Source organism: Rhodococcus wratislaviensis (genome assembly GCF_900455735.1).
In the GTDB taxonomy this organism is placed as follows: Bacteria; Actinomycetota; Actinomycetes; order Mycobacteriales; family Mycobacteriaceae; genus Rhodococcus_F; species Rhodococcus_F wratislaviensis.
Map to the genome: position 1 here is coordinate 1 of NZ_UAUI01000008.1, position 115,343 is coordinate 115,343.

The window sequence follows — 115,343 nt, forward strand, 5'->3', positions numbered from 1 at the left end:
AGTGACCGCTCTCGATGCGCGTGACGCCACGCACTATCCGATCACCCTGCTGTCGATCCTCGAACCTCGACTGCGGCTGAGCCTGCGTTACCAGCACAAAATTTTCGATCGCGATACCGTCACGACACTCGCGGCGCGCGTGATCGGTATTCTCGAGACCATCGCGCGCGACGCGGACACACCGGTCGGCGACGTCGCCCTTTTCGTTCCGAAGGAACGGGAGTTGGTGGTCGACACCTGGAATGCAACGGAACACGAGGTGCCGCGCCTCACCCTCGCCGAACTATTCGACGCGCAGGTGGCTCACACGCCCGACGCCCCCGCCGTCGTGTTCGAGGGGGCGGTGTCGACGTACGCAGAGTTCGATGCCCGCGCGAATCAACTGGCGCGGTTCCTGATCAGCCGGGGTGTGGGCCCCGAATCGCTCGTGGGTGTAGCGGTGCGACGCTCGATGGATATGCTGGTGGGAATCTACGCGGTGATCAAGGCCGGCGGCGCGTACGTTCCGATGGACCCGGACCAGCCGGCCGAGCGGATCGCGTACGTCGTGGCAACCGCCGGTCCGGTCGTCGTTCTCACCACCACCTCGGATCGCGCCGCGCTGCCCGCCGAGGTTCCGGCCCTCGACCTCGACACCCTCGATGTATCGGCGCTCTCCGATGACCCCATCCGGGACCGGGACCGGCTGGGGCCGTTGCACGCACGAAGCCTTGCGTATGTCATCTTCACCTCCGGCTCCACGGGCAGACCCAAGGGGGTGGCGGTGCCGCACGAGGGTATCGTCAACCGGCTGCTGTGGATGCAGCATCGGTACCCGCTGAGCGACGACGACGTGGTCCTCCAGAAGACCCCCGCGACGTTCGACGTGTCGGTATGGGAGTTGTTCTGGCCGTTGCAGACCGGCGCGCGGCTGGTGATCGCCGAGCCGGACGGGCACCGTGACCCCGCCTATCTCGAGCGGGTGATCCGTGAAGAATCCGTGACCACGGTGCACTTCGTGCCGTCGATGCTCGCGGTGTTCCTGGCGGAGGCGCATGTCGAGGGGTGCCGTTCGTTGCGCCGGGTGTTCACCAGTGGTGAGGCGCTGCCGCCTACGACGGCGGCGGAACTGCACCGGGTGAGCGGGACGGAGCTGCACAACCTGTACGGTCCCACCGAGGCAGCGGTGGACGTGACCTCCTACGAGACCGGGACGGACGAGTCCACCGTGCCGATCGGAGCGCCGGTCTGGAACACCCATACGTATGTACTCGACGGACGCTTACGTCCCGTCCCCGTCGGGGTAGCGGGGGAGTTGTATATCGGCGGCGTCCAGCTCGCCCGCGGATACCAGGCCCGGTCCGATCTGACGGCGGACAGGTTCGTCGCGAACCCCATCGCGGCCGGCGGAACTGTGCGAGGGGGTAGTCGGCTGTACCGCACCGGTGACCTTGTTCGGTGGCTGCCGACCGGGCAGCTCGAATACCTGGGCCGCACGGACTTTCAGGTCAAGCTTCGCGGCCAGCGCATCGAACTCGGTGAGATCGAGGCGGCGCTGCTCCGGCACGCAGATGTTGCACAGGCGGTGGCACTGGCCCGCAACGACGGGTCCACCGGCGACTACCTCGCCGGATACGTGGTGCCTGCGCCCGGGAGGTCCCCGGATGAGCGGGCGCTACTCGACGCAGCCGCAACGGTGCTGCCCCGGTACATGGTGCCGTCGGCGCTGGTCGTGCTCGCGGAACTGCCGTTGACAGCGATCGGCAAACTCGACCGCAAGGCACTGCCGGTCCCCGAGTTCGCGAGTTCGGCGCAATTCGTCCCGCCCGGCACCCCGACCGAGTACGTTCTCGCAGAGATTCTCGCGGACGTGCTCTGCGCTCCGCGGATCGGTATGTCGGACAATTTCTTCGATCTCGGGGGCAACTCCCTCATCGCGACCCGTGTGGTAGCCCGGATCAACGCGGAGCTCGGCACCGAGTTGAATGTGCGGTCGCTGTTCGAGGCGCCCACCGTGGGGGTTCTGGCCAGGGTAGTCGACCGGACGCACGCCGGTACGGCACCGCGTCCCGCGCTCGCGTCCGGCCCGAGGCCGGACAGGCTTCCCCTGTCCCTGGCTCAGACCCGAGTGTGGTTCTTCAATCGGTTCGACCCCACGTCGAGTGCCTACAACGTGGCTGCGGCACTGCGGCTGTCCGGCTCCCTCGACGTCGACGCACTCCGCCGGGCGGCCGCGGACATCCTCGAACGGCACGAATCGCTGCGCACGATCTATCCCGAATCCTCGGACGGCCCGTATCAGCTGGTGCTGCCGGTCGGTCACGCCGCGACCGGCGATCTGATCGACGTTGTGCCCGACGTCGTCCCGGCCGCTGCTCTGGACACACGGATCCGAGCGGCAGTGGCACACGGATTCGACGTGACCACGCAAATCCCGATCGCTCTGACACTGGTGCGGTGCGAGGCTCCTGACGAACACGTGCTGGTGATGGTGGTGCACCACATCAGCATCGACGGGTGGTCGATCCAGGTACTCGCCCGCGATCTGGTGCACGCGTACTCCACGCGCACAGCCGGCGACGCGCCGTCGTGGACCCCGCTGCCAGTGCAGTATGCGGATTACACCCTGTGGCAACGAGACGTTCTCGGCTCCGAGGGCGATCCCACGTCGCTGATGTCGCAGGAGCTCGAGTACTGGGCGGATGCGCTCGCGGGTCTGCCGGACGTGCTGGCTCTGCCGCTCGACCGGCCACGTCCGGCGGTGCGGTCGGGGGTGGGTGCGAGTGTCGATTTCGCGGTGCCGGCGGCGACGATGGTGCGTCTCGCGGCGCTGGCCCGTCAGCAGGGTGCGACACCGTTCATGGTGGTGCATGCGGCGTTGGCGGTGCTGTTGGCGAAGTTGAGTGGGTCTACCGACATCGCGATCGGATCGCCGATCGCGGGCCGTGGTGATGCGGCGCTGGACGATCTGGTGGGCATGTTCGTCAATACGTTGGTGCTGCGAGCCGATTGTGAGCCGAGTCGGTCGTTCGCGGAGCTGGTGGGGCGGGTACGCGATTCGGACCTCGAGGCGTTCGGCAGGGCTGAGATGCCGTTCGAGCGGTTGGTGGAGAAGCTGAATCCACCACGATCGCAGTCCTTCTCGCCGTTGTTCCAGGTGATGTTGGCGTTCCAGAATTTCGTGCCGTCCAGGGTGGCGCTTCCGGGTTTGACGGTGTCACCGGTGGCGGTCGAGTGGGAGGCTGCGCAGTTCGACCTCTCGATGACTGTGAATGACGCGGCCGGGGGTGGGTATGCGGGGAGGCTGTCGTATGCAGCGGACATCTTCGATGCTGCGACAGTGCGCGGGATCGCCGAGGGGTTTGTGCGGGTGCTCGAGGCGGTCGTCGAGAATCCGTCCGTCCCGGTGGGCGACGTCGACTTACTGGGTCCGGCCGAGCGGCAACGCGTGCTCGCGGCTGCGGCCCCTGAGCCATTGCGGGTAGGGCCACGGACGTTGCCGGAAATTCTGGCGGCCGGCGTCGCGTCGAACCCCTCGGGTGTTGCATTGACCTGCGGTGGCGTGGAGATGTCGTATTCGGACCTCGACTCCCGATCGAACCGGCTGGCCCGAGTGTTGATATCGCGGGGTGTCGGTCCTGAGACATTTGTCGCGTTGTCCTTCGCTCGGTCCATCGAAGCAGTTGTTTCGGTGTGGGCGGTCGCGAAGGCGGGTGGCGGGTTCGTGCCGGTCGATCCGAAACTGCCGGCCGAGCGGATCGAGTACATGCTGGTCGATTCCGGGGCCGTCATCGGGCTTACCGGTGCCGAAACCACATCGCTTCCGGGGAAGGTTGCCTGGCTGGTACCCACGGCGGGCGAGGTGCAGGATCTGTGCCACGAGTTGTCGGCGGCAGAGATCACCGACGCCGAGCGCGGTGCGCCGGTGGCGTTGTCCACTGCGGCCTACATGATCTACACGTCGGGTTCGACCGGGGTCCCGAAGGGCGTCGTTGTAACCCATGCCGGGCTGGCATCGTTCTGTTCGGACACCCGCCTCGAACTGAATTTGACCGGCAACTCGCGGATGCTGAGGTTCTCGTCGTCGAGCTTCGATGCATCGGTGTTCGAGATGATCGCGGGGTTCAGTGCCGGAGCCACCTTGGTGGTCGCTCCACCCGAGATCATCGGTGGCGGCGAGCTCGCGGAGTTGCTGCGCGTAGAGCGGGTCACCCACATCATCACAGCGCCGGCGGCCCTAGGGATCGTCGACCCGGACGGGCTCGAGGAACTCCAGGCCGTGGTCGTCGGCGGAGACGTCTGCCCGCCGGAGTTGGTCGCCAAGTTCGCACCCGCCTGTCGGTTCTTCAACAGTTACGGTCCCACAGAGACCACCATCATCATCACCATGACCGATGCGCTCGTTCCGGAGGAACGAATCACGATCGGCACCCCGATCGAGGGCGCCGGAGCGGTCGTCCTCGATGCGAGGCTGCATCCGTCTCCGGTCGGCGTGATCGGCGAGCTGTATCTGTCGGGCCGTGGGCTCGCCCGCGGCTATCACGCCCGCGGTGCACTCACGGCAGCTCGATTCGTGGCCAATCCCTTCGGGGGTTCCGGCGACCTGATGTACCGCACGGGCGATCTGGTGCGGTGGACGAAAGACGGACGACTGGACTTCGTCGGGCGAATCGACTCACAGGTGCAATTGCGGGGTCTGCGGATCGAACTCGGTGAGGTCGAGGCAGCGCTGAGCAGATGCGAGGGAGTCGCGCAGACCGTCGTGGTCTTGCGCAACGATCCCCATACCGGTGAACAACTGCTGGGATACGTAGTTCCCGATACCAACGTCGCCCTCGACCCGCAGGCTCTGCGCACCAGGGTGGGCGAGACGTTGCCGAACTACATGGTGCCGTCGCAGGTGATGGTGCTCGACGCGTTGCCGTTGAATCCCAGTGGGAAGCTCGACCGGCGGGCGTTGCCGGCACCGTCGTTCGTCGTTCGGGAGTTTCGGGCGCCGACCACGCCGGTCGAGGAGGTCGTGGCGGGTATTTTCGCGGAGGTGCTGGGGGTCGAGCGGGTCGGTCTGGACGACGATTTCTTTGCGTTGGGTGGTAATTCGCTGGTTGCGACGCAGGTGGTGTCCCGGTTGGGTGCGGCGTTGGACACCCGTGTGCCGGTTCGGGTGATCTTCGAGGCGTCGACGGTGGCGGCGCTGGCGGTGCGGGCCGAGCAGCATGCTGGTGAGGGTGGGCGGCCGGCGTTGACGCGTCGGGTGCGGCCGGCGCGGATTCCGTTGTCGTTGGCGCAGCAGCGGATGTGGTTCTTCAACCAGTTCGACCCGGAGTCGGCGGCCTTCAACATTCCTCTGGCAATCAGGCTGTCCGGTGATCTGGACATCGAATCGCTGCAGACCGCATTGGTCGACGTGATCGACCGGCACGAAGCGTTGCGCACAACGTTCCCGGACTCGGGCTACGGGCCGTCTCAGGTAATCGTCCCCACATCGGCGCTCGCGCTGAGTGTGACGCCGGAGCGGGTCGCTCCGGACGAGGCGCATGCCCTCGTGCTCGACTTCGTCGGGCGCGGGTTCGACGTGGCCCGGGAAGTCCCGTTGCGCGTGAAGCTGTTCCAGCTCGACGATGACGAGTTCGTGCTGGCGATGGTAGTGCACCACATTTCCAGCGACGGCGGCTCGGTAGCGCCGATGTCGCGCGATATCGTGGTGGCGTATGCCGCGCGGCGTGAGGGGCACGAACCGGGCTGGTCGCCACTCGAGGTGCAGTATGCGGACTACACCCTGTGGCAGCGGGAGATTCTCGGCGCGCAGGACGATCCGACGTCGCCGATCTCGGAACAACTGCGGTACTGGACCGACGTTCTGGCAGATCTGCCGGAGATGGTGGAGTTGCCGACGGATCAACCGCGTCCGGCAGTGCAATCGCCGCGCGGCGCCAAGGTCGGCTTCACCCTGAGTTCAGATCTGGCCGAGCGTATCGATCACCTTGCACGAGAATTCAACTCGACCTTCTTCATAGTGGTCCATGCGTCGTTGGCGGTGCTGATGGCCCGCCTGAGCGGAACCGATGACATCCCCATCGGCACACAGATAGCCGGACGCGGCGATCCGGCACTCGACGACCTCATCGGGATGTTCGGAAACACTCTGGTGCTGCGCAGCCGCGTCGACCCCGCAATGTCGTTCGCCGATGTTCTGGCCGAGGTCCGGGAAGTCGACCTCGCCGCATTCGGCAACCCCGACGTTCCGCTCGAACGTCTGGTGGAAGTCCTCAATCCCATGCGCTCCACGGCCCATTCAGCACTGTTCCAGGTACTGCTGGTGGTTCACAATTTCGTCCGGTCCAGGGTAACTCTGCCCGGCCTGGAGATCGCCCCTCTGGAAACGGACTACGTCGGTGCGAAACTCGATCTCGAGATCCACTTCACCGACACCTCGGATTCCGCGGGGCATCGGACCGGAGTCGAGGGATCAATCGTCTATGCGCTCGACCTGTTCCGGGAATCGACGGTCGCCCGATTCGCGACCCAACTCGTCACCATCCTCGAGGCGGTCACACGCGATGTGACCATACCGGTGGGCGAGATCGAGTTGCGCAGCGTCGACGAGCGCGCGGCGATGGATCGATGGAATGCCACAGCCGTGGATGTCAGGGGCGGGACCCTGGTGCAGCTCTTCGACGATCAGGTACGCCGGACGCCGGATGCGGTGGCGGTGGTGTTCGAGGAACAGTCGTTGACCTACGCCGAGTTCGATGCTCGCGCGAATCGGCTGGCCCGATACTTGATTTCACGAGAGGTGGGACCGGAGTCGCTGGTGGGACTGGGCATGAGTCGCTCCCTCGAGATGATGGTGAGCGTTTACGCCGTGCTCAAAGCCGGTGCCGGGTACCTGCCGCTGGATCCGGAGCATCCCGCAGACCGCAACGCGTACATGATTGCGACCGCGAAACCCGACGTGGTGCTGACCACGTCCTGGGACCGCGGTGACCTGCCGGCGTCGGTGGACGCCGACGAAGTCGACATCCTGGACCTGTCGGACTTCGGCTCGGAGACGGTGACCGACGCGTCCAGGCTGGCGCCACTGCGGCCCGAGAACCTCGCCTACGCGATCTTCACGTCCGGCTCCACAGGGCGACCGAAAGGCGTCGCGATCAGCCACCGCTCGGTGGTCAACCAGATTGCATGGATGCGTAGCCGCTACGCGCTCGGCGATCGCGACACGGTGCTGCACAAGACGCCCATCACGTTCGACGCGTCGGTGTGGGAGTTGTTCTATCCACTGCAGGCCGGTGCCCGATTGGTGATTGCCGCGGCTGGCGGACATCGTGATCCCGAATACCTGATGCGGATGTCGGACCGGTGGCACGTCACGATCCTGGAATTCGTGCCGTCGATGCTCGCACTGTTCCTCGCGGAATCGTCGCTCGCGCTGCCGCGGTCGCTGCGGTACGTCTCGGTCGGCGGTGAAGCGTTGCCCTCGGAATCGGCCGCTCGGTTCGCCGCGCGCACCGAGGCGGCGCTGGACAATACGTACGGTCCGACGGAAGCCACGGTGACCTCGACCGTGCACCGCTGTCTGCGGGGTGTGTCGGGTCCGATACCGATCGGGAGACCGATAAGGAACACCCGCACGTTCGTGCTGGACCGCCGGTTACACCGCGTGCCCGTCGGCGTGCCGGGGGAGTTGTATCTCGCCGGAATCCAGCTCGCCCGCGGCTATCACGCCCGCGGGGCGCTCACGGCAGAACGATTCGTCGCCCATCCCTTCGCCGACTCCGGTGAGCGGCTGTACCGCACGGGTGACCTGGTGCGGTGGAATTCGAACGGTGACCTCGAATACCTGGGTCGCACCGATTTCCAGGTGAAGCTACGTGGCCTGCGGATCGAACTCGGGGAGATCGAGGCCGCGCTGACGGCAGACGAATCGGTGAACCAGGCCGTCGTGGTCGTGCGCGACGGTGACTTCGGTCAACAGTTGGTCGGGTACGTGCTGCCGACCAGCGGGCGAACCGTCGACGTCGAGACGACACGCGAGGCGGTGCGCACATCGCTGCCGCGATACATGGTGCCCGACGTGCTGGTGGTCGTTGACGCGTTGCCGTTGAATCCCAGTGGGAAGCTCGACCGGCGGGCGTTGCCCGCGCCGTCGTTCGTCGTTCGGGAGTTTCGGGCGCCGACCACGCCGGTCGAGGAGGTCGTGGCGGGTATTTTCGCGGAGGTGCTGGGGCTCGAGCGGGTCGGTCTGGACGACGATTTCTTTGCGTTGGGTGGTAATTCGCTGGTTGCGACGCAGGTGGTGTCCCGGTTGGGTGCGGCGTTGGACACCCGTGTGCCGGTTCGGGTGATCTTCGAGGCGTCGACGGTGGCGGCGCTGGCGGTGCGGGCCGAGCAGCATGCTGGTGAGGGTGGGCGGCCGGCGTTGACGCGTCGGGTGCGGCCGGCGCGGATTCCGTTGTCGTTGGCGCAGCAGCGGATGTGGTTCCTCAACCAATTCGACCCGGAGTCGGCGGCATACAACATTCCGCTTGTGGTCCGCCTGTCCGGTGAACTGGATGTGGCAGCGATACAGGCTTCGGTGCTCGACGTGTTCGCTCGACACGAGGCCTTGCGGACGGTGTTCCCGGACTCGGACCAGGGGCCGACGCAGAGCATCGTGCATGCGCCGCGAGTGTCGATGGACCTGACGCCGATTCCGGTCGCGGACGAGGAAGAGCTGCGGATGCGGGTGGCCGCATTGCTCACGGCGGGCTTCGAGGTCACGGAATCGGTTCCGGTGCGCGGGGCGCTGTACCGGGTGTCGAAGTCCGAGCACGTCTTGGCGGTGGTGGTGCACCATATCTGCGCGGACGGTTTCTCGACCGGACCGATGGCCCGAGACATGCTGGTGGCATACGCCGCCCGGCACGCCGGGCATGAGCCGTCCTGGACGCCGTTGCCGGTGCAGTATGCGGATTACGCGTTGTGGCAGCGGGAGGTGCTGGGTTCGGAGGACGATCCGGGATCGTTGATGTCGCAGCAGATCGCGTACTGGGCGGATGCGTTGTCGGGGCTGCCGGATGCGCTGGCGTTACCTACCGACCGGCCACGCCCGGCGGTGCGGTCGGGCCTCGGTTCCAGCGTGGATTTCACCGTCCCGGCGGCGACGGTGGCGAGTCTGGTGTCGCTGGCGCGAGAGGCGGGTGCGACACCGTTCATGGTGGTGCATGCGGCGTTCGCGGTGCTCTTGGCGAGGCTGAGTGGGGCGACCGATATCGCGATCGGGTCGCCGATCGCGGGCCGTGGTGATGCGGCGTTGGACGATCTGGTGGGCATGTTCGTCAATACGTTGGTGTTGCGGACTCGGTACGAGCCGGACGAATCGTTCGCGGAGTTACTGAGGCGGATGCGCGATGTCGATCTCGCGGCGTTCTCCCGGGCGGATGTTCCGTTCGAGCGATTGGTGGAAAGGCTGAATCCGATCCGGTCTCAGTCGTTCTCTCCGCTGTTTCAGGTGATGTTGGCGTTTCAGAATTTCGGTCGGCCTGCGGTGGAGCTTCCGGGATTGACGGTCTCGCCGGTGGAGGTCGATCGGCAAGCGGTGCAGTTCGACCTGTCGATGACTGTGGGTGAGTCGGCAGATGGCGGGGGTGGATTCGTGGGAAGGCTGTCCTACGCGACGGACGTTTTCGACGCCGCGACGGTGCGCGAGATCGCGGGGCGGTTCGTGCGAATTCTCGAAGCGGTGGTGGATGACCCCATGATGGTGGTGGGCGACATCTCGATCGTCGACGAGAACGAGCGGCATCAGATGCTGCGCGAATGGAACATCACAGGACACGACGTCCCGGATGGACTGCTGCTCGACGGATTCGATGCGCAGGTAGCCCGAACACCGGACGCGGTGGCAATCGTGTACGACAACGAGTCGCTGTCGTATGCCGAGTTCGCTGCCCGGGTGAACCGATTGGCTCGTAGATTGATCGACGAGGGTGTGGGACCGGAGTCGTTGGTGGCATTGGGGATGCGCCGGTCGCTGGAGTTGGTGACGGGAATCTACGCGGTGCTCCGAACGGGTGCTGCATTCGTGCCGTTGGACCCCGATCAACCCCCGGCACGCAACGACTACATCCTGGAAACCACAGGACCCGTGTGCGTCCTGTCCACCTCCCGGGACGGATTCGACACGTCCCGGAATCGGGTGCTGAACGTCGACGCCCTGGATTTGTCGGTGTATTCGTCCGAGCCGGTTGGGGAGTCCGAAGTCGTGACGTCCGCGCGGCCCGACAATCTGGCGTACGTAATCTTTACATCGGGATCGACCGGACGACCCAAAGGGGTTTCGGTCAGCCACCGCGCGATTGTCAACCAAATGTCCTGGTTGGCAGCCGAATACGAGTTCGGCGACTCCGACGTCGTGGTGCAGAAGACGCCGGTGACGTTCGACGTGTCGATGTGGGAATTACTGGTTCCGCTGGCCGTCGGTGCCCGGATGATCGTCGCGCGTCCAGACGGGCATCGGGATCCGGACTATCTGCTGTCACTGATGCAAGAGTCCGGTGTCACCGTGGCCGCGTTCGTACCGTCGATGCTGGCGGCGCTCCTCGCCGATCCGGAGGCGTGTCTACCGGATTCGTTGCGGTGTGTTTTTGCCGGTGGCGAAGAACTGCCGGTGGAATTGTCCGAGCGATGCGCGTCGCGGTCGAAGGCTCGTCTCGACAACAAGTACGGTCCCACCGAATATGCGGTCACTGCGACGTCCCACCGATGCGACGGACTCGAGCGGGAATCGGTACCGATTGGTGCACCTGTATGGAACACCACCGCACTGGTCTTGGATCGACGTCTCCACCCTGTGCCCGCCGGGGTCGAAGGAGAGCTGTATCTGGCAGGAGTGCAGCTGTCTCGCGGCTATCATCGCCGCCAGGGGCTGACGGCGGAGCGATTCGTGGCCGATCCGTTCGGGGCAGCAGGGACGCGTCTCTATCGCACCGGGGACGTGGTCAAGTGGAACCCACGCGGACAGCTGGTGTATCTGGGTCGGCAGGACTCTCAAGTGAAGGTGCGGGGGCTGCGTATCGAGCTGGGCGAGATCGAGACCGCGCTGGTGGCACAGCAGTCGATCGCGCAGGCCGTTGTGATCGTGCACGACGGCGACTTCGGTCAGCAGCTGGTCGGGTACGTGGTCCCCGCGAGGGGTCGGTTGGTCGACGTGGAATCGGTTCGGGCCACGGCCGGCAGCTCGCTGCCCCAGTACATGGTGCCGGACGTGCTGATGGTGCTCGACGAATTGCCTCTGACCGCGAGCGGCAAGGTCGATCGGAACGCATTGCCCGCCCCTGAGTTCACGAAGCGGGAGTTCAGGGGCCCGACGACGCGCGTCGAGCGAATCGTCACCTCGGCCTTCACCGACATTCTCGGTGTCGAACAAGTGGGGCTGGACGACGACTTCTTCGCGTTGGGCGGCAATTCCCTGGTCGCGCCCAGGATCGTCGCCCGATTGAAGCAAGACCTGAGTGCGGCAGTTCCGTTGCAGTGGCTGTTCACCGATCCCGCCGTCGAAGCATTGGCCGCTCGGATCGAGAAGGGGGCCACGGGCACGGCAGGGGAAGGGTTCGGGCCGCTGCTTCCGATCCGTGCGGACGGTAAAGCGACGCCGCTGTTTTGTATTCATCCGATCGTCGGACTGTCCTGGTGTTACTCGGGTCTACGTCAGTACTTCGACCCTGATCTGCCGATCTACGGCATCCAGAGCCCGTCGATTCTCGAAGACAGCTATCTTCCGGAGTCTCTCGACGAACTTGCGGACCGCTACGTCCGTGAGATCCGCCATATCCGACCAGCCGGGCCGTACCGACTGCTCGGCTGGTCACTCGGCGGCGTCATCGCGCATGCGATGGCGGTCCGGATTCAGGCAGCCGGCGAGAGTGTGGAATTGCTGGCGATGATGGACAGCTTCTCCGGCGCGACGGCGGTCGAGAAAGGGTCGCCCACGGATGTCTCGGTGAGTGAGTTGCTGGGTGGGTTCGGTATCGAAGCGCTGGCCGAAATGTCCGGACACTCCGTAGAGCACACCGAGAAGGTCGTGAGGCGGCTCGAGTCGGCGGCGGACCGAAACTCGAGGTTGATGTCGGAGTACCGGCCTGCATGCTTCGACGGAGACATTGTGTTCTTCACCGCGGCGGCCGACGATGCCACCGGCGCGAGGGCGGCCCGCGGATGGGAGAACGCGGTCACCGGGGTGGTGCACAACCACGCCGTGGCAGTCACGCATTGGCAGATGACGTCACCCGACGCTCTCGCCGTCGTCGGCCCGATCTTGAACGAGGCACTGAGGGAGCAAACCGAATAGCGAACAGATCAGACGAATGACCGCTCAACGCGCGAGCAGAGCCTCGCAGGACCGCGCCGCGCACGCGCACGCCTGGACCGTCGCCGTGTCGATGGTCGGGCGTCCCGCCTGGGACCGCCAGAACCGCAGGGCCGTCAGCGCGACGCGCGAGATCTGCTCCGGGGTGGCGTCGTCGGGCATGCCGAGGCGGGTGTGCGGAGACATGCCCTCGCCGCCGAGCACTCGCTCGAGCAGGACGACGTCCGCGTCCCGCAACTGCAGACCGCTGGTGCGCAGTCCCGACAGCACCCGCAGTTCCCGGAACACGTGCGTGTCCGCGAGCAGCCGGTCGGCCGCCCTGCTCAGGCTGCGGCTCGCCGACGACGGTGTGCGGGCCAGCACGGCCTTCAGCGACCTGAGCGCCGAGTGCGCCTTCAATTCGGTGCTGCGCTGACCGAACTGCAGATGCAGTGTGCGGCGGAGGTCCTCGAGGCCACTGTGCGTCGTCAGCTCGCGGGCCAGCGCCGGAGCGTCGGTCGCGCCCGCGCGAATCAGCCTGACCGCGAACCGGATACCGAAGAGGCCGAAACAGTCGAGGAGGTCGCGTCGCTGCCGGGCCGCCAGCAGGAGATCGGCGTTGTCGGCGGTGAACCTGGTGACCGAGCGCAGCGCGGGTTCGAGTGCGTCGTCCGGAACGGCTGCGAGCACGGAGAGGTCGTCGAACTCGGTCTGACGCAGCGTCCGGCCGCGGAGCGCGAGAAGTCCCGACACGGGGAGCAGGCTCCGTTGCACCCGGCGACCCGCGTCGTCCGCGGCGGCCCGGGCGGCGTCGAGGGTGCGTTCGCGGCCGCCCTTCACCTCGTCGGCGCGCGACAGCACACCGACGATGCCGAGCGGACCGGTCGCCGTGCCGACCCGGGTCTGCAACTGGTCGAGCAACCGCACGTCCGCGCCGTCGGTGCCCCGGGTCAGGTAGACGACGGCGTCGACGTCGCACGGCCGGTCCTCGGGAAGAAGCAGCGCCCGGGTGCGCGCCGACACGTCCCGCGAGTTCGACGACGTTCCGGGAGTGTCCACGAGCGTGAACTCGCCGAGCAGCGCCGACGGCCACCCCACCTGCAGTCGCTCCACCCGATCCGCGGTCACCGTCCCCAGATCCAGCGAGAGTCTGCCCTCGTCCCGGTGCACGGGCAGTCGCGTCCGGCGTCCGGAGTCGTGGGTGAGATCGATCCGCGGCGTGGCGGACTGCTCGAACCAGGTGACCACCCGGGTGCACTCGGTGGCGTCGGTGGGCGCGATCTCCTCACCGACGAGGGCGTTGAGCAGCGTCGACTTCCCGGCCTTCAGCGTCCCGGTGAGGGCGACGCGGAGCGGCTCCTCGAGACGGGCGCCGCAGTGCCGGAGTTCCTCGACGGAGGCGGGGTCGCCGCGCAGTTCGTGCCGGGCGGCATCGATCAACTGACGGGTCTGCGCTCCCAGGCGAGTGACGCTCATGCCGCCACCCGTCCCGTGAATCCGGCGGCCTGCATTCGGATCTGCCGCAGCGTGTCGAGTTCCGTGCGGATCTGCGCCGACCGCGTCGCACGGTGATCGTCATGCATCTTCGACGCGTCCGTCGCCGCGCGCAGCGAATCGTCGACGGATCGGAGCATCTCGTTGGCCAGGTCGGTGAAATGGTCGCGCAGGACGCGCTGCACCTCGCGCAGCCGCTGCTTCGACTCCTTGCCTACCTGGAAGATGACGTCGTCCATCAATCTCGACACCGCCACCTTCGCCTCCGCCTGTCTGCGGGCGGTGCGCGCCTTGCGGTCCTCGCGATACGTGTTGGCGCCGAGCAGAACTCCGGCACCGATCGAGAAGGGATTCACCAGTGCCAGGCCTGCGAGGCTCGTGACGAGGCCGACCATCAGCACGCCACCGTACGACCCGCGCATGCTGGAGAGGACGCGTTGTGTGAAACCCTGCGCGCTCTCCAGGGATTCGAGGGTGTTGACGGGTTCGAGCACATGGTCCACGTCGTCGATGCGCAGCACGGGAACCGGGACCTTGCCGTCCTCGGCGAAGCGTTGTGCGACCGAAAGGGCGAGGGCCTGCGAACGGGTGTGGGCCATCACGAAGTTCTCGCGCACACACGTCGCGATCTCGCCGTCGAGCCAGGAACCGAACTCCTCCCATCGCGGTGCCGGGTCGGACTTGCCGATGTCCTCCTCGGCCGCGCGGATGACGGTGCGCAGACGATGACGTAGGTCGTGCTCGATGTCCGTCATCAACTCGACAGCCCCGTCGGCCAGCGTGTACTGCCAGTTCGCGGATCGCTGCCGGAGCTGATCCGCCGCCGCGCGTGCCCGGGTCATCTGTTCGAGCAGCGCGGCGCCGCGCTGCGGATCGCGCAGCGCATCCAATTCGGCGCCCAGCGACAGCGAGAGATGGTCGGTGACGGTGCGAACATCGGCGATCACCGAGTTGCGGAGCACGACATCCGCTTGTGCGACGACCTGATTGCGCAGGTAGTCCACCAGTTGCGGGATGCCGGATTCGACGTCGAGCGCGTCGTCACCGGTCTCGCGGGCGTCCGCGTGCATCAGTGCGGACACCGGCAGCAGCGGCAGCGGTAGGTCCGCATTCTGCAGGTGGGTGCGGTTGGCCTTCTGGATGTGCGCCCAGCGCGGATAGAAGTCGATCTTGTTGACGACGCAGATCACCATCGGGCACAGCTGGTGCACCTGCGTGAGCAGGGCGATCTCGGGTTCGGTGTATTCCTGGCTCGCATCGGAGACGAACAGCACCGCGTCCGCCGTGGGGACGAGTGCCAGGGTGTCCGCGGCGCGGGCGGGAGCGTGACCGGAGAATCCCGGTGCGTCGACGAGCACCAGTCCCTCGGCGAGCAGGTCGTGGGGGAGCGTGACCGTCGAATCCGGGTCCGATGCGACAGGCCCGTACTCGACGACCACCGGCTCGTGCCGGGACTGCGCGGTCGCCGACACATCCGCGTCGACGAGCGCACCTGCCACCGAACTGACACCCTTGTCGGTCAGGCCGAGAACCACGACCCGCGTGCGCGGATCGGCGAGACGAGACTCGGTGTGCGACAGCCGGGTCAGGAGATCACCGCGACCCGCAGTCCGGGTGAGTGCCGCGAGTTGCGTCAGCAGCGCCGCCATCGACGCAGTGGTCTCGGCAGGAAGATTCGAGCGCGAAGGGGTGGCGACGGCGGGGGATTCGAGGGTGGCGTTCATGATCTCCGCAAGAGTGGGTGACGGACGTTCTGGAGAGGGGAGTGGCGGGCCCGCGTGCAGGGGAGTCGGCGGGCCCGCCACGTCGAGGTCAGAACACGTGCTGGTCGACGGTCGTCGTCGCAGTCAGGCTCTGATCGTGGGTGTCGAGAGTGGTACCGGAATCGGCCGTCAACCCCGACGACAGGCTCGTCGCGCTCGTCGCATCGAGTGACGTGCCGGTGTCGAGCGCGGCGCTCGAGTCATACGTGGTGCCGGAGTCGTATGTTGTGCCGGAGTCGTACGTGGTGGCCGTGTCGAAGGTCGTTGCGGTGTCGGTCGTACTCGTGAGGTGGGTCGTGGTGTCGGTTGTCGTGGTGGCGTTGCCGAGATCCGTGTTCGAGGTCGTGTGATCCGCCGACGAGAGATCACCGGTCGCCGCGGTGCTGGTGACAGCCGTGGACGGGGTGGTCTCCTGGGACTGGCCGTGGTCCGCGGCCGGCGCCGTTGCCGCCGTGGTGGTTGTCGCTGTGGTGGTCGCCTCCGGTGTCTGGGTCTGGGTCGCGGTGGCCGTCGCATGGTCGTCGGTCGTGACGGGCGATGCTGTCGTCGTCTCGGATCGGCCGAGATCCGCGGTGGGCGCCGTCGCGTTCTGCGTGGCGGAGTCGGATGTCGTCGCCGCTACTCGTGTGCCCTCGTCGGCAGAGGTCGAAGTGGGCTCCGAACTCCGCGTATTCTGCTGATCCGCAACCTGATTCTGATTCTGTGTATACGTCACCGCCGTATCGGAGTGGGTCGACACCGGGGTCGTCGTGATCGGCTGGGCCGTGGGTGCGGCACTCGCTGCACCAGGTTGCACGGCGGCGGGCGACGTCGGTGAGGACAGCGATGCCGTCGGTGCCAGAGTCGACGGCTGCGTCGCAACCGGGTTGGCCTGAGTGAACGCAGGCTGTGAGGTCTCGTGGCCGGCTCCCGCTCCCGCGACATTGTGGGTATCGGTGCGTCCGTCGTGGTCGGTGGCGTTGTTCTGGTGGGTCTGGTTGCCGGTGTCGTGTCCGGCGTTCTCGAACCCGCGGCTGCTGTTGTCGCGCGGTGAATCGTGGCGGGATTCGTCGGCCGACTGCGAATTACGCTGCGGTGCACCGTGCTGAGCGGCTTCTCCGCCGGTGGGATTCGTCGGGTGGAGGTCGCGCAGGAGCCCGTCGAGTCCGTTGCGAAGAAGGTCCGCCGCGTGGGGTGCGCCGCCCAGGTCGGGTTGCGGTGGGTGGATTTCGCTTCTCGTCATGAGTGCTCCTTCATCTCGGTTTGCCCCTTCGAGGCGACTGCCGACGACGGTATGGGCCGTTCCTGGGAAGACCATGGGAGGACGCTGCACCTTCCCTAGGGGCGCGCGAAGCCGCACACAGGAACATCGCAGGAAGCACACAGTGGTCGGCACAGGAAGGCGGTTTAGCGTTTCGATCGGCAGGAAAGACGCCTGCCGTCACCACGGAACGGAGATCACGACATGCGGACATCGATGGGGATCAGTATGGGTTCCGACTCGTTCGTGTCCGCGCAGATGCACGGTGAATCGCAGATGCACCGGGAGCGCGACGGGTTCGCGGTGGTGCGGCACTCGGCCGAGCTCGTGCTGTCGTCGAGCAGCGCGCCCGCCCTCGGCCCGCACCGCAGCGGTCCGCTTCCTCAGGGCAGCATCGTGTTTCGCGACTTCATCGACCGGGTCGGTGATCCGGTTCCGGTGATCGGCGACGACGGAACCCGGACCCCGGCCGCGCAATTGGTGACCACCGCGCTGGACTGCCTCATTCGTGGCCGCACCCCGTCGCCCGACCACGTGGTGGTTGGGGCTCCGGCGGGCTGGTCGGAATACGCCGTCGAGGAACTCGAGGACGAGATCCGCCGCTGGGGTCTGCTGCAGCATCGCACCGTCACCGTGATCCCCGAAACCATTGCGGCACTCACATGGATCTCCGGAGTCGAGACGCTCGACGACTACGCAACACTGCTGCTGTGCGACGTCGGAGCCCATTCCCTCGACCTGACCCTGGCCACGAGGCGCGGCGCCGATTTCGGTGTGGTCCGATCGACGCGGAGCGCCGACTTCAGCGGCGACCACGCCGACCGGCTGCTGATGGAACACGTGGTCGCGCTCGTACTGAACACGAACCCGGACTTCGACGTCGACGATCCCGCCCACCACGGTGCGCTGACCGAACTCGCCGCCCGCTGCCGGATTGCGAAGGAGCGGTTGTCGCAGGACACCTCTGCCGTGGTGACCGTCGAGCTTCCCGGAATCCGACGCCAGATACGCGTCATGCGGTCCGAATTCGAGGAAGTCATCCGCGGATCACTCACCCGCGCCGCGGACACGGTGGCCCGTGAACTCGAACGCCTCACCGAGATAGGCACCCCCGTCGACGCTGTCGTCCTCCTCGGCGGCGGAGCAGCGGTCCCGCTCGTGTCGGAAATGTTCTCGACGGCCGTGGACGTCCCACTCGTCGTCTCACCCGAGCCGGCGACGGCGTCCGCCCGCGGCGCGGCGGTGATCGCCGAGCGGGCATCGCTACAACAGTCGGGTTCCCGGGTGATGTCGGCACCGGGACCCCGGGTGACACCACCGGCGGCGCCGCGACCGGTCGTGGCAGCAGCGTCGTCGCGCGTGCTGCCCCCGCCCGCATCGGCTGAGGTGCCGACCCGGCGCGTCGCGCCGCCCGCAACGATCGTTGTGGCGCCGACGAGTGTGCCGGCGAGGGAGACGCCGAAGTCGGGGATCCGGGGATGGATGGTGGCGGCGAGCGTCGTCGTGCTCGTCCTCCTCGGCGCGGGCGCGGCGGCGACCCAACTGATCGGCCAGGACGACGCTCCCTCGGCGACGTCCACCACAACTTCGTCCGTCGAACAGGCTTCGTCGGCCGACGAGACCGCGCAGGACGACACCGTCCAGGAATACACCGTGCAGAGCCCGGCGCCCGCCCAGCCGATGGGCGGCGGAATGCCGGGACGCGGCGGTGCCGGACCGCGGTAGGTCAGATCTCGGTGAGTGCGCGAGCCGACAGTGAGGCGTAGATGAGCATGAATACGAACAGCATCCAGCCCGCACCCTGCCAGATCGGCCATCGGCCGCCTGCCCGCCACACCCGGTAGGTCTGCACGAAGGCTCCGACACCGCCCACGAGCAGCAATGTGGGTGGACCGAAGACGAGGACGTACTTCTCCCCGCCGGCACACTCCATCATCGACTCGGCGCAGTCACCGGACCCGATCGACATCCACGCGACCGAAAGGAGCGCGACGAGGACTGCACCGGCCATCACCGCCACCGTGTACGTGGCGGCGCGGCGAAAGGTGAGATCGGCGCCCGAAGTCATCATGTCGGAGGTTACGCCGTGCGCAACGCGGGCCGTCACGGAAACAGCAGCGCCCCCACCGATCACGGTGGGGGCGCTGCTGCTGTTCACTGCTGTCGGCTAGCTCTTCCGGCCCGGTGCCTTCGCGCCTGCCTTGAAACCGAGTCCGCCGGGCTTCGCCGGCGGCGGAGCCTTGACCGTCTCCGGGGCTTTGCCGTTGGATCCGTCGCCGTTCGACTCCTCGACCTTGGGAGCCGCGGTCGCGGGTGCCTCGGCCTTCGGCGCTTCAGCAGAGGGAGCCTCTGCCTTCGGTGCTTCGGCCTTCGGAGCTTCGGCCTTCGGAGCGGCGGCCTTGGGGGCCGCGGTCTTTCGTGCTCCAGGAGCCTTCGCGCCGCTCTTGAAACCGAGTCCACCGGCCTTCGCCGCCGGGGGAGCCTTCGGCGCCTCGGCCGCGGGTGCCTCCGAAGGGGAAGAGGTGTCGGCGACCTGCGGTTCGGCAGCCTGGGGTTCGGCGACTGCCGGCTCGGCGGGAGCGTCCGCGGGAGCAGCCTTCGCGCCGGGAGCCTTCGCCTTGCCCTTCATCTGCAAACCCTTGCCCGGTGCCTTGGCGCCGGACGCGAGTCCGAGTCCCTTCGGCTTCGCCGCGGGTGCTTCCTGAGCAGGGGTTTCCGCTGCGGGAGCCTCCGCCGCCGGTGCATCGGCAGCCGGAGCGGCGGCCTTCGCGCCGGGAGCCTTGGCGGCACCCTTCATCTGCAGACCCTTGCCGCCCGGTGCCTTCGCACCGCCGGCGAGTCCGAGGCCCTTGGGCTTGGGTGCCTCCGCTGCGGGCGCCTCCGTACCGGCAGCCTCGGCCGGGGCGGGAGCAGCCTTCTTGGCGCCGGGAGCCTTGGCCCCGCCTGCCATGCCGAGTCCCTTGCCGAGTCCCTTGCCGGGTGCCTTGGCGCCGGGAGCCTTCGCCCCGGGTGCCTTGGCCAGGCCCTTCATCGCCAGACCCTTGCCCGCCGGAGCTTCCGTGGCGGCCGGCGTTGCAGCGGCCTCCTCGACCTCTTCGACGCGCTCCTTCTCCACCACCTCGGCCTTGGCCTCGGCTGCTGCCGGCGATGCGGCCGGCTCGGCCGGCTTCTCGCGGGGGATGACCTTGATGTTCTCGCTCAGCTTCTCGGGCTCGAGACGCGTGATGGACGAGAGCATCAGCTGGGCGACGTCCACGACCTCGACGCCCTCGCCCTGGCCGGACTCCTGGCGAGCGGTGACACCGTCGGTGAGCATGACGCGGCAGAACGGGCAGCCGGTCGCGATCTTCTTCGGATCCGTGCTGAGCGCCTCGTCGACCCGGTCGATGTTGATGCGCTTGCCGATGTTCTCTTCCATCCACATGCGGGCACCACCGGCACCACAGCACATGGACCGCTCGCCGTGACGGGGCATTTCCTTCAGCTTCGCGCCGGAGGCTTCCATCAGCTCGCGGGGTGCGTCGTAGACCTTGTTGTGGCGGCCGAGGAAGCAGGGGTCGTGGTAGGTGACGTCCTCACCGACGGACGCGACCGGAATCAGCTTCTTCTGGCGGACCAGGCGGTTGAGCAGCTGAGTATGGTGAACCACCTCGTACTCGCCGCCGACCTCCGGGTACTCGTTGCCGAGGGCGTTGAAGCAGTGGGCGCAGGTGACGACGATCTTGCGCTTGCGCTGCTCGACGCCGTCGAAGACGGAGTTCAGCAACTCGATGTTCTGCATGGCGAGCTGCTGGAACAGGAATTCGTTACCCGCGCGGCGAGCGGAGTCACCGGTGCACGTCTCGTCGGCGCCGAGCACCATGAACTTCACGCCGGCGGTGGCGAGCAGTTCGGCAACGGCCTTGGTGGTCTTCTTGGCGCGGTCCTCGTAGGCGCCGGCGCAGCCGACCCAGAAGAGGTACTCGTAGTCCTCGAAGCTGTCCGCATCCTGGCCGAACACCGGGATCTCGAAGTCCATCTCGTTGATCCAGTTGAGACGGTCCTTGGAGTTCTGGCCCCAGGGGTTGCCCTTGTTCTCGAGGTTCTTGAACAGGCCGGCCAGTTCGGACGGGAACTCCGACTCGATCAGCACCTGGTAACGGCGCATGTCGATGATGTGGTCGACGTGTTCGATGTCGACGGGGCACTGCTCGACGCACGCGCCGCAGTTGGTGCAGCTCCACAGCGTCTCGGCGTCGATGACCGGGGCCAGCTCGCCTTCGACGGTGTCGCCGACCAGCTTGCGCTCGGCCTCCTGGCGCGCAGCCTCCGGGATTGCGGCCAGCTTGGCCTCGTCCACGGCGCCCTCGCCGTTCACCAGGCCGACCTCGTCGCCGCCCATGTCCTTGCGGCCACCGGCCAGCAGGTATGGGGCCTTCGCGTAACCGTGGTCGCGCAGCGAGGTGATCAGCAGCTTCGGGGACAGCGGCTTGCCGGTGTTCCACGCGGGGCACTGCGACTGGCAGCGCCCGCACTCGGTGCAGGTGGTGAAGTCCAGCCAGCCCTTCCACGAGAAGTCCTCGATGTTGCCGGCGCCGAACGTGTCGGTGTCCGGGTCGGCGTCCTCCATGTTGATGGGCTTGCCGCCCGACATCATGGGCTTGGCCGCACCGAGGGCGACGTCGCCGTCGTCCTCACGCTTGAAGTAGATGTTCGCGAACGCCGCGAAACGGTGCCAGGCGACACCCCAGGTGATGTTGCGTCCGACGACGTAGAGCCAGATCATGCCCGACATCAGCTTGACGAAGGCGAAGAACGCGACCATGTTCGGGCTCGCGGGCAGCAGCTTCGCGAGGTTCATCGTGAAGAAGTCGGTCCACGGGTTGGCGTGGCCGTAGGTGGCGATCTTGCCGGCCTTCACGAAGATCATGCCCAGGCCCTCGATGAGGACGACGGCCTCGACGAAGTACGCGGCCTTGAAGTCGGAGCCACTGAAACGGGACAGCCGGGCGGGCACGCGGGGGTGGTTGAGCTGGCGGATCACGATCAGCGTGGTGATACCGATGACCGTGCCGAGGCCCAGGATCTCGTCGATGAAGTGGTAGACGGCGGTGTTACCGACCAGCGGCCAGTGGAACGCCGGGTCGAACGTCTGCCCGTACGCCTCGAACCACACGATGGCTCCGAGCATGAACCCGACCATGACCAGCCAGTGAGCCCAGCCGACGGTGCGGAACTTGCTCATGCGGGTGTGCGCGATGAACTCGACGCACATCTGCTTGAAGCGCGGGAAGAACGGGCGCCATCGGTCCGGGGCCGACTGGCCGATCCGGACGACGTTGACCATCTTCAATGCGCCAGTGATGAAGGAGAACCAACATACGAGGCTCAGCAGCACGCCGATGGTGCCCAACGTGATCGTCAGGGCATTCATGTCGCGGCCTTTCGTTTCAGGGCGGCAGGGCGGCCACCTCGGGACTGCTCGTGATCCTAACGCTTGCTAAGTTACCCGCTAGTAACTTATTTAGTCTACCTGCGGGTAACTTACCGGTGTTCAGTGGGATCTCTGCAGCTCGGGCGCCGATAGGGCATGTGGTGCATGCCACAATCGGACTTTCTGTTCGTCACGTTAAAGGGTCGGAATTGCGGCGTTCACCCAAGGTCGCCCTAACTTCCGCCGGCAGGCGTCGGAGGCCGTCCGAGCGGCTTCGTGAGAGGGCTCCGTGTGGTCGTTTTCGTCACGAATTCGACGCGGTTGCATTGCGTCCGGATAACGATGGGCAAATATTCTGCGTGCTCACGTCGGCTCTTCCGATAATCCGGGCGAGTGACGTAATTCATCGCGTGTAATTCGCGCGAATTACGCCGATTCGATTCGCTACTGATCGGTAACTTTCGAGGGTGGTGAATTTTTCGTCAATGAACAATTCGGCCGTGATTCCGCTGTTACTCTGAGCGTGTTTTCCGGCCCTGGCCAGCGGCCGCACGGGGGGGGCCGAGCAGTGCACTTCGATCACACCAGTACTTCGTCGGGTAGCTCCTGAAATGAGGCATCAATGATCGTGAGAAAAGCTGCAGTGACGGCGGGCATGGCGGTGGCCGCCATGGGTCTTACTGCCGGAGTGTCACATGCGGGGCCGGTGGCGGCGCCTGCTCCTGCGGCGCCTGTTCCGGCAACGGCGGCGCCCGCGGTTCCTTCGCTGCCGTTCCACGACGTCGCGTCCCGCGAGGAGAACGACAGGGCGTTCGCCCAGTTCGGTGCGCAGGTCGGCATCGCCGTCACGGTCGGAAGCCTGGTCGGAACCATTGCTGGGGCCGGAATCGGCTGTATCGCAACACTTCCCGCTGGGTGCGTCGCCGGACTGGTCACCGGAGCCGGTATCGGCGGGGTCGTCGGAACCATCGTGGCCGGCGGTCCCACCCTCGGCGTCAGCGCGTATCAGTTGTGGGAGACGTACAACGCCGCCCCGGGGACGTCGATCTACGCGGACAGAGGCGAGTAAGAACCCTCGCCTCGACGCCCGGCCCCGTCGTGTCTCGCACGGCGGGGCCGAGTCGTGCGAGACGGCCTTCCGCAAAGAAACCGACCGGTTCCCCGCTTTGTGTGGTAATAACTGCATCAATGACTGGTGCAATTCTTTGAATTCGGTCTCGGTGTCGCCCGGGAACAAAGTTTCATAGCCCCTCGCCGACTATTTTTCGAGCGATTTTCTCGAGTCGAGTCTCAATTGGGATCTATCACATCAGCAAGTTACTGTTTAGCAACGGATGGGGTTGGACTTATAAGGGGAACCGAATGAAGTTGCGTCGAGTCGTCACGACATCGGCTTTGGTGGCGAGTACCTTCGCCGCGGGATCTGGGCTTGCGATTGCTGATCCGGCTGAGCCACAGGGGCAGATCGGCTACGAGACTCGCGTCGAGGATCGTGCCGTCGTCACGAAGATCGATGCAGGTGCCTTCGTGGTGTCGTCGGATGGACAATCCGTTGCGCTCGAAGACGGCGCTGGGCATGCCGTCGTCTCGCTGCCCCTCGCGTACCGCTTCGATGGTCTGCAGTTCCCCTTCGACGAGAAGGTCAGCGAGGACGGTAAGACCCTCACCCTGACCCCGGTTGTCGATCGCGCGAAGGCGACGCCGATCGCGGACGCTGATCTCCCGCTGGGCGACGTTGCTTCGGTCGAAGAAAATACGCGTGCGCAGACCAATTTCGGTCAGCAACTTGCGCTGGCCTCCGCGGTCGGCGGACTGGCCGGCACTGTCGTCGGAGGCGCGATCGGCTTGGTCGGCCTGATCGCGGGGCCTGTGGCGCTGGCGACCGTCCCGGTGTTCGCGGCAGTCGGCGCGATTGCCGGAACGGTCATTGTCGGAGGGCCGACCCTCGTCATCGCAGGTATTCAGCTGGCCCAGACTCTCACGGCGCCCGATGGAACCACGGTCTGGGCGAAGAACGGCAAGAACGCGAAGTAGTAAGTCGTTGGTGAGGCTCAGGCCCTCCGGAGAGGTGTGAAAGTTCATGGCAGAACTGTTTGGCATCCTGGCCGACATCTTCGGCTACGTGTTCACGATCGTGACTGTCGGACCGAAGCTGTTCTGACGTCTTCACGAGGCGTGAGTAGGCCTACTGCAACACGAAGTCGGTGAAGTAGCCGCACCCGGCAGTGCCCGGACACCGCCCGCCTCCCTTCGGAGGCGGGCGGTTCGTCGTTGTGTGCGCAGTGAACCTCGTCACACCGGCGGAGCTGACCTGCCTGGTTGGCCCATGCTTAGGCTAACCTTCGTCCGTCACAGCGCTGCTCTCGAAACGGATCTCGATGAACCTCCGACGGTTTACTGCCACGTCCATGCTCGTCGTCGCGGCGATGGGCGTCGGTGCGGCCACGTCATACGCCGATCCGGCCGCCGCACCCCAGCAGGGTGCGGAACAGGGCATCCCGAACATCAACTACCAGACCGCTCGAGACGGTGACGCCGCTGTGGCCACCCTCGACGCCGGCGCCTTCTCGATCAACGCCGCGAACGACACAGTCGACGTGGTCGACGACGGCGGCCGCGTCGTCGCCGCCATTCCCATGTTCTTCCGGGTCGACGACCTGCAGCATCCGTTCGCCGTGGCGGTCGACGAGTCCGCTCGCGTCCTGCGACTCGTCCCGAACATGGATCCGTCGGCAGCGACCCCCGTCCCCGTGTCGGAGCGGCTGACCCTCGACGACGTCGCTGCACCGCAGGACAAGCAGGAACGCGACGACCGCGCACTCGACGACTTCCAGCAGCAACTCGGCATCACGAGCGCGATCACCGCGATCGTCGCCGCCATCATCGGCGGGGCGATCGGTTGCGCGATCGGCATCATCCCCGGCACCGCTGCGCTGGTGATTCCGTTCCTCGGCCTCGCCGGCCCGGTGGCGGGGTGCATCGGAGGTGCGCTGATCGTCGCGCCCGTCGTCGCGCTCGCCGGCACCATCGTCGTGGGCGGTGGCGCCCTGGTGGTTCTGGGAATTCAGTACTTCAACACTATCAACAGCCCGTTCGTCGCACCGGAACCCACGGCATGAGCGGCCGGTTCGCACGGAACCTGCGGGCCGTCACCGGAGCAGCGTTCCTCGTCGTCGCGGCCCTCGGGATCTCCGCCGGGACCGCACACACAGCTCCACTGACACAGCAGGATTCGTCCGACATCGGCTACGAGGCACACGCCGAGGGCGAGTCCGTCGTCACGTCGATCGACGCGGGCGCCTTCCGGATCACAGACACCCGGGAAGCGATCGAGGTGGTGGACGACGGCGGCAAGGTGGTGGCTGCACTGCCGCTCACGATTCGGGTCGGCGACGCCGTCTATCCGATCGACGCCGACCTCGACGGGCGGACGGTCACGCTCACCCCACAGGTTCCCGCCGACGTCGCGTCGTCGCTGAAATCGGTAGCGCAGGACGGATTCGACACTCAGGAAGAGCGTGACGACTCGGCGCTCGCAGACTTCAACAGCTACCTCGGTTACGCGACGCTGATCGGCGGCCTGATCTTCGGCGTGATCTTCGGTGCCGTGGGTCTCGCGGTCGGGTGCGGCCTGTTCGCCGTCACCGTGATCGGCACGCCGGTCGGGTGCCTCGGCGGGCTGCTGGCGGGATTCGCCGCCGGCGGGCTGGCCGGAACCATCTTCGTGGGCGGCGCCGCGCTGGTGATCCTCGGAATCCAGTACCTCGTCACCATCAACACGCCGTTCGTTCCGCCCGCGCCCGAGCCGACCGCCTGATCAGTTGGCGCGCGCTCGGTAGCCGTCGAGGAAGGCCGCGACCCCGTCGGTGACGATCACCGACACCTCGTCGTCGCCGAGGGTGGACGGCGCCGTGGAACGTGCGTTCGGAGTTCTCCGCCTCCACGAGTAGCGCGAAATGGTGTGCGGCCGTGCGTGGGTCGCCGAGATGAAGGATGGTCGGAGGGTGCCCGGTCCGGCGAACGCGTCCGCCGGTGCCTGCTGGACGTGGCTGGGCCCGGCCCTACGCAGCCTGAGTGCGACCGACGACGACGGCCCGCCTCCCCGAGAGGGAAGCGGGCCGTCGTCGTCGGTTCAGCGTTACGAGGTGCGCACGCGCAGACCCGGGTTCTCGGCCAGTACCTCGTTGATCGGCGTGGCGAACAACTCGGGGCTCTCGCCGAGGACGAACGTGACGACGTCCGCGACCTGGCAGATCGGGTACTGCCCGACGTTGGAGGCGCTCGAGATTCCGAGCGCCAGCGTGCCGGTCACGATCGTGCCGCCGCTGTCGCCCTGCAGGGCGCACATACTGGTCGAGAAGCTGTCGGCCAGGGTGCGCTCACCGACCGAGACGGTCTGTGCGACGGACGTCACGACACCGCACGTGAAACCGGTGGTCAGACCCGACTTGCACACCGGGGCGCCGACAATCGGGTCGGCCGTACCGGTGATGGCGACCGGCGCTGCGCCGGGCACCCGGACGCCGTTGTTCTCGAACCGGTGTGCGGCGTTGTCGTCGGCCCGGATGATCGAGTAGTCGTGGATGTCCAGGCTGGTCTTGGCGAAGGTGCCGATCCGCGGACCGGTGCCACCCGGGACCAGGGAGAACGCCTCCGACGCCTCCGAGGTGCCGGCAGCCTCCCGGTTGGGGTCGCAGTGTCCTGCCGTGATGTTCACCGGACCGCCCGAGCTGTCGGTGCCGTTGAAACCGAGCGAGCAGCGCAGCCCTACTCCGCCGCCCAGCGAGCCGTACGCGTCGCCGCCCAGCAGGGCGTCGGCGGGGAGCGGTTCGGCGATGGGGGTGAGGTCGGTGGACGGCAGCGGAGCGGCCGTGGCAGGCGACTGCACGACGCGTGCGCCCTTCAGGAAGTCCGGAAGCTGCAACCCGCCCACGTTGTCCGCACGGAGCACGAGATCGTTGTTCACGATGTCGATTGCCACTCCGCGAACGAGATCCGCGACGGCAGGCGGCTGGGTGTCCAGCCAGCCGTCGAGCGACTTCACCTGAGCCTGCAGGCTGCTCTCGCTCTGCGCCACATCCTTCACCTGGAAGCCGGCCTTCTCGGCCGCGGCGACGGCGGCGTCCTTGTCGGCGCCGTCGGCGAGCCCGACGATCGGGGTGCCGGCGTTGTCGAGCCACGTTCCGGCGAACGCATCCGGGAACTGGGTGCGGGCGATCTTCGCGAACTCGGCCAGCTTCTGGCCCAGCTCGGAGTGCTCCAGGTACTGGTCTGGGCTCAGCGACAGATCACGCTGGATAGCGTCGATCAGTTCCGCGGGAAGCTTAGCGGCCTGGCCGGACACTCCGGGCTCGACCGGATCGGCCTGAGCGGAGGCGGCGACCGGACCGAGGAGCAGCAGCGCGGCGGAGCCGAACACGGCGGCACGACGTGCGATGGAGCTTCGCATGGGGGCCTTTCTGATGTTTGTTTGTTCGCAGTTGCCTCGCGGGCACATACGAATACGACCCCCCGAGAGGTAAGGCCGTACACAGTCGGAGTCGACTATATGGGTTCGCCCCGTCTATTCCCACCTGTAACACTCTCGGTGGACGACGCAGCAGGACAAAGCGGACACCACGCCTGAACACCTGTGCCCGGTGTCCGAGAGAAACGGACACCGGGCACAGGGCGAATCGGTGGAGATCTAGTCGGAGATGGTGCGCACGCGCATCCCGGATCCGAGCGTGTCCACGATGTCCGCGACCGGGATGCCCAGGCTGGCGGTGCCACCCTCCGGTGCCAGTACCAGGTTCGCCTCCGTGCAGTTGGGGGCGCCACTGGCGTTGGAACCACTGGTGATACCCAGCGCGAGGGTTCCGGTGACGATGGCGCCGCCGCTGTCACCCGCAAGGGTGCAGGCGGTGCCGGCGAAACCGTTGACCACGCGGCTCGAACCGTCGGCGACGAACAGCTGAGTCTCGACGTGGTCTGCTGCGACCACGCCACACGTGAACGACGACGTCTGACCCGACTTGCAGATCGGGGCGCCGACGACGGGCCGGGCGGTGCCGGTGATCTCCAGCGTGGTGCCGTTCGCGCCGCGAACCGCGGGGCGGTCCAGACCGGCCTTGACGCCCGCCTCGTTGAGCTTGATCACCGAGTAGTCCAGCTTGTCGGCCGGGTTGCCCACCGAGGACTTCGAGAACGCGCCGATCTGCTGGCTGTCGTCGACGTTCTGGTGATTGGGGAGGAAGACCGGCGACGGCTGACCCTCGGCGGGGTTGCAGTGCCCGGCGCTGATGTTCACGGCCTGGCCGCTGTCGTCCACGGCATTGAAGCCGAGCGAGCAGACGGAGATCTCCGAGATCGGCGTCTTCGGCAGCTCACCCGCGGTAGTGATGTAGGTGTCACCGGCGAGGGGACCCCTCTCCACCGGACCGCCGCTGCCGGGGCTCAACATGACCTTGACGTTGGCGAGCAACGTCGGCAGGTTCAGCGCCTGGCCGATGGGGCTGTTGACGACGTCGATGACGACGCGGTTCTCGAGGACGTCGATCGACGCGGAGTTGACCTGGGAAGCCACGTCCTTCGGCAGTCCCGCGATCCAGCCGTTCACGTCGGAGAGGGTCTTCTCCAGGCCGTTCGCGGACACGGGCGCAATACGGGTGTCGTACCCGGCCTTGGCTGCGGCATCGGCGGCCTCGTCCGTGGTGACCGCGACGACAGGCTGGCCGTCGAGACCGATCCACGCCCCGGCGAAGTCGTCGGGATGCTGCTCCCGGAAGTCCTCGGCGTAACTACCCAGCTCCTGTGCCTTCGCGGCGCGGTCGAGGTACTCCTGCGGGCTGATCTTCAGGTCGCGGGTGATGGCCTCGACGAGTTCGGCCGGCAACTTGTCGGCGCTCAGCTGAGTGGTGTCGGGCTGCGTAACAGGGTCGGCCTGGGCGGCAGTGGAAAACGGAAAGAGAAGAAGCATTGCCGAGGCGCCTACAACAGCGGCGCGGTGCGCCAGCACGTTACGCATGAAATCCCTTCTGCACGGAATCCGTTTCACTGAGGATTCCTTCTGGGGTGGGTATCAGCGCCCCACCTTAAGCTACGGACGGGTCGGCCCGTCGGGGAGGTGTGACCGAAGCCTCACTGACCTGGACTTTTCAGAGCGGGCGGCGGGGTCGTGGTCGTGGTGGTGATCGCGGCCGCGGGTTCCTTCTTCACCGTCGTCGTGGTTGTTGTCGTTGTTGTGGTGGTGGTCGTCTCCGGCGGCGTCGTCGTGGTCGTCGCGGCGGTCGTGGTCGCGGTGGTCTTCGGGACCGTGGTGATCGAAGGGAGAGTGATCACCGGCGTCGCCGAGGGCGGCGGAGGTGGCGGCACGAACACGGATGTCGTCTCCACCGGAGCAGGCGGGGGAGCGACCGGGCTGGGGGCCTCGACCTCCGTCGTCACGGCCACCTCCTGCGTGCTCGCAGTCGGGAGGACGGCGGGTGCGGCCGGTCTGGGTAGTGCGCTGGACGTCGTCACCGACGCGGTCTGGGCGTCCTGGATCGTCGGGACCGCGGTGCTGCCGTTGCCGGTGAGCGCGAACGCGAGCGCGCCACCGGCCACCACCAGTGCGGCCGCGGCGGCACCGGCGATGATCAGCGGCCGCCGGTCCGTGCGCTTGGCGGGCGGGGTCGGTGCGCTCGCGGGAGCGGACGCCCCGGTCTCGGCGGGCGGAGACGCGTCGGCGGCAGCAGCGGCCGCGACTGCCGGTATCGCCGTCACGGCGGAGTACGCGGTGTGCAGGGGGGCCTCGACGATCGGGATCGACTCGGTGTCAGCGGTCGTGTCCTCGTCGGTCAGTGCCAGCCCGGCCGCCAGCAGTGCCGCGCCGTGGGCAGGGGATTCCGGCGAGGCGGCGAGTGCCACCGACTCGGGGATGAGCGTCGCCTCGCTCAGACCCATGTAGTCGAGGGATTCGCGCAGCTTCGTGACGATCTCCGGCGCCCAGTCCGACGGATGGGTCGCGGTGACCTTCACCGTCCCCGACAGTCCGTCCGCGGCCTCCCGGAACAGGCAGAACATCGCCGTCGCGACGAGGTCCTCGGCGCGGGTCAGCGAACCGGCGTACTCGATGCCGGCGGGTTCGCCGACGCGGGCGAGGAAGTCGCGGACGGCGCCCGTCGATTCCGTGCCGGGGTCGCCGAGTTGAACCGTGCCGTCCGGGGCCGTGAACAGGACGGACGGGTGTTCGATCGTCCTCACATCGGTTCCGGAAGCGGTCACCACCGCTGTGGAAACCGAATCGCCGACGGTGAGTCCGACTCCGGTGGTCATGAAAGATCCTTACTGGCACAGTTCGAGGGAGTGCGTCATCGCACCATGTGCACAGTGTGTCGCCTGCCGCAGTCGAATGGTTACACGGGGCTGCGCCTTCGGCGCCCGTGAGTACTTGTCAACCACCCGCGGTTAATAAGTACTCACGGGTCAGGAGTCGGCGGAATACCCGTGGCCCATCGCGCGCAGCATCGACAGCAGCTCCGACCGCGACCCGGCGCCCAGCCGCCGCCGGATCCGAGCCACGTGATGCTCGATCGTCTTGGCGGAGATGTAGAGGCGGGATCCGATCTCCCGGTACGTCAGCCCCTGAACGAGAAGTTCGGCGACCTCGGCCTCGCGGTCGGTGAGCGACCCCGGCGTGCTGGGACTCGACACGACCGCGGAATCGGCGCCGTTGCCCGCGGGCGTCGGCTGCCGCAGCGCCCTCGCGACCTGCAGCAAAGCGGTCGCGACCCTCGTGTCGGACGCGCGCAGCGCCGCTTCACCCGCGAGGCGCGCACCGTCCCACGGCAGACCGATCCGGTCGAGGGTGCGGGCCGCGTCCTCGACGGATGCGGCGTCGATGTCGCCCTGCAGCACGCGCAACCACGCGCGACCGGCGGTGGCGAGCCCGGACGCGTACGTGCTGACCTTGGCGGCCTCGCCGAGCGCGCGCGCATGGGGCATCAGGTCTGCGGGGCATTCGGCGAGGATCGACGCCTGCACGCCGTACCAGTGCAACGCCGAACCCCACATCGCCGGCTCGCCGAGCGTCCGCAGCAACGACTGCGCGTCCTCGACGAGGTGGGTGATCCGGGCGGGTTCGCCGACCCGGATCGACGTCAGCCACAGTTCGCCGAGCGGCAGCAGGCTCAGCAGGTCCACCGAGTACTCGGCGATCACACCCTGCGCCCCCGCCCAGGCCTGGAGCAGTGCCGCGTTGTCGCCGGTGCGCCGGGCCAGCCCGACCCGCAGTCCGTGGACGAACAGCAGATCGCGCTGCCGCATCGCCGCGGTGTCGAGGCCGTCGAGCCGGGACTGCGCCGCGGCGAGGTCGCCGCGGACCATGGACGTCCAGGCGGTGAGCAGCTGATGCCGGTTCGCGGTGACGCTGCCGGGCCGTTCGGCCTCCCGTGCCCGGCCGAGGACGGCGTCCGCGTGGGCGAGTTCGCCGCAGTGGAGCGCGGCGAGGGCGGTGATCGCGGCGGGGGAGTCGGGCAGCACCCGTGGCCGGGACGCGCGACCGGGAAGCGACAGCGCACGGGTCAGCGAATTCAGTGCCGCGTTGGCGGACGCGGTCACGGACTGGACGAGTCCGGTCGCGACGAGTGCGGCGCCGGCGGTGGCGGCCGTGGGGGGTGCGCCCGCACTGGTGGCGAGGACGGCTTCGGCGTCGTCGAGCCGGCCCGCGACCACCAGGAGGGAGGCGGCGAGGGACGCGTCGGCGCCCGCCCGGTCGGCGCCGAGCCACGCGTACAGTTCGGCACTGCGATCGATCATGCCGCAGAACGCGGCGCCGGCGGCCGAAATCCGGACGGCCGCAGCGAGTTCCGGATCGTCGACGGTGCCGGACCGTTCGAGGACCGAATCGGCCAGCCCGACCGCGGTGTCGAGGTCGCCGTTCAGGGCGCAGGCCTCGGCGTAGGCGACGACGGCGCTGTCGCCGAGCCTGCCGACCCGGCCGGCTTCGGCGTACAACACGACGGCTGCCGCTGGTTCGGCGAGTTCGGCCTGGGTGCAGAGGAATTGGCTGAGTTCGTCGCTCGGTGTGCCGGTCGCGGCGACCGCGCGGGCGACGGGCAGCGTGAGCGTTCCGCGCTCGACGTGATGGGCGAGCAGGCGGCGAGCCAGCGTGTTCAGCCGGTTCTCGCCGAGCGTTTCCGTCAGATGAGTGCGGTCCGCGAGAACCAGCGCGTCCCGTTCGTCAACCCAGCCGTCCGAGCGGAGTGCGTCGACAGCGGCACGGGCACGGTCGGGTTCGACGTCGAGTACTCGGGCGACCACGGTCTCGTCGAGGTCGCTGCCGAGCAGAACCAATGCGAGAACGGACAGTTGCGGGCCGTCGAGCTCCGCGAGTTCCGTGGGAGGAAGCGGTGAGGGGAGCGTGGACACCGGCGCCCTATCCGCCGTTGCCGAGGACGCCGGGCACCAGGCCGGTGACTCCGCCGACGACGCCGCCGACCGTGTCGCCCACTCCGTTGACGGTGTTACCCACCGCGCCGGCACCGCCGACGATGGTGTTGGCGATCGCGGCGCCGCCGTCGGTCTGGGGAACGCTCGGGGCCGGAGCGGGGGCCGGTGCGGGCGCGGGAGCTGGGGCTGGTGCGGGAGCGGGTACTTCGGCCGCGGGAGCAGGTGCGGTGCCAGGCGCCGCGGCCACCGGTGCGGCCGCGGCCGGTGCCACGGTGCCGGGTGGGACGGTGCCGGGAGCGGCGACCGGAGTCGCGACGCCGGCCGCGGTGCCGGGGACACCGGTCGCGGCGACGACGCCCGCCGCCTCGGTGCCGGGAGTAGCGGCGCCCGTCGCGGCGGCCTCGGCCGGAACACCGGACGTGGAGGCCGCACCCGCCGACATGCTCGACGACTGCGAGGTGCTCGAACCCGAGCTGGACGAGGACGGTGCGACGTCGAGGGCCGTGCCGAGCGACAGCCCACCCGCGGCGAGCAGGGCGATGGCGGCGGCGGAGGCGGTGATGATCCCGGCCTTCTTCTTCCGCGACATGCCGGTGGCGGCGGGCTCGGCGAGGGTCGGTGCGGGGGTGCGGGCGGCGAAGACGACGGTCTCTGCCTCCGACTCGGTGACCGGGGCGGCGGGCGCTGCCGCGGCCGGCGCCGCGGTGGGCACGACGACCGGCATCCGCGCGACGGTCGGGGCCGCGGCGCGTCCCGCATCGTTGTCGGCGGCGAGCAGGGCTGCACCCAGCGCCGCGGTATGGCCCGGACGTTCGGCCGCGACGACGGGAACGCGCAGTTCCGCCGACAGGAGTTCGGCGACCAGCGGGATGGAGGCGCTTCCGCCGGTGAGCACCACCTGGGTGACGTCGCTGGATTCGAGACCGGCGGCGTGGATGCTCTCGCGCACCAGCGTCACCGATTCCTGCAGGGATTCGCGGATGAGGTCTTCGAGTTCCGAGCGCACCAGCCGAACGTCGGTGGAGATGCCGGGCAGCTCGATGCCGATGGTGGCTTCGGTGTCGGAGGACAGGGCCTCCTTCGCCGCGGTGCACCGGGTGCGCAGCCGGGTCAGGGCGGCGACGGTGTCGGGGGCGAACGGGTCGATGTCGCCGAACTCCTCGGCGACGTTGCCGAGAACGTACTGCATGGTGGCGTGGTCGAAGTGGGCGCCACCGAAGTCCTCGGACCGCACCGGCTTGCCGAGGATTCCGGTCTCCGTGCCGTGTGCGTCCGAACGGAAGAGGGTGATGTCGAGCGAGGTGCCGCCGAGGTCGTAGATGACGGTCAACGCGTCGCCGAGGGTGCCGCGGGTCCGTTCGAGCCACGTCATCACCGCCTGCGCCTCCGACACCAGGGTGGCGTCCGTGACGCCGGCCTGCTCGAGCGCGTCGGCGAGAACACCGACGGTGTACGGCGGCCAGACGGTCGGGTGCGCGACCACGGTGGTCGGAAGGCCGTGCCTGCCCGACGCGGCCTCGTGCACGATGCAGCTCACGGCGGTGGCAACGAGGTCTTCACCGGAGTAGGTCGAACCGTCGTCGGTGAGGATCCCGACCGGGTCGCCCACGCGGTTCGCGAAGTCGGACACCGTCACCGCGTCCGGTTCGCTCGTGTCGTCGCCGAGGACGGGTGCGCGGTCGGGGGAGAGGTGGAGAACACTTGCGCGGGACAGGACGGTGAGGTCGGCGGCATCCGTCACGCTCGCCCCGTCCGTGTCGACGGCGGCCACCGTATTGACCGATCCGACACCGATGCCGAGCGCTGCAGCCATGTTCCACTCCTGTGGTCCGGGCGGGCGTCACGCCGCCTGCGTCAGGCGGACGGTGCCGCCGTCGTATGTGACGGCCGATGCCGTCGTGGTCACTCGAATTGTCGCGGGTGGCGGCCGTTTCGTTACGCCGACGCCGCTGGTCGACGGCAGTTACGGGGCCGATCCCCTAATGGCCCCCCATCCCCTAACGGGGAGGGCCCGACCCCCGATGGGAGATCCCCGATACCGGGGTCCCCGAGTAGGGGGCGCCGCCCCGTTGGGAAGGGGGCCGCCGATCCATAACGTGTATTTCACTCGCCGTCACAGCAGTTGTGGTGGCCACCCGAACTCCCCGAACCTCGACTACAGGAGAGCTGCCATGGCTACCAACGCCGTCCTCGACTTCATCCTCGGCCTTCTTCGCGACGAGCAGGCTGCGGCGGCCTACTGCGCCAACCCGACCGAGGCGCTGTGCGCCGCCGGCCTGCAGGGTGTGAGCCACGCTGACATCGTCTCCGTCGCTCCCCTGGTCGCGGAGTCGGGATTGTTCGCAGGCGGCGGGGCCGACCTGGCCGCGATCGTCAACGCCGGTGCCGACGTCGCCGGTGATGTTGCGGGCGGTATCGGCGCAGGTGTCGGTGGCGGACTGGGCGGCGGCCTCGGTCTCGGCGGCGGTCTCGGCGGTGCGGTCGGTATCGGTGCCGGCGCAGGCCTCGGTCTCGGTGCCGGCCTGGGCGGCGACTTCGACTTCGCCGCGGAACTGGCTGCCGGCCTGAGCGCCGCGCTCGGTGCCGCGCTGGAGATCGGCGGCGAGATCGGTGCGCAGCTCGGCGCCGCGCTGGGTGCGGCCCTCGACGCAGCACTCTCCCTCACGGGTGGCCTCGACCTCGACGGCGCCCTCGACCTCGGCGCCGCGATCAGCGGGGCGCTCGGAGGCGCACTCGGGCTGGGCGCCGACCTGACCGCGCAGCTCGCCACCACCCTCACCGCGGCGATCACGGCCCTGCCGGTGGTCGACGTGGCCGGTGGTCTCACCGGGATCCTCGCCCCCGCACTGTCGATCGGCGGCGACCTGGGCGCCGAGCTGGGTGCGGCTCTCGGTGCCGCCCTCGGAAGCGTCGTCGACCTCGGCGGCAGCCTGGACGGTGACATCCTCGCCGGACTCGGTGGCGGCCTCGACCTCGGTGCTGTGCTCGGAACGACCCTCGGCGGCGTGCTCGGGGTCGACGCCGGTCTCGGTGGCGCGCTGGGCGGTGCGCTCGACGCGGCGATCGGCGCGGGCGGCGGACTGGGCGCCACCCTCGAAGGCCTGCTCGGCGGTGAACTGCTCGGTGACGTCGCCGGCTCACTCGGCGGAGTCCTCGGCACCGACCTCGGCGCGGTCCTCGGTGGCGCACTCGGCGGAGTTCTCGGTGCGGGCGGCGACCTGAGCGCAGACCTCGGTGGCGCACTCGGCGCGACCCTCGGTTCGATCGCGGACCTGGGCGGCGGACTGGACCTCGACGCGATCCTCGGTGCGGGCGGCAGCCTCGGCGGTGCGCTGAGCGGACTGCTCGGCGGCGAACTCGGAGTCGGCGGCGACCTCACGGCCGGTCTGGGTACCGCGCTGGACGCCGTTCTCGGTGCCGGTGGCGGGCTCGACCTCGGCGCCGTTCTCGGTGCCGACGGCGACCTCGGTGGCGCGCTGAGCGGCATCCTCGGTGGCGTCCTCGGCGCGGGCGGCGACGTCAGCGGCGATCTCGGTGGAGCCCTGGGCGGTCTGCTCGGCGGCGCCCTCGACCTGGAGGGTGGCCTCGGCGGCGCCCTGTCCGGCGCACTCGACAGCGGACTGGGACTGGACGCCGCACTCGGTACGGTCCTCGGCGGAGCCCTCGGCCTGGACGGTGGCCTGGCCGCCGAACTGGGCAGCACCCTCGACGCCGTGCTCGGCGCAGGCGGTGTGACGGACATCGACCTGGGCGGCCTGCTGGACGGCGGACTGGACCTCGGGCTGGGCGCCGACCTGGGACTCGGCGGGGAACTGACGTCGGAGCTGACGACGGCGCTGAGCGGAGCCCTCGGGCTGGGCGGCGAGGCAGGCGCGAACCTGGGCACGGTCCTGGGCGGCGCTCTGGAGAGCGGCCTCGGGCTGGGCGGTGTCCTCGACACCGGTGCCGACCTGGGAACCACCATCAGCGGCGCGCTCGGCGGGGTGCTCGGAGTCGACGGTGACGCCACCGCCGGTCTGGGTGCGGCCCTCGACGCGGTGCTCGGCGCGGACGGCGGAGTCGACCTCGGTGGAGTGACCGACCTTGGTGGCCTGCTCGGCGGTGCGTTCGGTGTCGGTGGCGGCGCGGGCGCAGACCTCGGCGCGGCGCTCGGCGGAGTGCTCGGCGGTGCGCTGGAGACCGGCGGCGCCCTCGACCTCGACAGCGTTCTCGGCGCGGAGGGAAGCATCGGCAGCACGCTGGGCACCGCTCTCGGTGGAGTCCTCGGAGCCGACGGCGACCTCAGCGCGACCCTCGGTTCCGCACTGGAGACGGCTCTGGAGGCCGGTGGCGGACTCGATCTGGACTCCGCTCTGGACGCCGACCTCGGACTCGGCGCCGCAGCCGGCGTGGGCGGCGCCCTGGACGGTGCGCTCGACGCGGGCACCGATCTCGCGGGTGGCCTGACGGGCGGCATCGACGGCGCGCTCGGCGGACTGCTCGACGTGGGCAGTGACGTCACGGGCAACGTGGGCGGCGCCGTCGGCGGCGGCGTGGCGGGTGGCGCGGACGCCGCGGCAGGCATCGGTGCCGGTGTCGCGGCGGGTGTCGGTGCGGTTGCCGACGCCGGGGTGGACCTGGGCGGCAGCCTCGGAACCAACCTGGTCGGCGGACTGGACACGGCGGGCGGCCTGGGCGCCGGTCTGACCAGCGGCCTCACCGGTGGTCTGGGTGGAATCTTCGACACCGGTGCGGGCCTCGGCTCCGCACTGACCGGCAGCGTCGGCGGTGCCGTCGACGCGGTGGGCGAGGCAGGCGCCTCGGTCGGCGCGGTCGCCGACGCCGGTGCGAGCCTGGACGCGAACCTCGGCGGCGCCCTGGACACGGCGGCCAACCTGGGTGGCACGGTCGGCGGCGCCCTGGACACGGCCGCGAATGTCGGCGGAAGCCTCGGTGGCACGGTCGACGCCGCGGCCGGGGTCGGCGGCGACGTGGCCGGCGGAATCGAAGGCGGCCTGGACAGCGCGGTCGACGCCACTGCCGGTCTGACCGGTGGCCTGGATGCCACCACCGACGCGGTCACCGGCCTCGGCGCCGGATTGTCCGGTGGCGTGGGTGGCCTCGGATCGCTCGGCACCTCGGTCGGAGGCGCACTCGACGGTGCGGTCGGCGGAGCGGTCGACGGTGGAGCCGCAGTGGGCGGCGCCATCGACGGCGGAGCGTCCGCCGGTGGTTCGGTCGAGGGTGGAGCATCGGCCGGCGGTTCCGCCGACGCGGACGCGACCACGGACGGTTCGGCCGACCTCGGTGCGGTCGGCGGGGTCGTGGCCGACACCACCGGTTCGATCGCAGGCGGTCTGGGGTCCACCCTGGGCGGTGCCGTCGACACCGGAGCCGACACCTGGTCGTCGATCGACGCGGACAACGCGTTCGGCGCCGACTCGGGCCTGCACGCGGACACCGACGGCTCGCTGTTCGGCGACACCGACACCTCGGTGGCCACGACGCACGACGTCACGGACGTGGTCGATCACCTCGAGCCGTGATGAGACGGCGGTTCCGGCATCCCCCAGACGGGGCGGCCGGAACCGCCGTACGATGTAACGAAATCAGCCCCGGACGCGTTATGCGTGCGGGGCTGTTTCACACAGTCGGGTGTCGGTGCACTGAACGTGGTGTCCGCACAGAGGTCGGAAGAATTGCGGGTCAACGAAGCTCATGGACAGTGCAGCCGCCGAGAAGAGTCCAGCCGGGTCCCCGTCGATGACGGCGTTGCTCGAGCAGGCCCTGGACGTGGCGAAGAGGTTCGGTCGCGGCGACCTGGCGCAGCGCCTCGACTCGGCCCGGACCCGGGTGCAGGACCCGCGGATGCGGATCGTGGTGGTCGGACCGCTCAAGCAGGGCAAGAGCCAGTTCGTGAACTCCCTTCTCAACCTCACCGTGTGCTCGGTGGGCGACGACGAGACCACCGCGATCCCCACCGTCGTCCAGAACGCCGAGACGGCGTCGGCGGAACTGGTCCTCGCCGATCCGGGTGCCGACCCGATCCGGGTTCCTCTTCCGCTCGACGAGCTGAACGGGATCACTCCGGCCTCGCCCCGCGCCGAGGGCCGGGAGGTGCTGCGGGTGGAGGTCAACGTCCCGAGCCCGCTCCTCGCCGACGGGTTGGTCCTCGTCGACACGCCCGGCGTGGGCGGTGCAGGCAACCCGCACGCCGCGAGCACACTCGGGCTGATCCCGGCGTCGGACGCCGTGTTCGTTCTCTCCGACGCCAGCCAGGAATTCACCGAACCGGAGCTCGGTTTCATCCGTCAGGTGACGAGCCTGTGCCCGTCGGTGGCGTGCCTGATCAGCAAGACGGACCTGTATCCGCACTGGCGCGAGATCGTCGAGGCCGACCGCGGGCACCTCGCGCGCGCCGGTCTCGACGTTCCCCTGATCCCGATCTCCTCGGTGCTGCGTTCCCACGCGCTGCGACTGCAGGACGAGGAACTCAACACCGAATCCGGTTTCGTCGACCTGTACGCGTTCCTGCGCGAGCGGGTGGTGGCGCGCGCGGAGGCGAACACGCGCCGGGCCGTGTCGCTGGACGTGTCCTCCGCGGCCGAGCATCTCACGCTGGGGATCGGCAGTGAGCTTGCCGCCCTGCGCGATCCGGCGAAGGGTGTCGCCGCGGTCGCGGAACTGCAGAAGGCGAAGGCCGCCGCCGAGGAGCTGCACAAGAAGACGTCGCTGTGGCAGCAGACGCTGGGTGACGGTATCGCCGACCTGGCCGCGGACATCGACCACGACCTCCGGGACCGGTTGCGTCGCGTCACCCGCGAGGCGGAGGAGACCGTCGACGAGGGCGACCCCGGTAAGGACTGGGACGCGCTGGGCCAGTGGCTCGAGCAGGAATTCGCCACCGCGATCGGCGACAACTTCGTGTGGGCCCACGACCGCGCGCTGTGGCTGGCCGAGGTGGTGGCGCAGCACTTCGCCGAGACGGGTGCCGTCGAACTGCCGCACCTGGACGTCGCGAACGTCGACGGTGTCCTCGAACCGGTGGCCTCGCTCGCGGACCTCGAGGCCGGACGCATCGGCATCACCCAGAAGGTTCTCGTCGGGATGCGCGGATCGTACGGCGGCGTCCTCATGTTCGGTCTGATCACCACGATGATGGGGATGGCCCTGGTCAACCCGATCTCGATCGGCGCCGGAGTCCTCCTCGGCACCAAGGCGTACCGGGAAGACAAGGAGAGCCGGATCCTGAAGCGGCGTGCGGAGGCGAAGGCCGCGATCCGCCGGTTCGCCGACGACGCCAGCTTCCAGGTGGGCAAGGAGTCGAAGGATCGGCTCCGGTCGATCCAGCGGTTGCTGCGCGATCATTTCAGCGCGATCGCCGAACAGGCGCTGCGGTCGATCAACGACTCGCTGCGCGGCGCGCAGGAGGCGGCGAACCTCGAGTCCACCGAACGGACCCGCCGGATCGCGCAGCTCGAGAAGGATCTGCACGTCGCATCCGAACTGAAACAGCAAGCCGCGCAACTCGTCGCAGGCGACGCGGGAGCGGTCACGGCATGACGGCCGCTCCGCTTCACGAGGCCCGGGCACTCATCGCGTCCGCCCGGCAGTTGTACGCGGGCAGACCCGAGATCCGGGATCAGCTGACCGAATGCGCCCGGCGACTGGAACAACCCCTGCGGGTGGCCCTGGCCGGCTCGTTGAAAGCAGGCAAGTCCACGCTGCTCAATTCCCTGGTGGGGCAGGACATCGCGCCCACCGACGCGACCGAGTGCACCCGCGTCGTCACCTGGTACCGGAGCGGGTCGACACCCACCGTGACGGCCTGGTACCAGCCGGACCCCGGCAGCGGCGCACAGCGCTCCGCCAACGTCCCGGTGCTGCGCCGCGACGGACATCTCACGTTCGACCTCGGCCACCTCACCGCCGACCAGGTGGACCGCCTCGACGTGGAGTGGCCGTCGTCCGCCCTGGCGCACACGACGATCATCGACACCCCGGGCACGTCCTCGCTGTCGCGCGACGTCTCGGCCCGCACCCTCGAGATGCTCACCCCCGACAACGAGGCGTCCGGCGCCGACGCCGTGGTCTACCTGCTGCGCACGCTCAACGCGACCGACGTCCAGTTCCTCGGTCAGATCGGCGACCACGTGGGCGACGAATCGGGACCGCTCGGTGTGGTCGGTGTCGTGTCGCGGGCCGACGAGGTGGGGGCGGGACGCCTGGACGCCATGATGTCCGCCAAGGAGGTGGCGTCCCGGTTCGCGGGCGAACTCGAGCGCACCGGGCTGTGCCAGGCCGTCGTCCCCGTCGCGGGTCTGCTGGCGCTCGGGGCCCGCACGATGCGTCAGGCCGAGTTCACCGCGTTCCAGCATCTGGCCGAGGTCCCGGTCGACGATCTGAACCTGGCGATGCTGTCGGCCGACCGGTTCGCGCGTGAGGACAGTCCCCTGCCCGTGGACGCCCGCATGCGGGCCCAGCTGGCAGACCGCTTCGGGCTCTTCGGGATCCGGATGGCCGTCACCCTGATCCGGCTGGGCACCAAGGACTCGCCGACGCTGGCGGCCGAGTTGGTGGAACGCAGCGGCCTCGACGAATTGCGTCAGGTGATCGACATCCAGTTCGGGCAGCGGGCCGACCAGTTGAAGACCCATTCGGCGCTCGTGGCACTCAAGCGGGTGCTCACGGCGCATCCGGTGCCGGGTGCCGGCGAGATCCTGATGTCGGCCGAACGGCTGCTCTCCGACGTGCACGGTTTCCAGGAACTGCGCCTGCTCGGGCGGCTGCGGTCCACCGAGGTGGGACTGCCCGCCGACGACGTGGCCGAGTTGCAACGCCTGATCGGTGGATTCGGGATCCAGATCGCCGAACGACTGGGCACGGACGGCGACGACTCCGTGGAGTTGCAGAGGATGCGGGCACTCGCCGCGGTGCGGAAGTGGCGCGAACGAGCGCGCCACCCGTTGCTCGACCAGTTCACCGCGAGAGCGTGCACCGTCGCCGCCCGCAGCGCGGAAGGTGTTCTGGAGGAACTGAACACCGTCCGCCTGTAGCTCGGCTAGGTCGCGGACACGCCCCCGATCTCGCCCTCCCGGAACGCGTTCACGAACAGCTGGTGATCCTTGCGGCTCACCTCGGCGTACGCGATGCCGAAGTCGACGATTTCGCCGACGAACTCGTCCAGCCTGCCGTCGACGACGCTCTGGATGGCCTCCTCGGTCTGGAACGTGACCAGGGTCTGATCGCTGTCCTCGTCGGAGACGCAATGCACCTTCGCCGTCGCCCGGCCGAGGTCCTCGAGCACAGGCGCGATGTCCTCCGGTTCGGTGAGGTCCGACCAATCGAGGTCCAGTTCGTACGGGGAGAGTTCGGCGACCACGAAACCGGTGTCACCGATCTCCGTGTAGCCGAGCAGCGGATCGGTGTGAACCTGCAGAGCCCGCTGACTCACCACCGTGCGGTGACCTTCGTGCTCGAAGTAGTCGCGGACACGCGGTTCGTCGACGACACGGCTCGGCGCGGCGACATTGCCCTGCTTGAGGGAGAGCACGATGTCGTTCTCGAGTGCCTGGGTCGCGCCTTCGATGAGCACGTTGTACGCCGGGAGGCCGGCGCTGCCGATCCCGAAGCCCTTCCGCCCGACCACGTCCTTGACCCGGTAGAACACCGGTCGCGCGGACCGCTTGCTGCGGGGCACCCTCTCGATGTACGTGTCCAGCGCCTCGCAGACGGTCGTGCGTTCCTCCTCGTCGAGTTCGCGGACTCCGCGGCCCCGCCGGAAACGCCGGTCGTAGTCCTCGATCACCGTGACGGACTCGAGCAGGTCCACCCGGGTGGCGAGACGCGCACTCAGCAGCAGGTCCTGGATGGCGCCGCGCGAATTGTCCAGGCGCAGCGCATACGCCTCGTCCGCCTCCCGCTGCACGTAATGCAGGACGTGCTCGACGTAACTGCGCAGATAGGTGTCGGCCAGCTCCCGGACATCGCTCTCGGGGAGGGCCTTCTGCCAGCCCATCAGTGCGAGACTCGCGACGAACCGGCGAAGATCCCAGCTGAACGGCCCCACGTACGCCTCGTCGAAGTCGTTGACGTCGAAGACGAGGGTGCCTTCCGAGTTCATGTACGTGCCGAAATTTTCCAGGTGCAGATCGCCGTGAATCCACACTCGGCCGGTGCGCTCGTCCGCCCACGGATCGTCGAAGTCACGCAGATCGTCGTAGAAGAGGCAGGCGCTGCCCCGGTAGAAGGCGAACGGATCGGCGGCCATCTTCCGGAACTTCGTGCGAAACGCGCTCGGGTCCGCCTCCATCAGATCGGCAAAGGCCTCGACGAGGACCTCCACGATCCGACCCTGCCTCGTGGAATCGGCGACGTCCACACCAGCCTCCTTCTCGCGGTCGACGGGGGGCCGCACGCCTCGTCACGACCGCACTGCACCACGGTACGTCTACGCTCCAGCGGAGTTCCCAGATTTCGCTCGAGTGGTGGTGTCGTGGGAATTTCCGAGTCGGTGTGCCGAGCCCGACGGCTCGGCGTACAGGAACTGGGGGACCGGCAGACCGGCGGAGTGGGCCCGGCGGACGACGTCGGCGACGAGCGTGTCGACCCGGTCGGTGGGCACGAGGGCGATCGCGGAGCCGCCGAAGCCGCCGCCGGTCATCCGCGCACCCCAGGCGCCCGCCTCGACCGCGGCGTCGACGGCGGAGTCGAGTTCGACGGAGCTGACCTCGTAGTCGTCGCGCAGGGAGGCGTGCGAGCGGTTCAGGGCGTCGCCGATGTCGGCGATCCGTCCGCGGTCGAGCAGATCGGCGACCTCACGGACCCGGTCGATCTCGCCGAGTACGTGCCGGGCCCGCTGCGCAGCCGGGGAACTCAGTGCCGCGACCGCCGCGTCGGCGTCGGCGACGTCGCGCAGGCCGGCGATGCCGAGGTCGGCGCAGGCCTTCTCGATGACGGCGCGCCGGTTGCCGTACCGGCCGTCGACCAGCCGGTGCGGCGCGTTGGTGTCGATGACGACAAGTCGGGCGCCTGCGGAGCCGAAGTCGAGCGGGACGTGCCGGGTGGCGCCGTCCCGGCAGTCGAGGAGCAGGGCGTGGCCGGGGCGGGCGAGCATCGCGACCGACTGGTCCATGCCGCCGGTGGACGCGCCGGCGATCTCGTTTTCCGCGAGGATGGACGCGTCGATCAGTGGCCGGCGGCCTGCGTCGTCCGTGGGTAGTTCGGCGAGGTCGGCGACAGCGAGTGCGAATGCGCACTCGAGCGCGGCCGAACTCGACAGCCCGGAGCCGACCGGGACCGTCGAATGCACCGCCACGTCGAAACCCGTTCCCGCCGTGAGATGTCCGGACCGGCGCAGCGCCCACACCACCCCGGTGACATACGCGGCCCAGCCGGCCGGGTGGCCCGGCGCGACATCGGCGAGCAGACCCTGCCAGGTCTCGTCGGTGTGCGTGGACACGGCGTGCAGGATGTCGTCGTCGCGCATTCGGACGGCGGCCACGGTCACGTAGGGGAGGGCTAACGGCAGCACCAGTCCGCCGGCGTAGTCGACGTGCTCGCCGATGAGGTTGACCCGGCCGGGCGCAGCCCAGACTCCGTCCGCGGCGCCGCCGAACGTGCTGCGGAACAACGCCTCCGCGGCGGCCGCGACCGTGTGGACGTCGACCAGGTCGACCCACCGCGCCGCACTCACGACGCCACCTCCCGCAGCCGGTCGGCGATGCGTTCGGGAGTGGTGTCGTTGACCCACGCCCCCATCGCGGACTCGGATCCCGCCAGGTACTTCATCCGGCCGGGGGACCGCATCATCGAGAACAGTTGTAGGTGCAGGCGTCCGAGCGCGCGGTCCTCGCCGACGGGCGCCTGGTGCCACGCGGCGATGTAGGGCACGGTGTCGACACCGTCGAAGAAGCGGTCGACCCGCCGCAGCAGTTCGAGATAGACGTGGGCGAGTTCGTCGCGCTCGTCTTCGCACAGTTCGGGGAGGTCACGGACGTCGCGGTGCGGGGCGAGGTGCACCTCCAGCGGCCAGCGCGAGGCGGCAGGAACGTACGCGGTCCAGTGTTCGGCGGCCAGGACCACCCGCCTGCCGGACCGGCGTTCGGCGTCGAGGACGTCGGCGAGCAGCAGTCGCCCGGTGCTCTCGAAGTGCTCGCGGGAGCGCCGGATCAGCGCGTCCGTGCGGGGCGGCAGATACGGGTACGCGTAGATCTGCCCGTGCGGATGGGTGAGGGTGACGCCGATTTCCTTGCCCCGGTTCTCGAAGCAGAACACCTGCCGGACTCCCGGCAGCGCCGACAGTTCGGCGGTGCGGTCGGCCCAGACGTCGACGACGGTGCGGACCCGGTCGACGCTCAGGGTGGAGAACGCGGCGTCCGGGTTGCTGGTGAAGCACACGACCTCGCACCGGCCCGCTCCCGGTGCCAGCGGCCACAACGCTTCTCCGTCGACACAGTGGGGAAGGTCCTGCTCGGCGGCGGCGGTCGCCAGCGACGGGAAGCGGTTCTCGAACACCACCACGTCGTAGTCGTCGGCCGGAATTTCCGTGGGCACCTTGCCGGGCAGGCTCGGCGCGAGCGGCGACGCGTCCGGCGGGGGCAGGAACGTGCGGTCCATCCTCTGGGCGGCGATGACCACCCACTCCCCGGTGAGCACGTCGAAGCGCATCTGCGATTGCGACACCGCCGCAGGCAGCGGACGTGAATCGACCAGCTCGCGGGTGGCGCCGCCCGACACGTACGGCTCCGAGTCGTCGAAGTAGATGAGTTCGCGGCCGTCCGCGAGGGTCGTCCGGATCTTGCGCATCCGGCGCTTCGTGGCGGCCTCCCGCTCATCCTGTTCGTCACGCATGGTCATCGACGAGTTCCGTCCCGGTTCTCCCGCGTCACCACGGGGTCGCCGACGTGGTCGACCGGGTTGTTCGTTGAGGCCATACCCAATTCTGTCGACTGCAATTCGAAAGTCAACATACGAGCGTAATTGTGCACATCTACGGCCGTACCCGGATGCCACACTGCGGCAATCCAGTTGCGAGGCAGGATGACATCCGACGATCGGCGAACGGCGGTCCGTCAGGCCGCGCGGTTGCACGCCGGGGTGCCCATGCACGCAGAGACCGGGGGGTCGACATTCACCCTGGGGTAGGTAGCCGGTGCCCCGGCATGGGGGCACCATGGTTTTCACCAGTCGGCGCAAAGTTGAACCGCAGGAGGTCAGTCAACACTGAATAACGCCACACGCTGAGAAGAGAACACCTCTCCGGAACCTGAACCCGGTGAGGTGTTTTCGTCTGTTCTGCCGGGTGGGTCAGAACTCCATGCCGGCGTCGGCGCCCATCTGCATCGTGGTGTTTCCGCCGTCGAGGGATTCCCGGATGATGTCGGCGTGACCGGAATGGTGGCCGGTCTCCCGGATGATGTGGAGCAGGGTCCGGCGGACCGTCCACCACTGCCGCTCGGGCGCCCAGGGTGCGGTGGGCAGTGGGACGAGCACATCCAGGTCGTCGAGGCCGGCCACGGCGGCCTCCGTCGCGCGGGCCACCTCGGCGTAGTCGGCGAGCAGTCCCTCGAGGGTTTCGTCGTCGCGCATGTAGTACTTCTCCATCGCCCACTCCATGTCGAACTCGGCATTCTCGTCGGGTTCGAGAATCGTTTCGACCCAGTGCTTTTCGGTGTGGGACACGTGCTTGATCAGTCCGCCGAGCGTCAGGTCGCTGACGGTCGAGCGCTGCCGTGCCTGTTCGTCGTCGATGCCGCGGACGGTGATCAACAGGGTGGCACGCTGCTCCTGCAGGATCTGGAGGAGGTCGGCGCGCTCACCGGTGGCCGGGGACTTCTGCGAAGTGGTCATGAGAAGAACAGTAGAAGCAATTGAGGTCAGAAACGGTCCTCATTAGGAAGGCCTTCTCAGGGTTTTTCTCGGGGTCCAAGTTGGGTGCCTTCCTGGATGTGCGGAAAGCGTCCGCCGCGAAGGATTCTCGGTATGAACTTCGACTCCCCGGGACCGGCGCCCCGGCCCTCACGCCGACGCGTATGGCCCCGCGTTCTCGGGGCCATGGTGTCGCCCGTCCTCGTCGCTGTCGCGGTGGGAGTCGGCACGGTCGCGTACGCCTCGACCGCCGCCGAGAGCGACACCGGCGGGCGGATGGAATTCAGGCGAGCCCTGACGATTCCGCCACTCGCACCGGGTGTCGCGGGCCCCGATTTGGGTACCCCCACGGTGACGCGCCATCCCGATATCGCCGGGTCGAGCCGGATCGGCGCGGGCGAACCCGCGATGCCCCACCAGCCCGCACCCGGGTGACCCCGCCCGGTTCTCTCTTCTCGGTCCGCTCAGCCCACCGATGATCAGCCCACCGATGAAAGGAATCATCATGATCCGCACGACGATGACCGCACTGGCAGCCGTGGCTCTCGTGTTCGGCGCCGCGTCCGTGACCCAGACCGCTGCCGCCCACCCGGCCTGCAACTCCTCCTATGAGGGCACGACCAACGACGAGTACGACCCGGACCCCGACTTCACGGGGACGACCAACGACGAGTACGACCCTGATCCCGAGTACTCGGGTACGTCCAACCGCGAATACGACCCGGACCCGGAGTTCCACGGCAGCACCGATCCGTGCCAGGTGTGAGCCCGGTCAGCGGTTCCGGCGCAGCCACGGAGACACACCGGGGGCGAACAGGGCGAGCACTCCCACCGCGACGAGGGCGCTGTAGGCGAGCGGCGCCCACTGCAGCACACCGGCGGTCGCATCACCGGCGTCGGACAGCAGGGTCCACAGGCCCACCCCGCCGGCGGCGCTGAGGACGCCCACGACGGCGAGGGTGATCTGGCCCGCCGGTTTCCGCGCGCGCAGGAGTTGTATCCCCAGCAGTCCGAGGAGGATCAGGACGACGGCGATGGCGCCGCTGCCGATCAGCGTCAGGTTCACCGTGTCGGTGATGTCCGTCGCGGAGTCTCCGGGATTATCCGCGGCGACCGAGGCCTCGAGGGCGTCGCGGACCGCGCCGAGGTCGAGCGCGATGGCCCCGGCGATCCCGGCGAGAACGACGAACGATCCCACCCAGGCGGACAGCGACACCGCGACGGCCTTCGGGGTGGCATCGGTGGGGGTGGCGCGCAGCGGGGTGACTGCGAACTCCGGACGCGGCGGTACGGGTCGCGGCGGTTCCGGCCGGCGTGGCGGCTGTTCGGGTGTCGTCACGCTGCGATCCTATCGACCTGCCGTACCGTGGCGTGCCGACGCGCGGATCCGCGTCGGCGGCCCCGGAACGAGGCGCGAAAATAGATGTGGGCATCCGGGAACAAATCTCCGCACCCCTCCGTTGAGCCTTACGACAACATGAGCGTGCAAGACTCAAGTTCGAATTGACTCCCGACGGTGTCGGAGTGCAAACTTGAGCGGAGGGCGCTCACTAAGCGCCAACATCGCAGTTCAGTAATGAAAATCCTGCCCACAGGACTGCAAAACGAAAGTGAGGAACACTATGGCTCGTGCCGTCGGTATCGACCTCGGTACAACGAACTCGGTCGTGTCTGTGCTGGAAGGCGGCGAGCCCGTAGTGGTCGCCAACGCCGAAGGTTCACGCACCACCCCGTCGATCGTCGCCTTCGCCAAGAACGGTGAGGTGCTGGTCGGCCAGCCCGCCAAGAACCAGGCCGTCACGAACGTCGACCGCACCATCCGCTCCGTCAAGCGCCACATCGGCACCGACTGGAACGTGGAGATCGACGGTAAGAAGTACACGCCCCAGGAGATCAGCGCGCGCACGCTCATGAAGCTGAAGCGCGACGCCGAGGCGTACCTGGGTGAGGACATCACGGACGCCGTGATCACCGTCCCCGCGTACTTCGAGGACGCCCAGCGTCAGGCCACCAAGGAAGCCGGTCAGATCGCCGGACTCAACGTCCTGCGCATCGTCAACGAGCCCACCGCGGCCGCACTGGCCTACGGCCTCGACAAGGGTGACAAGGAACAGACCATCCTGGTCTTCGACCTCGGTGGCGGCACCTTCGACGTCTCGCTGCTCGAAATCGGCGACGGCGTCGTCGAGGTTCGCGCCACGTCCGGCGACAACCACCTCGGTGGTGACGACTGGGACGAGCGCATCGTCACGTGGCTCGTCGACAAGTTCAAGGCTCAGAACGGCATCGATCTGACCAAGGACAAGATGGCCCTGCAGCGTCTCCGTGAGGCTGCCGAGAAGGCCAAGATCGAACTGAGCTCCTCGCAGAGCACCTCGATCAACCTGCCCTACATCACCGTCGACGCGGACAAGAACCCGCTGTTCCTCGACGAGCAGTTGTCCCGCAGCGAGTTCCAGAAGATCACGTCCGATCTCCTCGACCGCACCCGCGCGCCGTTCCAGGCCGTGATCAAGGACAGCGGCATCGCCGTCAAGGACATCGACCACGTCGTGCTCGTCGGTGGTTCCACTCGTATGCCCGCCGTCTCCGATCTGGTGCGCGAGCTGACCGGTGGCCGCGAGCCCAACAAGGGCGTCAACCCGGACGAGGTCGTCGCCGTCGGCGCCGCCCTGCAGGCCGGCGTCCTCAAGGGCGAGGTCAAGGACGTGCTGCTCCTCGACGTCACCCCGCTGTCCCTCGGCATCGAGACCAAGGGTGGCGTGATGACCAAGCTCATCGAGCGCAACACCACCATCCCGACCAAGCGTTCCGAGACCTTCACCACGGCTGACGACAACCAGCCCTCGGTGCAGATCCAGGTGTTCCAGGGTGAGCGCGAAATCGCCTCGCACAACAAGCTGCTCGGCTCGTTCGAGCTGGCCGACCTGCCGCCCGCCCCGCGTGGCGTGCCGCAGATCGAGGTCACCTTCGACATCGACGCCAACGGCATCGTGCACGTGACGGCCAAGGACAAGGGCACGGGCAAGGAGAACACGATCAAGATCCAGGACGGCTCCGGTCTGTCCAAGGAAGAGATCGAGCGGATGGTCAAGGACGCCGAGGCTCACGCCGAGGAAGACAAGGCCCGCCGCGAGGAGGCCGAGGTGCGCAACCAGGCCGAGTCGCTGGTGCACCAGACCGAGAAGTTCATCAAGGACAACGAGGACAAGGTGCCCGCCGACGTCAAGGAGAAGGTCGAGGCTGCCATCAAGGAAGCCAACGACGCTCTCGCAGGCACCGACATCGCGGCCGTCAAGACCGCGGTCGAGAAGCTGGCCACCGAGTCGCAGGCCCTCGGCCAGGCGATCTACGAGGCCAGTGCCGCTGAGGAAGCCGCCAACACCGACGGCTCCGGCGCGAGTGGCGCCGACGACGTCGTCGACGCCGAGGTCGTGGACGAGCCGTCCGACTCGGAGAAGAAGTGACGTCCGACAACACCGAGCAGGAACCGGTCACTTTCGTGGACAAGCGGAAGATCGACCCCGAGACCGGTCAGACGCGGGATTCGGAGCCGGTAGTGGAGCCCCTGGCGGGCACCGCGGCCGCTCCGCAGCCCGGCTCGGTGGACGAAGGGGCCCTGCCGGAGACGGCAGCTCCGGAGACGGACGAGTTGGCGGAGCGCACCGCCGACCTGCAGCGACTGCAGGCGGAGTACGCCAACTACCGTCGCCGCGTCCAGCGCGACAAGCAGGCCGACATCGCGAACGCCAAGGCGTCCGTCGTCGGTGAGCTCATCGCGGTGCTGGACGACCTCGACCGTGCACGCAGCCACGGCGACCTCGACTCGGGGCCGCTGAAGGGTGTGGCGGACAAGCTCACCGGCACCCTCACCTCGCTCGGTCTGAGCGAGTTCGGTGCCGAGGGCGACGCATTCGATCCGGCGCTGCACGAGGCAGTGCAGCACGAGGGTGAGGGTCACGACCCCGTTCTCGGCACGGTGATGCGAAAGGGCTACAAATTCGGTGATCGCGTCCTGCGGCATGCGATGGTAGCTGTAATCGATCGCGCCGGCGATGCCGGCGCGAACACCTCCGACGAGGCCGTGAAGCCCGCCGAGTCGGAACAAGAGTAAGAGCGAGAGGAGGAGACGCCCAGTGAGCCAACGGGAGTGGATCGAAAAGGACTTCTACAAGGAGCTGGGCGTCTCGTCCCACGCATCCGCGGACGAGATCAAGAAGGCGTACCGCAAGCTCGCCCGCGACCTTCATCCCGACGCGAACCCCGGTGACACGAAGGCCGAGGAGCGTTTCAAGTCCGTCAGCGAAGCACATGCCGTGCTCTCGGACCCTGCCAAGCGCAAGGAATACGACGAGGCCCGGCGGCTGTTCGCGAGCGGCGGTTTCGGTCAGGGCGGCGGCGGATTCAACCCCGGAGCCGGCGGGTTCGGCCAGGGCGGATTCGACATCAACGACCTGTTCGGTGGCGGCGGCGCGGCGGCCGGTGACGGCGGCCTCGGCGACATCTTCGGTGGCCTGTTCAATCGCGGCGCCGGTGGCGGCGGCGCGACCCGCACGACCAACCGTCCCCGTCGTGGAAGCGACGTCGAGACGGAGACGACTCTCGAATTCCGCGAAGCCACACTGGGCGTCACGGTTCCGCTGCGACTGACCAGCCCGTCGCCGTGCACCACCTGCCACGGCAGCGGTGCCAAGCCGGGAACCAGCCCGCGAGTCTGCCCGCGCTGCAACGGGACCGGAATCGTCAGCCGCAACCAGGGCGCGTTCGGGTTCAGTGAGCCGTGCGACGACTGCCGCGGTACCGGCTCCATCATCGACTCGCCGTGCGAGGTGTGCCACGGCAACGGTGTCACCAACCGGACCCGCACCATCACCGTCCGCGTCCCCGCGGGTGTCAGCGACGGACAGAAGATCCGGCTGGCAGGCCAGGGCGAGGCGGGCCTGCGCGGCGCGCCGTCGGGCGACCTGTTCGTCACGGTCCGGGTGCGGCCCGACAAGGTGTTCGGCCGCAACGGCGACGACCTCACCCTCGTCGTTCCCGTCAGCTACGGTGAGCTCGTGCTCGGAACCACCGTCTCCGTCCCCACCTTGGAGGGGCGTGTCGGTGTGAAGATTCCGGCGGGCACAGCCGACGGCCGGGTTCTGCGTGTGCGCGGCCGAGGTGTTCCCAAGCGTGCGGGCGGCGCTGGTGACCTGCTGGTCACGGTCAAGGTCGCTGTTCCGCAGAAGCTCGACGACCCGGCAACCGAAGCACTCAAGACCTATCTGGAAGCAGAGAAGGCCAGCGGATTCGATCCCAGGGCCGGGTGGGCAGGTGCCTGATGAGCGATGCGACCCAGGATCCACGGGAGACGGCCGTTGATCCGGACGCCCAGATCTTCGTGATCTCGGTGGCCGCGGAACTCGCGGGCATGCATGCGCAGACGCTGCGCAACTACGACCGGCTCGGTCTCGTCACCCCGCACCGCACGTCCGGTGGCGGGCGACGATATTCGCCGCGGGACGTGGCGCTGCTGCGCGAGGTGCAACGCCTCTCGCAGGACGAGGGTGTCAACCTCGCCGGAATCAAGCGGATCATCGAACTCACCAACCAGGTGGAGGCTCTGCAGCACCGGGTTCGCGAGCTCGCCGAGGAGATCGCGAAGGTTCACGCCGGCTACCGGCGCGACCTCGTGCCGATCCCGCGGAGCAACGCGCTCGTCGTGTGGAAGCCGCGACACCAGCGCTGACCCGGCGATCTCTCCGGTGAACCGAACCGATGTCGCACTGGTCCTGTCGGAGTGAACCAGTGCGACATCGGGCCCCAACCCCCGGCTTATCGGTCGCGGTTGCCCCAGCGGGGCCCGCGGCGGGTGCGCGAACGCGGAATATTCATCTCCTCGAGACGTGCCTTGATCTCCTCGGTGGTCCACATCGTGCGGGAGACGGTGGGGGTGGGGGTCTCGGTGACGTGCATGATCATGTTCTCCGGCTCTCGTCGAGTGTTCGGTGGATGGTCGGGATCGTCTTTCAGGGGTGCCCGTAGAGGTGGTAGCCGGCGTTCATGTTCGGGTAGCCCGAGTCGATCCAGCTGCTGATGCCGTAGGCGTGGCCGTAGTTGGCGTCGACGCGAGTTCCGTCCACGTCGGTCATGTTGCTGTAGTTGTCGGCCCGGAACACGGCCTGGGCACCACCGGGGAGCGAGTAGGTGGCGTCGACCTCGACGCCGTTCGGGTCGTTGGAGAATGCCTTCACGATCTGGCTGCTGTGCGGGGCGAGGTAGTCCGACGGCGCCTGAATCCACTGCCCGTAGGGGTTCGAGGAGCCCTGTAGGACCATCGGCAGGTCGGTGTCGTTGCTGATCGTCATCGCGATCGTGGGTCCCGACGTCGGCATCGTGCCCGCGGTGGCAACACCGGCGGCTGCGATGGCGAATCCGGTGACGGCCACTGCGGTGGCGGGCAGTGCGATGAAGAGTGCGACGCGGCGGCGGGCGGTAGTGCGCATGATGGCTTCTCCTGAGTTCTGACGCTTCGGGGGGTGGAACGTCTGGGGCCGTGGGGGTTTCGGTTTCCGACCTCCCCGTTTCCGGTGTGCATCAACTATGTCGCGAATGTTCGCCGTCGTCTGTCCACCGACAGGACCGAGGGCGGGATGAATCCGGTGTCCACCGATCGGGGGACACCGGCGCCGCGAAGTGCTCCGCGCGGGCCCGGTCTCGTGAGAAAGTGAGCAATGGACTTCGCCGGAGTCGCTTCGCATCGGACCGCGCCGTGAGCGCCGTGCGGGTCGTGGTGGGCGACGACCACCCGATCTTTCGGGACGGTGTCGTCCGTGCCCTCGTCGCGAGTGGCGACATCGAGGTGGTCGGTGAGGCGGACGACGGCGCGGTCGCGCTCGCCCTGATCCGCGAACTCGCCCCCGACGTCGCATTGCTCGACTATCGGATGCCGGAACTGGACGGTTCCCAGGTGGCGGCGGCCGTGCGACGAGCCGAACTCACCACGCGTGTGTTGCTGCTGTCGGCGCACGACGAGTCCGCGATCGTCTACCACGCGTTGCAGGAAGGGGCGGCGGGGTTCCTGCCGAAGGAATCGACCCGGGCGGAGATCGTGAAAGCCGTCCTGGACTGCGCTCAGGGCCGCGACGTCCTCCCCGCCTCCCTCGCCGTCGGACTGGCCGGCGAGGTGCGTCGTCGCAGTGAACCGGTCGGGCCGGCGCTGAGTGGTCGGGAGAAGGAAGTGCTGGCGCTCATTGCGCGCGGCCAGAGCATTCCCACGATCGCCGGTGAGCTGTATCTGGCGCCCTCGACGGTCAAGACCCATGTCCAGCGTCTCTACGAGAAGCTCGGGGTGAGCGACCGCGCGGCGGCCGTGGCCGAGGCGATGCGCCGCGGCTTGCTGGAGTGACGTGCCCCATCCGTCCCAGAGCCGCGTAGTCCGTCGGTACAGCACCGAGGCGGTCCGGGTGACCGCCATTCTCCGGTTACCGCTCATCGGACTGATGGCGCTGCTCGGGCCGGTGATCCACGTGACGCACTGGAAACCCGACATCTTCGCCGGGGTGCTGATCGGGTATGCCGCCGCCGCGCTCGGCTGGCTGATCTTCGTCCTGGTCCGGGACGTCGGGCCGTGGGCGGGCTGGGTGTCGACCGCCGCGGACGTCACCGCGGTGGTGGCGTTGTGTGTCGTCTCCGGCGGCGCGACGTCGGTGCTGCTTCCGGTGTTCTTCCTGTTGCCGATCTCGGTGGCGTTCCAGTACCGGCCGCGTCTGACGGCGATCGTCGGAGTCTGCACTGCCGTCGGGTACCAGGTGGTGTGGATCATCTACTCCAAGCGCGACGACGCAGTCGGCTTCCCCGACGAGGTGTACCTGTATTTCGGTTTCCTGTTGTGGCTCGCGGCCGCGACGACGGCGTTGTCGTACGTGCTGGTCCGGCGCTCTGCGACGGTGATCTCGCTGATGGATGTGCGCAGGCAGCTGATCGCAGAATCGATGGGCGCCGAGGAACGCGAGCGACGGCAACTGGCCGAGGACCTCCACGACGGGCCCCTGCAGAATGTGCTGGCCGCCCGGCTGGACGTGGAGGAGGCCCTGGAGCGGCACCCGGACGCGATGCTCGTCGCCGCCGAGTCCGCGCTACGCGAGACCGCGGCGCAACTGCGGTCCACCGTCACCACACTGCATCCGCAGGTCCTGGCGCAGCTGGGGCTCACCGCTGCGCTGCGGGAACTCGCGGACCGGACGGCCCGCCGGGGTGAGATCGAGATGTCGGTGCGCCTCGACGACGTCGGTCGTCCCGACTGCCAGGAACTGCTCTACCGGGTGGCGCGGGAACTGCTCACCAACGTGACCAGACATGCCTGCGCCACGAAGATCGAACTCGCGCTCACCCGCGCCTGCGGGCGGATCACGTTGACGGTCGCCGACGACGGTGCGGGATTCGATCCGGCCGTCGTCCCGGAACGGGTGGCGCAGGGGCACATCGGACTGGCATCGCACATCGTGCGGGTCGAGAGCCTCGGCGGCACGTTCGACGTCACGTCCTCACCCGGATCGGGCACCCGTGTGGTGGTGACGGTCCCGGATTCGGGCTGACCAGGCCCGCCGACGTCACTGCGGGTGGCGGCCCTCGGCGAATTCCTCGACGATCTTCGCGCAGAACGCGGGCAGGTCGTCGGGGTTGCGGCTCGACACCAACCCGTTGTCGACCACCACTTCCTCGTCGACCACGGTCCCGCCGGCGTTGCGGATATCGGTGCGCACGCTGGGATACGACGTGAGAGTGCGGCCGCGGACAGCGTCGGCCTCGACCAACGTCCACGGTCCGTGGCAGATCACGCCCACCGGTTTGCCGGAATCGACGAAGTCGCGGACGAAGCCGACGGCCGACTCGTCCATCCGAAGGTGGTCGGGGTTCGTGGTGCCGCCGGGCAGGATCAGTGCGTCGAAGTCAGCGACCGACACGTCACCGACGACGGCGTCGACGGCATAGGTGCCTGCCGCGTTCACATCCGAGTTCATGGCCTGGATCTTGCCGGGGGACAACGAGATCAGCCGGACCTCCGCGCCGGCATCCTCCACCGCCTTCCGGGGTTCGACGAGTTCGACTTCCTCGACGCCGTCGGTGGCCAGGATCGCGACCTTCCGGCCGCGCAGTGTCTCCGCCGATGTCATGGGCAATTCCTTCCTCTCGTGACTACAAGAAACGGGTACCCGGAGGGCGCCGGGCCAATCGTGGTGGGAATCAGAGTCGTCGAAGATCGGTGGTTGCGGGGCCCTCGAGAAGTGTTCCGCCGGCAGTGAATCGGGACCCGTGCAGCGGGCAGTCCCACGAAGCCTCCGCATCGTTCCAGCGGAGCACACCACCGAGGTGCGGGCAGACGGCGCAGACGCGCTCGGTGTGACCGTCCGAGGTGTACTCGCCGACCGGCAGCAGTCCCTCCCGCACGATGCGAGCCCGGCCTTTTCCTCGCTGTCGCCCCACGAGCGCGTCGCCCCAGCCTGCGACCATCTCCACCGCCACCTCACCGTTCGCCTTCACTGCCGCCGGAAGGTCGAAAAGCTGCGTCGGCGAATAGCTCTGGAATGCCTCCGCCCACCGCATGTGGCCACCCAGAATGCGACCGGCGAGCACGAGACCGGCGGCGACGCCGTTCGACAGTCCCCACTTGCCGTACCCGGTCGCGACGAGGATGCCGTTGGTGCCCGGAACCAGCGGGCCGACGTAGGGGAGCGCGTTCAGCGAGGAGTAGTCCTGCGCCGACCAACGGTGGGTCGGCGTCGCTCCCGGAAAGTGACGGCCGGTCCAGGTCAGCAGATCGTCGACCGCGGCCTGCGGCGACGTGCTTCGGCCGACATCGTGACCGTTGCCGCCGACGACCAGGACGCGACCGTCGTCGGCCGGGCGCAACGACCGGGTGGGCTGATCTGCGGTCAGGTACATACCCCCGGGTGCACCGCCGGGCACCCGGAACGCCGCCGCGTACGATCGCTCCGCCTTCAGCCGGGCGAAGAATCCTCCGCGGTCGAGGATCGGCGTTCCCGTCGCGAGAACCACACGGCGGGCTTCGATGTCGCCGTCGTGCGTCGACAGGACGTGAAATCGCACCAGCGTCCGGACCGACGTCACGCGACGGTGCTCGAACACGTCGCCGCCGTGCGAGATCAGGTCGCGGGCCACTGCGTGGAGAACGGGCATCGGGTCCAGGAACGCCTGGTTGTCGAGCACGACGGCGTCGACGTGGGGCACCGGAATCTCGAGTTCGGGCACGAGTCGCACGGGTAGGCCCGCGGATCGGGCGGCCTTGTACTGAGCGCGCACCGCGTCGACGCCGGACTCGGTCTGTGCGAACGTGAAATCCGGTGCCGCGCCGACGGGAATCTCGCGGTCGTGGCAGTACCGGAGCAGCCACTGCTGGCCTTCCACGTTTCCCTCGACGTACGAGCGCAGGATGTGCGGCGCGTGGCGGCGGCCGATCTCGGCGAGCCGGGTACCTTGCAGCACACTGACCTTGCCCGTCGTGTTCCCGGTCGTCACGGCCCCGATCGTCCGCGCTTCCACGACGGCGACGTGCTGACCCGCACGGGCGAGCAGCAACCCGGTGATCAGGCCGGTCACTCCCGCGCCCACCACCACGGTGTCGTACCGTCCGCGTTCGTCCCACGACCGCCCCGTTACTGCGCCGCGGTGCCCGGCGACGTGATCGAGCCAGAGAGAAGGCATTACGGCTTCAGAAGAATCTTCACAGCGCCGTCTTCCTTCTTCTGGAAGATTTCGTACGCGTGCGGTGCGTGGTCCAGTGGCAGTTCGTGAGTGGCGAACGTGTCGACGCCGAGAGGGTCGGCGTCGGTGAGCAACGGCAGGATGTCCGGGACCCACCGCTTGACGTTGGCCTGCCCCATCCGCAGCTGAATCTGCTTGTCGAACAGGGTGAGCATCGGTATGGGATCGGCCATACCGCCATACACCCCGATCAGCGAGAGGGTGCCGCCGCGCCGCACGATGTCGATGGCCGAGTGCAGCGCGTGGAGCCGGTCGATTCCCGCCGTCGACATCAGCGGGCCCGCGATGGCGTCGGGCAGGAACGACGTGACCTGCTGCAGGAGTTTCGCGCCGGGGGAGCCGTGTGCTTCCATGCCGACGGCGTCGATGACGGAATCGGGGCCGCGGCCGTCGGTCATCTCCCGGATCACGTCGCCGAGTTCGCCCTTGGCGTCGGTCAGGTCGACCGTCTCGATCTGTCGCGCCTGCGCACGGGCGAGACGCTCGGGCACGAGATCCACGCCGATGACACGAAAACCCTTGTGCGCGGCGATGCGTGCCGCCATGTCGCCGATCGGCCCGAGCCCGAGAACGACGACGGAACCGCCATCGGGTATCGCCGCGTACTCGACGGCCTGCCACGCCGTCGGCAGCACGTCGGACAGGTACACGAAGCGCGAATCCGGTGGCCCCTCCGGAACCGTGATGTGCGTGTTCTGCACGTGCGGCACCCGAAGATACTCGGCCTGGCCGCCGGGAACGCTCCCGTACAGTTTCGAATACCCGAACAGCGCCGCACCCATACCCTCGTCCCGGATCTGCGTGATCTCGCACTGGGTGAACAGTTGCCGATCGCACATGTGGCAACTGCCGCAGGATATCTGGAACGGGATGACCACCCGGTCGCCGACCTTCACGTCGGTCACCTCGGACCCCACCTCGCGGACGATGCCCATCGGTTCGTGACCGAGGATGTCGCCCTCGCTCATGAACGCGCCGAGCACCTCGTACAGGTGCAGGTCGGAGCCGCAGATGTTGGTGGTGGTGATCTCGACGATCGCGTCGGTCTTCTGTTCGATCACCGGGTCGGGGACGGTGTCGACGCTGACCTTCCGTTTGCCCTGCCACGTCACGGCTCTCATCGGGCTCTCCGGTTCGCCTTCTCGATCGCATCGACGAGTTCGTCCTTGGTCATCGTCGACCGGCCGGGTACGTCGAGCCTCTGTGCGATGTGCATGAGGTGGTCCTTGCTCGCGTTGGCGTCGACGCCCTCCGCAGTCTCGCCGGAGGCGTTCGGGCCGCCGCTCTTTGCACGCTCGTCCGAGGGGCCCTTCTCGTCCTTGGCCTCCCAGCGGTCGCCGACCTTCTCGTAGCCGTGTTTGAGAGCGTCGTACGCGACGCGATGCGCTCGTTCCTCGTCCCCGTACTGATCCATCGCGGAGTCGTACACCTTGGCGAACGTGCGCTGCGCCTTCTCGGACGACTTCTTCAGCGTCTCGGGGAGCTCGCTCTTCTTCGGCTTGCCGCTGTCCGTGGTCTTCGGCACGGAAATCCTCCTCGGGTGTAGAGGTGCCCGCTCGGACGATTACCCGACTCTCGGAGATCTATGCGAGCGGGGGAGGAACTCGACCGGGCACGGAGACCAACGCCCGTTCGAGCAGTTCCAGGGCATGGTCGGTCGTGGCGGTCACGACGTCCTGCGGTTCACCGTCGAATCGGCGCATCTCGGTGTCGATGCGGCCGTGGGTGAAGAGTCCGAACCAGACGGTCCCCGGTGGTTGCCCGTCCTGAGGGTCGGGGCCGCCCGCGCCGGTCACCGCGACGGCGATGTCGGCTCCGAGCAGTTCCGCGACCGCTCCGGCCATCGCGCGGGCACTGGCCTCGCTGACGACGGGACCTTCCGGCACCTTCAGCACCTGGTGTTTCACCTCGCTGGAATAGGCGACGACGCTGCCCCGGTACCAGTCGGAGGAGGCGGGCGCGGCGCCGAGAATGCATGAGATCTGCCCACCGGTGAGGGATTCCGCCGTCGCGAGGAACACGTGCGCGCTCCGCGCCGCGGTCGAGATCCGTTCTGCGATTCGGTCCTGCGGACTCATGGACCTCACGGTATCGGACGTGTCCGGCCCGGAGTCGCGTCGGCGCCCTCGAGAAGAATGGAACAGGTTTCAGTTTTTCCGGTTTCCGGTTAGGGTGTCGGTGACCCAGGACACAGGAAATCCAGGCCGCCGGACCACGCGCCTCGGCGTCGCGGGAGTAGAAGGATTACAGATGACCGACGAGTTCGCAGATCTGCATCGACCCGCCTTCGCTGCAGACCTCCTCATCACTGCACTGGAACGAAACTCCGACAAGCCGGCGCTCTACCTCGGCGACGTCGTCCTCACCGGCGGTGAAATGCGCGATCAGATCAGTTGCTTTGCGCAGGCACTGGCTTCGCTCGGGATCGGCAAGGGCACGAGCACCGCCATGCTGTCCAAGAACAGGCCCGAAGTGCTCATCAGCATGGGCGCCACGATGATCTCCGGATGCCGCGCCAGCGCGCTGAACCCGATGGGCTCGCTCGACGACCATCTGTACATCGTCGGCGACGCCGAGATCCAGACGTTGATCTTCGATCCCACCGCCTTCGAGGAGCGCGCCGCCGAACTGGTGGCGCAGTCGCCGTCGATCGAGAACGTGTTGTCGTTGGGACCGTCGGAAGTCGGTACCGACATTCTCGCCCTCGCCGAGACGTTCACCCCGCAACGCCTGCGGGCGGCGGACGTGGCCGCCGACGACAACAGCAGCATGGTCTACACCGGCGGCACGACCGGCAAGCCGAAGGGCGTCGTCGGCTCCTACCAGTCCGGCGCGACGCTCAATCAGATCCAGATGGCCGAATGGCAGTGGCCCGACGAACCGCGTTTTCTCATCTGCACGCCGCTGTCGCACGCCGGCGCCGCCTTCTTCATCCCGACCCTGCTGCGGGGTGGCGCGCTGATCGTGCTGCCCGCATTCGAGCCCGGCGCCGTCCTCGAAGCGATCGAGAAGCACAAGATCTCGGCCACGATGCTCGTCCCCACCATGATCTACCTCCTGATGGATCACCCCGACCTGCCGAAGCGGGACGTGTCCAGCCTGCAGACATTGTTCTACGGCGCCTCGGCGATGTCGCCGGCCCGGTTGCAGGAGGGGATCGAGAAGTTCGGTCAGATCTTCTTCCAGTTCTACGGCCAGACCGAATGCGGAATGACCATCGCGGTGCTGCGGAAAGAAGAGCACCTCGCGGACGATCCCAGCCGGCTCGCGACGTGCGGGCGTCCCGTGCCCTGGCTGAACGTCGCACTGCTCGACGACGACCTGAACGAGGTCCCACAGGGTGAGCTGGGGGAGATCTGCGTCCGCGGCCCGCTGGTCATGAAGGGGTACTGGAAGAAGCCCGACGAGACCGCCGAGGCGTTCCGCGGTGGCTGGCTGCACACGGGCGACGTCGCGCGCAAGGACAAAGACGGATTCATGACGATCGTCGACCGCAAGAAGGACATGATCGTCACCGGCGGATTCAACGTGTTCCCCCGGGAGATCGAGGATGTCATCTCGGCGCACCCGGCCGTCGGCTCGGTCGCGGTGGTCGGCGTCCCGGACGACAAGTGGGGCGAGGCCGTCAAGGCGTGTGTGGTGTTGCGGGCCGGGCAGACGGTCGACGCCGCCGAACTCGTCGAACGGGTGCGGGCCGCGAAGGGATCGGTGCACGCCCCCAAATCGATCGACTTCGTCGACACGTTGCCGCTCACCCCGCTCGGCAAGCTGGACAAGAAGGCGTTGCGTTCCCGGTACTGGGAGAGTGCAGACCGAGCGGTCGGATAGCACGACCAGGGCGGAAAACAAGGGACCTGGTCTGCGGCGTGGCGCCCGCGCCTATAGTCTGCCCAAGTACTTCGCGGCGGCGCCGCGTTCAGTCGGTGACGAGGATGCGCGGTGGATTCACAGGCAATATCGCTGGTCCGGTCGAGTTTCAAGGCTATCGCGGCAGTGCCGGACGGGCCCCAGACTCTGTCGCGGTCCTTCTATGCCCTGCTGTTCGCGCGGTACCCCGACGCCCGGGACTTCTTTCCCGCGGCCATGGACGAGCAGCGCGACCGGTTGATCTCCGCCGTCCAGTACGTGATCGAGCGACTCGAGGAGGAGTCCGGGCAGATCCTCGCCTACCTCGCGCAACTCGGCCGGGACCACCGCAAGTACGGAATCGAGGACGCGCACTACGTGGCCGTCGGCAACTCCCTGATCGCCGCCGTCGAGCAGTTCCCCTCGACCGAGCCGTGGACCGACGAACTCGAGCAGGCGTGGCGCGACGTCCTCGCGGTCGTCGCCGCCACCATGATGGATGCGGCCAACGCCGAGAGCGGCCCGCCGGCGTGGGGTGCAACCGTGATCGAGCACCTCCAGGTCCGGAAGGACGTCTCGATCGTCCGCCTGCAACTCGACGAGCCGATGACCTACACCGCCGGCCAGTACGTGAGCGTGCAGGTGCCGTCGCGTCCCCGGATGTGGCGGTACCTGTCGCCGGCGAACCCCGCCAACGACCAGGGCATCATCGAATTCCACGTCCGGCGGGTGTCGGGCGGCTGGGTCAGCCCCGCCATCGTCAGCCAGACACTCGTGGGCGAGCGGTGGGTCATCGGATCCCCGCTCGGCGATCTCGGAGTCCGCTACGACAACGGTCGCGACATCCTCATGATCGGATCGGGGACGGGCATTGCCCCGCTGCGCGCGCAGATCCTCCAGATGTCGCAACGCGGCCAGGACCGCCGCGTCCACCTCTTCTTCGCCGGCCGGTACCCCTGCGACCTCTACGACCTGGGCACCCTGTGGGCGCTCGCGGAGCAGAACCCGTGGCTGACAGTCGTCCCGGTCACCGAGGAGGACGAGGACCCGTGGTGGTACACCGGCCCGAGCAGCGCCGCGTTGCCCGGCATGCACCGCCGGCTGACCGGCAAGGTCGGGCAGGTCGTCGCCGACTTCGGGACATGGGCCGAGCGCGACATCCAGCTCGTCGGCTCCGAGGCGATGATCAACACCACCAAGTTCCGGCTGCACGCGGCAGGCACTCCGCCGGAGAACATCCGGCACGACCCGTCCTACTGATCCGAACGGCTCAGTACGGGTCGAACTGAATGTTCTCCGTGGGTGTCCCGGTGTCCCGGAGACGGTCGAGGGTGGCGCGGACCATCGCCGCCGAACCGCACACCAGCACCTGGTGCTCGGTGAACGCGCCGTAGGACGTCACGACGTCGGGCAGCGAGCCCTCGATGAGGTCGTCCTCGGTGAACCCGACGTCCACTCTGGTGCGTTCGTACCATTCGTCGGTCCAGTCCGGGTTCACGACGTTCTCCACCACCGGGATGACGGTGAGCCACGGCAGATCCTGCAGCAGCAGGTAGAGCATGTCGGACGCGTAGAGATCGCGCGGTGTCCGATCGCCCGTGAACAGAAACACCCGCGGCGGATTCGGCCGGCGCGACAGGTCCAGGAGGATCGATCGGAACGGGGCCAGACCGGTGCCGCCGGCGATCATGATGACGTCCGGCCCGTCCTCGTCGACGGACATGGTGCCGCGGGGTTCGAGGATCTGCCACTGGTCGCCGGGCGAGGTCCCCGTGACGATGTCGCCGCTGACCCAGCCGCCGGGCACCGTCCGGACGTGGAATTCGAGCTTGCCGTCCAGTGACGGCGGCAGGGCGGGGGAGAGTCTGCGCAGCAGCCGCGGGTTCTGGGGCACGCTCACGTCCACGTACTGCCCCGGCGCGAACGGGACGTAGTCACCGACGAGGCGGATCACGGCGAGGTCGTGCCGCAGGCGGTGATGTTCGACGACGGTGCTGGTCCAGGTGGTCTGCGTGGCTTGCATGGCGTAATGCTCTCCCGACGGTCGAACCGGATAGCGGATGGGCGGGGACGGGCTGCGCGACTAGATCAGCGGGTCGTGCCGGATCAGTTCGGGCGGTGTACCGCCGCCCTGCAAGGCGTACACGGTGGTCTTGATCATCGCCGGCGAACCGGAGATCTGGATCTGCCGGTCCGCCCACGACCCGAACCGGGCGACGACGCGGCCCAGCTGCCCCTGGAGTCGCTGATGCAACCCCGGCGGCGCCTCCGGGGCGGGAATCGTGTGCCACCACGGGTCCTCGTCCTCCTCGGACACGGGAACTACGGTCAGCCACGGATTGCTCAGCGACAGGTGCCACAGGGTCTCGATGTCGTACAGATCGCACGGGTACTTGCCGCCCACGAACATGTGGACCCGGGGATTGTTCGACCGCATCGCCATTTCCATCACCTGGGCGCGCAGCGGCGCGATGCCCGTCCCCGAACCGATCATCAGGACGTCCTGCCCGCTGTCGCGGTCGACCTCGAGGCCACCGAGTGGGGAGCTGAGCAGCCAGCGGTCACCCACCTGCGTCTCGTTGACGATGGCGGGGCTGACCCACCCACCCGACACGCGGCGGACGTGGAACTCGAGCTGTCCGTACGGGTTGGCGGGGATGGCCGCCGACAGATACCGCCACATCCGGGGCCGCTGCGGGATCTGGACGCTGAGGTACTGGCCCGCTCCGTAGGGGATGGGGGAGTCGGTCTCGAGACGGACGATCGCGAGGTCGTCGAGGCGGCGTTCGTGATCGACCACGGTGGCACCCCACGCGGCGGGCAGGTCGTCGTTGTCCGCGGCGTCGGCCATCGTGTGGAGGAGGAGGTCGAGCAGTTCCGTCCAGGCCGCGGTCAGCGAGGGCGTCCAGATGGCCTGGGTGAACGAGCTCCGTACGGCGACCAGCAACGCATTGCCCGACGCGAAGTAGTGCCTGCCCTCGACGCCGTACTTGCGGTGGTCGCGGCCGAGCTGGCTCAGGAAACCGAGGACCCGGCCCTCGTCTTCGAGGTTGTCGATGACGAACTGCAGTGCCTGGAACAGGCGGTGACCCTGCTGGTCCAGCGCAGCCGGGAAGAGCGCGCGAAATTCGGGGTGCTCGGCGAACAGGGTGGCGTAGAACGTGGTGGTGAGCCGGTTGTGCCCGTGTTCGGTGGACACGATCGACGAAAAGCTGGCGCGCAGACGCGAAATCACGAGCGGATCGAGGCAATCTCGTGTCAAGCCGTCCCCTGCCTCCGTGCTGCTGATTCGAACACCCGCATTCTAGCCGTCCCGCGCGCGGACCCGGGGTTACGGCAACGGCCGGTTGGGCGTGCGCGCCCGGTATTTCGGTGGGCCGCTATTGAGCTGTGACCACCGGCAAGGCACGATGCATCCAGTAAACAGGCGGCGTTACCGAGGGGGGCCCATGAGAGTTGGCTGTGCGCGGGATCGGGGTCGGTTTCGTCCGGGGATGGCCAGTTCGGTTCGGGTTCGCCGGGCTGCCGCTGTCGTGGTGGCCGTGACGCTGACGATGATCAGCGGCGGAAACGTCGTCTCGGCGGAACCACGGACGACGATCGAGTCGATCTCGGCGGACGAGGCGCCCGACGGTTCACGGTTGATCGAGGTCACCCCGGTGGGCGAATCGCAGATGAACTTCACCGTCCACTCGACCGCCATGGACAAGAACGTCACCGTCCGGGTCATCCGGGCCGCGTCGGAGAAGCGTCCCACCGTCTACATGCTCGGCGGCGTCGAGGGGAACTCCGAGCAGTTCGGCTGGGAGCAGAAGGCGGACGTCGAGAAGTTCTTCTCCGACAAGGACGTCAACGTGGTCATCCCGTTCGGTGGCCAGTCCAGTTACTACGCGGACTGGAAGCAGGACGATCCCAAACTCGGGCGGAACAAGTGGCAGACGTTCCTCACGAAGGAACTGCCACCCATCGTCGACTCGGCGCTCGAGACGACGGGGAAGAACGCCATCGCCGGGCTGTCCATGTCGGCGACCAGTGTCCTCAACCTCGCGATCTCCAAGCCGGGGCTGTATCAGAGCGTCGGGGCGTACAGCGGGTGCGCGATGACGAGCGACCCGGTGGCGCGCCGGTTCGTCGAGATCACGGTGTCGGACTTCGGCGGCAACCCCGAGAACATGTGGGGTGCGGCCGAGGATCCACTGTGGGCCGCGAACGATCCGTACGTCAACGCCGAGAGGCTCCGCGGGACCACCCTCTACATCTCCAACGGCAGCGGGCTGCCGGGACCATACGATACCCTCGACGCCCGGACCGTCGGCGGCAACCGCCGTGCTCTCGCGACGCAGGTCGTGGTGGGTGGTGTGATCGAGGCCGTCACCAACGACTGCACGATGCGGCTGGCGGAGAAACTCCGTGCCCTGGACATTCCCGCCACGGTCGATCTCCGGCCGGTCGGCACGCATTCGTGGGGGTACTGGCGCGACGACCTGTCCGCGTCCTGGCCGATGATGGCGGCCGCGATCGGGGCGTGACTTCTCGCCCCGCGAAGGGTCGCGGGGCGAGATGATGGGTGTAGCGGAAAATTTTCAAAGTTGAGCGGAACAGACTCAACCCTTCGCGCGTTAAGAAGATGACAGCGTCGCCACGTGCCATTCGGCCCCGGGCGGCGAACCGCTCTACAACGCCAGAAGAGGTGACCAGTGGACTCGTTCAATCCGACCACCAAAACCCAGGCCGCGATGACCGCTGCGCTCCAGTCGGCGTCGTCGGCCGGTAACCCCGACATCAGGCCCGCGCATCTGCTCGTGGCCCTGCTCGACCAGACCGACGGCATCGCCGCCCCGCTGCTCAAGGCGGTCGGCGTCGATCCCACCGCGGTCCATCGTGAAGCGCAGAATCTCGTCGACCGGCTGCCCAAGACGACGGGCGCCACGACCACACCGCAGCTCGGCCGCGAGGCCCTCGCCGCACTCACCGCAGCACAGCACCTCGCGACCGAACTCGACGACGAGTACGTGTCGACGGAACACCTGATGGTCGGGCTCGCCTCGGGTGAGTCGGATGTGGCCGGGCTGCTGAAGCGGCACGGCGCCACCCCCGAGGCGCTGCGCGACGCGTTCACCACCGTGCGCGGCAGCGCGCGCGTCACCAGCCCGGATCCGGAAGGGACGTACCAGGCCCTCGAGAAGTACTCCACCGACCTCACCGCGGCGGCCCGGAACGGCAAGCTCGACCCGGTGATCGGCCGCGACACCGAGATCCGCCGCGTCGTGCAGGTACTCAGCCGCCGGACCAAGAACAACCCGGTGCTGATCGGTGAGCCCGGCGTCGGCAAGACCGCAATCGTCGAGGGGCTGGCCCAGCGCATCGTCGCCGGCGACGTTCCCGAATCGCTGCGTGGCAAGTCCGTGATCTCCCTCGACCTCGGATCGATGGTCGCGGGCGCCAAGTACCGCGGCGAGTTCGAGGAGCGACTCAAGGCCGTCCTCGACGACATCAAGAACTCGGCCGGTCAGGTCATCACGTTCATCGACGAGCTCCACACCATCGTCGGTGCGGGTGCCACCGGCGAGTCCGCCATGGACGCAGGCAACATGATCAAGCCGATGCTCGCCCGCGGTGAGCTGCGGCTCGTCGGCGCGACCACCCTCGACGAGTACCGCAAGTACATCGAGAAGGACGCGGCCCTCGAGCGTCGCTTCCAGCAGGTGCTGGTGGGCGAACCGTCCGTCGAGGACACCGTCGGGATCCTGCGCGGGCTCAAGGAGCGGTACGAGGTGCACCATGGCGTGCGCATCACCGACTCCGCGCTCGTCGCCGCCGCCACGCTCAGCGACCGCTACATCACGTCCCGGTTCCTGCCCGACAAGGCGATCGACCTCGTGGACGAGGCCGCGTCCCGGCTGCGGATGGAGATCGACTCGCGACCCGAGGAGATCGACTCCGTCGAACGCATCGTCCGCCGACTCGAGATCGAGGAGATGGCGCTGCAGAAGGAATCCGACGCGGCGTCGAAGGACCGGCTCGAGAAGCTGCGTCAGGAACTGGCCGACGAACGGGAGAAGCTCAATCAGCTGACCACCCGCTGGCAGAACGAGAAGCAGGCCATCGACTCCGTGCGCGGGGTCAAGGAGCAGCTCGAGATGCTGCGCGGCGAGGAGGAACGCGCCGAACGCGACGGCGACCTCGGCCGGGCAGCGGAGCTGCGCTACGGCCGCATCCCGCAGCTCGAGAAGGAACTCGAGCAGGCGGCCCACGAATCCGGTGCCGCCGCCGACGGCGACGTCATGCTCAAGGAGGAAGTGGGTCCCGACGACGTCGCAGACGTGGTCGCGGCATGGACCGGCATCCCCGCCGGACGCATGATGGAGGGCGAGACGGCCAAGCTGCTGCGGATGGAGTCCGAGCTCGGCAAGCGGGTCGTCGGCCAGGAAGAGGCCGTCGTCGCCGTGTCGGATGCGGTTCGCCGCGCCCGCGCCGGAGTCGCCGACCCCAACCGGCCCACCGGGTCGTTCCTGTTCCTCGGACCCACCGGCGTCGGTAAGACGGAGCTCGCGAAGTCCCTCGCGGACTTCCTGTTCGACGACGAACGCGCCATGGTCCGCATCGACATGTCCGAGTACAGCGAGAAGCATTCGGTGGCCCGGCTCGTCGGCGCCCCGCCCGGATACGTCGGGTACGAGGCCGGCGGCCAGCTGACCGAGGCGGTGCGGCGGCGTCCGTACACGGTGGTGCTGTTCGACGAGGTGGAGAAGGCGCACCCCGACGTGTTCGACATCCTGCTCGCCGTCCTCGACGAAGGCCGGTTGACGGACGGTCAGGGACGCACGGTCGACTTCCGCAACACCATCCTGATCCTCACGTCCAACCTCGGTGCGGGTGGGTCGCGGGAGCAGGTGATGGATGCGGTGCGGCACGCGTTCAAGCCGGAATTCATCAACCGGCTCGACGACGTCGTGATCTTCGACCCGCTCACGGAAGAGCAGCTCGAGTCCATCGTCGACATCCAGCTCGACCAGCTGTCCCGCCGGCTCGCGGCGCGGCGGCTGACGCTGGACGTGTCCGACTCGGCCCGCTTCTGGCTGGCCGTCCGCGGCTACGACCCCATGTACGGGGCCCGGCCGTTGCGCCGGCTGATCCAGCAGGCCATCGGCGACCAGCTCGCGAAGCTGCTGCTCGCCGGTGACGTCAAGGACGGCGACACCGTCCCCGTGAAGGTGTCCGAGACCGGGGACACGCTCGTCCTCGGCTGATCCCCCAGGTGAGTGGCACGGTGTGCTCCCGCACGCCGTGCCACTCACCTGTGTTTTCACAGCGACGTCTTAAGTTTCGCCGTTACCCTGGACCGTCCGTAACCGCAGGACACCGGCCAGACGAACCCGAGGGAGGGGCCGATCATGACGAACCCCGACGACCCGCGCACCCCGCAGGAACGCGCGTACGACGGAACCGAGTCGTGGACGACGGAGGACTCCGCCTCGAGGGCTGGTGGCGAGGATCCCACGCAGGCGTGGTCGCGGCAGGACCAGCCGACCGAGCATCTCGCCTCGACCGAGCAGCGCACCGAGTACCTGGGCCCCGCAGGCGGTCCGACCGAGCAGTTCTACACGTCCGACCCGACCGCGGCGTACGGGCAGAACCAGCCCAATCCGACGCAGGCCTACCCGACCTACGATCCGCAGTACGACCCGCAGGCTCCGCCGCCGAACGCCACGCAGGCGTATCCGACGTACGACGCCCAGCAGTACCAGGGTGGGCATCCGACAGGGCAGTACCCGAACGCCCAGTACCCGGGCTCCCGGTACCAGGCGCCGGTCGCGGAGACCACCGAGGAAAAGAAGCCCCGACGGATCGGCACCTGGATCGCCGCCGCGGCGGCCGCGCTGCTGCTGATCGCCGTCATCGGCTTCGGTGTCGCCCTCGTCACGACCGCGCCGAACAACTCGTCGAGCACTACCGCGGCGGGCCCGACCACGTCCCGTCCGCCCGCCACCACCGCGCCGCCGAAGACGACGGCCCCGCCGCCGTCGACGACGTCGGAGTCGCCGCTCGATCAACTCCCCGGCGGAATCGGCGAGGCCATCGGCGCTGCCGGCGCCGCGTTCGGAACGATCAGCGCCAACGACGGCTCCACACTCACCCTCGACGCACTCGGCGGTTCCCAGTTGACGGTCCAGACCAACGCGCAGACCAACGTGATCGCACTCGACGGCACCACGGTCGCCGATCTGAAGCCCGGATTCACCGTCATGGTGCAGGGGACGAAGGTCGAGAACGGCACGATGATGGCCGAGACGATCATCAGCACCGAGCTGCCGAAGCTCGGCGGTAACTGAGACGATGGGTCCGGGCAAAACCGACACGGGGTGTCCGGGTACCGCTTCGCCTCGTAACGGCGTCGACTCGCTAGGCTGATCACCGATGACGGGAATGTGGTTCGTACTGGCGTTGATCGCACTCGCAGGCGCGTGCGCACTGCTCTATTTCGATCGCTCGCGTCGTGATCAGACAGGTCGTGTGCGGCAGATCTGGGCCAAGGCCCAGGGCTACACGTACGACAACGTCGAAGAGAAGCTGCCCGGCCAGTTCCATCGCGCCGCGCTGGCCAAGCAGGAGTACCTCAGCGCCATCGATGTGGTGAAAGGCGAACGCCGGGGCGAGTCGTTCATTCTGTTCGACCTCGAGGAGACCGCGACCATCGTCGCCGTGCGCCGCCGGGTGGGCTCGGACGTCGACATCGACCTGCGCCTCAAGTCGACCCCGCCGCCGAAGGACTCGGATCTCGAACTCCTCGGTGCCATCGGACCGCGAGTCGTGTTCGCCACCGACCTCGAAATCGCCCGCAGGGTTTGCGATCAGCGCATGGTGGCGTTCACCGAGTCGGTGCCGCCGCACGTGAACATGCTGTGGAGCGAGGGCGAATGGACCCTCGGTTCGCTGCCGATCGGCAGCAGCGGACGCGAGTGGGATTCGGCCATCGAGGCCGTCGCGCGGCTATCCGGCATCCTGCACGTCCTGCCCCCGGTCACCGAGCCGCGGGGACTCGACCGCGGCCACCACGACCCGAGCCGGCCGCGACTGCGGGAAGGTGCTCCCGCCGAGGCGCGTCCGGCGCGTCCGGCGTCTCCCCGGCAGCAGACCCCCGGCGCTCCCCGCCCGCCGGCACCAGGCGCTCCGCGCCCGTGAGTGCGTGACGAGTCCTGGGACTCGCTAATCGCGCACAGGCGCGCAGCGCCTTGCTACCGTCACCGGTATGTCGACGCCCTCCAGTTCCGCCCGACCCGTTGCCCTCGTCACCGGACCGACGTCGGGGCTCGGTGCCGGTTTCGCGAGGAAGTTCGCGTCTCTCGGTTACGACCTCGTGCTCGTCGCGCGTGACGAGACCCGCTTGCACGCCCTCGCCGACGAAATGAAGGCGTTGTTCGACACCGAGTCCGAGATCCTGCAGGCCGATCTGGCGACGGTGTCCGGGCGCGAGGAAGTGGCGCAGCGCCTCGGGAAGGGTGTCGAGGTGCTGGTCAACAATGCCGGATTCGGCACCTCGGGGGAATTCTGGACCGCGACGCCGGAGCTGCTGCAATCGCAGTTGGACGTGAACGTCACCGCCGTCATGCAGCTGACCCGCGCGGCGCTGCCCACCATGATCGCGTCGGCGAACGGCACCGTCATCAACGTGGCGAGTGTCGCCGGACTGCTGTCCGGGCGGGGATCGACCTATTCGGCGAGCAAGGCGTACGTGATCTCGTTCTCCGAGGGATTGGCGAACGGGCTGGGCGGCACGGGTGTGCGGATCCAGGCGCTGTGCCCGGGATTCATCCGCACCGAGTTCCACGAGCGCGCGGGCATCGAGATGAGTTCGATTCCGAAGCCGATGTGGCTGAGCGTCGACCAGGTGGTCGCGGCGTCGCTGGCCGATCTCGAGGACGGCAAGGTCGTGAGCATTCCGGGCCTCCAGTACAAGGTGCTGACGACCGCCGGTCGGCTCGTCCCGAAGAGTCTGGTCCGGCGGCTGACCAACGTGTTCGGCCGGGGGCGTGCCCGCACGTAGAGGTGGGTAGGGTTTCGGGCATGAGTGATCGCGAGGATCTGGCCGCGTTGGTGCGTGAGCTGGCTGTTGTGCACGGCAAGGTGACGTTGTCTTCGGGCAAGGAAGCCGACTACTACGTGGACCTTCGCCGCGCCACGCTGCATCACGAGGCGGGCCCGCTGATCGGGAAGCTGCTGCGTGAACTGGTGGCGGACTGGGATTTCGACGCCGTCGGCGGGCTGACGATGGGCGCCGACCCGGTGGCGATGGCCGTGATGCACGCTCCGGGCAGGCCGATCGATTCGTTCGTCGTGCGCAAGGCTGCGAAGGCGCACGGCATGCAGCGGCAGATCGAGGGACCGGACGTCGTCGGCAAGCGCGTCCTCGTCGTCGAGGACACCACCACCACGGGCAACTCTCCGCTCACGGCGGTGAAGGCGTTGCGTGACGTCGGGGCGATCGTCGTCGGTGTCGCGACCGTCGTCGACCGCGCGACCGGTGCCGACGAGGTGATCGCGGCCGAGGGTCTCGAGTACCGTTCGCTCCTCGGCCTCCCCGACCTGAACCTCTGACCACACACGTGAGTGGCGAAGCGTGCCGGAGCACACTTCGCCACTCACGTGGGGGTATCAGTCGGCGTCGGCGGCCGTGACGGCCAATGCCTCCTCGACGCTGTGCGGTTCGGGATCGTGCTCGTCGACGTGGGCGAGGACCTTGCGGCCGGTCGCGAGCACGATGATCGCGGCGGCGGTGCACACAGCGCCGACCCAGAACGGCATGTGGATGTTGCTCTCACCGAGCTTGCCCGCGACCCACGGTGCGGCGGCGCCACCGACGAAGCGGACGAAGCTGTACGCCGCCGACGCCGTCGACCGCTCGACGGGGGCGGAGATCATCACGGTTTCGGTGATGAGCGTGTTGTTGACGCCGAGGAAGAGCCCGGCGAGCACGACCCCGACGACGAGCACGGCCTTGTTGTCGGTGAACGCGGCCATCATGGCGAGATCGAGCGCGAACAGCGCGAGGGCGACCATCATCATCGGCAGGGTGCCGAAGCGCCGCTGCAGGCGCGGGGCGAGGAACACCGACGCGACGGCCAGCGCGAGACCCCATCCGAAGAAGATGAATCCGATCGAGTACGTGCCCATGTCGAGGGGGAACGGCGTGTACGCGAGCAGTGTGAAGAAGCCGTAGTTGTAGAGCAGTGCGGTGATCGCGACGCTGAGCAGGCCGCGGTGGCGCAGGGCGAGGAACGGCGCGGCGATCGACGTGCGGTGCTCCGGCTTGGGTGCGGACGGCAGCATCACCACGATGAGGATGAACGCGACGGCCATCAGGGCTGCGACGCCGAAGAACGGTGCGCGCCAGCTGATGTTGCCGAGGACACCGCCGACCAGCGGGCCGACGGCGATGCCGATGCCCAGCGCGGCCTCGTAGAGGATGATGGCCCGCGCGACGCCGCCGCTGGCCGCGCCGACGATGGCGGCGAGCGCGGTGGCGATGAACAGGGCGTTGCCCAGTCCCCAGCCGGCGCGGAAGCCGACGATCTGGCCGATGGTGCCGGAGCTTCCTGCCAGCGCCGCGAACACGACGATGACGGCAAGCCCGGTGAGGAGGGTCTTCTTGGCGCCGATCCGGCTCGACACCACGCCGGTGATGAGCATCGCGACACCGGTGACCAGCATGTAGCTGGTGAACAGCAGCGACACCTGGGACGGTGTCGCGTCCAGTTGCTCGCCGATCGGCTTGAGGATGGGGTCGACGAGCCCGATGCCCATGAACGCGATGACGCTGGCGAAGGCGACGGCCCACACCGACTTCGGCTGGTGGAGGAGACTCGGTGGCGCCTCACTGGATGTGCTGTTCGTGACGGTTGCGGTCGTGGTGCTCACGGCCACCTCCTTCGATGTACGTCGGGGTGTGGATGGGTTGTCAGGAGCGGGCCGACGACTTGACGATCGAGCGCAGTTCCGACAGGCCCTGCGTCAGTCGTTCGAGTTGCTCGGGCTCGAGGTCCGCGAAGTGCGGGGCGAGTGCACCCGCGATCTCGTTGCGGGACACGGTCAGCCATTCGCGTCCCAGATCCGTGATGGATACCCGGACTGCCCGGGCGTCCTCCGGATCGGGGCGGCGGGCCACGTATCCGCGATCGGCCAGCTTCTGGAGCAGTGCGGTCGCGGACGGTTGCGAGCAACGGTCGATGCGGGCGAACTCGCTGACGCGTAGCTCGCCGTGGTCGTCGAGCAGGGCGAGGGCACGTGTCCACGGCCGGGGGTGAGCCTCGGATCCGAAGGAGCTCGCGAGCCTGGTGAATCGGTGAGAATTCGTGACCAAGTCGACGAGCAGGCTCTGCAGCCGCGTGTTGTCGTCCATGGCAAACACATTACATAGGCTAACTAATTATGTAAACCCAATGAAGTACCGCGCGGCCCGCATCCGCCCCCGGCATCGCGACGGCGGGGTGCGGGCCGCGAAGGTCAGGACGAGTGCTTCGCGCCCTGTTCGACCTGGCGCCGCAGGGTGGCGTCGGTGTGGCGGATCGCCTGCGCGACGAAGGGCTCGATGATCTTGCCGAGCGCCTTACCTGCGAGTCCGCCGGGCAGGTCGTAGTGGAAGTCGACCGTCAGGCGGGTCTCGGTTTCGCCGACCGCCTCGAACTGCCACCGAGACCGGGTGTACAGGCCGTCGATCGATTCGAGCTCGATCACCGAATTGCGTTCCCATCCGGTGACCTTCACCACGGAGCCGAGAGTCTTGGGGCCGACCTTCATCGCGGCGTCGTAGACCGCGCCGAGTCCCCGATCCTGGTCGCCGATCGGATCGAACTTCGTGATCCCGAACATCCAGGACGGGACGTGGCGATAGTCGTCCACGTAGTCGAACGCGGCCGCGACCGGTGCGCCGGCGAGGGCAGTGTGATGGATCTCGATCATCGTGACTTTCCTGAGGGGTGGAGGGCGGGGGACTGTTCTGTCCGGTACGGCCGGATGGCGTAGTTCTCTAGGTCGAACCGGGCGAGGCGACGGCGCAGGGACCCGGTGGACCAGGGCCAGGCGGCGAAGTTCCTGCCGTCGGCGTCGAGGTAGTAGCTACTGCAACCGCCATTGTTGAAGACGGTCGGCTCCAGACCCTTCTGCACCGCGTCGTTGAACCGGCGGAACGGCTGAGCGCGCACCTCGAGCACTTCGATGCCCTGCCGCTCCGCCTTGGTGAGTCCGTCGATCACGTAGTCGAGCTGGGTCTCGGCCAGTCCGAGAAACGAGTTGTACACCAGGATGTTCGGGCCGAGCATGATGTAGGCGTTCGGTGCGCCGGGGGTCGTGGTGGCCAGGTAGGCCTCGGGGCTCTTCGACCACTTCGCGGACAGCAGTGTTCCGTCGCGTCCGCGGATCCGGCTCGCGATCGGCGGATGACTCACGTCGAAGCCGGTGCCGAAGATGATGACGTCGACCTCGCGGCGGGTGCCGTCGGCTCCGACGACCACGCGACCGTCGACCTCGGCGAGGGCGTGCGGAATCAGCTCGACGTTGCTCTTCGTCAGTGCCGGGAGATACGTGTTGGACAGCAGGAGGCGTTTGCACCCCAGCGTGAAGTTCGGTGTCAGGGCCGCGCGAAGTGCCGGGTCCGGCACCTGCCTTGCGAGCCAGCGGGTACCGAGGGGGTTGAGGAGCCGGGCGGTACGTTCGCGGCGCATCGCCAGGGTGAGTGTCCGCAGGACGACGTCGAGGAGCCGCCGGAACGCGCGCTGCACCGCGGGCACCCGTGCGAAGACCCACTGGGCGACCCGGGGGAACGGAAAGTCCAGGCGCGGCACCACCCACGCCGGGGTGCGCTGGAAGACGTACAACTCCTCGACGTCCGGCTGGATCTCGGGGATGAACTGGACCGCGGACGCGCCGGTACCCACGACCGCGACCCTCTTTCCGGTGAGGTCGACGTCGTGGTTCCAGCGGGCGGAGTGGAAGATCTCGCCGTCGAAGCGGTCGATTCCGGGGACGGCAGGAGTGCTCGGTTCGGTGATGGGCCCCGCCGCGAAGATCACGTGCTGGGCCACGATCGTGCCGCGGCTGGTGTCGAGGACCCAGCGGCGGCGCTCGTCGGACCATGCGGCTTCGTGGAGTTCGGTCTGCATCGCGATCCTGGACTGCAGACCGAACGTGTCGACGGTGTCCTCGATGTAGGACAGCAGTTCCGGTTGCAGTGCGAAATTGCTGCGCCACCGCGGATTGGGGTGGAAGGAGAACGAGTACACGGGAGCGGGGATGTCGACACCGCACCCGGGGTAGGTGTTCTCGCGCCACACGCCCCCGACGCGATCGGACTTCTCCAGGACGACGAAGTCCGTGATGCCCGCACGTTCGAGCTTGACCGCGGCGGCGATCCCGGACAGTCCGGCGCCGACCACGACGACGCGGAGGTGCCGCTCGTCTCCGCTGCCGTCGGGTGCGGCGGAGGGCTGACTGGTTGTCGCTGTCATGGCTACTTCCCTGGGCGGATATGGAACCGTCGACGTCAGTCTAGTTAACTGAGACGCCGTGTCACAGTAAAAGGAAGAAGGCGCGTTGGCAAGCAACCCTGTGTTCTGGACGCCGCGGCTCGACGCGCTGGCCACCGAGATCGCGCGCGGGCGCCGCGAGAAACGACTGTCCGGCGAGGACGGAAGCGACACGACACGAGGGAGCGATCGATGATCGACGTGAAGGAACAGATCAACGCGGTACGCCGGTCGGTGGGCAGCCGGACACTCGAGGCGGGCGAGGCCCGCACCGTGACGATCGGTCAGACCTACGACGCCACCGTCGAGGAAGTGTGGGAGGCCTGCACCACCGCCGAGCGAATCCCGCGGTGGTTCCTCCCGGTGACGGGTGACCTGCGCCTGCACGGTCGCTACCAGCTCGAAGGCAACGCCGGCGGCGAGATCCTCACTTGCGACCCGCCGAACGGATTCACCGCGACCTGGGAGTACGGCGGCGACGTCAGCTGGATCGATGTGTCCTTCACCGGCGACCCGGCCGGGGGTACCCGTTTCGAACTCCAGCACACGGCGCACGTCGACGACAAGTTCTGGGACGAGTACGGGCCCGGAGCGGCAGGTGTCGGCTGGGAACTCGGGGTCATGGGGCTGTACTTGCATCTGCGGTCGGGGGAGTCGATGGACCCGAAGGAGAGTGAGGCCTGGTCGATGACCGGCGAGGGTAAGGAGTTCATCACGGCGAGCAGCGAGAAGTGGCGGGACGCGAGCATCGCGTTCGGTACGCCGGAGGGTGCGGCGACCGCGGCAGGTGATCGCACGACCGCGTTCTACACGGGAGCCGGCACCGAGGCGGGCTGATCCGGGTCCTGGAAGAATGGCGTTCGTGACCGAGCGCAAACCTCCCGGGGTGAGCTTCGAGAGCTGGATCGACAAGCAGATCCGGCTTGCGCAGGAGCGCGGCGACTTCGACGATCTCCCCGGTGCGGGCAAGCCGATTCCGGCGGGCGATGTCGACGACGAACTGTGGTGGGTGAAGAACTACCTCCGGCGCGAGAATCTGCCCAGCGACTCGCTGCTCCCCACGCCGCTGCAGTTGCGGAAGGAGATCGAGCGGCTGCCCGACACGATCCGCGGGCTGCCGTCCGAGCGGGCGGTGCGGGATGTGGTGGCCCAGCTCAACCTGCAGATCGTCGCCTGGTTGCGGGTGCCCTCGGGTCCCCGGATTCCGGTGAGTCCGGTCGACGCGGACGAGGTCGTCGCGACGTGGCGGCAGCAGAATCAGCCGACGCGGAAGCCGCCGGTGGCGGCGCCCGCCGATCCCGAGTCGGATCCGCGGCGGGCGGGCAGGCGGTGGTGGCGGCGGAAACGGTGACGGATCAGTCCTTCCGGAAATCGCCCGATTCCATCACCCGGGACACGAGCAGTCCGGCGATCAGCCCCCAGAACGCGGCCCCGATGTTGAGGAACTGCACGTTCGACACGGTCACGAGGAAGGTCACGAGCGCGCCCAACGTGTGCCGGGAGCTGAACGCGGCGACGAACGAACCCTGCAGCGCCCGGAGCATCGCGAGCCCGCCGAGCGTCGCGACGAACGCCACCGGGGTGGCCAGCATCAGCTGAACGAACAGCGGCGCGAACAGGCCGACGACCATGGCGAGCACTCCGCAGACGACGGCCGCCGTGTACTGCCTGGTGCGCTGCCCCGACGCCACCAGCAGGGCGTTGGTCGGACCCGTCAGGCACGTCGAGACGGCTCCGACGGCGGAGGTGGCGAGGGACCAGGCCCCGCACAGGACGGTGCCGATGTTCATCGGCGGCTTGTGGCCGGCGGACGTCAGCACCGCCGCGCCCTGACCGTTCTGCACGACGATGACCGTGATCGCCAGCGGCACGACCAGCTCGGTGATCGCCTGCCAGGTGAACTGCGGAGCCTGGAACATCGGTGCCGCGATCCACGGCGTACCCGAGCCGGTGGGGTGGAAGCGGCCGGTGACCGCGACCGCGGCCGCCCCGACGAGCAGTGCGCCGAGGATCGGGGGCATCCACCGGCCGAACGCGGCGCGCGATGCCAGGACGACGAAGACGACGACCATCGGAACGGCCACGGCCGCATCGGTTCCCACGGCGTGGACCAGGTCGGTGCCGAACTTCAGGAAGACGCCGGCCACCATGGCCATGACGATCGGCATCGGGAGCATCGCCATCACCTGACGCACGCGCCCGGTCAGTCCGAGGGCGAGGATCACGAGCCCGGTCACCAGGAACGCGCCGAGCACTTCCGGCCACGACAGGTGGGTGAGCGAGCCGCCGACGATGATCGTGCCGGGAATCGTCCAGAAGAACGCGAGCGGCTGGCGGTACAGCCAGCTGGCGAGGGCGGTCAGGATGCCGTTGAGGAAGAAGACGCCGAAGATCCACGACGCCATCTGCTGGGGCGACAGTCCGCCCGCGGAGCCGGCGGCCAGGATCACGGCCACGGGACCCGTCGCGGAGAAGATCAGCCCGATCAGCCCGTTGGCGGCGTAGGTGCCGCCGAGGTCGCCGATCAGGCGGCGCGGGCCCGCAGGCGGCCACGGCGGTCGTTCGAAGCGAGGGGGACGAGTCTGCACGTCTTCGCTGCGAGTCGGTTCCTCGGTGGTCGTCATGAGGCCTTCCTGCTCGGGCAATGCTCACTGCGTACGCAGAGCGGGCGTGCATATCGCAATGCGTACATGATGGGTGTGGTGTGGATCATAACCACTCGCGTCCGGGGGTCCCACGTCGGGCCGTCGAACCCTGGGTGGGCGCTTTCCATCCCTGGGGGGAACGACACTCGGGCGGTATCGCGGCAGACTCGAAAGCGTCGACCCGACACCACCCGCACCGACGACCATGCGAGGAAGGGCCACATGGCTGAACTCACCCGAATTCCCCGAGAGCGACGCGCCGCGTACGCACGGCGCCCCACAGTGGCACCGGAAGCCCAACCACGATGCGCCGTCGAACGCACATCGACGTTCCTGGCCTACGGCCTGCTCGCGTTGTTCGGCGGGCTCGGCATCTTCGGAACGATCTGCTCGGTCGATGCCATCCCGGACGGCGCGCGGATCGCCGTCGTCCAGACGACGCCGACGCAGTCGCACCCGCTCGATCTGCCGCATCCGGCACCGGACACTCCCGAGCCCACCCCCGCCGGGGTCTGAGCCTCTAGGAGGCGACGTCGTCGCGCAGCGCCGCGAGTTCGAGCAGCCGGGGCAACATGTCCGGCGACGCGATCGAGGGCAGGAGCAGGGCCCACATGTCGGCCAGCCGCTCGTACAGGTCGGAACGTCCGGTCAGTGCCTCGGACACCAATTGCATGCCCGTGAACGAACTGACTAGGAACCGGGCGAGTGCGACGGGGTCGACGGTCGCGCGCAGTTCACCCGCCTCCCGGGCCTTGCCCGCGAGCGCGACGAGGGTGTCGGTCCAGTCGATGTAGGGATCGGTGGCCGGGCCGCGGGACGTACCGAGTTCCAGCGTGAGTCGCACACCCGCTCGCACGATCGGCTCGGTCAGCAGCTGGCGCGCCATCTCCTTGGCGCACAACAGGATCGCCTCCATCGGTGACTGTGCCGTCGCGAGCACTCGCTGCGCCGCCAGCATCGCCATGGCGTGCTGTTCCTTGATCACCGCCCAGGCGAGCGCTTCCTTGGACTCGAAATGAAAGTACAAGGCGCCCTTCGTCACGTCGGCATAGGAGAGGATCCCGCTCAGGCTCGCGCCGCCGTACCCGAGCTTCTCGAAGCTCAGTGCCGCACCCTCGAGTACCTGATGGCGGGTGGCTGCCGCGCGCGCCTGCTTTGCCATCACCTGTGCCTCACAATCGCGGATTCTCCGTCGCGTCCACTCTCAAGTCAACCACTCTTCGGGCCGGTAACCTCGGCACGTCCGCAAGTGTGGGAGGAAGACGTGAAGTCGAAGAACAATTGGGGTGTCGAGCACGCGGTGTTCGCCGGTGCGACGCTGGCCACCGTCGTCGGGGCCGTCACCGGGCGTAACCGGTTGCAGCAGGTCGCGAAACCACTGATCGCGCCCGCGCTCGCCGCCCGTGTGCTGCGGCGGCGCACGGACACGGACCCCGCCGATGTCGCACTACTCCTCGCCGGTCTCACTGCCGCGACCGTGGGCGACGTCTTCATGATCGATCCCGACGACGACGCCCGCCTCGTGCGTGGCGCGTCCTCGTTCGCCGTCATGCAGGTCGGCTATTCCGCGCTGTTGCTGCGCCGGGGCGCCCGGCCCACCGCGCCCGCATTGCTTCCCCGGCTCGCCGGCTGGGCAGGCGCGGCGGCACTGCTCCGCAGCCGGGCGAAGGAGGTCGCCACACCGTTGACCGCGTACGGGTCGCTGCTCGGCACCACGTCGACCCTGTCGGCCGATCCGTCCCTCGCGCCCGGTGCGGACGTCGTCGCGAATGTGGCTGTGCCGGGAACCGACCGGCGTAGCTGGCTCGGCGCGGGCGGGATGCTGTTCACCGCGTCCGACGGACTGATCGTGTTGCGGCGCTTGTTCATCCGGGGCGAACGGGGGCGGGCCGGCGCCGAAGGCGTGATCCTCGCCAGCTACGCGGCAGCCCAGTTGCTGCTCGTCGAGGGGATGCTCGCGCTCGGGCGTCGCCGGGTCACGGGCAGAGCATGATGTGGTCCCGGTCCTGCGGGTCCACGAGGACGGTGATCGTCTCGCCGGGCACGAAGCGGGTCGCGTTCTCCCGCCGCACCTCGTAGACGACACGTCCGGCGTAACTCTCGGAACCGGGCACGGTCAGCCGGAGGTCCAGTTCGGTGAGTTCGCCGTTGTCGGGAGTGCGGCGAAGCGGAGTGACGTGCTCGATGCGGGCCCAGCCCTCGAGTCCGTGCCGTTCGAGCTGGCGGTCGGCGCGGCTGGGCCGTTCGGCCGCCATCATCCCGAATCCCAGCGCCGAACCGAAGGCGGCGACCAATCCCATGATCTGGTACGGGATGGTGGCCGGAGGGGTGTGTTCGATCAACCATCCCAGCCAGACGGCGAGGACGATGACGTAGCCAACCGTGACGAAGCAGACCGTCCGCAGAATGCGCTGATGATTCATCGATAGCCTCCACCTCCAGGTTAGCCCGTCCCGGCCTCTCCGAGGCGGCCCCACCGCCGCACTGCCGTTAGAGTGCAGTGTCGGCAGCAGGTAAGCGTGTGTGGAGGTGGCCGTATGGCGTGGCGTCGGGTGTCGTTGGTGTGTCTGAGCATTGGCTCGGCCATGATGCTCGCAGGGTGTGGTGGGTCCTCGGACGCGGTGGCTCCGCCGCCGTCCACGACGACGACCGCGGCTCCTGTGACCACCACCACGACCACGGTTCCGCCGACGACCACCACCACGACGATTGCGCCGCCGGCCACGACGACGGAAGCGCCGACCACGACGCTCGTCGACGTCCCCTACGAGCACAACGAGTCGTACTTCTTCACGTCCCCGGACGGTGGGTTCCAGTGCGGCATCATCAAGCTGCCGAACCGCACCGAGGCCGGATGCCAGGGGTCGACGAGCCCGGTGCCGCCGCGCCCGGCCGACTGCATGGTCGACTGGGGTCACGGCATCCGCGTCGAGAACGACGGCGAGGCGTCGTTCATGTGCGCCGGTGGCCTCGTCTACACGTCGGGCGGCGACGAACCGGACGCGGCCCTGCCCGCCGGGGCGAAGCTGGCGAAGCTCGGTTACACGTGCAGCACCACGGCCACGGCCGTCACGTGCACCAACGACGAGACGTCGCACGGTTTCACCGTCGCTCCCGATTCGAACAAGACGTTCTGACGTCGTGAGTGGAGTCGAGACCGGCCCGGTGGAGGTCGAAGTCGCCGAGGCGGGTCCCACCGAATGGGGGGACAACCCGAACGGCGTCGGCCCGTGGACCGAGGAGCACGACACCCCGGTCCCTGCCGACCCGCGTTACGACCCCGAACTGCTGGCCGGCGGCGATCGCCGCAACGTGGTCGACGCCTACCGGTACTGGACGCGGGAGGCGATCGTCGCGGACATCGACAGTCGTCGCCACCCGCTCCACGTGGCCATCGAGAACTTCGGCCACGACGCCAACATCGGAACCGTGGTGCGCACCGCCAACGCATTCGCCGCCGCCGCAGTCCACATCGTGGGACGGCGGCGCTGGAACCGGCGCGGGGCCATGGTCACCGATCGGTACCAGCACGTCCTCCACCACTCGGACGTCGACGGCCTCGTCGAGTTCGCACGTGAGCGGGATCTCACCATCGTGGCCGTCGACAACACGCCCGGATCCGTCCCGCTCGAGACGGCCAGTCTGCCCCGCGACTGCGTGCTCCTGTTCGGTCAGGAGGGGCCGGGAGTCACGGACCAGGCGAAAGAGGTTGCGGCGATGACGGTGTCGATCGCCCAGTTCGGTTCCACCCGCAGCATCAACGCGGGCGTCGCCGCGGGAATCGCCATGCATGCGTGGGTTCGTCAGCACGCCGACCTCGGCCGTGCCTGGTAGCGGAACCCCCGGGGAATAGGCAAGATCAACTCTTATGCAGGACTCGTGGTCGGCGCGCGCGGACGCCGCTGAAGAAGCGGTGGTGAGCAGGCACCTTCGCCGGCTGTGGGCGCTCCCGGGCACCACCCTGGGCGTCGTCGCCTGGCCGGCGGTGCGACGCGAGCGGCTGTTCCTCAGCTGGCACTACTGGTGGCAGGCCCACCTGCTCGACTGCGCCGTGGACGCGCTCGAACGGGACCCCACGCCGCGGCGTCGCCGTCGCATCGTGAAACTGGCGCGCAGCCACCGTCTGCGGAACCTGTCGGGCTGGACCAACAACTATTACGACGACATGGCCTGGCTGGGGATCGCCCTCGAGCGTGCCCAGCGAATGCACTTCATAGACAACAGAAGTGCGGTGCAGGCGCTCGAATCCCAGTTGTTCGACGCCTGGGCGCCCGAGGCCGGGGGCGGCATCCCGTGGCGGAAGGGCTCGAACTTCTACAACGCACCGGCCAACGGACCCGCCGGGATCATGCTGGCCCGCACCGGAAAGCTGTGGCGCGCCCAGGCCACGGCCGACTGGATCGACGACACGCTGCGGGACGTGCACACCAACCTGATCGTCGACGGCATCCATCCGGGCGGCGAAATCGAAAGGAACGTCTACTCGTATTGTCAGGGCGTCGTGCTCGGCCTCGAAACCGAACTCGCCGTGCGCCTCGGTTCGCCGCGGCACCGCAACCGGACCCATCGGCTGGTCGACGCCATCGACGAGCATCTCGCACCCCACGGCGTCATCGACGGCGGCGGTGGGGGAGACGGGGGCCTGTTCAACGGGATCCTCGCGCGGTATCTGGCGCTGACCGCGGTGATGCTGCCGTGGGAATCGCCCGCCGACATCCGGGCACGGGAGATCGCCGCCCAGCTCGTGCTGACCTCCGCGGAATCGGCCTGGGAGAACCGGCTGCAGATCGAGGGGCAGCCGCTGTTCGGCCACGATTGGACCACGCAGGCGCAGCTACCGGGGCTGGGCGGGGGAATCGCCACGTTCACCGGGGGCACCGTGCGGTCGTCGGGGATACCGGAACGCGACATGTCCGTCCAGCTCGGCGGCTGGATGCTGATGGAGGCCGCGCACATGGTCTCCGCGGCGGGATATCCGCGACGATAGGTTCGAATCACGCGAAACTTAACCGTGTCGCCCCCGATTCGGCGCTGCTAGACAGATCGTTATGTCAGATCAACAGCGGCAGCTGAGTCTCAACGCGTTCATCTACCCGGCCGGGCACCACGAGTCGGCGTGGCGCCACCCGCTCACGACGCCCGAGCGGCTGTACGACGTCTCCTACTTCCAGGACATCGCGCGGACCGCGGAGGCGGCGAAGCTGGACGCGATCTTCTTCGCCGACGGCCCGGCCCTGCGCAGCGACGTCGAGCACGGCGCCGCCGGAGCACTCGAACCCATCACGCTGCTGACCGCCATCGCGACCGCCACCGAACGGATCGGCCTGATCGCGACCGCGTCCACGACATACTTCGAGCCCTACAATCTGGCGCGGCTGTTCGCGTCCCTCGACCACATCTCCCACGGCCGGGCCGGCTGGAACATCGTGACCACCGGAACCGACCTGGCGGCCGCCAACTTCGGACTGGCCGGCCACCCCGACCACGCCGACCGCTACGCGCGGGCGCGGGAGTTCGTCGACGCGACCGTCAAGCTGTGGGACAGCTGGGAAGACGACGCCATCCTGATCGACAAGGCCGCGGGCATCTATGCGGACCCGTCGAAGATCCACGAAATCAATTACGTGGGGCGCCACCTGCGGGTGCGGGGACCGTTCAATGCGCCACGCTCCCCGCAGGGACACCCGGTGCTGGTGCAGGCGGGTGCGTCCAACGAGGGTCGCGCGTTCGCGGGCCAGTACGCCGAGGCCATCTTCACCGCGCACCAGCGGCTGTCCGACGGGCAGGCGTTCTACGCGGACGTCAAGCAGCGCGCGACGCAGTACGGTCGCAACGCGGAGCACGTGAAGATTCTTCCCGGCATCAGCCCGTTCCTCGGCAACACCGAGGCCGAGGCCCGCGACCTGGAACGGGAGTTCAACGAACTCACGTCGCCCGAGTACGGGCTCGCCCAGCTCGAGAGCCTCACGGGCTCGAGCGTGCGGCACCTCGAACTCGACGCCCCCGTGCCCGCCGGACTGTTCGGGGACGCCGGCGACGTCACGGACAACCAGCAGAGTCGCCTGCAGGTGATCGCCGGGATCGTCGAGCGGGAGAACCCGACCCTGCGCGGATTGCTGCACCGTCTCGCCGGTGCGCGCGGGCACCGGGTGGTCGTCGGGACGCCGGTGCAGGTGGCAGACACCATCGAGGAATGGTTCACGCAGGGTGCGGCGGACGGGTTCAACGTCATGCCGCCGTACTACCCGGGCGGTCTCGAGGTGTTCGCGGAGAAGGTGGTCCCGATCCTGCAGGAGCGCGGACTGTTCCGCACCGAGTACTCGGGCACCACCCTGCGCGACCACTTCGGTTTGCCCCGCCCCGAGAGCCAGTACGCGGACACGTCCGGCGCCGTCGCCCTGTAGGCGCGCGCCGGCTTCTGCTCGCGTGGGCTTCTGCTCGCGCCCGATGTCGCATCCGTTCGGTTCGAGTGGACGGATGTGACATCGGGAGCCCACGGCTTCCACCCCACCGCGACGCTCCTGCGGACCACGCGCGGCGTCGTGGATCCCGGCGAGGTTCTCGGGGCGGGCCTGTACAACCCGGAGTCCGCGGCCGCGTTGCCCGGCTGGGCCGAGGAACTGGCCGGGGGCCACACCCCGGAGACCGAAGAGTACGGCATCCGCAGCGTCACCTACCGGGCGTCGCGTCCGTTCCACCCGGCCCGGCTCGAGCGGGCGCTGGGACGGTTCACCGGCCTGCTCCGGAGCAAGGGTTTCTGCTGGATCGCGAGCCGCCCCGACCTCGCCGCCGTGTGGTCGCAGGCCGGTCCGAACCTGGTGATCGAGCCGGCCCAGCTGTGGGCGTCCGCCGACGAGACACCGGGGCAGGAGATCGTGTTCATCGGGGTCCGCCTCGACCTCGACGGTCCGCGTCGCATCCTCGACCCGGCGTTGCTCACCGACGACGAGCTGGCGTCAGGACCGGATGTGTGGGTTCGCTTCGACGACCCGCTGCCCGCGTGGGATGCGGTGCATCGGCACTAGTCGAGGACTTCTTCGACCGCCACTTCTTCGGGCGGCCGCGCCATCTCCTGCCGGTAGTGCCACACCCCGAGCACGGTGCCGATCACCAGCAGCGCGACCATCCCGGCGAGCACGGCCGGCATCAGCCACGACACCCGGTCCAGGAACGAGCCGAAGTAGAAGCCGATGAGCAGCAGGACGGGGGCCCAGAAGATTGCTCCGATGGTGCTCGCGATCGTGTACTTGGTGTGGTTCATCTTGGCCGCACCGGCGACGAGCGGGCACAGGGTGCGGACCCACGGAATCCAACGGGCGATGAGCACCGCCCAGAAGCCGTGCTTCTCCAACAGGACGTTGACCTTGTGGAGGTTGGTGTAGTTGAGATATTTTCCGCCCTTGCGGGCAAGGATGCGGTTGCCGGTGCGGTGACCGATGACGTAGCCCACCTGATTTCCGCAGATGGCGGCGATCATCGCGCCGACCGACAACGCCCACACGTGGCCGGAGCCCGACGCATGGTTGGCCAGCACGATTCCGGCGGTGATCAGCATCGAGTCGCCGGGCAGGAACAGGCCGAGGATCACCGCGCACTCGATGAACACGAACGCGAGGACGACGACCCAGACCAGCGCTGGGCCGGCCGAGACGAGAGGCCCGAAGCTGCCTGCTGCCGTGGTGACCATCGTCAGTGCGCTACCCCGATCGGTTTCAGGAGGTGGGATCGGTGGGGGTGGTGACGGGCTGCGCGTCCTCGGCCGGGGCGCCGTCGTTCTGGCGGGACTTCAGGATGCGCTTGCCCACCTCGACGATGATCGGCAGGACGGAGACGAAGACGATCAGCAGGAAGATGACGTCGACGTTGTCGCGGATGAACTCGATCTGACCGAGCAGGTAGCCGAGCAGTGTGACGCCGGCGCCCCACAGGATGCCGCCCACGATGTTGTACGTGAGGAACAGCGAGTACTTCATCCGCGACGCACCCGCGACGACCGGCGCGAACGTGCGCACGATCGGGACGAAGCGGGCCAGGATGATGGTGATCGGGCCGTGCTTCTCGAAGAAGGCGTGCGACTCGTCGATGTACTTCTTCTTGAAGAAGCGCGCGTCGTCGGATTTGAACAGGGCGGTCCCGCCCTTGATGCCGATGAAGTAGCCGACCTGGTCGCCGAGGATCGCGGCGATCGGGATCAGAACCAGGAGCACCCAGAGGGGAGCGAACGGTTCGATCTCCGTCGACTTCGACGCTGCGATGAGTCCCGCCGTGAAGAGGAGCGAGTCGCCGGGGAGCAGGGGGAACAGCAAACCGGACTCGATGAAGACGACCAGGAGAAGTCCGACGAGCACCCAGGTGCCGAAGGAGTTGAGGAGGTTCACGGGGTCGAGGAACCCCGGCAACAACGCGAGGTTGGTCACGGAATCCGATGCTGCCTGCACAATCACGGCCCTCAGCGTACCGGCGTATTCCCCGACTGTCGGAATACTGCAGGTCATGGTGTTTCCGCCGGGGCGGGGAAGGGTCGAATCGAGGTGCCACGACAGCCACCGGGAGACGTACGCTACCGGTATTGCCATACTGCTAGGACCACATCGCGCGCTGCGCTGATCGCGCGCGCCGAAATCGACTCTTTATGGAGGACTGCCGCCGTGCCAATCGCGACTCCCGAGGTCTACGCCGAGATGCTTGGTCGGGCCAAGGAGCACTCCTTTGCCTTCCCCGCCATCAACTGCACTTCTTCCGAAACCATCAACGCCGCCATCAAGGGCTTCGCGGACGCCGGCAGTGACGGCATCATCCAGTTCTCGACCGGTGGCGCCGAGTTCGGTTCGGGCCTGGGCGTCAAGGACATGGTGACCGGCGCGGTCGCACTCGCCGAGTTCGCGCACGTGATCGCCGCGAAGTACGACGTCACGATCGCCCTGCACACCGACCACTGCCCCAAGGACAAGCTCGACACGTTCGTCCGGCCGCTGCTCGAGATCTCGAGGCAGCGCGTCGAGGCCGGCCGCAACCCGCTGTTCCAGTCCCACATGTGGGACGGGTCGGCTGTCCCGATCGACGAGAACCTGGAGATCGCCAAGGAGCTCCTCGCCAAGGCGAAGGCCGCCAACATCATTCTCGAGGTCGAGATCGGCGTCGTCGGTGGTGAAGAGGACGGCGTGGAAGCCGAGATCAACGACAAGCTCTACACCTCGCCCGAGGACTTCGAGAAGACCGTCGACGCGCTCGGCACCGGCGAGAACGGCAAGTACCTGCTGGCCGCCACGTTCGGCAACGTGCACGGCGTCTACAAGCCGGGCAACGTGAAGCTGCGTCCCGAGGTGCTCGAGACGGGCCAGAAGGTCGCCGCCGCGAAGCTGGGCCTGTCCGACAGTTCGCAGCCGTTCGACTTCGTCTTCCACGGCGGATCGGGCTCGCTGAAGTCGGAGATCGAGGCTGCGCTGAACTACGGCGTCGTCAAGATGAACGTCGACACCGACACCCAGTACGCGTTCACCCGCCCGATCGTGGGCCACATGTTCAGCAACTACGACGGCGTCCTGAAGGTCGACGGCGAGGTCGGCAACAAGAAGGTCTACGACCCGCGCAGCTACCTGAAGAAGGCCGAGGCCGGCATGGCGGCCCGCGTCATCGAGGCCTGCAACGACCTCAAGTCCGCGGGACGTTCCGTCTCGGGATAAGCGCTTCGCGCTCGTGCGCCTTTCCGGTAGCTGCCGCTACCGGAAAGGCGCACAGTCGTTTATCGGGGGTCGCAGATCTTCCAGGTGCCGTCGACCTTCTCGAGGTTGAACGTGCGCCACGACTGCTCGCCGGGGTTGGCGGCCGTGTGGGCTTTCACCTGGGCGATGGCGGTGTCGCCGGTGATCTGCACGGCGTCGACGCCGCCGACCACCGGAATGTTCTGCTGCGTCACGGCGACCTGGTGGACCTCGGCGAAATCCTGATCCGAGATGCCCTGGTAGTACTCGGCGAGGCTGCCGCAGGTGCTGGTGCGCAGCGTCGCGAGATCGCCCTGGGTGAGCGCCGCGACGAACGTGTCGATCGTTCCCTGCACCTGCGCCTCGGGTGAGTTCTCGGCCCGGTTGTTGGTGTAGACCACCACGCCGGCGACCGCGATGGCGGCGACGACGATGACGCCGGCGGCGATCGCGGCGAACAGCCACGCCTTGCCGTGCTTCTTCGCAGGCTGCTGCGCCGCGGCGACGCGTTGCGGTGCGCTCTGCTGGGGCGGCAGCACCCGCTGCGGTGCGGCCTTCGGCGGTGTGGGCGCCGGCCGCGGGGGAGCGGGCGGCGGGGGCACCGGCCGCGAGTTCTGGGGTTGGTTCGCCTGGGCGGCGGCAGGTCGGGGCGGCGGCGGCGTCGCCGGGACGGCGGGCTTGGTCACCGGGATCGCGACCGTCTCGTCGTCGGATGGCGGTTTCGCCTGCCCCTGCGCCGCCGGGTTCCGTGTGGTGGGTGTGCGGTGCATCTTCACCGTCGCGGCGTCGCCCGAGGCCGGCACGCCCTTCTGCGTCGGGATCGCGGTGGTGGCCGCCTCGGATGCCGTGTCCGCGGGTGTCGCGGCGGCGTTCGCGCCGGCCTGAGGTGCCTCGGCTCGCGGGCGTGGCGCGGGAGGCTTGGGCAGTTCGGGCTGCGGCTCGTCGGCCTTCTTCTCTGCTGCCTTCTCTGGCGCCTTCTTCTGCGGGGGCTTCGGCTCGGGCGACTTCGGCGCGGCGGGCTCTGCGCCCGCCGCGGGCTGCGCGGTCTTCGCAGGCTTCGCGGTCGTGTCGGCGCCACCCGTGCCCTTGTCGGTGGTAGTGCCGGCCGCGGCCGGGCCGGACGGTGCGTCCGTGGCCGGTTTCTGAGTCGATTCGTCTTTCTTCGGGTCCTGCACGCGCTGCCCCTCGGTCTGCAGAGAAATGAACGTTGGGGGCAGCCTAACGACAACGTGCGTCATCGGAGACCGCGACAGCCCGCGTCGCGGACGCGGGCCGGCGCAGTGACGGCGCCGCGGCGGGGGCACAATAGGCGCATGACGTCTTTCGGTGACCTTCTCGGACCACAGCCCACGCTGCTCCCCGGGGACGACGAGGCCGAGTCGGCCCTGTTGAACCACGAGGATCCGGCTTCCGTCGCAGCCGCCCATCCCACCGCATCCATCGCATGGGCCTACCTGGCCGAGGCGGCCCTCCAGGCCGACGAGACCATCGCGGCATACGCCTACGCGCGCACCGGGTACCACCGTGGACTGGACCAGTTGCGTCGCAACGGCTGGAAGGGTTTCGGCCCGGTTCCGTACAGCCACGAACCCAACCGTGGTTTCCTCCGGTGCGTAGCCGTGCTGGCGAAGGCGGCGAAGGCGATCGGCGAAACGGACGAGTACGCGCGGTGCCTCGATCTGCTCGAGGACTGCGATCCCCGAGCTGCCGAAGCGCTTGGCGTCGGTTAACGCCCTCAGCTCGGCGAAAGTCCGTGGCCGGGACGGGCTGAGGACTTCGGCCCAGCGACTGCGGGTGTCGGCACTGCCCATCCTGCAGTGCGCGATCGCCGCCGGCGCCGCCTGGTGGGTGGCGACGGTGGTGATCGGTCACCCGACGCCGTTCTTCGCGCCGATCGCCGCGGTGGTGTCGCTGGGGCTGTCTCTCGGCGCCCGCCTGCGCCGTTCCGTCGAGTTGGTGGCCGGTGTCACGATCGGGATCGGGGTCGGCGACCTCATCGTCTCCGTCATCGGGAGCGGGACCTGGCAGATCACGCTGGTCGTGATGCTGGCGATGTCCGCGGCGGTGTTGCTGAACAGCGGGCCGATCTTCTCGATGCAGGCGGGGAACTCCGCGGTGCTCGTGGCGACGTTGCTGCCTCCCGGCGGCACCGCGGGTATCGACCGCATGGTGGACGCCTTGACCGGTGGTCTGGTGGGGATCGCCGTCGTCGCGCTGATTCCCACACATCCCGTGGGGCGGGCGCGGAAGTACGCCGCGAACGTTCTCGGGACGGCGTCCGAGGTGATGCAGCTGGTGGCCGACGGTTTGGTGGCCAACGACGACAAGCCCATCGAGGAGGCGCTGAAGAAGGCGCGGGCAACGCAGGCGTCCATCGACACGTTGCGGACCCACCTCGCGGGCGGCCGTGAGATCAGCCGAATCTCGCCGCTGTACTGGAACACCCGCGGCCGGCTCGAGCGACTCACCGCGGCCGCGGACCCACTCGACAATGCGTTGCGCAACATCCGGGTTCTTGCGCGGCGTTCGCTCACGCTGGTGCGTGACGACGAGATTCTCAACCCACGGCTCGTCGACCAGGTGGAGAAACTCGCCCACGCCCTGGAAACCCTCCGGCAGATGGCGCTCGCGGACCCCGGTCAGCAACCCGATCAGGCCGAGGCGGCGCGGGTGCTGCGTTCGGTGGCGTCCGGGTTGAAGCCGGAACTGGTGGAGAACGCGGGCTTGTCGGCCACTGTCGTCTTCGCGCAGATCCGGTCTCTGACCGTCGACCTTCTGCAGGTCGCGGGGCTGAAACGCATCTCGGCGATCGCCACCCTGCCGCCGACCGTGGAGAAGCCGGCCTATCGTCCCGAGCTCTGACCACCCGAGCACGCTGTTGAACATATGCGCATGTGCGCATATGATCGGCACAACTCGGGAGGAGGCTTACCCATGGGAGTCGGTCACGGACACTCGCACGGCAATACGCAAGGCAGCGGTGAGGTAGGTCCGTCGCGGGGGCGGATCCGCCGCATGGTGATTGCTCTCGTCATCCTCCTCGCGTTCCTGGTTCTCGAGGTCGTCGTCGGTCTGACCGTCAACTCGCTGTCGCTGCTCGCCGACGCCGGGCACATGCTGACCGACGTCGTCGGAATGTCGATGGGGCTCGTCGCACTTCTCCTGGCACGCAAGGGCAGTGCCACCGCGGCCCGGACCTTCGGCTGGCACCGCGCCGAAGTGCTCACGGCCATGGCCAACGCCGCGATGCTGCTTGCCGTCGCGGTCTGGGTGTTCTACGAGGCGATCTCCCGCATCGGCGATGCCCCCGAACTTCCCGGCATGGCGCTGATTCTCACCGCATCCGTCGGACTGGCCGCGAACCTCGTGGTGATGCTGATGCTGCGCGCCGATTCCAAGGACAGCCTGGCCGTCCGCGGCGCATATCTCGAAGTGCTCGCGGACGCCGTCGGCAGTGTCGGCGTGCTCATCGCCGGCGGACTCGTGCTGGCGTTCGACTGGACCTACGCCGACATCATCGTCGGTGTCCTCATCTCGCTGTGGGTCATTCCGCGGGCGATGAAACTGGCCGCCGCGTCGCTGCGCATCCTCACGCAGGCCTCTCCCGAGGACGTCGATGTCGAATCGGTGCAGGCCGACCTCGAAGCGCTGCCCGGGGTCACCGGTGTGCACGACCTCCACGTGTGGACGCTGACGACAGGAATGGATGTGGCCACCGTCCACCTGACCACGGACGCCGACTCGTCCGTCGTCCTCGAATCGGCGCGGATCGTCCTCGAGAGCCACCTGCTCTCGCACGCCACCGTGCAGGTGGAATCCACCGCCAACGGACGCCACTGCGCCGAGAACGTCACCTGGTAGGCGCCCTGTCTGTTTCGTCCGGTATCGCGGCGGGAAATCGTCGTGGGACGACTCACGGAATGGAACACCATGTCCACTCTCGCAGCGTTCGCACGACCCGTCGCCGTCGCCGCATTCGGTGCGGCCGCCCTCTTCGCAGCACCCGCCGCCGCCTCGGCCGCGCCGTTCATGCCCGACCCGCTGGCGAACTGCGGGGGCGATCCGAGCATCATCGTCGAGAAGGAAGAGGGCGATCTGGTCGAGTGGGATTTCGACGCTCCCAAGGGTGCGACGACCGACGCGCAGGTGACTGATCTCAACATCGGTCAGGCGCCGACGCTCGGCACGTCCGGGCCCCTCGTGAACGAGGAGGGCGACGCCGAAGGGCCGGAGAAGGATCTGCCCGGATTCACCGCCCACCTGATCCCCGGCGGAACCTACGATCCGGACGGTCCTGCCAAGAACGACGCTGCAACCTGCCCCCTCGGCTTCGGATTCGCCGTCACACAGTGACCGTCACTTGGTGAACCGGGTGACGCCCGCACCCGGTCGCCACAGATCGACATACAGATGGTCGCCGTCGACGGTGGTGAGCACTACCTCGTCGAGGCTGAGTTCGAAGACGTCCGCCTCGGGGATCTCGTCGGGGTAGTGCTCGAGGATCTGCAGTTTCCGCTCCCCGAGGACTTCCTCTGCGCGGCCGCTGATCTTGGCGTCGCCGCCCTCCATCGTGTGGTGACCGGGGTTGCTGTGGAGAGAGAATCGCGGATCACGTTGGAGGTCGCGCACTTTGCGTGCGCCGACCATCGAACCGAGCAGTAACGCGCCCTCGTAGAACTCGACCTCGGTGCCGCTCACCCTCGGGGAACCGTCCTTGCGGAGCGTCGCCAGCACGTGGTGCTTGTGCGCCTCGAAGCGTGCGGCGACAGCCTTGGCGAGGTCGGGTGCGTCGGTCTCGAACTGTGTCCAATTGGTCATACGGACCAGTGTGCTCTCCCATCCCTGACATCTCCTGTCAGGGATTCTCACTAGAATCGGAGCATGCGTTCCAGTCGGCTCGTCGAGGTGATGCTTCGTCTGGAAGGCAGCCGCGGGGCCACCGCGCAGCAACTCGCGGACGAACTCGGGGTCTCGGTCCGCACCGTGTATCGCGACGTCACGGCGTTGTCGGCGGCAGGCGTGCCGTTGTGGACGGAGAGCGGACCCGGCGGCGGAATCCGGTTGCTCGACGGCTGGCAGTCGAAACTCGGCGGCATGACGGGGGCGGAGACGTCCGCGTTGATGTTGCTCGGCGTCCCGTCGATCGCCGACGATCTCGGACTTCGCGACGTCACCGCTGCGGCGCAGTCGAAGCTGTTGGGGGCGTTGCCGGTCCCGCTGCGCGCCGGGGCTCAGCTGTGGCGGGACCGGCTCTACGTCGACGCCCCCGGCTGGTTCGCCGGGCCGCGCGACACCGGTGATCTCCCGGTGGTGGCGTCGGCGGTGCTCGAGGGTCGGCGCCTCGGCATCCGCTACCGCAAGGGGAGCCGTTCCGCGGCAAGAACTCTCGACCCTCTGGGGCTGGTGGCGAAGGCCGGTGTCTGGTATCTCGTTGCGCAGCATCGCAGACGGACGCTGTCGTACCGGGTGTCGCGGATCAGCGGCGCAACCGTGCTGAAGCAACCGGCGGTGCGGCCGGACGACTTCGATCTGGGTGCGTGGTGGACGGCGTCGGTGGCCGAATTCGATCGTGCGCTCCTGCGATTCCGGTGCCGGGTGCGGCTCTCGCCCGCGTCGTGGCGCCGGCTGCCCCGGGTGGTCGGTGTGGAGGCCGCACGCGTCGAACCCGGACCGCCCGACGACGAGGGCTGGGTAACCGTCGACCTGTTGCTCGAGGCCGAGGACGTGGCACTCGACCAGTTGACCGTTCTCGGCGGGGGAGTCGAAGTGCTCCAGCCGCACTCGCTGCGCGAATCGCTGCGTGCAGTGGGCGACGCGATCGCCCGCCGGAACGGCTGAGGCGGACTACTGCCGCGTCACCCGAGTCGTTCGAGCACCGTGGCATTGGCGAGTCCGCCTGCCTCACACATGGTCTGCAGTCCGAACCGGGCCCCGCGCTGCTCCATCGCGTTCACCAGCGTGGTCATGATCCGGGCGCCGCTGGCCCCCAGCGGATGCCCGAGCGCGATCGCACCGCCGTGCACGTTGACGCGGTCCAGGTCGGCTCCCGTGTCTGCGGCCCAGGCCAGGACCACCGGCGCGAAGGCCTCGTTGACCTCGAACAGGTCGATGTCGGAGATGTCGAGCCCGCTGCGCTGCAGTACCTTGCGTGTCGCGGGAATGACGGCGGTGAGCATCATCAGCGGGTCGTCGCCGACGACGGAGAAGCTGTGGAGCCGGGCCAGGGGCCGCAGTCCCAGACGTCCCGCGATCTCACTCGTGGTGATCATGAGCGCCGCACTTCCGTCCGACAGGGGACTGCTGTTGCCCGCGGTGATCGACCAGTCGATCTGTGGGAATCTCTCCCCGTAGACGTCGCTGCGGAAGGCGGGTCGTAGGCCGGCGAGAGTTTCCAGTGTCGTGTCCGGCCGGATGGCCTCGTCGACGGTCAGCTCCGGCAGGACGGCGAGTTCCTTCGCGAAGTTCCCGGCACTCGTTGCCGCCGCGGCCTTCTGGTGGCTGCGCAGGGCGAACTCGTCCAGCTGGGTGCGCGACAGTCCCCACCGGGCGGCGATGAGTTCGGCGCTGATGCCCTGCGGGACCAGACCGTCGGGGTAACGGCGCTCGAAGCCCACGCCCATCGATTCGCGTCCGATGCTGCTGGACCCCATCGGAACTCGGCCCATCGATTCGACACCGGCGGCGACGACGATGTCGTAGGCGCCGGACATCACGCCCTGCGCGGCGAAGTGAACGGCCTGCTGGCTGCTGCCGCACTGCCGATCGACGGTCGTGCCGGGCACGGATTCGGGAAATCCGGCGGCCAGAAGTGCACTGCGGGTGATGTTCTGGCTCTGGTCACCGACCTGGGTGACGGTGCCGCCGATGACGTCGTCGATCAGTGCGGGATCGATTCCCGTGCGCTCGACGAGGGCCGACAGGCTGTGGGCGAGGAGGTCGACCGGGTGCACTCCGTGCAGGGCGCCCGAGGGCTTGCCCTTGCCGATCGGCGTGCGGATGGCCTCGACGATAACGGCGTCTCTCATGACGGTTCCTTTCGGTGCTGTGAGTACTTGTCAACCGCGGGCGGTTGACAAGTACTCACGGGGTGGGTTCATCCCTGAGGCGGCGAGTGCGGCGACGACGGCCACCACGGCCACCGCCGACCAGGCGAGTTGGAATGCGGAGTGGGTGTCTTCGTAACCGGCGGTCGTACCGAGGAGGGCGACCAGCATGCTCACACCCAGCACGGTTCCGATCTGACGGCTCATGGTGACGACGGCGCTACCGGTGGCCGCGCGCGACTGCGGTAGTCCGGCGGTGGCGGACGACAGAATCGTCGGCAACGCCAGTCCGACTCCGACACCGGCGATCATCCAGCCGGGCAGCAGTTCCGACGCGTACTGCGGTTCCATCCCGACGGACGAGAGGACGAGTAAGGCGCCGGCCGCCCAGAGGGTGCTGCCCGCCGCGGTGAGCGCTCCGGCCGAGAATCTGCGGGACAGGAACTGGCCGACGATGGCGAACACCGGCACCATCAACGGGCCCGGCGCGATAGCGAGACCCGTCAGCAGCGCAGAGTACCCCCACACCTGCTGCAACCACAGGATGTTCGCGAGCAGGCCGGCCGCGAAGGCAGCACTGAACGCGAGGGCGGTCACGTTCGACCAGGCGAACGTGCGCACCTTCAGCATGGCGGGTTCGATGAGGGCTCGCGCTGCCGGCTGTTGCTCCACCAGAACAGTGCGACGGACGCGGCAGCCACGGTGAACGCGATCGCGATTCGGGGGTCGCCCCATCCCCAGTCGGGTCCCTGGACCAGCCCGAGTGCGAGGGCGCCGATGCCGACGGTCAGCAGGACAGCGCCGAACAGGTCGAGGTCGGTGTCGCGGGCGGTCGGACGGAAGTCGGGGACCAACCGGACGGTGGAGATCAGGAAGGCGATACCGATGGGGACGTTGATCAGGAAGGCCCAGCGCCACGACGCCTCGACGAGCAGACCACCCACCACGGGTCCGAAGGCCGCGGCCGCGGCGCCCGACGCGGCCCAGATCCGGACCGCGCCCGCACGCTTGGCTTCGGGAACCGTGCTGATCAGCAGTCCCAGGCCGGCGGGGGTCAATGCGGCCGCACCGACGGCCTGGAGAAGTCGGAAGGCGACGAGCAGCCACAGTGAGGGGCTCAGCGCGCACGCCGCGCTGGCCGCCGTGAACAGCGCCAGCCCGAGAAGGAATCCGCGCCGGCGGCCGACGCGGTCGGCCCAGCGTCCGAGCGGAACCAGGAGTGCGGCGAACACGATCGCGTAGCCGCCCAGCACCCAGCTGACGTCGCCGAGGCTGTAGCCGGGGTAGCTCGCCGCGATGTCGCCGAACGCGACGTTGACGACGAACAGATCGAGGCTGGCGACGAACGACGCGCCGGAGAGGACGGTGAGGAGTGGGCCGAGCCGTACTTTCTCACGCACCTGACTATTGAGGGCCATAGTCAGCAATGTACACCTGACTATGGCTATGGCAAGTCAGGTGTGACGGACGCCTCGGATCGACGGTTTGCGCTGCAGAGATCCCGTGGCGGTCCTAACGTGAGGCATGGCTGTTCTGACCCCCGGCTTCCACGGCAGGCCTCGCAGCGAGCACTCTCTTCCGCCCGGGCAGTACGAGGTCGGGGACTTCCCGGTCCTCTCGGCGGGGCCGACGCCCCGCGTTCCGACCGACACGTGGACGCTGACCGTGACCGACGAGACCGGCCGGCGCCACGAGTGGTCGTGGGCCGAATTCATGAAGCTCCCGCAGGAGCGGCCGACGGTCGACCTCCACTGCGTCACGCGATGGTCGAAGTTCGGAACCTCGTGGAAGGGCGTCTCCCTCGACACCCTGTTCGCGGACGTCGAGACGTCCGCAGGATTCGTCCTCGTCGGATGCGACGGCGGTTACACCACGAACCTCCCCGTCGCCGACATCCTCGGTGGCAAGGCGTGGATCGCGCACACCTACGAGGGCGCGCCGCTCGCGCCGGTGCACGGGGGTCCGGCCCGACTGCTCGTACCCCATCTCTACCTGTGGAAGTCCGCGAAATGGGTTCGGTCGATTCAGCTCGTCACCCAGGACGTCCCGGGATTCTGGGAACAACTCGGCTACCACGATCGCGGCGACCCGTGGCGGGAGCAGAGGTACCAGGGTGACCAGTGAGCTGTTGGGCCGCGCCGTGCTCAGCTGGCGAGTGGCGCAACTCGTCGAGTCGTGGCCCGAGACGGCGAGTGCGCGGGCCCTGGTCCTCGAGGTTCCGGACTGGCCGGGGCACCGCGCCGGGCAGCACGTCGATCTCCGCCTGACCGGCCCCGACGGGTACACCACCGAACGGAGCTATTCGCTGGCGTCGCCGGCCGAACGTTCACCGGGTGGGTGGCGACTGCAGTTGGTCGTCCAGCGGGTGGCGGATGGTGAGGTGTCTCCGTATCTGACCGATCTTTTCGCCGCGGGCGATCTGATCGAGGTGCGCGGACCGATCGGCGGCTGGTTCGTGTGGTCGCCGCGCGAGGGTGGCGGCGCGCCGGTGCTTCTCGTCGCGGGTGGGTCGGGCGTCGTGCCGTTGATGTCGATGATTCGCGAGCGGCGGTTTCGGCACGACCGCACGCCGTTCCGGCTCGTGTACTCCCTCCGGACGCGGGCCGACGAATTGTTCGCGGACGAGCTGAACAGGCCCGGGAGCGGCGACGGGGGAGTCGAAACGGTCGTTCTCCATACCCGCGAGGACTCGCCGCGGCGCCCGGCGGGGCGGATCGGTGCCGCCGATCTCGCGGCGTGGGGATGGCCGGCGGACTTCGCGCCGCGCTGCTTCGTGTGCGGGCCCACCGGATTCGTCGAGGAGGCGGCTCGCCTGCTGCTCTCGCTCGGGCACTCGCCGGACGACATCAAGACCGAGCGGTTCGGTCCCTCGGGGCCGTGACCGGAGGAAGGAATTGTCGATGAGTACGTTGCAGGGCAACGACTTCGAGGACGGGAACGTTCTCGGCGGGCCGTTCGCGGAGATCTTCGTTCACGACCTCACCGCGGCGACCGGGCAGTGCCGGTTCTGCGGTCTCGACGGACCGATGGCGGCCGTGCACGTCTACACGCGTGCGCCCGGTGTCGTCGTGCGGTGCCCGGGATGTCAGGAGGTGCTGCTGCGGCTGGTGTCGACTCCGCGCGGGCTCGAACTCGACGCCAGCGGGCTTTCGCATCTGTCCTGGAGGCTGTGACCGCTGACTATGGAGTCTGCAAGTCAGCTATGCTGAGGTGCATGGACGCGGCACGGTTGGACGGCTTTCTCGCAGATCGCGACACCTGGCGGGCGACACACTGCTCCATCGGCAAGGCGATGGACGTCATCGGCACGCGTTCGGCCGTCCTGATCCTGCGCGAGGCCTACTACGGCACCACGCGATTCGATGACTTCGCGAAACGGGTCGGCATCACCGAGGCGGTCGCGGCATCCCGGCTGCGTGAACTGACCGCCGAGGGCCTGTTCGAGCGGCAACCCTACAAGGAGCCCGGGCAGCGCACCCGCTACGAATACGTGCTCACCGAGAAGGGGCGCGACCTGCTGCCCGCTGTGCTCGCGCTGATGCAGTGGGGCGACAAGTACCTCCAGGGCAAGTACGGGCCGCCGATCGGACTGGCGGACGACGCGACCGGCGAACCCGTGCGCGTCGAGGTCCGCAGTCCCGACCGGGAGGTGCCGTTGGCGGAACTGCGGCTGACCCCCAACTTCACCGAAGAGGATGCGTCCCGCCCGTGAGTACTTGTCAACCGCCCGCGGTTGACAAGTACTCACGGGTCAAAGCCAGAAGCGCATCAGACGGTTGCCGTACTGGGCGTAGATCTCCGGCACACCGGACAGTTCGAACAGCCGGTAGATGACGTCGAAGAACACCACGTTGATCGACGGTACGAACAGCAGCGCCACGAGGATCAGCAGCCCGTACGGCTTGAACTGGTCGACGGACCTGCGGGTGCGGGGCGACAGGAACGGCTCGAGCGCGGCATAGCCGTCGAGCCCGGGAACCGGCAGGAGATTGAGCACGGTGGCCATCACCTGCAGGAACGCGAGAAAGCTCAGTCCCGTCCAGAACACCAGGTGGTCGCCGCCCAGCCCGAACCAGCGGATCACCACGAGGAGGACGATCGCGGACACCAGATTCACCGCGGGTCCGGCGAGCGACACCCGTGCCTGCACCTTCGGCGAGAACAGCCCGGTGCGCAGGTACACGGCGCCGCCGGGCAAGCCGATCCCGCCGAGCGCGATGAACAGCACCGGGAGACCGATCGACAGCAGCGGGTGGCTGTACTTCACCGGGTTGAGCGTGAGGTAGCCGCGCACCTCGACGTCGGTGTCGCCGTGCCGCCATGCCGTGTACGCGTGCGCGAACTCGTGCAGGCAGAGCGTCACCACCCATCCCGCGACCACCAGCAGGAACACCCCGACGTGGCCGAGCACCGACGCCGGTTCGGCACGCCACGCGAGAACACCGCCGGCGACTGCGACGGCGACGACCAGGAGGAACACCGGACTGGGACGGACCGCGGTGGTCCGCGCCCGGGGCAGGCTCATCGGACCAGCAACCACTCTTGGTCGTGGCGGTAGAACGTCGAACGCTTGACCTCGCGCGGGTTGGGCACACCGTCGCGGTCGAGCGCCGCGGCGGGCGACCCGAGCTGCACGGCGCGACCCTCGACCCAGCGGCGGGGCAGCCAGCGCCGGCGAGGTTCGACCGACGCCCGCAGACCGGGCATCCGGGGGGTCGGGGTGACGTTCATGCTCGTCGTCGTCCCCGAGAACAGCCGGGTGTCGTCGACGTAGGCCTCGCCGACGAGGGGGCCCCCGTCCGGGCCCGTGACGGTGGCGCACCCGACGAGCGCGATCCCCGCGTCGTCGCGGATGAGCGGGACCGGTTTGGCCGTTCCCTTCAGCGCGGTGCGGGCGCCGCGGGCGCCGGAGGACAGGTGGTAGGCGTCCGTCGCCTCCGAACGATGCTCCGCGACGTACGCGAGCTCGATGTGCAGGCGTTCGGTGCGCATCAACCGTGTGAGGGTGGCCGCGAAGGCGGCGTCACTGCCCACCACGATCAGCCGCGGATCCACGACCACCTGAAGTTTGGAGAAGACCTCGTCGAAGTCGTCCTTGTCCGGGACGGCAGGTGCGCTGGAGGTCGAAATGGAGCCCAGAGGTAGGGGAAGCGGCACGTCGCCGCATATGAGCACTACGGGGGTCAACGCCACTCCTCGCCCGGATGTCCCGCCGCGATTTCCGCAGCTTCCCTTTCGGATCATCCTAGTGGCACGCCCGACATGGCCTCCCCAGCCGTACTGTGGGGTCTGTTCTCCGTGCCCTCGGCTAGACTGTTCCCCCGGCCACTGCCTACGAACGGCAGGACCACGCAGTCGGATACGACTGTACGTCGACCGTAGGAGACAACGTCATGCCGGCAATCGTCCTGATCGGCGCCCAGTGGGGCGACGAGGGCAAGGGCAAAGCTACCGATCTACTGGGCGGACGCCTGCAGTGGGTGGTGCGCTACCAGGGCGGTAACAACGCCGGACACACAGTGGTTCTTCCCAACGGCGACAAGTTCGCTCTGCATCTGATCCCGTCCGGAATCCTCACTCCGGGCGTCACGAACGTCATCGGCAACGGTGTCGTGGTGGACCCGGGAGTGCTGCTCACCGAACTCGCCGGACTCGAGGAGCGGGGCGTGGACACCAGCCGCCTGCTGCTCTCGGCCGATGCGCACCTGATCATGCCGTACCACGTTGCCATCGACAAGGTCACCGAACGCTTCCTCGGGGCCAAGAAGATCGGCACCACCGGCCGCGGCATCGGGCCCTGCTACCAGGACAAACTCGCGCGTGTCGGCGTCCGGGTGCAGGACGTGCTGGACGAGAAGATCCTCACCCAGAAGGTCGAGGCGGCACTCGAGTTCAAGAACCAGGTGCTCGTCAAGATCTACAACCGCAAGGCCCTCGACCCGCAGCAGGTCGTCGACGAGGTGCTCGAGCAGGCCGACGGTTTCAAGCACCGCATCGCGGACACGCGTCTGCAGCTCAACGAGGCACTCGAGCGCGGCGAGACGGTGCTGCTGGAGGGTTCGCAGGGCACGCTCCTCGACGTCGACCACGGCACCTACCCGTACGTGACGTCGTCCAACCCGACGTCCGGTGGCGCAGCGGTCGGTTCGGGCATCGGACCCACCAAGATCACGACGGTGCTGGGCATCCTCAAGGCGTACACCACCCGCGTCGGCTCGGGTCCGTTCCCGACCGAACTCTTCGACCAGAACGGCGAATACCTCGCCAAGACCGGCGGCGAGGTGGGTGTCACCACCGGCCGTGCCCGTCGCACCGGCTGGTTCGACGCCGTGATCGCCCGCTACGCAACGCGTGTCAACGGCATCACCGACTACTTCCTCACCAAGCTCGACGTGCTCAGCAGCCTCGACACCATCCCGATCTGCGTCGGCTACGACGTCGACGGCGTGCGGTACGACGAGATGCCCATGTCGCAGACCGACGTTCATCACGCGAAGCCGATCTACGAGGAAATGCCCGGCTGGTGGGAAGACATCTCCCACGCCCGGACGTTCGAGGAGCTCCCGAAGAACGCGCAGAACTACGTCCTGCGCCTCGAGGAACTGTCGGGTGCGTACATCTCCTGCATCGGCGTCGGCCCCGGCCGCGACGAGACCATCGTCCGCCGCGACGTGGTGCGGTAGTCCGCTCGCCTCTTCGTTTCACTTACCGTCGCCCGATGTCACCGCGGTTCTGTCAGATCGAACCGATGCGACATCGGGCGACGGGTAGGTGGCGCTGTGACCTACAGGGTTGCCGGCAGGGACGCCGCGAGGCGCTCCAACGTCGGCTTGCGCCCGTGCTCTATGTGAGCGAACGCGCTGGCTTCCGCCAGTCTCCCGTTTCCGCTGCGGATCGCTTCGACGAGTTCCCGATGCGCTGCACACGACACGGCGGGATTGTGGTGCCACGTCAGCCGGAACAACCAGTGGACCCGGCCCATCAGCGAATTCATCACCGACACGAGTAGCTTGTTGCCGGACAGCTCGACGACGTCCATGTGGAACCGCGCGTTGACCGCCGGGATCAGGAGCGGTTCGTCGTTTCCGATCAATTCCTCGGTGCGCGCCATCGTCGACAGCAGTTCCTCCATGGATGCACCCCGAGCCACGTTCTCGGCCGCGCATCGTGCCGCGTACGGTTCCAACGCCAACCGCACGTCGAACAGTTCCTCGATGTCACGTAGTGACAGCTGAGTCACGACCGCGCCCCGCCGGGGCAGGATCTGAATGAATCCGTCCCATTCCAACTGCGGCAACGCTTCGCGCAGCGGGACCCTCGAGACGTCGAACTCCTGCGACAATTCGCGCTCCCGCAGGCGACTGCCGGGTGGGTAGGCGCCCGAGATGATGCGCTCGCGAATCACCGAATAGATCTGCTTCGGGAGCGGCACGTCCGACAGTCCGCCGGCCACGCCCGTGCCCAGAGTCGGCGTCGTGGATTCCGCGACCCCGATCTCGCCGTTCAGGTTCACCGTCATGAACCGATCATGGCATACCAAGTTGAAGTCGACCACTGGACGCGTTTCACGATGGTGCTGGTCAGAGGGATTAACCCGAATGTAACGCTCCACGCTTGGCGCTCGGGTTCCGCACTTGGTAGACCATATACATCCGGCCCGGCAGCGCAGTGTGGCGCAATTCGGTCGCCGCTCACTTCGTCGAAAGCTTCGGAACTACCCTCTCCATTCGGAAGGAATCCCGTGTCCACTGAACGAAAAAAGCTTGCTCGCAAGGGTTTCGGGTACGCGCTGATCGGCCTGGCGGTCACCTCCTCCCTGGTGGCGTGCACCAGCGCGGCCAGGACCGACGCCGACGGGGGACCGGGCGACCGGCCCGTCGTCCTGGCCTACCAGAATCAGATCGCCACACTCGACCCCATCCGCGCCGACTACGCTCAGACGAACTTCGTCGACCAGGCGTTGTACGACACCCTGGTCACCTACGACGCCGACAACGAGATCGTCGGTCAGCTGGCGTCCGAGTTCGCCCCGTCCCCGGATGCGCGATCGATCCAGATGACCTTGCGCGCGGCGACCTTCCACGACGGTGCTCCAGTCACCGCCGAGGACGTCCGGTACACGCTCGATCGGACGGCGGCGCTGGGCCAGGGCATTGCCGGCCAGATGACCGGATACCTGGGTACCACGGTCACCGGCCCGCAGAGCCTGACGATCGAACTGACGGAACCGAACTCGCTGTTCCTGGGCGCTCTCTCGAAGATCTACGTCCTCAACTCGGCCCTGGTGAAAGCCAACGAGGGGACCGACCGGGGGCAGGCGTATCTCGCGGGCCACGATGCCGGGTCCGGGCCCTACGTGCTGGCAGGCCCGGGCGGTGCCGACACGTACAACCTGACACGGTTCGACGACTACTGGGCGGGCGACGAGGGGCGTCCGGCCGCGCTCGTCTATCGGCGAATCGACGAGAGCGCCACGCAGAGTGCGGAACTGAAGGCCGGCAACATCGATGTGTCGTTCGGGCTCACCAACGCCGACGCCGAGGCGCTGAACGGCTTCTCCGGTGTGACGGTGCAGAGTCAGCCGGTCAACCTACAGGCGAACATCTTCTTCAACGTGATGAACGGGCCGACGGCGAACAAGGCCGTACGGCAGGCCGTCCAGATGGCGTACGACTACACCGGTGGCCTCGAGACGATTCGGGGTGGCAACGGCAGCATCGCCACCGGCCCGCTGCCCGGACAGTTCTCGTGCCGGCCGGATATGCCCGCCTACGGGCAGGATCTCGATCAGGCGAAGAAGTTGCTCTCCGACGCCGGGATGTCCGATCTGACCCTCACCATGAAGTTTCAGCCCGTCTTCAGGGAGCAGGAGCGCGAAGCGACGCTGCTGCAGTCCAACCTCGCGCAGATCGGTGTCACGCTGGATCTCGAGCCCATCGCGTACGCGGACTATCTGTCGGCTCTGAAGTCGCCCGACTCGATTCCGCAGATGATGCTCGCCACCGACTTCGCGCAGTACCCGGACCCCGGAGTGATGCTGGTCAAGACGTACAAGTCGGACCAGGTCGGAACGAACAAATCCGGATACAGCAATCCCACGGTGGACGAGTTGCTCGGCCGGGCGGCCGAGACCTCCGATGCCGAGGCGCGGTGCGACCTGTACAAGCAGGCTCAAGAGGATATTCGCAACGACGCGGTGGCCGTCAACATGTACACCCTGGGGCAGACCACCGCTCACAGCAACAGGGTGACCGGTGTCGGTCCGGCGGTTGTGGGCAGCGGAGTCTGGGTTCCCGCGATTCGCGTGGCGTGAGGGAGTACCCGATGACCACACTCGACCTGCCTCGCGCAGTAGACCGTGTCACGGCGCCGGCGGCGTTTCTCGGCCGCAAACTGGGCGCAGCGCTCCTCACCCTGGTCGGATTGGCCACCATCGTCTTCGCCATGACCAAAGTGATTCCCGGGGACGAGGCTCAGGTGGCCGCGGGGGAGAGCGCCACTCCGGAACAGGTGGAAGAGGTGCGTAGTCAGCTGGGTCTCGACAAGCCGGCGGCCGTGCAGTATTTCGACTATCTCGGCCGGATGCTCCACGGCGATCTGGGCACCTCGAGTTCCACCCGTCAGCCCGTGCTCGACGACGTCCTCGCACGCCTGCCCGGAACGCTCGAATTGGTTCTTCTCGCAATGGTGCTCGCGGTATCCTTCGCGGTCCCGATGGCGACAGTCGCGGCGGCGCGATCACGAGGAGGATTCGACAAGGTCAGCCGCGTCGGTGCGATCGTCGCCTTCGGGCTGCCCGGTTTCTGGCTCGCGCTGATGCTGCAATGGGTGCTGGGCTCGTGGATGCAGATCCTGCCGATCTCGGGACGCATCTCGGTGGGCGTCGAAGTCCCGCACCGAACGGGGATGACACTCGTCGACGCCGCCCTCGCCGGAGACTTCGCCGCGTTCAGCAATGCGTTTCAGCACCTGATGCTGCCCGCGTTCGTGCTCTCCGTCGCCGTCGCAGCACAGATGTTCCGGGCCCTCCGTGCCGATCTCCTCCGGGTCCGGAGCCGCGATCACATGACAGTTGCCCGAGCGAAAGGTGTTCCCACCCTGAGGTTGTGGACCCGGCACGCGCTTCCCAACGCGACCGGACCGCTTCTGAACATCATCGGCATCGAGATCGGCATGCTGGTCGGTTCCGCGATCTTCGTCGAATCCGTGTTCGGGTTGTCCGGGGTCGGTGACTACCTCTCCAATGCGGTGAGTCGCAAGGACATCACCGCGGTCATCGGCACCGTCACGGTCATCGGTGTGATCGTCGTCGTCGCGAATTTCATCGTGGACATGCTCCAGCTGGCCCACGACCCCCGGCTGCGCACACCCGGAAAGGTGCAGTGAGTCCGATGAGTCTTGCAGCGAATGTCACCGGAGTGGCCGGAGTGGCCGGCCGATGGCGATCCGCGGCGATCCGCGGTCGTCGACGCCGATCGCGATGGGGACTGCTCGACAGTGTGGTGGTCGGTACCGTCGCCGTGATCGTGCTACTCGCCGTCGTCGGTCCGTGGGTCGCACCCGAATCCGTCTACCGGTCGGACATCGCGAACGCCCTTGCCGCTCCCAGCAGCGACCACTGGCTGGGGACCGACGACCAAGGGCGAGACGTGCTGTGGCGCACGATCGCGGGTGCCCGGTCGTCGGTGCTGTCCGCCGTTCTGGTCGTCGCCGCGTACTCGCTCATCGGAACGGTGCTCGCCACGATGGCCACCGTCGGAGGACGGTGGGTCGACGAAACTCTCATGCGGGTGACGGACATCGGGTTCGCTCTTCCCGGACTCGTCGTGGCACTGGGTATCGCCGCCGCACTCGGTCCGAGCCTGAGCAGCGCCCTGATCGCGATGATCGCCACCGGCTGGCCGTACACGGCGCGACTGCTGCGCGGCGTGATGCGCGAGACGATGGCGTCGCCGTTCGTGGACGGTGCAGTGGTCCTCGGGGTCAGCCGATGGCGCCTGATGACACGGCACGTGCTGCCGAACTCGCTCGACGTCATGACCGTCAAATGGGCGGGGGACATCGGCAATACCGTCCTGGTGCTCGCGGGTCTGTCGTTCATCGGTGTCGGTGCGCAGCCGCCGAGCGCAGAGTGGGGCGCGGCCGTCGCCGGCGCACGTGACTACCTGTCGACGGCCTCGTGGGCTGCGCTCGTGCCGGGCATCGCGATCGTCATCACGGCCGCGGCCTTCGGGCTGCTCGGTGACATGTTGCACGAGCGGCGCGACCCCGCACGACGAGGAGTGTGATCGATCATGACGACAGAAGTAGTTCAGCGCACCGCACTCCTCCGGATCTCCGGGCTGACCATCGACACCGAGCCGGGTGGCACGTCCGTCCGGTTGGTGGACGGCGTGGATCTCACGGTGGCGGCGGGCGAGCGCGTGGCTCTGGTGGGAGAATCGGGTTCGGGAAAGTCGGTGACGGCACGCGCACTCATGCGTTTGGACGGTTCACTGGCGATCGGCGGTTCGATTCGGCTGGGCGACACCGAGATCCTGGCGCAGACCGAACGCCGCCTCGCCGCGATCCGGGGTAGTCGCATCGGGATGGTGTTCCAGGACCCGATGGGCGCTCTCGACCCGCTGCAGACGATCGGCGCGCAGGTGAGTGAGCCGCTGCGGCAACGCGGCGTCAGGAAAAAGGACGCACTTCGACGGGCTGCCGAGGTGTTGAGTGAACTCGGGGTCGCGCGTGCACACGAACGACTCGGCGCCTATCCGCACGAATTCTCCGGGGGTATGCGGCAACGCGTGGTCCTCGCGATGGCACTCATCGGGGAGCCGGAGATTCTGATCGCCGACGAGCCGACGACAGCGCTCGATGTCCGAGTGCAACAGCAGGTGCTGAACCTGCTCGACGAGGTCACCCGTGAACGAGGGCTCGGACTCCTGCTGATCACGCACGACCTCGGGGTCGTCGCCGGACTCGCCGACCGTGTCGCGGTGATGTACTCGGGGCGGATCGTGGAGGATCGCCCGGTCCGCGCACTGTTCGCGGACCCTCTGCACCCCTACACCGCAGGACTCCTCGCCGCAGTGCCGAGGCTGGATGTTCAGCTCGCCAGGATGACCACCATTCCCGGTGCGCCTCCGTCACCGGCGCTGCGGCCCGCCGGCTGCCCGTTCCATCCGCGATGTCCTGTCGCGATGGACCGCTGCGCGAGTGAAACCCCATCGATGACGGCGACCGCTGACGGTGGACGCCGCGCCTGTCATCTCGATCGAGGGAGCCGAAACTGATGAACGGGACACCCCTTCTCGACATCCGAGGTCTGAACAAGACTTTCGGAGGATCCCGCGGCAGCAAGGCACTCGACGACGTGTACCTGTCGGTGCCCGAGGGCGGCACGTTCGGACTGGTCGGCGAATCCGGTTCCGGCAAGTCCACGCTCATCAAGTGCATCGTGCGGCTCGAGCGACCGGACTCCGGGACCGTCACCTTCGAAGGGCGCGACGTCCATGCGCTCCGGGGCGGAGAGCTGCGCCGGTTTCGACGCGACGTCCAGTTGGTCGCGCAGGATCCGTACGCCAGCCTCAACCCTCGGATGACGGTGGAACAGATCGTCGGCGAGGGGCTCGTCGTCCACCGCCTGGCCCGTACCCGCGCGGAGCGGCGTGAGCGGGTCGCGCAGACCCTGATCGAGGTGGGTCTCGACCCGGATGCGATGGCCCGATTGCCCGCGACGTTCTCCGGTGGACAGCGGCAGCGCATCGCCATCGCTCGCGCCCTGATCCTTCGCCCGAGGCTGCTCGTGTGCGACGAACCGGTGTCGGCCCTGGACGTCTCGGTGCAGGCGCAGGTGATCAACCTGCTGGCGTCCCTGCACGAGGACCTCGGGGTGACGATCTTGTTCATCGCACACGATCTCGCGATCGTGCAGCAACTCTGTTCTCAGGTGGCGGTCCTTCGGTCCGGCGTGGTGGTGGAGGAAGGGCCCACCCGACAGGTGTTCTCCACTCCACGTCACCGATACACCCGCGAACTACTCGAGGCGGTGCCGGTTCCCGACCCGGTTCTGGCCCGCGCCGGGCGAACCGTTCCCGGTGGCGCCCTGACTCTGCCGTGAGGGCGTCGGGCCGCAGCCTTCATCTCATCGATCATCCCTGACAGAAGTAGGTAGACATGCGAATTGGTGTAGACGGACGCAAGATTCCCGAGAGCCGCACTCGGGGTCCCGTGAACAGCCTCGACCACGCCGGCGAACTGGGTATGGCCGGCTTGTTCTTCCGAACGGTGCTCGATATGAGTCCGGCCCTGGACGCCGGTGAATTGCGCGACATCCGATCCAAGGCAGACGAACTGGGTATGTACCTGGAGACCGGTCTGGGCAAGGTCAATCCCTACGCGAACCCGGAGGCGCCGGAGCTGCGCGCCGTCGGCGACGGTGACATCGTCCTCGGCTTCCGCCGGATGATGGAAGCGTGCGCCGCAATCGATTGCCGTGAGCTGTGGGTGGCCACTGCGAACTACAAATCGGCGTACAGCGGCCGCTGGGCATACGACCGCTTCCGGACCGACGTGACGTGGACGGAACAACTGGCCGCGACGGCGCGTTTTCTCGGAACACTGGCTCCGATCGCACGAGACCTCGGTATTCACCTCAACCTGGAAACACACGAGGAGATCACGTCGTTCGAACTGGTCCGTCTGGTGGAGGCGGTCGGCTCGGATGTGGTCGGGGTCGTGTTCGACACCGCGAACGTGCTTCAACGCCTCGAACATCCCGTCTGGGCGGCCGAACGGCTGGCACCGTACGTGCGTCAGACCCACATCAAGGACGCCGCGATCACGTACACCGAGGGTGGTCTCGCCTATCAGATGCGCCCGTGCGGTACCGGCGTCGTCGACTTCCATCGCATATTGCCGGTACTCGCGGCGGCGAATCCGGCGCTCAATCTCACGATCGAGAACGACGAGTCGCTCGACGACGTGCCACGTCCCCGGCGGACGATGCTCATCGAAGCGTTCGACCCCGAATTCCTGGACGGCCACCCCGATCTGACGGTCCAGGAGATGGCGGCGTACCTGGACATGGTGCAGTCGTACGACCGGCAGATCCGGTCGGGGGAACGGATCGACAACGCCGCCTATGCCGCGCTGCCGTACGGCTACGCGGAGACGGTGTCGTACATCAGGTCCAGCGCGGATCACGTGCGGAGCGTGTGCGCGGAACACGGACTTCCCGTCGAATCGGCCACCGCGGCGGGCAATCTCGCGGAGTCGGCGCGGTGACCGCCGGCGACGACGTCGGCACCGTTCGCCGTGACCTCGGTGCGTGCGCGCGTGCGCTGGGCGAGGATTCGACCCCTCGGGAGACCATCCGCACGGCGTCGGGTCTCGGTCTGCGGCACGTGGAGTTCGCTTCTCCGTTCGCGATTTCGTCCACACTCGATCCGGCCGTCTTTCGGGCACTTGCCGACTACGGGCGTTCCCTCGGCGTTCGGCTGAGCTGCGCGCTGGGAACGGTGTCCGCCGGGCATGCCGAGCGGACCACACGATTCCGTGAAGCGGGGCGGGGCGATCTGGTGGCGGGATTGAGCCAGGCGTTGACGGCTATCGGTGAACTCGGCACCGACTACGTCCAGGTCGTCGTGGGGACGCTGGACGACCGCTATGACGCGTCGTTCGTGTGGCCGGAGCAACTCGACGCCACGGCGCAGTTGTATCGAAACCTGTCCCCGGTGCTCACCGACCTGGGCCTGAAGCTCGCGGTCAAGACGCACGAGGAGATCACGTCACACGAAATTCTCGCGCTCATCGAGGCCGTCGGCTCCGATCATCTGGCGGTGGCTCTCGATCCGGTCAATTTGCCGGTGCGAGTCGAGGATCCGGAGCTGGCGACCGCCCGGCTCGCACCGCACGTTGCCCGGATTCACTACGACGACGCGTGGATCACCTTCACCGGTCGCGGTCTCGCGCGACGGTTGTGCCCGGGCGGTGAGGGCGACATCGACTGGGGAGCGATCTTCCGCATCCTCGACGGCACAGGATCCGGCGCCCCGGTCCTGATCGACCTGCACCGCGGAGAGTTCGAGATGCCGGTGTGTGACGAACGGTGGCTGCTGCAGAACAGCGACGTCTCACTGAGGGAACTCTCGATCCTGTCGGCCAGGGCGCGGCCCGACCGGCCTCCGGTGATGGCCGCGGCGCCGCGACTGCACGCTGCACTGTCCGAACTGGCGACGATGACGCGCGGGACGGCGGCATGACCGCGACGTTGTTGCACGGAGCCACCGTCGTGACGGTGGACCGTGAACGCCGGATCATCGACGACGGCGCCGTCCTGATCGACGGCGGGCTCATCAGTGCGGTCGGTGCCGGCCACGCGCTCCTCGCCGTCACGGATCCGTCCGTCCGCCGAATCGACTGCCGGGGCAAGCTGGTGATTCCCGGTCTCGTCGACGCCCACGGTCACGCCGGCCACTCGCTGATCAAGACACTGGGATGCGACAGCCCGACGTTCTGGATGCGAACCGTCACACCGGCCTACTTCCACGCCACGACACCGGAGTACTGGTATCACGACGGACTCGTGTCCGCGCTCGAGCGCGTCCGCGCCGGAGTGACGTGCGGCGTCAGCGTCATGGGATCACGCCCCCGCAGTGACGATCCCGAGATCTCACTGGCTCACGCACGCGCCTACCGGGAGGTCGGATTACGCGACGTCGTGTGTGTCGGGCCGGCGGGTTTGCCGCTGCCCCACGCAGTCACGCAGTGGTCCGGCGGGGTACCCCGTCGACGCGAGGTCGGATTCGACGAGTTGCTGTCCGGCGCGGAATCGGTGATCGAGACGGTGAACGGCTACGAGGGCGATCTCACGTCGGTGTTCCTGACCCCTTTCACGATCGTCCCCTCGGTCGATCCGTCCCACCCGTCGCGACCCGACGTCGCCACCCATCTCACCGACGACGATCGCTACCAGGCGCGCCGGGTCAGGGAAGCCGCGGAGCGCTGGGGTGTCCGCATCCACTCGGACGCCTTCGGTGGCATGGTGCGGCTCGCGGCGAAGGACCGGGAGCATGCGCTCCTCGGGCCGGACGTCCACCTGCAGCACTGCACCGGTCTGTCCGCCGAGGAGGTCGCGATCCTGGCGGAGACCGGGACGTCCGTGGGGCATGCGCCGGGAGGACGGGCGCCGGTACCCCAGATGCTGCAGGCAGGGATCACCGTTGCGATCACCACCGACGGGTCGTCGCCGCGGCGTCCCTTCGACCTCCTGCAGGCCGCCCGCGCCGCTCAGGCCGCCAATCAACTTCTCGCCGACGATCCCTACCTGCTGCCACCGGGCCGGTTGCTCGAGATGATCACGATCGACGCGGCCGCGGTCCTCGGAATGGCAGACGTCCTCGGATCCATCGAAGTGGGCAAACGAGCCGATCTGGCGATTCTCGACATGCGCAAGCCGCATCTCGTACCCAACTGGATGCCGGTGCATCGCCTCGTCTACGAGGCGACCGGAGCCGACGTGCACACCGTGATCGTCGGGGGAACGGTGGTGATGGAAGACCGCGTCGTGTGCGGAGTCGACGAGGCGGCGGCACTGGACGAGGGGGACCGGCACGCCCGACTGCTCGTCGAACGCGCCGGCCTGGCGCACCACCTCACCGATCCCGGATGGCGAAGCAACAGGCGTGAATTCGACGAGCCGATCGAGGTGACGGTGCCATGACGGAACCGGTGGTCAGGATGACGGCTGCCCACGTCCTGGCCCATCGCGACGGCGATCACGTGCTCGTCTCCGACGGAGAGATCGTCTATCGGGGCGCGCGGATCCTGCACGCGGGACGGGGATGGGACGGCCCGGTCGACGAGACGATCGACTGCGGCGACGCCCTGATCATGCCGGGATTCATCGACCTCGATGCGCTGGCCGACATCGACCACGCGTTGCTCGACTCCTGGGCGACACCCGAACTGGCACTCGGGCAGCAGTGGTCGGCCGACTACTTCCGATCGGGGCGACGCGATGTGTTCGACGCACCCGAACGTGCCGTCATCCGCGAATATGCTCTGGCGCAGCTTCTTCGGCACGGTGTCACCACCTTCATGCCGATCGCCTCCGAGGCTCACAGCAGCTGGGCGGAGACCTGTGACGACATGGTCGAGGTCGCGCGGATCGCGGAGCGTCTCGGAATCCGCGGATACCTCGGCCCCGCCTACCGGTCCGGCGTCAACGTCGTCGACGGTGGACGCCGGTCGGTGCTGTTCGACGAGGAACGGGGCCGAGCCGGGCTCCGGGACGCCGAGCGGTTCCTCGACTATGCCGCCGACCACGGCGGCGACCTCGTGCACGGCGCCCTCCTGCCCTGCAGGATCGAGACCCTGACCAGGGAACTGATGGCGGCGACCGCTCGGCTGGCGGTTGCCCGCGACACGGTGGTGCGACTGCACTGCATGCAGGGTGAGGTGGAGTTGGCGCTGCTCGACGAGTGGTACGGGATGCGCCCCGTCGAACTCCTCGAGGCGTCCGGACTTCTGGAGACGCGCCTGCTGGTGCCCCACGGCATCCATCTCGGCGCGCCGGGCGGCGGTCGCGGTCGGCAGGCGGACCTGCGGCGCCTGGCGGAGGCGGGTGTCACCATTGTGCATTGCCCGATGACGTCCATTCGGTACGGGGCCGTGCTGGAGTCGTACGACAGCTACCGAACGGCGGGTGTCCACATCGCGCTGGGAACCGACTCGTTTCCCCCGGACCTCGTCCGCGGAATCGACTACGGCACCAATCTCGCCAAACGGGCCGACGGGTCACTCGCGGCGGGTGCCACAGCCGACTACATCCGTTCTGCGACGATCGGCGGTGCTCGTGCCCTCGGCCGACCGGATCTGGGTCGGTTGCAGCCCGGAGCGAGTGCCGACTTCATCGTCGTCGATCTCGCCGACTTCGCCATGGGAGTCCGCGACGATCCGCTCCGCACCCTCACCATGAACGGAACGGCCCGCGACGTCCGCCGAACGGTGGTCGCAGGCCGCACCGTCATGGCCGACGGCGTCGTACTCGGCGCCGACCAGTCGCGGCTGCAGGCTCACGCGCAGGGTCTGTTCGAACGTATGCGAGCGGCCTACGGCGAACGCGACCACCGGCGCAGACTGCCGGCCGAACTCTTCCCGCCGACCTTCCCCGACATCACGAAAACCACGACACCGAAGAGGTATTCGCATGATCAATCCTGAGCGCTCGCACCTCGTCGAAGGCAGTCACTGGGTGAGTCCCTTCAACTTCGACGCCACCGTCCAGGCGCAGTACGACTGGCCTTCACCGTTCGCGCTGATCGACAGCACACTGCGGAAGACGCTGTTCACCGCAGGCGCAACCACATCGATGGACGGATTCGTGCGGATCGCCGCGGCGCTCGGTGCGGCGGGGGTCCGGGAGGAAAGCATCAACATCAACTGGGGTGGCGGAGCGTCACCGATGCCGCGCGAAGCGGCACTCGTTCAAGCCGTCGCCGCCCGGGACTTCGGATTCCGGCTCAACGTGTACGCCGACACCCTGCTGTCGGACGGAGAGAACTACCAGCAGGTCGGCATGACGGAAACCGTCGATCAACTGCACGAGTGGGGAGTGCGCACGTTCGCACCGGGCATCGTCCCGGCGCCCTCGGCCGCCGCCCGGTCACGTCAGTTCCGGGATCTAGAGAGGTTCTTCGAGTACCTGCGTGAGCTGGGCTGCGACGCCACGATCACGCTCGCCAACGTGGGCCGCCGCGACTTCGACGATCTGGTGGCAGCCTGCAACGTCGCCGTCGAACTCGGTGCGCGGCGCCTCGACCTGATGGACTCGACGAGCAGTCTCGGCCCGGAGGCGATGAAACTGTTCGTCCGCACGTTCCGGGAGCGCCTGGTCGAGGACGTGCCGATCACGATGCACGTGCACGACGACTTCGGACTCGGCACCGCCACGGCCATCGCGGCCGCGACGGCAGGCGCGAGCCCCGACGTATCGGTGTCCGGAATGTCCTACCGCGCCGGCTTCGCCGCGCTGGAGGAGGTGGTCCTCGGTCTCGAAGTTCTCTACGGCGTCGACACCGGGATCCACGTCGAACAGCTGACCTCCCTGGCGCAACTCGTCGCGTCCGAGAGTTCGGTGGGGCTGCCGCCGCTCAAGCCGGTGGTCGGAGGATATGCCCATCTCAAGCACATGCCCGGTGACGTCATCGCTGCGATCACCGGGGGACCCGACGTGTTCCCGCCCGTCTCGTCGTGCGTGAGCCCCGCCGTGGTGGGCGGTCGGCAGGAATGGGTATGGGACAGTCTCACCACCGACCGTATGGCCGAGGTGCTCCTGCAGTCACTCGGGCTCGAAGCCGACGCGGAGGAGATCGCGATCGTCCGCACCGCCCTGGACGACGCGGTGGCGGCGGTGACGTCCTATCCACGGTGGCTGACCTCCGGGGAGGCGTCCCGGGTGGCGGAAGAAAGCCTCGCACTGTATCGGCGTGCGAGCGCCCATGCCTGACACTGCCGTTGTCACGCTCAATGCCCTGGACGAGTCCGCTCTGGAGAACGAGCTGCTGATCTGTACGCCGTCGCGGACCTGGGCCACCGCGGTGCTGTCCGCACGCCCGTACGCCGACCGAGAGGACCTTCTCGCAGCAGCCGCGGACGCATGGCGGTCCCTGACGCCCGCAGACGTCGCGACGGCGCTGGCGAACTACCTTCCGCTCTCGGACCCTCCCGACTCGGCCCATGCCGCCGCCGAGCACGGTGCACTCGTCGCCAGTTCGGCCGGAAGACTCACCGTCCTACGCGAGCGGGAGTCCCGGTATCGCGCCCGGTTCGGCTTTCCCGTGGTCATCGCGGCGAAGGGGCTCACACTGGAGCACATCCTGGCGGAGATCGATCGGAGACTGACCAACGACCGAGCCGACGAATTGGTTCTCGCCGCAGGTCACATGGTCGCGATCGGAGAGGGGAGGATCGCGACGTTGATCGCGAGGTGTGAAGGGCCGGGGTGACTGCGATACATTCGAGCCGATGATCAGGACTGTCGAAGCGAGCACCCGGGCGCCGGCCGGCCGGTGGGACGACAGCTTCCACGCAGCGGCCGCCGTCCTGGAGGCATTCGGGCACGACACGTCGCAGGCCGGCGGGTGCGTGGCGGTGGTGTCGACGGATCTCGGGGTCTGGGTGTTCGAAGGTGACCCGAGGTCGACGGTCGATGCGTTCGTCCACGCCGTGGAACGGGCGATCGTCGCCGGTGGGCAGGCGTTCGTGTTGGGATGCGCCCGGGTGACCGGGGCGGATCAGCGGGTCGTCCGGACTCTCCGGGTTCCCGGCGGCGACAGGATGGCGGCAGCCGCAGCACTGGCGC

Annotated in this window: 96 protein-coding genes and 2 pseudogenes (1 of these 98 running past the window's edge); 58 read left to right on the forward strand and 40 right to left on the reverse strand. The window is 68.0% G+C overall.

Features of this window, described 5'->3' with window-relative positions:
• Positions 1 to 12,307: amino acid adenylation domain-containing protein (locus DTA22_RS11835; RefSeq protein ID WP_409372696.1), on the forward strand; the 12,307-nt coding region annotated here is incomplete at its 5' end.
• A 24-nt stretch (positions 12,308 to 12,331) separates the two neighbouring features.
• Here DTA22_RS11835 and DTA22_RS11840 read toward each other — a convergent pair.
• The 3 genes from DTA22_RS11840 to DTA22_RS11850 form a co-directional block, all read right to left on the reverse strand.
• Positions 12,332 to 13,780, reverse strand: coding sequence for a dynamin family protein (locus tag DTA22_RS11840; RefSeq protein WP_112299532.1), 1,449 nt, complete (start codon positions 13,778 to 13,780; stop codon positions 12,332 to 12,334).
• Positions 13,777 to 15,522, reverse strand: coding sequence for a P-loop NTPase family protein (locus tag DTA22_RS11845; protein ID WP_112299533.1), 1,746 nt, complete (start codon positions 15,520 to 15,522; stop codon positions 13,777 to 13,779). The genes DTA22_RS11840 and DTA22_RS11845 overlap by 4 nt, the downstream gene beginning before the upstream one ends.
• A gap of 88 nt (positions 15,523 to 15,610) precedes the next feature.
• Positions 15,611 to 16,783, reverse strand: coding sequence for a RodZ family helix-turn-helix domain-containing protein (locus tag DTA22_RS11850; RefSeq protein ID WP_245973332.1), 1,173 nt, complete (start codon positions 16,781 to 16,783; stop codon positions 15,611 to 15,613).
• Positions 16,784 to 17,005: 222 nt separating this feature from the next.
• On the opposite strand from DTA22_RS11850, the gene DTA22_RS11855 reads away from it, so the two are divergent.
• Positions 17,006 to 18,526: an Hsp70 family protein gene (locus DTA22_RS11855; RefSeq protein ID WP_255309460.1), complete on the forward strand. Its 1,521-nt coding sequence runs from the start codon at positions 17,006 to 17,008 to the stop codon at positions 18,524 to 18,526.
• A gap of 1 nt (position 18,527) precedes the next feature.
• Here the strand turns inward: DTA22_RS11855 and DTA22_RS11860 are convergent, their stop codons facing one another.
• The gene (locus tag DTA22_RS11860; protein ID WP_245973331.1) at positions 18,528 to 18,959 is read right to left on the reverse strand and encodes a hypothetical protein; all 432 of its coding nucleotides are present in this window, start codon (positions 18,957 to 18,959) and stop codon (positions 18,528 to 18,530) included.
• 9 nt (positions 18,960 to 18,968) lie between these two features.
• Positions 18,969 to 22,214, reverse strand: coding sequence for a (Fe-S)-binding protein (locus DTA22_RS11865; protein WP_112299536.1), 3,246 nt, complete (start codon positions 22,212 to 22,214; stop codon positions 18,969 to 18,971).
• 622 nt (positions 22,215 to 22,836) lie between these two features.
• Between DTA22_RS11865 and DTA22_RS11870 the strand changes: the two genes are divergently transcribed.
• The 4 genes from DTA22_RS11870 to DTA22_RS11885 all read left to right on the forward strand — a co-directional run bounded on the left by DTA22_RS11870 (position 22,837) and on the right by DTA22_RS11885 (position 26,031).
• Complete coding sequence (locus DTA22_RS11870; RefSeq protein ID WP_112299537.1) at positions 22,837 to 23,283, forward strand: hypothetical protein; 447 nt, start codon at positions 22,837 to 22,839, stop codon at positions 23,281 to 23,283.
• Between the two features lie 293 nt (positions 23,284 to 23,576).
• Entirely contained in the window at positions 23,577 to 24,248 is a 672-nt protein-coding gene (locus DTA22_RS11875) for a hypothetical protein (protein ID WP_037243489.1), read from the forward strand.
• Positions 24,249 to 24,592: 344 nt separating this feature from the next.
• Positions 24,593 to 25,333: a hypothetical protein gene (locus DTA22_RS11880; RefSeq protein WP_037243490.1), complete on the forward strand. Its 741-nt coding sequence runs from the start codon at positions 24,593 to 24,595 to the stop codon at positions 25,331 to 25,333.
• On the forward strand, positions 25,330 to 26,031 hold the full coding sequence (locus DTA22_RS11885) for a hypothetical protein (RefSeq protein WP_052033774.1): 702 nt from the start codon (positions 25,330 to 25,332) through the stop codon (positions 26,029 to 26,031). The genes DTA22_RS11880 and DTA22_RS11885 overlap by 4 nt, the downstream gene beginning before the upstream one ends.
• Positions 26,032 to 26,352: 321 nt before the next feature.
• Here DTA22_RS11885 and DTA22_RS11890 read toward each other — a convergent pair whose 3' ends face one another.
• The 5 genes from DTA22_RS11890 to DTA22_RS11910 form a co-directional block, all read right to left on the reverse strand.
• Positions 26,353 to 27,663: a S1 family peptidase gene (locus DTA22_RS11890; RefSeq protein WP_037243492.1), complete on the reverse strand. Its 1,311-nt coding sequence runs from the start codon at positions 27,661 to 27,663 to the stop codon at positions 26,353 to 26,355.
• Between the two features lie 237 nt (positions 27,664 to 27,900).
• Positions 27,901 to 29,220, reverse strand: a complete 1,320-nt coding sequence (locus DTA22_RS11895; protein WP_037243494.1) for a S1 family peptidase — start codon at positions 29,218 to 29,220, stop codon at positions 27,901 to 27,903.
• A gap of 113 nt (positions 29,221 to 29,333) precedes the next feature.
• Positions 29,334 to 30,509 carry a hypothetical protein gene (locus DTA22_RS11900; protein WP_112299538.1) on the reverse strand — a complete coding sequence of 392 codons (1,176 nt, stop codon included), beginning with the start codon at positions 30,507 to 30,509 and terminating at the stop codon, positions 29,334 to 29,336.
• A 150-nt stretch (positions 30,510 to 30,659) separates the two neighbouring features.
• Positions 30,660 to 32,603 (reverse strand): LuxR C-terminal-related transcriptional regulator, encoded by a 1,944-nt coding sequence (locus DTA22_RS11905; protein WP_112299539.1) that lies wholly within the window; start codon positions 32,601 to 32,603, stop codon positions 30,660 to 30,662.
• 7 nt (positions 32,604 to 32,610) lie between these two features.
• Positions 32,611 to 34,437, reverse strand: coding sequence for an Hsp70 family protein (locus DTA22_RS11910; RefSeq protein WP_112299540.1), 1,827 nt, complete (start codon positions 34,435 to 34,437; stop codon positions 32,611 to 32,613).
• A 358-nt stretch (positions 34,438 to 34,795) separates the two neighbouring features.
• Between DTA22_RS11910 and DTA22_RS11915 the strand changes: the two genes are divergently transcribed.
• From DTA22_RS11915 to DTA22_RS11925, 3 genes are all read left to right on the forward strand, one after another.
• Positions 34,796 to 38,149, forward strand: a complete 3,354-nt coding sequence (locus DTA22_RS11915) for an IniB N-terminal domain-containing protein (RefSeq protein WP_112299541.1) — start codon at positions 34,796 to 34,798, stop codon at positions 38,147 to 38,149.
• A gap of 172 nt (positions 38,150 to 38,321) precedes the next feature.
• Positions 38,322 to 40,166 carry a dynamin family protein gene (locus DTA22_RS11920; protein WP_037243504.1) on the forward strand — a complete coding sequence of 615 codons (1,845 nt, stop codon included), beginning with the start codon at positions 38,322 to 38,324 and terminating at the stop codon, positions 40,164 to 40,166.
• Entirely contained in the window at positions 40,163 to 41,659 is a 1,497-nt protein-coding gene (locus DTA22_RS11925; protein ID WP_011597678.1) for a dynamin family protein, read from the forward strand. The genes DTA22_RS11920 and DTA22_RS11925 overlap by 4 nt, the downstream gene beginning before the upstream one ends.
• 5 nt (positions 41,660 to 41,664) lie before the next feature.
• Here the strand turns inward: DTA22_RS11925 and DTA22_RS11930 are convergent, their stop codons facing one another.
• The 4 genes from DTA22_RS11930 to DTA22_RS11945 all read right to left on the reverse strand — a co-directional run bounded on the left by DTA22_RS11930 (position 41,665) and on the right by DTA22_RS11945 (position 46,454).
• The gene (locus tag DTA22_RS11930; protein ID WP_112299605.1) at positions 41,665 to 42,984 is read right to left on the reverse strand and encodes a DUF2252 domain-containing protein; all 1,320 of its coding nucleotides are present in this window, start codon (positions 42,982 to 42,984) and stop codon (positions 41,665 to 41,667) included.
• Between the two features lie 69 nt (positions 42,985 to 43,053).
• Positions 43,054 to 44,298, reverse strand: a complete 1,245-nt coding sequence (galK, locus tag DTA22_RS11935) for a galactokinase (protein WP_112299542.1) — start codon at positions 44,296 to 44,298, stop codon at positions 43,054 to 43,056.
• Positions 44,295 to 45,461: a galactose-1-phosphate uridylyltransferase gene (gene galT, locus DTA22_RS11940; RefSeq protein WP_112299543.1), complete on the reverse strand. Its 1,167-nt coding sequence runs from the start codon at positions 45,459 to 45,461 to the stop codon at positions 44,295 to 44,297. The genes galK and galT overlap by 4 nt, the downstream gene beginning before the upstream one ends.
• A gap of 450 nt (positions 45,462 to 45,911) precedes the next feature.
• A complete protein-coding gene (locus DTA22_RS11945) occupies positions 45,912 to 46,454 on the reverse strand; it encodes a DinB family protein (protein WP_037243509.1) in 543 nt (180 codons plus the stop codon).
• 132 nt (positions 46,455 to 46,586) lie between these two features.
• Between DTA22_RS11945 and DTA22_RS11950 the strand changes: the two genes are divergently transcribed.
• Complete coding sequence (locus DTA22_RS11950; protein ID WP_245973330.1) at positions 46,587 to 46,907, forward strand: hypothetical protein; 321 nt, start codon at positions 46,587 to 46,589, stop codon at positions 46,905 to 46,907.
• Positions 46,908 to 46,977: 70 nt separating this feature from the next.
• Entirely contained in the window at positions 46,978 to 47,238 is a 261-nt protein-coding gene (locus DTA22_RS11955) for a hypothetical protein (protein WP_005238337.1), read from the forward strand.
• 6 nt (positions 47,239 to 47,244) lie between these two features.
• Here DTA22_RS11955 and DTA22_RS11960 read toward each other — a convergent pair whose 3' ends face one another.
• The gene (locus DTA22_RS11960; RefSeq protein WP_112299545.1) at positions 47,245 to 47,811 is read right to left on the reverse strand and encodes a hypothetical protein; all 567 of its coding nucleotides are present in this window, start codon (positions 47,809 to 47,811) and stop codon (positions 47,245 to 47,247) included.
• Between the two features lie 283 nt (positions 47,812 to 48,094).
• Here DTA22_RS11960 and dnaK point away from each other — a divergent pair, with 283 nt between their 5' ends.
• Genes dnaK through DTA22_RS11980 form a run of 4 tightly spaced genes read left to right on the forward strand, consistent with a single transcriptional unit; the run spans position 48,095 to position 52,200 of the window.
• On the forward strand, positions 48,095 to 49,939 hold the full coding sequence (gene dnaK / locus DTA22_RS11965; RefSeq protein ID WP_037243515.1) for a molecular chaperone DnaK: 1,845 nt from the start codon (positions 48,095 to 48,097) through the stop codon (positions 49,937 to 49,939).
• Positions 49,936 to 50,586, forward strand: a complete 651-nt coding sequence (grpE, locus tag DTA22_RS11970) for a nucleotide exchange factor GrpE (RefSeq protein WP_112299546.1) — start codon at positions 49,936 to 49,938, stop codon at positions 50,584 to 50,586. Before dnaK ends, grpE begins: the two co-directional genes overlap by 4 nt.
• Positions 50,587 to 50,608: 22 nt before the next feature.
• Positions 50,609 to 51,793: a molecular chaperone DnaJ gene (gene dnaJ / locus DTA22_RS11975; RefSeq protein ID WP_005238348.1), complete on the forward strand. Its 1,185-nt coding sequence runs from the start codon at positions 50,609 to 50,611 to the stop codon at positions 51,791 to 51,793.
• Positions 51,793 to 52,200: a heat shock protein transcriptional repressor HspR gene (locus DTA22_RS11980; protein WP_112299547.1), complete on the forward strand. Its 408-nt coding sequence runs from the start codon at positions 51,793 to 51,795 to the stop codon at positions 52,198 to 52,200. The genes dnaJ and DTA22_RS11980 overlap by 1 nt, the downstream gene beginning before the upstream one ends.
• A gap of 86 nt (positions 52,201 to 52,286) precedes the next feature.
• Here DTA22_RS11980 and DTA22_RS36260 read toward each other — a convergent pair whose 3' ends face one another.
• Both DTA22_RS36260 and DTA22_RS11985 read right to left on the reverse strand, forming a co-directional pair.
• A complete protein-coding gene (locus DTA22_RS36260; protein WP_162130654.1) occupies positions 52,287 to 52,427 on the reverse strand; it encodes a hypothetical protein in 141 nt (46 codons plus the stop codon).
• 53 nt (positions 52,428 to 52,480) lie between these two features.
• Positions 52,481 to 52,957 (reverse strand): hypothetical protein, encoded by a 477-nt coding sequence (locus DTA22_RS11985; RefSeq protein WP_037243521.1) that lies wholly within the window; start codon positions 52,955 to 52,957, stop codon positions 52,481 to 52,483.
• A gap of 275 nt (positions 52,958 to 53,232) precedes the next feature.
• On the opposite strand from DTA22_RS11985, the gene DTA22_RS11990 reads away from it, so the two are divergent.
• Both DTA22_RS11990 and DTA22_RS11995 read left to right on the forward strand, forming a co-directional pair.
• Entirely contained in the window at positions 53,233 to 53,859 is a 627-nt protein-coding gene (locus DTA22_RS11990; protein WP_174233793.1) for a response regulator, read from the forward strand.
• A 1-nt stretch (position 53,860) separates the two neighbouring features.
• Positions 53,861 to 55,048, forward strand: a complete 1,188-nt coding sequence (locus DTA22_RS11995) for a sensor histidine kinase (RefSeq protein ID WP_037243525.1) — start codon at positions 53,861 to 53,863, stop codon at positions 55,046 to 55,048.
• Positions 55,049 to 55,063: 15 nt separating this feature from the next.
• On the opposite strand, the gene DTA22_RS12000 is transcribed toward DTA22_RS11995, so the two are convergent.
• The 5 genes from DTA22_RS12000 to DTA22_RS12020 all read right to left on the reverse strand — a co-directional run bounded on the left by DTA22_RS12000 (position 55,064) and on the right by DTA22_RS12020 (position 59,314).
• On the reverse strand, positions 55,064 to 55,627 hold the full coding sequence (locus tag DTA22_RS12000; RefSeq protein WP_112299548.1) for a type 1 glutamine amidotransferase domain-containing protein: 564 nt from the start codon (positions 55,625 to 55,627) through the stop codon (positions 55,064 to 55,066).
• A gap of 70 nt (positions 55,628 to 55,697) precedes the next feature.
• Positions 55,698 to 57,176, reverse strand: coding sequence for an FAD-dependent oxidoreductase (locus tag DTA22_RS12005; RefSeq protein WP_112299549.1), 1,479 nt, complete (start codon positions 57,174 to 57,176; stop codon positions 55,698 to 55,700).
• The gene (locus DTA22_RS12010) at positions 57,176 to 58,357 is read right to left on the reverse strand and encodes a zinc-dependent alcohol dehydrogenase (protein ID WP_112299550.1); all 1,182 of its coding nucleotides are present in this window, start codon (positions 58,355 to 58,357) and stop codon (positions 57,176 to 57,178) included. The genes DTA22_RS12005 and DTA22_RS12010 overlap by 1 nt, the downstream gene beginning before the upstream one ends.
• Positions 58,354 to 58,761: a ChaB family protein gene (locus DTA22_RS12015; protein ID WP_112299551.1), complete on the reverse strand. Its 408-nt coding sequence runs from the start codon at positions 58,759 to 58,761 to the stop codon at positions 58,354 to 58,356. Before DTA22_RS12015 ends, DTA22_RS12010 begins: the two co-directional genes overlap by 4 nt.
• A 58-nt stretch (positions 58,762 to 58,819) precedes the next feature.
• Positions 58,820 to 59,314 carry a CinA family protein gene (locus DTA22_RS12020; protein WP_037243535.1) on the reverse strand — a complete coding sequence of 165 codons (495 nt, stop codon included), beginning with the start codon at positions 59,312 to 59,314 and terminating at the stop codon, positions 58,820 to 58,822.
• A 172-nt stretch (positions 59,315 to 59,486) separates the two neighbouring features.
• Here DTA22_RS12020 and DTA22_RS12025 point away from each other — a divergent pair, with 172 nt between their 5' ends.
• Both DTA22_RS12025 and DTA22_RS12030 read left to right on the forward strand, forming a co-directional pair.
• On the forward strand, positions 59,487 to 61,064 hold the full coding sequence (locus DTA22_RS12025; RefSeq protein WP_112299552.1) for an AMP-binding protein: 1,578 nt from the start codon (positions 59,487 to 59,489) through the stop codon (positions 61,062 to 61,064).
• Positions 61,065 to 61,175: 111 nt separating this feature from the next.
• Positions 61,176 to 62,342: an FAD-binding oxidoreductase gene (locus DTA22_RS12030; RefSeq protein ID WP_112299553.1), complete on the forward strand. Its 1,167-nt coding sequence runs from the start codon at positions 61,176 to 61,178 to the stop codon at positions 62,340 to 62,342.
• A gap of 10 nt (positions 62,343 to 62,352) precedes the next feature.
• Here DTA22_RS12030 and DTA22_RS12035 read toward each other — a convergent pair whose 3' ends face one another.
• Together DTA22_RS12035 and DTA22_RS12040 are read right to left on the reverse strand one after the other, a co-directional pair.
• Positions 62,353 to 63,105 carry an FAD-binding oxidoreductase gene (locus DTA22_RS12035; RefSeq protein WP_112299554.1) on the reverse strand — a complete coding sequence of 251 codons (753 nt, stop codon included), beginning with the start codon at positions 63,103 to 63,105 and terminating at the stop codon, positions 62,353 to 62,355.
• A gap of 60 nt (positions 63,106 to 63,165) precedes the next feature.
• Positions 63,166 to 64,317: a globin domain-containing protein gene (locus DTA22_RS12040; protein WP_037243542.1), complete on the reverse strand. Its 1,152-nt coding sequence runs from the start codon at positions 64,315 to 64,317 to the stop codon at positions 63,166 to 63,168.
• Between the two features lie 259 nt (positions 64,318 to 64,576).
• Here DTA22_RS12040 and DTA22_RS12045 point away from each other — a divergent pair, with 259 nt between their 5' ends.
• The 6 genes from DTA22_RS12045 (at position 64,577) to pyrE (ending at position 71,678) form a co-directional block, all read left to right on the forward strand.
• Positions 64,577 to 65,611, forward strand: coding sequence for an alpha/beta hydrolase (locus DTA22_RS12045; protein ID WP_112299555.1), 1,035 nt, complete (start codon positions 64,577 to 64,579; stop codon positions 65,609 to 65,611).
• 168 nt (positions 65,612 to 65,779) lie between these two features.
• Positions 65,780 to 68,332 (forward strand): ATP-dependent chaperone ClpB, encoded by a 2,553-nt coding sequence (gene clpB, locus DTA22_RS12050; protein WP_112299556.1) that lies wholly within the window; start codon positions 65,780 to 65,782, stop codon positions 68,330 to 68,332.
• A 144-nt stretch (positions 68,333 to 68,476) separates the two neighbouring features.
• Positions 68,477 to 69,415 (forward strand): DUF5666 domain-containing protein, encoded by a 939-nt coding sequence (locus tag DTA22_RS12055; protein ID WP_112299557.1) that lies wholly within the window; start codon positions 68,477 to 68,479, stop codon positions 69,413 to 69,415.
• 94 nt (positions 69,416 to 69,509) lie between these two features.
• Positions 69,510 to 70,265: a type III secretion system chaperone family protein gene (locus DTA22_RS12060; protein ID WP_112299558.1), complete on the forward strand. Its 756-nt coding sequence runs from the start codon at positions 69,510 to 69,512 to the stop codon at positions 70,263 to 70,265.
• Between the two features lie 67 nt (positions 70,266 to 70,332).
• Positions 70,333 to 71,127 carry an SDR family NAD(P)-dependent oxidoreductase gene (locus DTA22_RS12065; protein WP_112299559.1) on the forward strand — a complete coding sequence of 265 codons (795 nt, stop codon included), beginning with the start codon at positions 70,333 to 70,335 and terminating at the stop codon, positions 71,125 to 71,127.
• 20 nt (positions 71,128 to 71,147) lie between these two features.
• A complete protein-coding gene (pyrE, locus tag DTA22_RS12070) occupies positions 71,148 to 71,678 on the forward strand; it encodes an orotate phosphoribosyltransferase (protein ID WP_005238397.1) in 531 nt (176 codons plus the stop codon).
• A 57-nt stretch (positions 71,679 to 71,735) separates the two neighbouring features.
• On the opposite strand, the gene DTA22_RS12075 is transcribed toward pyrE, so the two are convergent.
• The 4 genes from DTA22_RS12075 to DTA22_RS12090 form a co-directional block, all read right to left on the reverse strand.
• Positions 71,736 to 73,004 carry an MFS transporter gene (locus tag DTA22_RS12075; RefSeq protein ID WP_112299560.1) on the reverse strand — a complete coding sequence of 423 codons (1,269 nt, stop codon included), beginning with the start codon at positions 73,002 to 73,004 and terminating at the stop codon, positions 71,736 to 71,738.
• 34 nt (positions 73,005 to 73,038) lie between these two features.
• Positions 73,039 to 73,479 (reverse strand): MarR family winged helix-turn-helix transcriptional regulator, encoded by a 441-nt coding sequence (locus DTA22_RS12080; protein ID WP_112299561.1) that lies wholly within the window; start codon positions 73,477 to 73,479, stop codon positions 73,039 to 73,041.
• A 104-nt stretch (positions 73,480 to 73,583) separates the two neighbouring features.
• Positions 73,584 to 74,039: an SRPBCC family protein gene (locus tag DTA22_RS12085; RefSeq protein ID WP_037243560.1), complete on the reverse strand. Its 456-nt coding sequence runs from the start codon at positions 74,037 to 74,039 to the stop codon at positions 73,584 to 73,586.
• Positions 74,036 to 75,583 carry a flavin-containing monooxygenase gene (locus DTA22_RS12090; protein ID WP_112299562.1) on the reverse strand — a complete coding sequence of 516 codons (1,548 nt, stop codon included), beginning with the start codon at positions 75,581 to 75,583 and terminating at the stop codon, positions 74,036 to 74,038. The genes DTA22_RS12085 and DTA22_RS12090 overlap by 4 nt, the downstream gene beginning before the upstream one ends.
• An 85-nt stretch (positions 75,584 to 75,668) precedes the next feature.
• Between DTA22_RS12090 and DTA22_RS36730 the strand changes: the two genes are divergently transcribed.
• From DTA22_RS36730 to DTA22_RS12110, 3 genes are read left to right on the forward strand one after another with little or no spacing between them, the layout of a single operon-like run.
• Positions 75,669 to 75,797: a hypothetical protein gene (locus tag DTA22_RS36730; protein WP_255221781.1), complete on the forward strand. Its 129-nt coding sequence runs from the start codon at positions 75,669 to 75,671 to the stop codon at positions 75,795 to 75,797.
• The gene (locus DTA22_RS12105) at positions 75,794 to 76,438 is read left to right on the forward strand and encodes an SRPBCC family protein (RefSeq protein WP_112299563.1); all 645 of its coding nucleotides are present in this window, start codon (positions 75,794 to 75,796) and stop codon (positions 76,436 to 76,438) included. The genes DTA22_RS36730 and DTA22_RS12105 overlap by 4 nt, the downstream gene beginning before the upstream one ends.
• A gap of 16 nt (positions 76,439 to 76,454) precedes the next feature.
• Positions 76,455 to 76,952, forward strand: a complete 498-nt coding sequence (locus DTA22_RS12110) for a DnaJ family domain-containing protein (protein WP_112299564.1) — start codon at positions 76,455 to 76,457, stop codon at positions 76,950 to 76,952.
• A 4-nt stretch (positions 76,953 to 76,956) separates the two neighbouring features.
• On the opposite strand, the gene DTA22_RS12115 is transcribed toward DTA22_RS12110, so the two are convergent.
• On the reverse strand, positions 76,957 to 78,225 hold the full coding sequence (locus tag DTA22_RS12115; protein ID WP_112299565.1) for a benzoate/H(+) symporter BenE family transporter: 1,269 nt from the start codon (positions 78,223 to 78,225) through the stop codon (positions 76,957 to 76,959).
• Positions 78,226 to 78,468: 243 nt separating this feature from the next.
• On the opposite strand from DTA22_RS12115, the gene DTA22_RS12120 reads away from it, so the two are divergent.
• A complete protein-coding gene (locus tag DTA22_RS12120) occupies positions 78,469 to 78,762 on the forward strand; it encodes a hypothetical protein (RefSeq protein WP_037243570.1) in 294 nt (97 codons plus the stop codon).
• Positions 78,763 to 78,766: 4 nt separating this feature from the next.
• Here DTA22_RS12120 and DTA22_RS12125 read toward each other — a convergent pair whose 3' ends face one another.
• On the reverse strand, positions 78,767 to 79,408 hold the full coding sequence (locus tag DTA22_RS12125; RefSeq protein WP_037243572.1) for a ScbR family autoregulator-binding transcription factor: 642 nt from the start codon (positions 79,406 to 79,408) through the stop codon (positions 78,767 to 78,769).
• Between the two features lie 102 nt (positions 79,409 to 79,510).
• Here DTA22_RS12125 and DTA22_RS12130 point away from each other — a divergent pair, with 102 nt between their 5' ends.
• Positions 79,511 to 80,239 carry a lysoplasmalogenase gene (locus tag DTA22_RS12130; RefSeq protein ID WP_037243574.1) on the forward strand — a complete coding sequence of 243 codons (729 nt, stop codon included), beginning with the start codon at positions 79,511 to 79,513 and terminating at the stop codon, positions 80,237 to 80,239.
• Here the strand turns inward: DTA22_RS12130 and DTA22_RS12135 are convergent.
• A complete protein-coding gene (locus DTA22_RS12135) occupies positions 80,223 to 80,669 on the reverse strand; it encodes a hypothetical protein (protein WP_112299566.1) in 447 nt (148 codons plus the stop codon). The two genes, DTA22_RS12130 and DTA22_RS12135, sit on opposite strands and share 17 nt — an antisense overlap.
• Positions 80,670 to 80,783: 114 nt before the next feature.
• On the opposite strand from DTA22_RS12135, the gene DTA22_RS12140 reads away from it, so the two are divergent.
• From DTA22_RS12140 to DTA22_RS12160, 5 genes and pseudogenes are all read left to right on the forward strand, one after another.
• Complete coding sequence (locus tag DTA22_RS12140) at positions 80,784 to 81,383, forward strand: hypothetical protein (RefSeq protein ID WP_037243578.1); 600 nt, start codon at positions 80,784 to 80,786, stop codon at positions 81,381 to 81,383.
• Between the two features lie 4 nt (positions 81,384 to 81,387).
• Entirely contained in the window at positions 81,388 to 82,080 is a 693-nt protein-coding gene (locus DTA22_RS12145) for a TrmH family RNA methyltransferase (protein ID WP_112299567.1), read from the forward strand.
• Positions 82,081 to 82,114: 34 nt separating this feature from the next.
• On the forward strand, positions 82,115 to 83,233 hold the full coding sequence (locus DTA22_RS12150; protein ID WP_112299568.1) for a glycoside hydrolase family 76 protein: 1,119 nt from the start codon (positions 82,115 to 82,117) through the stop codon (positions 83,231 to 83,233).
• 61 nt (positions 83,234 to 83,294) lie between these two features.
• Positions 83,295 to 84,650, forward strand: coding sequence for an LLM class flavin-dependent oxidoreductase (locus tag DTA22_RS12155; protein WP_112299569.1), 1,356 nt, complete (start codon positions 83,295 to 83,297; stop codon positions 84,648 to 84,650).
• Between the two features lie 99 nt (positions 84,651 to 84,749).
• Positions 84,750 to 85,271, forward strand: a pseudogene (locus DTA22_RS12160) (GTP-binding protein); the annotation flags it as partial.
• Here DTA22_RS12160 and DTA22_RS12165 read toward each other — a convergent pair.
• A complete protein-coding gene (locus DTA22_RS12165) occupies positions 85,268 to 85,933 on the reverse strand; it encodes a DedA family protein (protein ID WP_112299570.1) in 666 nt (221 codons plus the stop codon). The pseudogene DTA22_RS12160 and the gene DTA22_RS12165 overlap by 4 nt on opposite strands.
• A 25-nt stretch (positions 85,934 to 85,958) precedes the next feature.
• A complete protein-coding gene (locus DTA22_RS12170; RefSeq protein ID WP_052033777.1) occupies positions 85,959 to 86,741 on the reverse strand; it encodes a VTT domain-containing protein in 783 nt (260 codons plus the stop codon).
• 153 nt (positions 86,742 to 86,894) lie between these two features.
• Here DTA22_RS12170 and fbaA point away from each other — a divergent pair, with 153 nt between their 5' ends.
• Positions 86,895 to 87,929, forward strand: coding sequence for a class II fructose-bisphosphate aldolase (gene fbaA / locus DTA22_RS12175; protein WP_112299571.1), 1,035 nt, complete (start codon positions 86,895 to 86,897; stop codon positions 87,927 to 87,929).
• 59 nt (positions 87,930 to 87,988) lie between these two features.
• On the opposite strand, the gene DTA22_RS12180 is transcribed toward fbaA, so the two are convergent.
• Complete coding sequence (locus DTA22_RS12180; RefSeq protein WP_112299572.1) at positions 87,989 to 89,122, reverse strand: Rv0361 family membrane protein; 1,134 nt, start codon at positions 89,120 to 89,122, stop codon at positions 87,989 to 87,991.
• 138 nt (positions 89,123 to 89,260) lie between these two features.
• Between DTA22_RS12180 and DTA22_RS12185 the strand changes: the two genes are divergently transcribed.
• From DTA22_RS12185 to DTA22_RS12200, 4 genes are all read left to right on the forward strand, one after another.
• Positions 89,261 to 89,677, forward strand: a complete 417-nt coding sequence (locus tag DTA22_RS12185; RefSeq protein WP_005260038.1) for a DUF3151 domain-containing protein — start codon at positions 89,261 to 89,263, stop codon at positions 89,675 to 89,677.
• A 64-nt stretch (positions 89,678 to 89,741) separates the two neighbouring features.
• Positions 89,742 to 90,809, forward strand: coding sequence for an FUSC family protein (locus DTA22_RS12190; protein WP_112299573.1), 1,068 nt, complete (start codon positions 89,742 to 89,744; stop codon positions 90,807 to 90,809).
• Between the two features lie 72 nt (positions 90,810 to 90,881).
• On the forward strand, positions 90,882 to 91,808 hold the full coding sequence (locus DTA22_RS12195; RefSeq protein ID WP_112299574.1) for a cation diffusion facilitator family transporter: 927 nt from the start codon (positions 90,882 to 90,884) through the stop codon (positions 91,806 to 91,808).
• Between the two features lie 69 nt (positions 91,809 to 91,877).
• Positions 91,878 to 92,300, forward strand: coding sequence for a hypothetical protein (locus DTA22_RS12200; RefSeq protein ID WP_112299606.1), 423 nt, complete (start codon positions 91,878 to 91,880; stop codon positions 92,298 to 92,300).
• A 3-nt stretch (positions 92,301 to 92,303) separates the two neighbouring features.
• Here the strand turns inward: DTA22_RS12200 and DTA22_RS12205 are convergent, their stop codons facing one another.
• The gene (locus tag DTA22_RS12205; RefSeq protein WP_037243601.1) at positions 92,304 to 92,765 is read right to left on the reverse strand and encodes a pyridoxamine 5'-phosphate oxidase family protein; all 462 of its coding nucleotides are present in this window, start codon (positions 92,763 to 92,765) and stop codon (positions 92,304 to 92,306) included.
• Between the two features lie 63 nt (positions 92,766 to 92,828).
• Between DTA22_RS12205 and DTA22_RS12210 the strand changes: the two genes are divergently transcribed.
• The gene (locus tag DTA22_RS12210) at positions 92,829 to 93,785 is read left to right on the forward strand and encodes a helix-turn-helix transcriptional regulator (protein ID WP_112299575.1); all 957 of its coding nucleotides are present in this window, start codon (positions 92,829 to 92,831) and stop codon (positions 93,783 to 93,785) included.
• Positions 93,786 to 93,802: 17 nt separating this feature from the next.
• Here the strand turns inward: DTA22_RS12210 and DTA22_RS12215 are convergent, their stop codons facing one another.
• On the reverse strand, positions 93,803 to 94,972 hold the full coding sequence (locus tag DTA22_RS12215; protein ID WP_112299576.1) for a thiolase family protein: 1,170 nt from the start codon (positions 94,970 to 94,972) through the stop codon (positions 93,803 to 93,805).
• Between the two features lie 30 nt (positions 94,973 to 95,002).
• A pseudogene (locus DTA22_RS37140) lies at positions 95,003 to 96,408 on the reverse strand (MFS transporter).
• 106 nt (positions 96,409 to 96,514) lie between these two features.
• Between DTA22_RS37140 and DTA22_RS12225 the strand changes: the two are divergent.
• From DTA22_RS12225 to DTA22_RS12240, 4 genes are read left to right on the forward strand one after another with little or no spacing between them, the layout of a single operon-like run.
• A complete protein-coding gene (locus tag DTA22_RS12225; RefSeq protein ID WP_112299577.1) occupies positions 96,515 to 97,114 on the forward strand; it encodes a sulfite oxidase-like oxidoreductase in 600 nt (199 codons plus the stop codon).
• Entirely contained in the window at positions 97,104 to 97,871 is a 768-nt protein-coding gene (locus DTA22_RS12230) for a ferredoxin reductase (RefSeq protein WP_112299578.1), read from the forward strand. The genes DTA22_RS12225 and DTA22_RS12230 overlap by 11 nt, the downstream gene beginning before the upstream one ends.
• A gap of 19 nt (positions 97,872 to 97,890) precedes the next feature.
• Positions 97,891 to 98,163 (forward strand): DUF6510 family protein, encoded by a 273-nt coding sequence (locus DTA22_RS12235; RefSeq protein ID WP_037243613.1) that lies wholly within the window; start codon positions 97,891 to 97,893, stop codon positions 98,161 to 98,163.
• Positions 98,164 to 98,204: 41 nt separating this feature from the next.
• Complete coding sequence (locus DTA22_RS12240) at positions 98,205 to 98,702, forward strand: winged helix-turn-helix transcriptional regulator (RefSeq protein WP_037243615.1); 498 nt, start codon at positions 98,205 to 98,207, stop codon at positions 98,700 to 98,702.
• A 39-nt stretch (positions 98,703 to 98,741) separates the two neighbouring features.
• Here DTA22_RS12240 and DTA22_RS12245 read toward each other — a convergent pair whose 3' ends face one another.
• Both DTA22_RS12245 and DTA22_RS12250 read right to left on the reverse strand, forming a co-directional pair.
• The gene (locus tag DTA22_RS12245) at positions 98,742 to 99,515 is read right to left on the reverse strand and encodes a site-2 protease family protein (RefSeq protein WP_037243617.1); all 774 of its coding nucleotides are present in this window, start codon (positions 99,513 to 99,515) and stop codon (positions 98,742 to 98,744) included.
• Positions 99,512 to 100,165 carry a hypothetical protein gene (locus tag DTA22_RS12250; RefSeq protein ID WP_037243619.1) on the reverse strand — a complete coding sequence of 218 codons (654 nt, stop codon included), beginning with the start codon at positions 100,163 to 100,165 and terminating at the stop codon, positions 99,512 to 99,514. Before DTA22_RS12250 ends, DTA22_RS12245 begins: the two co-directional genes overlap by 4 nt.
• Before the next feature lie 218 nt (positions 100,166 to 100,383).
• On the opposite strand from DTA22_RS12250, the gene DTA22_RS12255 reads away from it, so the two are divergent.
• Positions 100,384 to 101,673, forward strand: a complete 1,290-nt coding sequence (locus DTA22_RS12255; protein ID WP_037243621.1) for an adenylosuccinate synthase — start codon at positions 100,384 to 100,386, stop codon at positions 101,671 to 101,673.
• Between the two features lie 101 nt (positions 101,674 to 101,774).
• Here the strand turns inward: DTA22_RS12255 and DTA22_RS12260 are convergent, their stop codons facing one another.
• Entirely contained in the window at positions 101,775 to 102,509 is a 735-nt protein-coding gene (locus tag DTA22_RS12260; RefSeq protein WP_245973329.1) for a GntR family transcriptional regulator, read from the reverse strand.
• Between the two features lie 222 nt (positions 102,510 to 102,731).
• Between DTA22_RS12260 and DTA22_RS12265 the strand changes: the two genes are divergently transcribed.
• The 12 genes in view from DTA22_RS12265 to DTA22_RS12320 are tightly spaced (at most 56 nt apart) and all read left to right on the forward strand, a layout consistent with a single transcriptional unit that may run on beyond the window.
• Positions 102,732 to 104,303: an ABC transporter substrate-binding protein gene (locus tag DTA22_RS12265; RefSeq protein ID WP_112299579.1), complete on the forward strand. Its 1,572-nt coding sequence runs from the start codon at positions 102,732 to 102,734 to the stop codon at positions 104,301 to 104,303.
• A gap of 11 nt (positions 104,304 to 104,314) precedes the next feature.
• Positions 104,315 to 105,376, forward strand: coding sequence for an ABC transporter permease (locus DTA22_RS12270; RefSeq protein ID WP_052033779.1), 1,062 nt, complete (start codon positions 104,315 to 104,317; stop codon positions 105,374 to 105,376).
• Between the two features lie 5 nt (positions 105,377 to 105,381).
• Positions 105,382 to 106,278, forward strand: a complete 897-nt coding sequence (locus DTA22_RS12275) for an ABC transporter permease (RefSeq protein ID WP_037244190.1) — start codon at positions 105,382 to 105,384, stop codon at positions 106,276 to 106,278.
• Positions 106,279 to 106,284: 6 nt separating this feature from the next.
• The gene (locus tag DTA22_RS12280; RefSeq protein ID WP_037243625.1) at positions 106,285 to 107,271 is read left to right on the forward strand and encodes an ABC transporter ATP-binding protein; all 987 of its coding nucleotides are present in this window, start codon (positions 106,285 to 106,287) and stop codon (positions 107,269 to 107,271) included.
• Positions 107,271 to 108,098: an ATP-binding cassette domain-containing protein gene (locus tag DTA22_RS12285; protein WP_037243627.1), complete on the forward strand. Its 828-nt coding sequence runs from the start codon at positions 107,271 to 107,273 to the stop codon at positions 108,096 to 108,098. Before DTA22_RS12280 ends, DTA22_RS12285 begins: the two co-directional genes overlap by 1 nt.
• Before the next feature lie 56 nt (positions 108,099 to 108,154).
• Entirely contained in the window at positions 108,155 to 109,264 is a 1,110-nt protein-coding gene (locus DTA22_RS12290) for a sugar phosphate isomerase/epimerase family protein (protein WP_037243629.1), read from the forward strand.
• The gene (locus DTA22_RS12295; protein WP_160118503.1) at positions 109,261 to 110,241 is read left to right on the forward strand and encodes a sugar phosphate isomerase/epimerase family protein; all 981 of its coding nucleotides are present in this window, start codon (positions 109,261 to 109,263) and stop codon (positions 110,239 to 110,241) included. Before DTA22_RS12290 ends, DTA22_RS12295 begins: the two co-directional genes overlap by 4 nt.
• Positions 110,238 to 111,701 (forward strand): amidohydrolase family protein, encoded by a 1,464-nt coding sequence (locus DTA22_RS12300; protein WP_112299581.1) that lies wholly within the window; start codon positions 110,238 to 110,240, stop codon positions 111,699 to 111,701. The genes DTA22_RS12295 and DTA22_RS12300 overlap by 4 nt, the downstream gene beginning before the upstream one ends.
• Positions 111,698 to 113,203, forward strand: coding sequence for a chlorohydrolase family protein (locus DTA22_RS12305; protein ID WP_245973328.1), 1,506 nt, complete (start codon positions 111,698 to 111,700; stop codon positions 113,201 to 113,203). The genes DTA22_RS12300 and DTA22_RS12305 overlap by 4 nt, the downstream gene beginning before the upstream one ends.
• Entirely contained in the window at positions 113,190 to 114,488 is a 1,299-nt protein-coding gene (locus DTA22_RS12310; RefSeq protein WP_112299582.1) for a 2-isopropylmalate synthase, read from the forward strand. The genes DTA22_RS12305 and DTA22_RS12310 overlap by 14 nt, the downstream gene beginning before the upstream one ends.
• On the forward strand, positions 114,481 to 114,987 hold the full coding sequence (locus DTA22_RS12315) for a 2-oxo-4-hydroxy-4-carboxy-5-ureidoimidazoline decarboxylase (RefSeq protein ID WP_112299583.1): 507 nt from the start codon (positions 114,481 to 114,483) through the stop codon (positions 114,985 to 114,987). Before DTA22_RS12310 ends, DTA22_RS12315 begins: the two co-directional genes overlap by 8 nt.
• A 19-nt stretch (positions 114,988 to 115,006) precedes the next feature.
• Positions 115,007 to 115,343: the 5' portion of a racemase gene (locus tag DTA22_RS12320; RefSeq protein ID WP_112299608.1), read on the forward strand. Its footprint extends 95 nt past the window's final position; 337 of the gene's 432 nt are visible here — the first part of the coding sequence; it begins with the start codon at positions 115,007 to 115,009; its stop codon lies beyond the right edge, outside the window.

Coding starts and splice junctions, on each gene's coding strand:
- DTA22_RS12125 (WP_037243572.1), bottom strand. CDS start 79,408: ATGGCAAAGCAGGCGCGCGCGGCAGCCACCCGCCATCAGGTACTCGAG.
- DTA22_RS12155 (WP_112299569.1), top strand. CDS start 83,295: ATGTCAGATCAACAGCGGCAGCTGAGTCTCAACGCGTTCATCTACCCG.
- DTA22_RS12005 (WP_112299549.1), bottom strand. CDS start 57,176: ATGCCTTCTCTCTGGCTCGATCACGTCGCCGGGCACCGCGGCGCAGTA.
- DTA22_RS12280 (WP_037243625.1), top strand. CDS start 106,285: ATGACGACAGAAGTAGTTCAGCGCACCGCACTCCTCCGGATCTCCGGG.
- pyrE (WP_005238397.1), top strand. CDS start 71,148: ATGAGTGATCGCGAGGATCTGGCCGCGTTGGTGCGTGAGCTGGCTGTT.
- DTA22_RS12225 (WP_112299577.1), top strand. CDS start 96,515: ATGGCTGTTCTGACCCCCGGCTTCCACGGCAGGCCTCGCAGCGAGCAC.
- DTA22_RS11840 (WP_112299532.1), bottom strand. CDS start 13,780: ATGAGCGTCACTCGCCTGGGAGCGCAGACCCGTCAGTTGATCGATGCC.
- DTA22_RS12205 (WP_037243601.1), bottom strand. CDS start 92,765: ATGACCAATTGGACACAGTTCGAGACCGACGCACCCGACCTCGCCAAG.
- DTA22_RS11910 (WP_112299540.1), bottom strand. CDS start 34,437: ATGGCTGCAGCGCTCGGCATCGGTGTCGGATCGGTCAATACGGTGGCC.
- DTA22_RS12310 (WP_112299582.1), top strand. CDS start 113,190: ATGATCAATCCTGAGCGCTCGCACCTCGTCGAAGGCAGTCACTGGGTG.
- DTA22_RS12120 (WP_037243570.1), top strand. CDS start 78,469: ATGGCTGAACTCACCCGAATTCCCCGAGAGCGACGCGCCGCGTACGCA.
- DTA22_RS11875 (WP_037243489.1), top strand. CDS start 23,577: ATGAAGTTGCGTCGAGTCGTCACGACATCGGCTTTGGTGGCGAGTACC.
- DTA22_RS12185 (WP_005260038.1), top strand. CDS start 89,261: ATGACGTCTTTCGGTGACCTTCTCGGACCACAGCCCACGCTGCTCCCC.
- DTA22_RS12305 (WP_245973328.1), top strand. CDS start 111,698: ATGACGGAACCGGTGGTCAGGATGACGGCTGCCCACGTCCTGGCCCAT.
- DTA22_RS12020 (WP_037243535.1), bottom strand. CDS start 59,314: ATGAGTCCGCAGGACCGAATCGCAGAACGGATCTCGACCGCGGCGCGG.
- DTA22_RS12090 (WP_112299562.1), bottom strand. CDS start 75,583: ATGACAGCGACAACCAGTCAGCCCTCCGCCGCACCCGACGGCAGCGGA.
- DTA22_RS11865 (WP_112299536.1), bottom strand. CDS start 22,214: ATGAATGCCCTGACGATCACGTTGGGCACCATCGGCGTGCTGCTGAGC.
- DTA22_RS11900 (WP_112299538.1), bottom strand. CDS start 30,509: ATGACCACCGGAGTCGGACTCACCGTCGGCGATTCGGTTTCCACAGCG.
- DTA22_RS12270 (WP_052033779.1), top strand. CDS start 104,315: ATGACCACACTCGACCTGCCTCGCGCAGTAGACCGTGTCACGGCGCCG.
- DTA22_RS11845 (WP_112299533.1), bottom strand. CDS start 15,522: ATGAACGCCACCCTCGAATCCCCCGCCGTCGCCACCCCTTCGCGCTCG.
- DTA22_RS12285 (WP_037243627.1), top strand. CDS start 107,271: ATGAACGGGACACCCCTTCTCGACATCCGAGGTCTGAACAAGACTTTC.
- DTA22_RS12315 (WP_112299583.1), top strand. CDS start 114,481: ATGCCTGACACTGCCGTTGTCACGCTCAATGCCCTGGACGAGTCCGCT.
- DTA22_RS12275 (WP_037244190.1), top strand. CDS start 105,382: ATGAGTCTTGCAGCGAATGTCACCGGAGTGGCCGGAGTGGCCGGCCGA.
- DTA22_RS11870 (WP_112299537.1), top strand. CDS start 22,837: ATGATCGTGAGAAAAGCTGCAGTGACGGCGGGCATGGCGGTGGCCGCC.
- DTA22_RS12110 (WP_112299564.1), top strand. CDS start 76,455: ATGGCGTTCGTGACCGAGCGCAAACCTCCCGGGGTGAGCTTCGAGAGC.
- DTA22_RS12105 (WP_112299563.1), top strand. CDS start 75,794: ATGATCGACGTGAAGGAACAGATCAACGCGGTACGCCGGTCGGTGGGC.
- DTA22_RS12255 (WP_037243621.1), top strand. CDS start 100,384: ATGCCGGCAATCGTCCTGATCGGCGCCCAGTGGGGCGACGAGGGCAAG.
- DTA22_RS12045 (WP_112299555.1), top strand. CDS start 64,577: ATGGCCAGTTCGGTTCGGGTTCGCCGGGCTGCCGCTGTCGTGGTGGCC.
- DTA22_RS12300 (WP_112299581.1), top strand. CDS start 110,238: ATGACCGCGACGTTGTTGCACGGAGCCACCGTCGTGACGGTGGACCGT.
- DTA22_RS12170 (WP_052033777.1), bottom strand. CDS start 86,741: ATGACCTGCAGTATTCCGACAGTCGGGGAATACGCCGGTACGCTGAGG.
- DTA22_RS11885 (WP_052033774.1), top strand. CDS start 25,330: ATGAGCGGCCGGTTCGCACGGAACCTGCGGGCCGTCACCGGAGCAGCG.
- DTA22_RS11895 (WP_037243494.1), bottom strand. CDS start 29,220: ATGCGTAACGTGCTGGCGCACCGCGCCGCTGTTGTAGGCGCCTCGGCA.
- DTA22_RS11985 (WP_037243521.1), bottom strand. CDS start 52,957: ATGCGCACTACCGCCCGCCGCCGCGTCGCACTCTTCATCGCACTGCCC.
- DTA22_RS12065 (WP_112299559.1), top strand. CDS start 70,333: ATGTCGACGCCCTCCAGTTCCGCCCGACCCGTTGCCCTCGTCACCGGA.
- DTA22_RS11890 (WP_037243492.1), bottom strand. CDS start 27,663: ATGCGAAGCTCCATCGCACGTCGTGCCGCCGTGTTCGGCTCCGCCGCG.
- DTA22_RS12085 (WP_037243560.1), bottom strand. CDS start 74,039: ATGATCGAGATCCATCACACTGCCCTCGCCGGCGCACCGGTCGCGGCC.
- DTA22_RS11915 (WP_112299541.1), top strand. CDS start 34,796: ATGGCTACCAACGCCGTCCTCGACTTCATCCTCGGCCTTCTTCGCGAC.
- DTA22_RS11920 (WP_037243504.1), top strand. CDS start 38,322: ATGGACAGTGCAGCCGCCGAGAAGAGTCCAGCCGGGTCCCCGTCGATG.
- DTA22_RS12215 (WP_112299576.1), bottom strand. CDS start 94,972: ATGAGAGACGCCGTTATCGTCGAGGCCATCCGCACGCCGATCGGCAAG.
- DTA22_RS12195 (WP_112299574.1), top strand. CDS start 90,882: ATGGGAGTCGGTCACGGACACTCGCACGGCAATACGCAAGGCAGCGGT.
- DTA22_RS11880 (WP_037243490.1), top strand. CDS start 24,593: ATGAACCTCCGACGGTTTACTGCCACGTCCATGCTCGTCGTCGCGGCG.
- DTA22_RS12235 (WP_037243613.1), top strand. CDS start 97,891: ATGAGTACGTTGCAGGGCAACGACTTCGAGGACGGGAACGTTCTCGGC.
- DTA22_RS12200 (WP_112299606.1), top strand. CDS start 91,878: ATGTCCACTCTCGCAGCGTTCGCACGACCCGTCGCCGTCGCCGCATTC.
- DTA22_RS11980 (WP_112299547.1), top strand. CDS start 51,793: ATGAGCGATGCGACCCAGGATCCACGGGAGACGGCCGTTGATCCGGAC.
- DTA22_RS11950 (WP_245973330.1), top strand. CDS start 46,587: ATGAACTTCGACTCCCCGGGACCGGCGCCCCGGCCCTCACGCCGACGC.
- DTA22_RS12150 (WP_112299568.1), top strand. CDS start 82,115: ATGCAGGACTCGTGGTCGGCGCGCGCGGACGCCGCTGAAGAAGCGGTG.
- DTA22_RS12245 (WP_037243617.1), bottom strand. CDS start 99,515: ATGAGCCTGCCCCGGGCGCGGACCACCGCGGTCCGTCCCAGTCCGGTG.
- DTA22_RS12210 (WP_112299575.1), top strand. CDS start 92,829: ATGCGTTCCAGTCGGCTCGTCGAGGTGATGCTTCGTCTGGAAGGCAGC.
- galT (WP_112299543.1), bottom strand. CDS start 45,461: ATGACCATGCGTGACGAACAGGATGAGCGGGAGGCCGCCACGAAGCGC.
- DTA22_RS11855 (WP_255309460.1), top strand. CDS start 17,006: ATGCGGACATCGATGGGGATCAGTATGGGTTCCGACTCGTTCGTGTCC.
- DTA22_RS12115 (WP_112299565.1), bottom strand. CDS start 78,225: ATGACGACCACCGAGGAACCGACTCGCAGCGAAGACGTGCAGACTCGT.
- DTA22_RS12010 (WP_112299550.1), bottom strand. CDS start 58,357: ATGAGAGCCGTGACGTGGCAGGGCAAACGGAAGGTCAGCGTCGACACC.
- DTA22_RS12060 (WP_112299558.1), top strand. CDS start 69,510: ATGTGGTTCGTACTGGCGTTGATCGCACTCGCAGGCGCGTGCGCACTG.
- DTA22_RS12140 (WP_037243578.1), top strand. CDS start 80,784: ATGGCGTGGCGTCGGGTGTCGTTGGTGTGTCTGAGCATTGGCTCGGCC.
- dnaK (WP_037243515.1), top strand. CDS start 48,095: ATGGCTCGTGCCGTCGGTATCGACCTCGGTACAACGAACTCGGTCGTG.
- DTA22_RS12035 (WP_112299554.1), bottom strand. CDS start 63,105: ATGCAAGCCACGCAGACCACCTGGACCAGCACCGTCGTCGAACATCAC.
- DTA22_RS11945 (WP_037243509.1), bottom strand. CDS start 46,454: ATGACCACTTCGCAGAAGTCCCCGGCCACCGGTGAGCGCGCCGACCTC.
- DTA22_RS12165 (WP_112299570.1), bottom strand. CDS start 85,933: ATGGTCACCACGGCAGCAGGCAGCTTCGGGCCTCTCGTCTCGGCCGGC.
- DTA22_RS12000 (WP_112299548.1), bottom strand. CDS start 55,627: ATGACATCGGCGGAGACACTGCGCGGCCGGAAGGTCGCGATCCTGGCC.
- DTA22_RS11955 (WP_005238337.1), top strand. CDS start 46,978: ATGATCCGCACGACGATGACCGCACTGGCAGCCGTGGCTCTCGTGTTC.
- DTA22_RS36260 (WP_162130654.1), bottom strand. CDS start 52,427: ATGCACGTCACCGAGACCCCCACCCCCACCGTCTCCCGCACGATGTGG.
- DTA22_RS11850 (WP_245973332.1), bottom strand. CDS start 16,783: ATGACGAGAAGCGAAATCCACCCACCGCAACCCGACCTGGGCGGCGCA.
- DTA22_RS12055 (WP_112299557.1), top strand. CDS start 68,477: ATGACGAACCCCGACGACCCGCGCACCCCGCAGGAACGCGCGTACGAC.
- DTA22_RS12080 (WP_112299561.1), bottom strand. CDS start 73,479: ATGGACGACAACACGCGGCTGCAGAGCCTGCTCGTCGACTTGGTCACG.
- DTA22_RS11925 (WP_011597678.1), top strand. CDS start 40,163: ATGACGGCCGCTCCGCTTCACGAGGCCCGGGCACTCATCGCGTCCGCC.
- DTA22_RS12025 (WP_112299552.1), top strand. CDS start 59,487: ATGACCGACGAGTTCGCAGATCTGCATCGACCCGCCTTCGCTGCAGAC.
- DTA22_RS12240 (WP_037243615.1), top strand. CDS start 98,205: ATGGACGCGGCACGGTTGGACGGCTTTCTCGCAGATCGCGACACCTGG.
- DTA22_RS12290 (WP_037243629.1), top strand. CDS start 108,155: ATGCGAATTGGTGTAGACGGACGCAAGATTCCCGAGAGCCGCACTCGG.
- DTA22_RS12135 (WP_112299566.1), bottom strand. CDS start 80,669: ATGAATCATCAGCGCATTCTGCGGACGGTCTGCTTCGTCACGGTTGGC.
- DTA22_RS12260 (WP_245973329.1), bottom strand. CDS start 102,509: ATGACGGTGAACCTGAACGGCGAGATCGGGGTCGCGGAATCCACGACG.